This window comes from Streptomyces cucumeris (assembly GCF_024295805.1).
GTDB lineage: Bacteria > Actinomycetota > Actinomycetes > Streptomycetales > Streptomycetaceae > Streptomyces > Streptomyces cucumeris.
In genome coordinates this window covers 58774-172802 of sequence record NZ_JANCLX010000009.1, presented here as the reverse complement: position 1 = coordinate 172802, position 114029 = coordinate 58774, and the positions used below count along the sequence as shown (strand labels likewise).

At 71.7% G+C, this 114029-nt stretch carries 100 protein-coding genes, 2 tRNA genes and 4 pseudogenes (1 of these 106 running past the window's edge); 55 read left to right on the top strand and 51 right to left on the bottom strand.

Annotation, left to right across the window (positions count from 1 at the left end; translation table 11 throughout):
• Positions 1–758 carry the 5' portion of an ATP-binding protein gene (locus NMK44_RS16400; protein ID WP_302888283.1) on the bottom strand. The gene continues 1864 nt to the left of window position 1, outside the view, so only the first 758 of its 2622 coding nucleotides appear in the window; its start codon is at positions 756–758; its stop codon lies beyond the left edge, outside the window.
• 83 nt (positions 759–841) lie between these two features.
• Here NMK44_RS16400 and NMK44_RS16395 point away from each other — a divergent pair, with 83 nt between their 5' ends.
• The 5 genes from NMK44_RS16395 (at position 842) to NMK44_RS16375 (ending at position 7245) form a co-directional block, all read left to right on the top strand.
• Positions 842–2068, top strand: coding sequence for an amidohydrolase family protein (locus NMK44_RS16395; protein ID WP_254743671.1), 1227 nt, complete (start codon positions 842–844; stop codon positions 2066–2068).
• A gap of 178 nt (positions 2069–2246) precedes the next feature.
• A complete protein-coding gene (locus NMK44_RS16390) occupies positions 2247–3209 on the top strand; it encodes a TIGR03619 family F420-dependent LLM class oxidoreductase (protein WP_254743669.1) in 963 nt (320 codons plus the stop codon).
• A gap of 13 nt (positions 3210–3222) precedes the next feature.
• Positions 3223–4008, top strand: a complete 786-nt coding sequence (locus NMK44_RS16385) for an SDR family NAD(P)-dependent oxidoreductase (protein WP_254743667.1) — start codon at positions 3223–3225, stop codon at positions 4006–4008.
• 330 nt (positions 4009–4338) lie between these two features.
• The gene (locus tag NMK44_RS16380) at positions 4339–5466 is read left to right on the top strand and encodes an LLM class flavin-dependent oxidoreductase (protein ID WP_254743665.1); all 1128 of its coding nucleotides are present in this window, start codon (positions 4339–4341) and stop codon (positions 5464–5466) included.
• A gap of 36 nt (positions 5467–5502) precedes the next feature.
• A complete protein-coding gene (locus NMK44_RS16375; RefSeq protein ID WP_254743663.1) occupies positions 5503–7245 on the top strand; it encodes an N-acyl-D-amino-acid deacylase family protein in 1743 nt (580 codons plus the stop codon).
• A 52-nt stretch (positions 7246–7297) separates the two neighbouring features.
• Here the strand turns inward: NMK44_RS16375 and NMK44_RS16370 are convergent, their stop codons facing one another.
• Entirely contained in the window at positions 7298–8830 is a 1533-nt protein-coding gene (locus NMK44_RS16370) for a CehA/McbA family metallohydrolase (protein WP_254743661.1), read from the bottom strand.
• A 206-nt stretch (positions 8831–9036) separates the two neighbouring features.
• Here NMK44_RS16370 and NMK44_RS16365 point away from each other — a divergent pair, with 206 nt between their 5' ends.
• Together NMK44_RS16365 and NMK44_RS16360 are read left to right on the top strand one after the other, a co-directional pair.
• Complete coding sequence (locus tag NMK44_RS16365) at positions 9037–9912, top strand: TIGR03619 family F420-dependent LLM class oxidoreductase (RefSeq protein WP_254743659.1); 876 nt, start codon at positions 9037–9039, stop codon at positions 9910–9912.
• Positions 9913–10031: 119 nt separating this feature from the next.
• Positions 10032–12635 (top strand): bifunctional FO biosynthesis protein CofGH, encoded by a 2604-nt coding sequence (locus NMK44_RS16360; RefSeq protein WP_254743657.1) that lies wholly within the window; start codon positions 10032–10034, stop codon positions 12633–12635.
• 60 nt (positions 12636–12695) lie between these two features.
• Here the strand turns inward: NMK44_RS16360 and NMK44_RS16355 are convergent, their stop codons facing one another.
• Positions 12696–12953, bottom strand: a complete 258-nt coding sequence (locus NMK44_RS16355; RefSeq protein ID WP_254743655.1) for a hypothetical protein — start codon at positions 12951–12953, stop codon at positions 12696–12698.
• Between the two features lie 270 nt (positions 12954–13223).
• On the opposite strand from NMK44_RS16355, the gene NMK44_RS16350 reads away from it, so the two are divergent.
• Positions 13224–14366, top strand: a complete 1143-nt coding sequence (locus tag NMK44_RS16350; RefSeq protein WP_254743653.1) for an ADP-ribosylglycohydrolase family protein — start codon at positions 13224–13226, stop codon at positions 14364–14366.
• Here the strand turns inward: NMK44_RS16350 and NMK44_RS16345 are convergent.
• Positions 14344–15714, bottom strand: coding sequence for a glycosyltransferase 87 family protein (locus tag NMK44_RS16345; RefSeq protein WP_254743651.1), 1371 nt, complete (start codon positions 15712–15714; stop codon positions 14344–14346). The two genes, NMK44_RS16350 and NMK44_RS16345, sit on opposite strands and share 23 nt — an antisense overlap.
• A 224-nt stretch (positions 15715–15938) precedes the next feature.
• On the opposite strand from NMK44_RS16345, the gene NMK44_RS16340 reads away from it, so the two are divergent.
• Positions 15939–16499, top strand: a complete 561-nt coding sequence (locus NMK44_RS16340; protein WP_254743649.1) for a GNAT family N-acetyltransferase — start codon at positions 15939–15941, stop codon at positions 16497–16499.
• On the opposite strand, the gene NMK44_RS16335 is transcribed toward NMK44_RS16340, so the two are convergent.
• Positions 16500–18155: an amidohydrolase gene (locus NMK44_RS16335; protein WP_254743647.1), complete on the bottom strand. Its 1656-nt coding sequence runs from the start codon at positions 18153–18155 to the stop codon at positions 16500–16502.
• A gap of 79 nt (positions 18156–18234) precedes the next feature.
• A complete protein-coding gene (locus NMK44_RS16330) occupies positions 18235–19728 on the bottom strand; it encodes an APC family permease (protein WP_254743645.1) in 1494 nt (497 codons plus the stop codon).
• Positions 19729–19901: 173 nt separating this feature from the next.
• Here NMK44_RS16330 and NMK44_RS16325 point away from each other — a divergent pair, with 173 nt between their 5' ends.
• Complete coding sequence (locus NMK44_RS16325) at positions 19902–20642, top strand: TetR/AcrR family transcriptional regulator (protein WP_254743643.1); 741 nt, start codon at positions 19902–19904, stop codon at positions 20640–20642.
• A 29-nt stretch (positions 20643–20671) separates the two neighbouring features.
• Here the strand turns inward: NMK44_RS16325 and NMK44_RS16320 are convergent, their stop codons facing one another.
• Entirely contained in the window at positions 20672–21454 is a 783-nt protein-coding gene (locus NMK44_RS16320; protein WP_254743641.1) for an SDR family oxidoreductase, read from the bottom strand.
• 100 nt (positions 21455–21554) lie between these two features.
• A complete protein-coding gene (locus tag NMK44_RS16315; RefSeq protein ID WP_254743639.1) occupies positions 21555–22736 on the bottom strand; it encodes an aminotransferase-like domain-containing protein in 1182 nt (393 codons plus the stop codon).
• Between the two features lie 133 nt (positions 22737–22869).
• Between NMK44_RS16315 and NMK44_RS16310 the strand changes: the two genes are divergently transcribed.
• Positions 22870–23742 (top strand): hypothetical protein, encoded by an 873-nt coding sequence (locus NMK44_RS16310; protein ID WP_254743638.1) that lies wholly within the window; start codon positions 22870–22872, stop codon positions 23740–23742.
• Positions 23743–23904: 162 nt separating this feature from the next.
• Here NMK44_RS16310 and NMK44_RS16305 read toward each other — a convergent pair whose 3' ends face one another.
• From NMK44_RS16305 to NMK44_RS16295, 3 genes are all read right to left on the bottom strand, one after another.
• Complete coding sequence (locus tag NMK44_RS16305) at positions 23905–24114, bottom strand: DUF397 domain-containing protein (protein ID WP_254743637.1); 210 nt, start codon at positions 24112–24114, stop codon at positions 23905–23907.
• Positions 24115–24299: 185 nt separating this feature from the next.
• Positions 24300–25172, bottom strand: a complete 873-nt coding sequence (locus NMK44_RS16300; protein ID WP_254743636.1) for a helix-turn-helix domain-containing protein — start codon at positions 25170–25172, stop codon at positions 24300–24302.
• A gap of 353 nt (positions 25173–25525) precedes the next feature.
• The gene (locus tag NMK44_RS16295; protein WP_254743635.1) at positions 25526–26275 is read right to left on the bottom strand and encodes a GOLPH3/VPS74 family protein; all 750 of its coding nucleotides are present in this window, start codon (positions 26273–26275) and stop codon (positions 25526–25528) included.
• A 254-nt stretch (positions 26276–26529) separates the two neighbouring features.
• Between NMK44_RS16295 and NMK44_RS16290 the strand changes: the two genes are divergently transcribed.
• From NMK44_RS16290 to NMK44_RS16270, 5 genes are all read left to right on the top strand, one after another.
• Complete coding sequence (locus tag NMK44_RS16290; RefSeq protein ID WP_254743634.1) at positions 26530–29208, top strand: D-alanyl-D-alanine carboxypeptidase; 2679 nt, start codon at positions 26530–26532, stop codon at positions 29206–29208.
• 199 nt (positions 29209–29407) lie between these two features.
• Entirely contained in the window at positions 29408–31306 is a 1899-nt protein-coding gene (locus NMK44_RS16285) for a DUF8823 domain-containing protein (RefSeq protein WP_254743633.1), read from the top strand.
• A 113-nt stretch (positions 31307–31419) separates the two neighbouring features.
• Entirely contained in the window at positions 31420–33261 is a 1842-nt protein-coding gene (locus tag NMK44_RS16280; RefSeq protein WP_254743599.1) for an alkaline phosphatase family protein, read from the top strand.
• 322 nt (positions 33262–33583) lie between these two features.
• Positions 33584–34336 carry an IPT/TIG domain-containing protein gene (locus tag NMK44_RS16275; RefSeq protein ID WP_254743597.1) on the top strand — a complete coding sequence of 251 codons (753 nt, stop codon included), beginning with the start codon at positions 33584–33586 and terminating at the stop codon, positions 34334–34336.
• Positions 34337–34377: 41 nt separating this feature from the next.
• Entirely contained in the window at positions 34378–37647 is a 3270-nt protein-coding gene (locus NMK44_RS16270) for a beta strand repeat-containing protein (RefSeq protein ID WP_254743595.1), read from the top strand.
• Here NMK44_RS16270 and otr(A) read toward each other — a convergent pair.
• Together otr(A) and NMK44_RS16260 are read right to left on the bottom strand one after the other, a co-directional pair.
• Entirely contained in the window at positions 37644–39611 is a 1968-nt protein-coding gene (gene otr(A) / locus NMK44_RS16265) for a tetracycline resistance ribosomal protection protein Otr(A) (RefSeq protein ID WP_254743593.1), read from the bottom strand. The genes NMK44_RS16270 and otr(A) overlap by 4 nt on opposite strands.
• A gap of 150 nt (positions 39612–39761) precedes the next feature.
• On the bottom strand, positions 39762–40643 hold the full coding sequence (locus tag NMK44_RS16260; RefSeq protein WP_254743591.1) for a LysR family transcriptional regulator: 882 nt from the start codon (positions 40641–40643) through the stop codon (positions 39762–39764).
• Between the two features lie 120 nt (positions 40644–40763).
• Between NMK44_RS16260 and NMK44_RS16255 the strand changes: the two genes are divergently transcribed.
• A complete protein-coding gene (locus NMK44_RS16255) occupies positions 40764–41255 on the top strand; it encodes a DUF2871 domain-containing protein (protein ID WP_254743589.1) in 492 nt (163 codons plus the stop codon).
• Positions 41256–41263: 8 nt separating this feature from the next.
• Here NMK44_RS16255 and NMK44_RS16250 read toward each other — a convergent pair whose 3' ends face one another.
• Positions 41264–41935 (bottom strand): TetR/AcrR family transcriptional regulator, encoded by a 672-nt coding sequence (locus tag NMK44_RS16250; protein WP_254743587.1) that lies wholly within the window; start codon positions 41933–41935, stop codon positions 41264–41266.
• A 165-nt stretch (positions 41936–42100) separates the two neighbouring features.
• Between NMK44_RS16250 and NMK44_RS16245 the strand changes: the two genes are divergently transcribed.
• Entirely contained in the window at positions 42101–42919 is an 819-nt protein-coding gene (locus tag NMK44_RS16245) for an NAD(P)H-binding protein (RefSeq protein WP_254743585.1), read from the top strand.
• A 39-nt stretch (positions 42920–42958) separates the two neighbouring features.
• On the opposite strand, the gene ku is transcribed toward NMK44_RS16245, so the two are convergent.
• Entirely contained in the window at positions 42959–44077 is a 1119-nt protein-coding gene (gene ku / locus NMK44_RS16240) for a non-homologous end joining protein Ku (protein ID WP_254743583.1), read from the bottom strand.
• 30 nt (positions 44078–44107) lie between these two features.
• On the opposite strand from ku, the gene ligD reads away from it, so the two are divergent.
• Complete coding sequence (gene ligD, locus NMK44_RS16235; protein WP_254743581.1) at positions 44108–45058, top strand: non-homologous end-joining DNA ligase; 951 nt, start codon at positions 44108–44110, stop codon at positions 45056–45058.
• Positions 45055–45996, top strand: coding sequence for an ATP-dependent DNA ligase (locus tag NMK44_RS16230; RefSeq protein ID WP_254743579.1), 942 nt, complete (start codon positions 45055–45057; stop codon positions 45994–45996). The genes ligD and NMK44_RS16230 overlap by 4 nt, the downstream gene beginning before the upstream one ends.
• Before the next feature lie 84 nt (positions 45997–46080).
• On the opposite strand, the gene NMK44_RS16225 is transcribed toward NMK44_RS16230, so the two are convergent.
• Positions 46081–46998, bottom strand: a complete 918-nt coding sequence (locus tag NMK44_RS16225) for a 1-aminocyclopropane-1-carboxylate deaminase/D-cysteine desulfhydrase (RefSeq protein WP_254743866.1) — start codon at positions 46996–46998, stop codon at positions 46081–46083.
• Between the two features lie 174 nt (positions 46999–47172).
• Here NMK44_RS16225 and NMK44_RS16220 point away from each other — a divergent pair, with 174 nt between their 5' ends.
• The gene (locus NMK44_RS16220) at positions 47173–47571 is read left to right on the top strand and encodes a VOC family protein (RefSeq protein ID WP_254743577.1); all 399 of its coding nucleotides are present in this window, start codon (positions 47173–47175) and stop codon (positions 47569–47571) included.
• A 104-nt stretch (positions 47572–47675) separates the two neighbouring features.
• On the opposite strand, the gene NMK44_RS16215 is transcribed toward NMK44_RS16220, so the two are convergent.
• From NMK44_RS16215 to NMK44_RS16190, 6 genes and pseudogenes are all read right to left on the bottom strand, one after another.
• Positions 47676–48149 carry a thioesterase family protein gene (locus NMK44_RS16215; RefSeq protein WP_254743575.1) on the bottom strand — a complete coding sequence of 158 codons (474 nt, stop codon included), beginning with the start codon at positions 48147–48149 and terminating at the stop codon, positions 47676–47678.
• A gap of 110 nt (positions 48150–48259) precedes the next feature.
• Positions 48260–49219: pseudogene (locus NMK44_RS16210) on the bottom strand (3-hydroxyacyl-CoA dehydrogenase NAD-binding domain-containing protein); the annotation flags it as partial.
• Positions 49220–49277: 58 nt separating this feature from the next.
• Positions 49278–50165 carry a beta-keto acid cleavage family enzyme gene (locus NMK44_RS16205; RefSeq protein ID WP_254743573.1) on the bottom strand — a complete coding sequence of 296 codons (888 nt, stop codon included), beginning with the start codon at positions 50163–50165 and terminating at the stop codon, positions 49278–49280.
• Positions 50166–50397: 232 nt separating this feature from the next.
• Positions 50398–51288 (bottom strand): annotated as a pseudogene (locus NMK44_RS16200) (TetR/AcrR family transcriptional regulator); the annotation flags it as partial.
• Positions 51289–51432: 144 nt separating this feature from the next.
• The gene (locus NMK44_RS16195; protein ID WP_254743571.1) at positions 51433–51822 is read right to left on the bottom strand and encodes a deoxyxylulose-5-phosphate synthase; all 390 of its coding nucleotides are present in this window, start codon (positions 51820–51822) and stop codon (positions 51433–51435) included.
• A 79-nt stretch (positions 51823–51901) separates the two neighbouring features.
• Positions 51902–52366 carry a MarR family winged helix-turn-helix transcriptional regulator gene (locus NMK44_RS16190; protein WP_254743569.1) on the bottom strand — a complete coding sequence of 155 codons (465 nt, stop codon included), beginning with the start codon at positions 52364–52366 and terminating at the stop codon, positions 51902–51904.
• Positions 52367–52467: 101 nt separating this feature from the next.
• Between NMK44_RS16190 and NMK44_RS16185 the strand changes: the two genes are divergently transcribed.
• The 5 genes from NMK44_RS16185 (at position 52468) to NMK44_RS16165 (ending at position 59735) form a co-directional block, all read left to right on the top strand.
• Complete coding sequence (locus NMK44_RS16185; protein WP_254743567.1) at positions 52468–53346, top strand: SDR family NAD(P)-dependent oxidoreductase; 879 nt, start codon at positions 52468–52470, stop codon at positions 53344–53346.
• A gap of 140 nt (positions 53347–53486) precedes the next feature.
• Complete coding sequence (locus NMK44_RS16180; RefSeq protein WP_254743565.1) at positions 53487–55400, top strand: P-loop ATPase, Sll1717 family; 1914 nt, start codon at positions 53487–53489, stop codon at positions 55398–55400.
• 88 nt (positions 55401–55488) lie between these two features.
• Positions 55489–57231, top strand: coding sequence for a serine/threonine-protein kinase (locus NMK44_RS16175; RefSeq protein WP_254743563.1), 1743 nt, complete (start codon positions 55489–55491; stop codon positions 57229–57231).
• A gap of 504 nt (positions 57232–57735) precedes the next feature.
• Complete coding sequence (locus NMK44_RS16170; RefSeq protein WP_095578638.1) at positions 57736–57939, top strand: cold-shock protein; 204 nt, start codon at positions 57736–57738, stop codon at positions 57937–57939.
• A gap of 281 nt (positions 57940–58220) precedes the next feature.
• The gene (locus NMK44_RS16165) at positions 58221–59735 is read left to right on the top strand and encodes a DEAD/DEAH box helicase (protein WP_254743561.1); all 1515 of its coding nucleotides are present in this window, start codon (positions 58221–58223) and stop codon (positions 59733–59735) included.
• A 15-nt stretch (positions 59736–59750) separates the two neighbouring features.
• Here the strand turns inward: NMK44_RS16165 and NMK44_RS16160 are convergent.
• Positions 59751–60098, bottom strand: a pseudogene (locus tag NMK44_RS16160) (transposase); the annotation flags it as partial.
• Here NMK44_RS16160 and NMK44_RS16155 point away from each other — a divergent pair.
• The gene (locus NMK44_RS16155) at positions 60086–60256 is read left to right on the top strand and encodes a hypothetical protein (RefSeq protein WP_254743559.1); all 171 of its coding nucleotides are present in this window, start codon (positions 60086–60088) and stop codon (positions 60254–60256) included. The pseudogene NMK44_RS16160 and the gene NMK44_RS16155 overlap by 13 nt on opposite strands.
• On the opposite strand, the gene NMK44_RS16150 is transcribed toward NMK44_RS16155, so the two are convergent.
• From NMK44_RS16150 to NMK44_RS16135, 4 genes are all read right to left on the bottom strand, one after another.
• Entirely contained in the window at positions 60233–60730 is a 498-nt protein-coding gene (locus tag NMK44_RS16150; RefSeq protein ID WP_254743557.1) for a hypothetical protein, read from the bottom strand. The two genes, NMK44_RS16155 and NMK44_RS16150, sit on opposite strands and share 24 nt — an antisense overlap.
• A gap of 83 nt (positions 60731–60813) precedes the next feature.
• Entirely contained in the window at positions 60814–61086 is a 273-nt protein-coding gene (locus tag NMK44_RS16145) for a hypothetical protein (protein WP_254743555.1), read from the bottom strand.
• Between the two features lie 85 nt (positions 61087–61171).
• Positions 61172–61247, bottom strand: a tRNA-Arg gene (locus tag NMK44_RS16140).
• Positions 61248–61344: 97 nt separating this feature from the next.
• Positions 61345–62496 carry a serine hydrolase domain-containing protein gene (locus NMK44_RS16135; protein WP_254743553.1) on the bottom strand — a complete coding sequence of 384 codons (1152 nt, stop codon included), beginning with the start codon at positions 62494–62496 and terminating at the stop codon, positions 61345–61347.
• A 106-nt stretch (positions 62497–62602) separates the two neighbouring features.
• Here NMK44_RS16135 and NMK44_RS16130 point away from each other — a divergent pair, with 106 nt between their 5' ends.
• From NMK44_RS16130 to NMK44_RS16120, 3 genes are all read left to right on the top strand, one after another.
• Positions 62603–63265 carry an SMI1/KNR4 family protein gene (locus NMK44_RS16130; RefSeq protein ID WP_254743551.1) on the top strand — a complete coding sequence of 221 codons (663 nt, stop codon included), beginning with the start codon at positions 62603–62605 and terminating at the stop codon, positions 63263–63265.
• Between the two features lie 158 nt (positions 63266–63423).
• Positions 63424–63939: a SigE family RNA polymerase sigma factor gene (locus tag NMK44_RS16125; protein ID WP_254743550.1), complete on the top strand. Its 516-nt coding sequence runs from the start codon at positions 63424–63426 to the stop codon at positions 63937–63939.
• A 5-nt stretch (positions 63940–63944) separates the two neighbouring features.
• Positions 63945–64709, top strand: a complete 765-nt coding sequence (locus tag NMK44_RS16120; RefSeq protein ID WP_254743549.1) for a hypothetical protein — start codon at positions 63945–63947, stop codon at positions 64707–64709.
• A gap of 160 nt (positions 64710–64869) precedes the next feature.
• Here NMK44_RS16120 and NMK44_RS16115 read toward each other — a convergent pair whose 3' ends face one another.
• From NMK44_RS16115 to NMK44_RS16080, 8 genes are all read right to left on the bottom strand, one after another.
• Positions 64870–66657, bottom strand: coding sequence for an IucA/IucC family protein (locus NMK44_RS16115; RefSeq protein WP_254743548.1), 1788 nt, complete (start codon positions 66655–66657; stop codon positions 64870–64872).
• Positions 66654–67271 (bottom strand): GNAT family N-acetyltransferase, encoded by a 618-nt coding sequence (locus tag NMK44_RS16110; protein ID WP_254743547.1) that lies wholly within the window; start codon positions 67269–67271, stop codon positions 66654–66656. Before NMK44_RS16110 ends, NMK44_RS16115 begins: the two co-directional genes overlap by 4 nt.
• A complete protein-coding gene (locus NMK44_RS16105; protein WP_254743546.1) occupies positions 67268–68575 on the bottom strand; it encodes a lysine N(6)-hydroxylase/L-ornithine N(5)-oxygenase family protein in 1308 nt (435 codons plus the stop codon). Before NMK44_RS16105 ends, NMK44_RS16110 begins: the two co-directional genes overlap by 4 nt.
• 34 nt (positions 68576–68609) lie before the next feature.
• Complete coding sequence (locus NMK44_RS16100) at positions 68610–70193, bottom strand: pyridoxal phosphate-dependent decarboxylase family protein (protein WP_308358467.1); 1584 nt, start codon at positions 70191–70193, stop codon at positions 68610–68612.
• Positions 70194–70402: 209 nt separating this feature from the next.
• Positions 70403–71284, bottom strand: coding sequence for a siderophore-interacting protein (locus NMK44_RS16095; protein WP_254743545.1), 882 nt, complete (start codon positions 71282–71284; stop codon positions 70403–70405).
• Positions 71285–71329: 45 nt separating this feature from the next.
• Entirely contained in the window at positions 71330–72358 is a 1029-nt protein-coding gene (locus NMK44_RS16090) for an ABC transporter substrate-binding protein (protein ID WP_254743544.1), read from the bottom strand.
• Between the two features lie 366 nt (positions 72359–72724).
• Complete coding sequence (locus NMK44_RS16085) at positions 72725–73003, bottom strand: DUF4190 domain-containing protein (protein ID WP_254743543.1); 279 nt, start codon at positions 73001–73003, stop codon at positions 72725–72727.
• Positions 73004–73006: 3 nt separating this feature from the next.
• A complete protein-coding gene (locus NMK44_RS16080) occupies positions 73007–73162 on the bottom strand; it encodes a hypothetical protein (protein ID WP_254743542.1) in 156 nt (51 codons plus the stop codon).
• Between the two features lie 148 nt (positions 73163–73310).
• Between NMK44_RS16080 and NMK44_RS16075 the strand changes: the two genes are divergently transcribed.
• On the top strand, positions 73311–73940 hold the full coding sequence (locus NMK44_RS16075; RefSeq protein WP_254743541.1) for a TetR family transcriptional regulator: 630 nt from the start codon (positions 73311–73313) through the stop codon (positions 73938–73940).
• On the opposite strand, the gene NMK44_RS16070 is transcribed toward NMK44_RS16075, so the two are convergent.
• Complete coding sequence (locus tag NMK44_RS16070; RefSeq protein ID WP_254743540.1) at positions 73906–75231, bottom strand: M6 family metalloprotease domain-containing protein; 1326 nt, start codon at positions 75229–75231, stop codon at positions 73906–73908. The two genes, NMK44_RS16075 and NMK44_RS16070, sit on opposite strands and share 35 nt — an antisense overlap.
• Positions 75232–75493: 262 nt before the next feature.
• Between NMK44_RS16070 and NMK44_RS16065 the strand changes: the two genes are divergently transcribed.
• Together NMK44_RS16065 and NMK44_RS16060 are read left to right on the top strand one after the other, a co-directional pair.
• Positions 75494–76180, top strand: a complete 687-nt coding sequence (locus tag NMK44_RS16065; protein WP_254743539.1) for a TetR/AcrR family transcriptional regulator — start codon at positions 75494–75496, stop codon at positions 76178–76180.
• A gap of 224 nt (positions 76181–76404) precedes the next feature.
• Entirely contained in the window at positions 76405–77919 is a 1515-nt protein-coding gene (locus NMK44_RS16060) for an MFS transporter (RefSeq protein WP_254743538.1), read from the top strand.
• A gap of 113 nt (positions 77920–78032) precedes the next feature.
• Here NMK44_RS16060 and NMK44_RS16055 read toward each other — a convergent pair whose 3' ends face one another.
• Positions 78033–78533: a MarR family winged helix-turn-helix transcriptional regulator gene (locus NMK44_RS16055; protein WP_254743862.1), complete on the bottom strand. Its 501-nt coding sequence runs from the start codon at positions 78531–78533 to the stop codon at positions 78033–78035.
• Between the two features lie 107 nt (positions 78534–78640).
• Between NMK44_RS16055 and NMK44_RS16050 the strand changes: the two genes are divergently transcribed.
• Positions 78641–79423, top strand: coding sequence for a dioxygenase family protein (locus NMK44_RS16050; protein WP_254743537.1), 783 nt, complete (start codon positions 78641–78643; stop codon positions 79421–79423).
• A gap of 54 nt (positions 79424–79477) precedes the next feature.
• Here the strand turns inward: NMK44_RS16050 and NMK44_RS16045 are convergent, their stop codons facing one another.
• Together NMK44_RS16045 and NMK44_RS16040 are read right to left on the bottom strand one after the other, a co-directional pair.
• Positions 79478–80575 carry a questin oxidase family protein gene (locus tag NMK44_RS16045; RefSeq protein ID WP_254743536.1) on the bottom strand — a complete coding sequence of 366 codons (1098 nt, stop codon included), beginning with the start codon at positions 80573–80575 and terminating at the stop codon, positions 79478–79480.
• Positions 80576–80709: 134 nt separating this feature from the next.
• Positions 80710–81117: a hypothetical protein gene (locus NMK44_RS16040; protein WP_254743535.1), complete on the bottom strand. Its 408-nt coding sequence runs from the start codon at positions 81115–81117 to the stop codon at positions 80710–80712.
• A 430-nt stretch (positions 81118–81547) separates the two neighbouring features.
• Here NMK44_RS16040 and NMK44_RS16035 point away from each other — a divergent pair, with 430 nt between their 5' ends.
• Entirely contained in the window at positions 81548–82549 is a 1002-nt protein-coding gene (locus NMK44_RS16035; protein ID WP_254743534.1) for a sigma-70 family RNA polymerase sigma factor, read from the top strand.
• Between the two features lie 105 nt (positions 82550–82654).
• Here the strand turns inward: NMK44_RS16035 and NMK44_RS16030 are convergent.
• Positions 82655–83391, bottom strand: a pseudogene (locus NMK44_RS16030) (3-oxoacyl-ACP reductase family protein).
• A gap of 258 nt (positions 83392–83649) precedes the next feature.
• Between NMK44_RS16030 and NMK44_RS16025 the strand changes: the two are divergent.
• From NMK44_RS16025 to NMK44_RS16015, 3 genes are all read left to right on the top strand, one after another.
• Positions 83650–84411: a DeoR/GlpR family DNA-binding transcription regulator gene (locus NMK44_RS16025; protein WP_254743533.1), complete on the top strand. Its 762-nt coding sequence runs from the start codon at positions 83650–83652 to the stop codon at positions 84409–84411.
• Positions 84408–85352, top strand: coding sequence for a 1-phosphofructokinase (pfkB, locus tag NMK44_RS16020; protein ID WP_254743532.1), 945 nt, complete (start codon positions 84408–84410; stop codon positions 85350–85352). Before NMK44_RS16025 ends, pfkB begins: the two co-directional genes overlap by 4 nt.
• An 87-nt stretch (positions 85353–85439) precedes the next feature.
• Positions 85440–87467 carry a PTS fructose transporter subunit IIABC gene (locus NMK44_RS16015; protein ID WP_254743531.1) on the top strand — a complete coding sequence of 676 codons (2028 nt, stop codon included), beginning with the start codon at positions 85440–85442 and terminating at the stop codon, positions 87465–87467.
• 5 nt (positions 87468–87472) lie between these two features.
• Here the strand turns inward: NMK44_RS16015 and NMK44_RS16010 are convergent, their stop codons facing one another.
• Positions 87473–88465: an FAD-dependent oxidoreductase gene (locus tag NMK44_RS16010; RefSeq protein ID WP_254743530.1), complete on the bottom strand. Its 993-nt coding sequence runs from the start codon at positions 88463–88465 to the stop codon at positions 87473–87475.
• A 58-nt stretch (positions 88466–88523) separates the two neighbouring features.
• Complete coding sequence (locus tag NMK44_RS16005) at positions 88524–89678, bottom strand: P1 family peptidase (RefSeq protein ID WP_254743529.1); 1155 nt, start codon at positions 89676–89678, stop codon at positions 88524–88526.
• A 214-nt stretch (positions 89679–89892) separates the two neighbouring features.
• Between NMK44_RS16005 and NMK44_RS16000 the strand changes: the two genes are divergently transcribed.
• Positions 89893–90435 carry an AMP-binding protein gene (locus tag NMK44_RS16000; RefSeq protein WP_254743528.1) on the top strand — a complete coding sequence of 181 codons (543 nt, stop codon included), beginning with the start codon at positions 89893–89895 and terminating at the stop codon, positions 90433–90435.
• A gap of 3 nt (positions 90436–90438) precedes the next feature.
• The gene (locus NMK44_RS15995) at positions 90439–90627 is read left to right on the top strand and encodes a hypothetical protein (protein WP_254743527.1); all 189 of its coding nucleotides are present in this window, start codon (positions 90439–90441) and stop codon (positions 90625–90627) included.
• Between the two features lie 7 nt (positions 90628–90634).
• Here the strand turns inward: NMK44_RS15995 and mscL are convergent, their stop codons facing one another.
• From mscL to NMK44_RS15970, 5 genes are all read right to left on the bottom strand, one after another.
• Positions 90635–91096 (bottom strand): large conductance mechanosensitive channel protein MscL, encoded by a 462-nt coding sequence (gene mscL, locus NMK44_RS15990; protein ID WP_302888304.1) that lies wholly within the window; start codon positions 91094–91096, stop codon positions 90635–90637.
• Positions 91097–91231: 135 nt separating this feature from the next.
• Positions 91232–91876, bottom strand: a complete 645-nt coding sequence (locus tag NMK44_RS15985) for an RcpC/CpaB family pilus assembly protein (protein ID WP_254743525.1) — start codon at positions 91874–91876, stop codon at positions 91232–91234.
• 184 nt (positions 91877–92060) lie between these two features.
• On the bottom strand, positions 92061–92909 hold the full coding sequence (locus NMK44_RS15980; RefSeq protein ID WP_254743524.1) for an S-methyl-5'-thioadenosine phosphorylase: 849 nt from the start codon (positions 92907–92909) through the stop codon (positions 92061–92063).
• Positions 92910–93016: 107 nt separating this feature from the next.
• The gene (locus NMK44_RS15975) at positions 93017–93400 is read right to left on the bottom strand and encodes an FmdB family zinc ribbon protein (RefSeq protein WP_254743523.1); all 384 of its coding nucleotides are present in this window, start codon (positions 93398–93400) and stop codon (positions 93017–93019) included.
• Between the two features lie 213 nt (positions 93401–93613).
• Entirely contained in the window at positions 93614–95137 is a 1524-nt protein-coding gene (locus tag NMK44_RS15970; protein WP_254743860.1) for a potassium/proton antiporter, read from the bottom strand.
• Between the two features lie 219 nt (positions 95138–95356).
• On the opposite strand from NMK44_RS15970, the gene NMK44_RS15965 reads away from it, so the two are divergent.
• A complete protein-coding gene (locus NMK44_RS15965) occupies positions 95357–98122 on the top strand; it encodes a penicillin acylase family protein (protein WP_254743522.1) in 2766 nt (921 codons plus the stop codon).
• Between the two features lie 98 nt (positions 98123–98220).
• Here NMK44_RS15965 and NMK44_RS15960 read toward each other — a convergent pair whose 3' ends face one another.
• On the bottom strand, positions 98221–98832 hold the full coding sequence (locus tag NMK44_RS15960; protein WP_254743520.1) for a 5-formyltetrahydrofolate cyclo-ligase: 612 nt from the start codon (positions 98830–98832) through the stop codon (positions 98221–98223).
• Between the two features lie 73 nt (positions 98833–98905).
• Here NMK44_RS15960 and galU point away from each other — a divergent pair, with 73 nt between their 5' ends.
• From galU to NMK44_RS15920, 8 genes are all read left to right on the top strand, one after another.
• Entirely contained in the window at positions 98906–99808 is a 903-nt protein-coding gene (gene galU, locus NMK44_RS15955) for a UTP--glucose-1-phosphate uridylyltransferase GalU (protein ID WP_254743518.1), read from the top strand.
• A 4-nt stretch (positions 99809–99812) separates the two neighbouring features.
• Complete coding sequence (gene glp / locus NMK44_RS15950) at positions 99813–101132, top strand: molybdotransferase-like divisome protein Glp (protein WP_254743516.1); 1320 nt, start codon at positions 99813–99815, stop codon at positions 101130–101132.
• A 63-nt stretch (positions 101133–101195) separates the two neighbouring features.
• Entirely contained in the window at positions 101196–101678 is a 483-nt protein-coding gene (gene moaC / locus NMK44_RS15945; protein WP_254743514.1) for a cyclic pyranopterin monophosphate synthase MoaC, read from the top strand.
• Positions 101675–102253 carry a MogA/MoaB family molybdenum cofactor biosynthesis protein gene (locus NMK44_RS15940; RefSeq protein WP_254743512.1) on the top strand — a complete coding sequence of 193 codons (579 nt, stop codon included), beginning with the start codon at positions 101675–101677 and terminating at the stop codon, positions 102251–102253. Before moaC ends, NMK44_RS15940 begins: the two co-directional genes overlap by 4 nt.
• On the top strand, positions 102250–102873 hold the full coding sequence (locus tag NMK44_RS15935; protein WP_254743858.1) for a GNAT family N-acetyltransferase: 624 nt from the start codon (positions 102250–102252) through the stop codon (positions 102871–102873). The genes NMK44_RS15940 and NMK44_RS15935 overlap by 4 nt, the downstream gene beginning before the upstream one ends.
• A gap of 142 nt (positions 102874–103015) precedes the next feature.
• Positions 103016–104173 (top strand): divisome protein SepX/GlpR, encoded by a 1158-nt coding sequence (gene sepX, locus NMK44_RS15930; RefSeq protein WP_254743510.1) that lies wholly within the window; start codon positions 103016–103018, stop codon positions 104171–104173.
• Between the two features lie 75 nt (positions 104174–104248).
• Positions 104249–104322 (top strand) — tRNA-Ala (locus tag NMK44_RS15925).
• A gap of 404 nt (positions 104323–104726) precedes the next feature.
• Positions 104727–105227 (top strand): hypothetical protein, encoded by a 501-nt coding sequence (locus tag NMK44_RS15920; protein ID WP_254743508.1) that lies wholly within the window; start codon positions 104727–104729, stop codon positions 105225–105227.
• 9 nt (positions 105228–105236) lie between these two features.
• Here the strand turns inward: NMK44_RS15920 and NMK44_RS15915 are convergent, their stop codons facing one another.
• On the bottom strand, positions 105237–106124 hold the full coding sequence (locus NMK44_RS15915) for a S1 family peptidase (RefSeq protein WP_254743506.1): 888 nt from the start codon (positions 106122–106124) through the stop codon (positions 105237–105239).
• Between the two features lie 335 nt (positions 106125–106459).
• Here NMK44_RS15915 and NMK44_RS15910 point away from each other — a divergent pair, with 335 nt between their 5' ends.
• Positions 106460–107626, top strand: coding sequence for a trypsin-like serine peptidase (locus tag NMK44_RS15910; RefSeq protein ID WP_254743504.1), 1167 nt, complete (start codon positions 106460–106462; stop codon positions 107624–107626).
• Between the two features lie 92 nt (positions 107627–107718).
• Here NMK44_RS15910 and NMK44_RS15905 read toward each other — a convergent pair whose 3' ends face one another.
• Positions 107719–108270 carry a GNAT family N-acetyltransferase gene (locus NMK44_RS15905; RefSeq protein WP_254743502.1) on the bottom strand — a complete coding sequence of 184 codons (552 nt, stop codon included), beginning with the start codon at positions 108268–108270 and terminating at the stop codon, positions 107719–107721.
• Positions 108271–108334: 64 nt separating this feature from the next.
• On the opposite strand from NMK44_RS15905, the gene NMK44_RS15900 reads away from it, so the two are divergent.
• Positions 108335–109138: an exodeoxyribonuclease III gene (locus NMK44_RS15900; RefSeq protein ID WP_254743500.1), complete on the top strand. Its 804-nt coding sequence runs from the start codon at positions 108335–108337 to the stop codon at positions 109136–109138.
• Here NMK44_RS15900 and NMK44_RS15895 read toward each other — a convergent pair.
• Entirely contained in the window at positions 109120–109902 is a 783-nt protein-coding gene (locus NMK44_RS15895; RefSeq protein WP_254743856.1) for a MerR family transcriptional regulator, read from the bottom strand. The two genes, NMK44_RS15900 and NMK44_RS15895, sit on opposite strands and share 19 nt — an antisense overlap.
• A 185-nt stretch (positions 109903–110087) precedes the next feature.
• Between NMK44_RS15895 and NMK44_RS15890 the strand changes: the two genes are divergently transcribed.
• The 4 genes from NMK44_RS15890 (at position 110088) to NMK44_RS15875 (ending at position 113941) form a co-directional block, all read left to right on the top strand.
• Complete coding sequence (locus NMK44_RS15890; RefSeq protein WP_254743498.1) at positions 110088–111617, top strand: flavin-containing monooxygenase; 1530 nt, start codon at positions 110088–110090, stop codon at positions 111615–111617.
• Positions 111614–112573, top strand: a complete 960-nt coding sequence (locus tag NMK44_RS15885) for an alpha/beta fold hydrolase (RefSeq protein ID WP_254743496.1) — start codon at positions 111614–111616, stop codon at positions 112571–112573. Before NMK44_RS15890 ends, NMK44_RS15885 begins: the two co-directional genes overlap by 4 nt.
• Positions 112570–113475, top strand: a complete 906-nt coding sequence (locus NMK44_RS15880) for an SDR family oxidoreductase (RefSeq protein ID WP_254743494.1) — start codon at positions 112570–112572, stop codon at positions 113473–113475. Before NMK44_RS15885 ends, NMK44_RS15880 begins: the two co-directional genes overlap by 4 nt.
• Positions 113476–113596: 121 nt before the next feature.
• Complete coding sequence (locus NMK44_RS15875; protein WP_254743492.1) at positions 113597–113941, top strand: hypothetical protein; 345 nt, start codon at positions 113597–113599, stop codon at positions 113939–113941.
• The last annotated feature ends 88 nt before the right edge of the window (positions 113942–114029 follow it).

Sequence of the window (114029 nt, the reverse complement as noted above, 5' to 3'; positions counted from 1 at the left end):
GCCCGCTCCTCGGGGCCGTCGGGTACGGCCGAGTCGGGCGTCCCCAGGGCACGCAGGAAACCACCCAGCACACCTTCCGGCTCCGCGGGGTTCGGGCCGGACCCGCGCAGGTCGGCGTAGAGCTGGCCGTCGGGGAAGTGGTGCCGGGTGGTGTGGGCGACGTGCACGGCCAGTGCCGTCTTGCCGATGCCGCCGGTGCCGGTGATGGTCAGCACGGTGCCGGCCGGCTCCCCGGTGGCGACGCGTTCGCCGAGCTCGGCCAGGAAGTCCGAGCGTCCGGTGAAGTCCGCGACGGTGGCGGGCAGCTGGGCGGGACGCGTCGATGTCGGCCCGGGCGCGGCGAAGGTCCGGGTGAGGCCGGGGTCGGACCGCTCCATGCGCCGCCGGAGCCCGGTGAGGGTGCCTCCCGGCTCCACCCCCAGCTCCTGTGCGAGCCTTCGCCGGAGATCGTCGTACACCGCCAGCGCCTCGGAGTGCCGTCCGTCGCGGTACAGCGCCAGCATCAGCAGCCCGCACAGTCTTTCGCGCAGCGGATGGGCCGTGGTCAGGCTGGTGAGCTCGGGAAGGACGGCGCTATGGCGACCGCGCTCCAACTCCAGTTCGATACGTCCTTCATCGAGGGCCAGGCCCAATTCCCGGCCCCGCCAGTCCCGTTCCGGACCGGACGTGGCCGAGGTTCCCCGCCCCTCCGGCCGATTGCCGCCGACCATGGTGCCCCCCGCGCGTGCCTTCTCGCTGTACGGCCAGTCTGCCGCCATCGCGGCCGTACGTCAGCACGAAGCGCGGGCTCGGCGGATTCACCTAGCTGACGATCCGTCAGATCGGCGCTACCGTGACATCCATGGAGAGCTTCCCCAAGATCATTTCGGTGGACGACCACACGGTCGAACCCCCTCACGTCTGGCGGGACCGCCTCCCGTCGAAGTACCGCGACACCGCCCCGCGCATCGTCCGCGCGCCGCTGAAGGAAATGACCTTCATCGGGGGCCGGTTCGCGCCGAAGATGGGCGCGCCCGGGGACGACGGACCGCTCGCGGACTGGTGGGTGTACGAGGAGCTGCGGCGGCCGCTGACGCGGCTGGACACGGCGGTCGGCTATGACCGCGACGAGGTCCGGCTGGAGGCCATCACCTATGAACAGATGCGGCCGGGCTCCTACTCGGTGCCCGACCGGCTGGCGGACATGGACGTCAACCATGTGCAGTCCGCGCTCTGCTTCCCCACCTTCCCCCGGTTCTGCGGGCAGACCTTCACCGAGGCCCAGGACCGCGAACTGGGGCTGCTGGGGGTGCGGGCGTACAACGACTGGATGGTGGAGGAGTGGTGCGGCCCCGAGGCGCGGGGGCGGCTGATCCCGCTCACCATCATCCCGCTGTGGGACGCGGAACTGGCCGCCGCCGAGGTGCGGCGGAACGCGGCGCGCGGGGTGCGGGCCGTGTGCTTCTCTGAGATACCCCCGAACCTGGGGCTGCCCTCCGTCCACACCGACGACTGGGATCCGTTCCTCGCCGCGTGCGACGAGACCGGCACGGTCATCGCCATGCACATCGGCTCGTCCTCGCGGATGCCCTCGACCTCGGCGGACGCGCCCCCGGCGGTCGGGTCCACCATCACCTTCGCCAACTGCTGCTTCTCGATGGTGGACTGGCTGATGAGCGGGAAGTTTGAGCGCTTCCCCAACCTCCGGATCATGTACGCCGAAGGCCAGATCGGCTGGATCCCGTACATCCTGGAGCGCGCCGACGTGGTCTGGGAGGAGAACCGCGGCTGGGGCGGGGTGGCGGACAAGGTGCTGCGGCCGCCGTCGGAGCTGTTCGCGGAGCATGTGTACGGATGCTTCTTCGACGACGCCTTCGGGCTGCGGAACCTCGACGCGATCGGGGTGGGCAACGTCCTGTACGAGACGGACTACCCGCACTCCGACTCCACCTGGCCCAAGTCCCGCGAGGTCGGCGAGGCGCAGATGGGCCATCTGGCGCCGGATGTGGTCGAGCGGATCGTCCGCGGCAACGCCATCGAACTGCTGGGGCTGACGGACGAGGGGCTGTGGGCGGGGCCGGGTTCCTGAGCCGGTGAGTCGATGAGCCCGATCCGGGGCGCGGTCGGGCGCGGCCGGTTGCGGCCGGTGGTGTGCCGGCCACGACGCCGGCGGCACCGCCCCCGCCCGCCGTTCCGGTGCGGGCGGGGGCCTTGTCTGATGGGCCGTCAGATACGACGATGGCGGTCCACCGACAAGGAGGCACGCCATGCGCGTCCTGCCCTCGGGGCGGCTCAGTTACGGAATGCAGCTTCCGGTCCAGTCGCAGAGCACTCTCTACGCCGAGTCCTGGGAGGCGGCGGCGGGCCCGGCCGATCTGCTCGCGCTCGCCCGCGCCGCCGACCGGCTCGGCTTCGCCTATCTCGCCGTCTGCGACCACGTCGCGATCCCGCGCCGGCTGGCCGGGGCGATGGGCACCGTCTGGTACGACCCGGTGGCCACCCTCGGCGCGCTCGCCGCGGCCACCGAGCGGATCCGGCTGCTCAGCCATGTCGCGGTGGCCGCGCTGCGCCATCCGCTGCTCAACGCCAAGCAGTACGCCACGCTCGACCACCTCTCCGGCGGACGGCTGATCCTCGGGGTCGGCGCCGGACACGTACGGGAGGAGTTCGACGCGCTCGGCGTGGACTTCGCCGCGCGCGGACCGCTGCTGGACGAGTCGATCGACGCCCTCAAGGCGCTGCTGGGGCCGGAGGAGTTCCCCGACTTCCGCGGTGAATGGTTCACCTTCAGCGGGCTCGCGGTGGCGCCGCGCCCGGTGCAGAGCCCGCGTCCGCCGATCTGGGTGGGCGGCTCCTCGCCCGCCGCGGTGCGCCGGGCGGCGGTCCGCGGTGACGGCTGGCTGCCGCAGGGCGATCCCCGGGAACTGCTGCCGGGCCAGATCGCCCGGTTGTGCGCGCTGCGCGAGAAGGCGGCCGAGGAGGACCCCGCATGCGCGGAGCCGCTGGAGATCGGGGCCATCACCGAACCGCTGTACGTGGGCGCGCCCGGCTGGGAGGTGGGGCGGCGGACGCTGAGCGGCGTCCCGGACCGGCTGGCCGAGTCGCTGCGCGGGTACGCGGCCATGGGGGTCGACCAGATCCAGGTGCGGTTCCGCAGCCGGGGCCGGGCCGAACTCCTCGACCAGATGGCGGCGTTCGCCGCCGATGTCGCTCCGCACCTCAACGACTGACCGGGAGGCAGAAGTGGGCAAGCTGGACGGGCGGGTCGTCCTCATCACCGGTGCGGCGCGCGGCCAGGGCGAGCAGGAGGCACGGCTGTTCGCCGCGGAGGGCGCGCGGGTGGTGCTCGGCGATGTACTGGACGAGCAGGGTGAGGCGCTCGCGAAGGAACTGGGTGAGGAACGGGCCCGCTACGTCCGGCTGGACGTAGGCCGCGAGGAGGACTGGGCGGCCGCCGTGGCCGCCGCCAAGGACGCCTTCGGCGCGGTGGACGGCCTGGTCAACAACGCCGGGATCCTCCGCTTCAAGGAGCTGACCGGCACCCCGCTGGAGGAATACCTGACCGTGGTGCGGGTGAACCAGGTCGGGGCGTTCCTCGGGATGCGGGCGGTCGCCCCGGAGCTGGCGGCCGCGGGCGGCGGCACGATCGTGAACACCGCCTCGTACGTCGCGCTGACCGGAATGGCCTTCCTCACCTCGTACGCCGCCACCAAGGCGGCCATCGTGGGGATGACCCGGGTGGCGGCGATGGAGCTGGCGGACCGGGGGATCCGGGTCAACGCGATGTGTCCGGGGGCGATCGACACCCCGATGACCAACCCCGCCCAGCTCGACCCCGACGCGGATCCCGCGGAGGCGTCGGCGGCGGTGGACGAGCTGTACCGGAAGCTGGTGCCGATGGGGCGGATCGGGCGCCCGGAGGAGGTGGCGCGGCTGGCGCTGTTCCTCTCCTCGGACGACTCCTCGTACATCACCGGCCAGCCGTTCGTGGTGGACGGCGGCTGGCTGTCCGGGGTGTCGGTGTTCTAGGGCGTGTCCGCGACGTCGCGCCGGACCGGCCCGCGGCGTCAAGGGGCGCCTCCCGGCGGTGGTCGCATCGCTGAGGGGTGTCCTCGCGGGGGTACCCCCGGACGGGGTCCGGGGGAGGTCCTACGCGGACGATCCCGGCAACGCGGCGGGCGTGCGTGCCAGGCGTCGCGGGCCGGCGGGGCTGTGCGGACACCTCCTGGCCACCGCGTTCCAGGCACCGCCCTTGGGGCTCCACCCTTGACGCTCCACCTCCGCGGTGTCAGAGTCAGTCAAAATCTGACGGTCCGTCAGATAGTCGCATGCGGGCGATGCCAGAGGCGGTGAACCTCCATGGAATTCGGACTGTTCGTGCAGGGGTACGTACCGGAGCGACGGCGCCGGGCCGACCCCGAGGCCGAGCACCACGCGCTGATCGAGGAGACCGAGTACGTCATCCAGGCCGACCGGTCGGGCTTCAAGTACGCCTGGGCCTCGGAACACCACTTCCTGGAGGAGTACTCCCACCTCTCCGCCAACGACGTCTTCCTCGGCTACCTCGCCCACGCCACCGAACGCATCCACCTCGGCTCCGGGATCTTCAACCCGCTGCCCCAGGTCAACCATCCGGTGAAGGTCGCCGAGAAGGTCGCGATGCTCGACCACCTCTCCGGCGGGCGGTTCGAGTTCGGGTCCGGACGCGGCGCGGGCAGCCACGAGATCCTCGGATTCATCCCGGGTGTGACGGACATGAACCACACCAAGGAGATCTGGGAGGAGACCATCGGCGAGTTCGCCAAGATGTGGCTCCAGGACGAGTACCCGGGCTTCGAGGGCAGGCACTGGTCACTGCCGCCGCGCAAGGTGCTGCCCAAACCGTACGGGGCCGGGCACCCGGCCATGTGGTACGCGGCGGGTTCACCCTCCTCGTACGCGATGGCCGGTGCGAAGGGGCTCGGGGTCCTCGGCTTCTCCATCCAGAAGGTCTCCGACATGGAGTGGGTGCTCGACTCCTACAAGACCGCCGTCGAACGGGCGGAGCCCGTCGGCGGGTTCGTCAACGACAACGTGATGGTGACCTCGACCGCCATCTGCGCGGAGACCCACGCCAAGGCGGTCGAGATCGCGGTCGGCGGCGGGCTCAACCACCTCCAGTCGCTGCTCTTCCGCTACCACGACACCTTCCCCCGGCCCGAGGGCATCCCGGAGTGGCCGGAACTGCTGCCGGACTACACCGAGGAGATCATCGAACTCCTCATCGCCGAGGAGCTGATGATCTGCGGCGATCCGGACGAGGTGTTCCGGCAGTGCAAGCGGTGGGAGCAGGCCGGCGCCGACCAGCTCTCGTTCGGGCTGCCGATCGGCATCGGCTACGAGGACACCATGAACACGATCAAGCTCATCGGTGAGCAGGTGATCCCGAAGATCGACACCGATCCCGTGCACCGCACCACACGCTTCCGGCAGGCCGGGCGGAACTGACCGACGCACACCGCACCCACCAGAAGGGACGCACCCGTGCTCGACCACCTGATCAAGGGCGCCACCGTGGCGGACGGCACGGGCGCGCCGTCCCGTACCGCCGATGTCGGTCTCCGCGACGGGCGGATCGTCGCCGTCGCGGAGCCGGGGACGGTCACTGAGCCCGCCCGGTCCACCGAGGACGCCACCGGGCTGGTGCTCGCCCCCGGGTTCGTCGATCCGCACACCCACTACGACGCCCAGCTCTTCTGGGACCCCTACGCCACTCCGTCCATGAACCACGGCGTGACCACCGTGGTCGGCGGCAACTGCGGTTTCACCCTGGCGCCGCTCAACCCCGAGCGCCCCGGTGACGCCGACTACACCCGGCGGATGATGAGCCGGGTCGAGGGGATGTCACTGGTCGCGCTGGAACAAGGCGCCCCCTGGAACTGGCACGGCTTCGGCGAGTACCTCGACGCGCTGGAGGGCCGGATCGCGGTCAACGCGGGCTTCATGGTGGGCCACTGCGCCCTGCGCCGCCATGTGATGGGCCCCGACGCGATCGGCGGCCGGCCCACCGGGGCCCAGCTTGAGGCGATGCTGCGGCTGTTCCACGAGGCGATGGACGCGGGGGCGTGGGGTCTGTCCACCACCCAGTCCTCGACCCACGCCGACGGTGACGGTGAGCCGGTCGCCTCCCGGCACGCCCGGCCCGAGGAGCTGATCGCGCTGTCCCGGGCGGTCGCCGACCACGAGGGGACACAGCTCGAGGCGATCGTCGCGGGCTGTCTGGACCGGTTCGCGGACGAGGAGATCGACCTGCTGGTGGAGATGAGCGCCGCCGCCGGACGGCCGCTCAACTGGAATGTGCTGACCGTCGACGCGGCGGTGCCGGAGCGGGTGCCGCGCCAGCTCCAGGCCAGTGAACGCGCCCGCAAGGCGGGCGGCCGGATCGTCGCGCTCACCATGCCGATCCTCACCCCCATGAACATGTCGCTGGGCACCTTCTGCGCGCTCAACCTCATCCCCGGCTGGGGCGATGTCCTCCGGCTGCCGGTCCCCGAGCGGATCGCCAGGCTCCGAGACGCCGCCGTACGGGAGGAGATGCTGCGCCGCGCGAACAGTCCCGAGGCCGGGGTCTTCCGGCGGCTCGCCCACTTCGAGCGGTACGTCATCGGCGACACCTACAGCGAGGCCAACGCCGGACTGACCGGCCGGGTCGTCCGTGACATCGCCGCCGAGCGCGGACAGGACGCCTTCCACGCCCTGGTGGAGATCTGCGCCGCCGACGCATTGCGCACCGTGCTGTGGCCGATGCCCACCGACAACGACCCGGCAAGCTGGGAGCTGCGGCGGCAGACCTGGGAGCACGAGGACGTCCTGCTCGGCGGTTCGGACGCCGGGGCCCATCTGGACCGGATGTGCGGTGCGCCGTACACCACGCGCTTCCTCGGCGACTGTCTGCGGGGGCGCAAGCTGGTCGGTCTGGAGCGGGCGGTGCGGATGCTGACCGACGATCCGGCCCGGCTGTTCGGACTGCGCGGCCGCGGCCGGATCGCCGAGGGCTACCACGCCGACCTGGTGCTGTTCGACCCCGAGCGGATCGACGCGGGCCAGGCCACGCTCGTCCACGACCTGCCCGGGGACAGTCCGCGGCTGGACTCGCGGGCGGTGGGCGTGGTGAGCGTCCGGGTGGGCGGGGTGGAGACCCTCCGGGACGACACGGTCACCGGCGCGGTCCCCGGCACGGTGCTCCGCTCCGGCCGCGACACCCGCACCGTCAGTACCAGGACCTGACCGTCCCCGGCCCGGTCCCCGGGCCCTCCCCGGGGCCCGGGCCGCGGCGTCGTCAGGGTCTGCCGAGCCAGATGGGGTTGGTCATGGCCGCCATGCGCCCGGGAAGGCCGGACGCCCCGCCGTCGGCCGGGGCGTGGCGCACCTCGGCGCGTACGTAGGCGGCGTACGAGGGCGTGGTGCGCCACTCCGCGGTGCCGGACCCGGAACCCGGCAGCGCCGTCGCGTACAACTGGCCCTGGTCGGTGATGAACCGCACCGAGCAGTCCGGTCCCGCGCCCGAGACCTTCAGCCGGACCGTGACCTCCTCGTCGCGGTCCACCGCCAGCCGCCCGCCGATGCCCGCGTGCCGGCCCCGGCCGCCGACCGCCTCGAAGGCCAGCTCGATCGCGGAGGACTCGGCGATCCAGCTCCGGCCCGTGCGGATGCCCTCCTGGATCGCGGTGCGGGACAGCTCGTCGGCGAGCACGACCGTCTGCGGCAGTCCGACGGTCTGCCCCTCGCGGTGGGCGTCACTGTTGCCCATGGCCGGGAGCCAGCGGCCGTCGCCCCGGGCGGCGGCCACCAGCGTGTTGTCCCATCCGGCGACGCTGGCCTCGTCGTCCGGGGTGAAGTCCGCGTTCCACACCTCGACCGCGTCCGCCTCGTTGAAGCCGAACTTCCAGTTGCAGCCGACACAGGTGCCGTGCGGATGGGCGGGGACCACCAGACCGCCCGCCTGCCGGATCTTGCGGGCATAGCGTCCGAAGGCGTTGTCCCGGGCGCGGTAGCGCCAGTCGATGAACACACCGGGGTCGATGCCGAGGGCCACCACGTGGCCATTGCGGGTGGTGACCTCCTCACCGGTGAGGATCAGCAGGTCATCGCCCCACAGTCCGTCCCATGCACCGTGTCCCGAGGTGGTGTTGTGCTCGGTGGTGGTGATGAAGTCGAGCCCGGCCGCGCGGGCCGCGGCGGCGATCTCGGCGGGGGTGCGCTTGCCGTCGGAGTGCACCGAGTGCAGATGGCAGTCGCCGCGGTACCAGGCCCGGCCGCGCCCCTTCGCCCGCTGCGGCGGATAGACCGGTTTGGGTGTCTCACCCGGCTCGCCGAACCGCAGGGTGACGGTGACCTCGTAGTCCATCCCCTGCGGAGCCACCGTGTACGGTCCGAGCACCACATGCCAGGTGCCCGCCCGCACCGGCCCCGCCAGATACGCCGGGGTCGCCTTCTCGGCGCTGATGGCGAACTCCGTACGCGCCCCGCCCGACCAGCCGCGGAAGCCGCGCCCGCCCAGATCGGTGCCGCGCTCGTCGAAGATGCCGATGTCACAGGCGTTGCCCTGGGTCCCGGCCGGGACCGACGGCTTGTCGTAGCTGTAGGACACGGCGATCTCGCGGACCCTGCCGGGCACCTCGACCGGCAGATAGACGAAGTCCGGTGCCCCGGTGGGCAGATGGCCGGAGACGGTCCGCGTCTTCTCGCCGTCACCGCCACCACCACTGCCGTCGTCCCGCTCATCGGCCTGTGCGAACGTCACGGGATCGAGCGTAAGCATCCCCGCAGCGCCCGCAAGCGCGGAGATCCTGAGTACGTCGCGTCGCTGCATACGTGCCCCCACCGTCATCGCCCCCACCGTCGGAACGTGCCCGCCATCGAACGTGCCGTGCCGTGCTGTGTCACGCGGGTGCGGTCCGACACCCGTGTGACACCGTTGTACGCGTGGGTGACTCCCACGGAAAGCCCTGTGGATAACCTCGTGGCGACGGGGGAACATACGCGCAGCCCCACCGGCCGACGCGGAGGTGCAGCCCCATGCGCATCGCGACCACCGTCTTCCTCACCGACGAATCCATCCGTCCCGCCCGGCTCGCCCGGGAGCTGGAACAGCGCGGGTTCGCCGGGCTCTATCTGCCCGAGCACACCCACATCCCGGTCAGCCGTGACACCCCCGCCCCGATGGGCGAGCCGCTGCCGCGTCAATACGGCCGTACGCTCGACCCGTTCGTGGCGCTCGGCCAGGCGGCCGCGGTCACCGAACAGCTCGGCGTCGGCACGGGTGTCACCCTCGTCGCCCAGCACGACCCGGTCAGCCTCGCCAAACGGGTCGCCACCCTCGACCATCTGTCCGACGGCCGGTTCACCTTCGGCATCGGCTACGGCTGGAACGTCGAGGAGGCGGCCGACCACAATGTCTCCTGGTCCGACCGCCGCGATCTCGTCCAGGACCGGATGGCGCTGATGCGCGCCCTGTGGACCCCCGAGCCCACCGCCTACCAGGGCCGGTTCGGATCGGTGCGGGCCAGCCTCGCGCACCCCAAACCGGTGCGGCGGCGCTCCGCGGCCGATCCGCTCACCGGCCCGCGCACCCTGGTCGGCGGGGCCGCCGGGCCCAAGCTGTTCGCCCATGTCGCCGCGTACGGCGACGGCTGGATGCCCACCGGGGGACGCGGACTGACGGAGGCGATCCCTGCCCTGCGCCGGGTGTGGGAGGAGGCGGGCCGGGACCCGGCGGCGCTGGAGGTGGTGCCGTACGCGGTGCTGCCCTCGCCCGGCAAGCTGGCCCACTACGCCGAGCTCGGCATCGAGGAGGTCGTCGTCCAGCTCCCGGCGCCCGAGCCGGGGACCGCGGGTGCGGCGGACGGCGCCGAGATCCTGCGCACCCTCGACGACTACGCCCAGTACCTGTGAGCGCCCCCGCCGCGCCGCCCCGTATTCCCGCCCGCCGTTCGGCACCTCCGTGATCAGACCCACAAAACCGCAGGCCCGGGCGGTCTGGCGGTGTTCCGCACCGCTCGTATCCTCGGAGGATGACCACCAGCGCGCAGGGAACCCCATCGCCCGCCCCGAACGGCCCCACTGCCAACGCGATGCGCCGCGCGCTCAAACGGGCCCGTGACGGCGTGGCGCTGGACGCGGCCGAGGCGGCGGTGCTGCTCCAGGCGCGCGGTGACGACCTGAAGGACCTCACCGCCTCCGCCGCCCGGGTCCGTGACGCCGGGCTGGAGGCCGCGGGCCGCCCCGGGATCATCACCTACTCGCGCAGCGTCTTCATCCCGCTCACCCGGCTGTGCCGGGACAAGTGCCACTACTGCACCTTCGCCACCGTCCCCGGCAAGCTGCGCCGCGCGGGGCACGGGATGTTCATGTCCCCCGACGAGGTGCTCGCCATCGCCCGCCGCGGCGCCGAACTCGGCTGCAAGGAAGCGCTGATCACCCTCGGCGACCGCCCCGAGGACCGCTGGCCGGAGGCGCGCGAGTGGCTGGAGGCCGAGGGCTACGACGACACCGTCGCGTATGTGCGGGCCATGGCCATCCGCATCCTGGAGGAGACCGGGCTGCTGCCCCACCTCAACCCCGGCGCCATGACCTGGACCGACTTCCAGCGGCTCAAGCCGGTCGCGCCCTCCATGGGCATGATGCTGGAGACCACCGCCGAGCGGCTGTGGAGCGAGCCCGGCGGTCCGCACTACGGTTCGCCCGACAAGGAGCCCGCCGTGCGGCTGCGGGTCCTGGAGGACGCCGGACGCAGCTCCGTCCCGTTCACCAGCGGACTGCTGATCGGGATCGGCGAGACCCATGAGGAGCGCGCGGAGTCGCTGTTCGCGCTGCGCCGGGTCTCCCGCGCCTACCACGGCATCCAGGAAGTCATCATCCAGAACTTCCGCGCCAAGCCGGACACCGCGATGCGCGGGATGCCCGACGCCGAACTGGCCGATCTGGTGGCCACGGTCGCGGTCGCCCGCCACATCCTGGGCCCCTCCGCCTGCATCCAGGCCCCGCCCAACCTGGTCGACGCGGAGTACGAGCAGCTCATCGGCGCCGGGATCGACGACTGGGGCGGGGTCTCCCCGCTCACCCCGGACCACGTCAACCCCGAGCGCCCCTGGCCCCAGCTCGACGAGCTGGCCGAGCGCTCGGCCGCTGCGGGCTTCGCCCTCCGTGAGCGGCTGTGCGTCTACCCCGAGTACCTCCAGCGCGGGGAACCCTGGCTGGATCCGCGGCTGCTGCCCCACGTCCGGGCGCTGGCCGACCCGGACACCGGACTGGCCCGCGAGGAAGCCCTTCCGGCCGGGCTGCCCTGGCAGGAGCCGGAGGAGGCGTTCACCTCCTCCGGCCGCACCGATCTGCACCACACCATCGACACCGAGGGCCGCACCGGCGACCGCCGCGAGGACTTCGACGAGGTGTACGGCGACTGGGAGGCGCTGCGCGAGGCGGCGGCCCCCGGTATGGCCCCCTCCCGGATCGACGCCGATGTGAAGTCCGCGCTCGCCACGGCCGCCGATGACCCGACCCGGCTGACCGACCCCGAGGCGCTGGCCCTGCTGCACGCCGACGGACCGGCGCTGGACGCGCTGTGCCGGATCGCGGACGATCTGCGCCGGGCGGCCGTCGGTGACGATGTCACCTACATCGTCACCCGCAACATCAACTTCACCAATGTCTGTTACACCGGCTGCCGCTTCTGCGCCTTCGCCCAGCGCCGCACCGACGCCGACGCCTACACCCTCTCGCTGGACCAGGTCGCCGACCGCGCCCAGCAGGCGTGGGACGTGGGCGCGGTGGAGGTGTGCATGCAGGGCGGTATCCATCCGGACCTGCCCGGCACGGCCTACTTCGACATCGCCCGGGCGGTGAAGGAGCGCGTGCCCGGGATGCATGTGCACGCCTTCTCCCCGATGGAGGTCGTCAACGGGGCGACCCGCACCGGGCTGTCCATCCGCGAGTGGCTGACCGCCGCGAAGGAGGCCGGGCTCGACTCCGTTCCGGGGACGGCCGCCGAGATCCTGGACGACGAGGTGCGCTGGGTCCTCACCAAGGGCAAGCTGCCGACCGCCACCTGGGTCGAGGTCATCAGGACCGCCCACGAACTGGGCATCCGCTCGTCCTCCACGATGATGTACGGGCATGTGGACCAGCCGCGCCACTGGCTGGGCCATCTGCGGCTGCTGGCCTCCATCCAGCAGGAGACGGGCGGTTTCACCGAGTTCGTCACCCTGCCGTTCATCCACACCAACGCCCCGGTCTACCTCGCGGGCATCGCCCGCCCCGGACCCACCACCCGGGACAACCGCGCGGTCACGGCCATGGCACGGATCCTGTTGCACCCCCATATCCCCAATATCCAGACGAGCTGGGTCAAACTCGGCGCCGAGGGTGCCGCGGAGATGCTCCGCTCCGGCGCCAACGATCTGGGCGGCACCCTCATGGAGGAGACCATCTCCCGGATGGCGGGCTCCTCCTACGGCTCCTACCGCTCCATCCAGGACCTGGTCGCCATCGCCGACCTGGCCGGCCGCCCGGCCCGCCCGCGCACCACGACCTACGGCCCGGTCTCCGAGGAACGCCGCACCGCGGCGCTCGCCTCGGACGGCCATCTGCCGGAGCTGCTGCCGGTGCTGGGGGACTGACCCCGGTGGTCTGAGCCCGCGGGCGCCCGGGCCCGCGGGCACTGTCCGGCCGCCGTGCCGTCAGAGGGCGTCGTGGCCCGCCGGATCGTCATCGGCCAGAGCCCGGCGCTCCTCCTCGCCCAGGAACGGGATCACCGCACCGCAGTCACGGCAGGCGCGCGCGTACTCGGCGTGGAAGGTCGGTCGGGGGCGCAGCGCGCCGCGGCGGCCGAAGCGCAGCCGGAGTCTGTCGTGCCAGCCGTCGTTGGACCTGAGCTCGGCGACCGGGGTCAACCGGCCGGATCCGCACACTCCGCATCGCAGTACCCCGTCAGCCATGGCGGGGACGATACCGCCCGCCGCCGCGCTATTCGCACACATGCCGTACCGCATTCCGAACACTCCGGCCCCGGGATGGCCAACGGTGAGGAAATCGCGCGGATATGGCGGAGGAAATAGCGGTGCCGGGCAGGGTGCGGAATGGGCAGGTCCGCCGGTTTCCGCGTGCTGACGCCTTCACATTCGGTTTCACCTCGGACGCGGGCAAGAGGCGATCATTCCGTGTCCATTACAGTGCGGTGCAGTCCGGGGCCGTACCCACCACACGGAATGCAAAGGGGAAAGGTCGTGACCGCAGCCGCCAGCGCAGCGACCGGCGTATGGGGCCGCGCCGAGCAACAGGATTTCCGCAGCCGGGTCCGCGGCTGTCTGCTCGGGGGCGCCATCGGGGACGCGCTGGGGGCGGCCGTCGAGTTCTCCTCCCTGGAGGACATACGGGCGGAGCACGGCACCGACGGCGTCACCGATTTCCTGCCCGCCTACGGGCGGCGCGGCCGGGTCACCGACGACACCCAGATGACGCTGTTCACCGTGGACGGGCTGATACGCGCCCAGGTGCGCCGGGACACCGGCGCCTGGCATCCACCCACCGACATCCACGCCGCCCACCGCCGCTGGTACGCCACCCAGCGCGACTGGGGCCCGGACGAGCGCCGCGAGGACGCGGGCTGGCTGGCGCGCGAGGAGTGGCTGTACGCGCAGCGCGCCCCCGGCCGGGCCTGTCTGAACGGGCTGGCCGACGAGGCGATGGGCACCCTCGACGCCCCCAGGAACCCCGACTCCAAGGGCTGCGGCGCGGTGATGCGCTCCGCGCCCTTCGGACTGCTCGTCGGCTGGGAGCCCCAGCTCGTCTTCCAGCTCGCCATCGAATGTGCCGCCCAGACCCACGGCCACCCCACCGGCTATCTCGCGGCCGGGGCGTTCGCGCTGATCGTGCATGGTCTGGCCCGCGGTGAGGGGCTGGACGGCGCGGTCCAGCGGGCGCTGGCCCAACTGGCCACCCGGCCCGGCCACGAGGAGACCACCCAGGCGCTCCGGCAGGCGCTCGGCGCCGTGCGCCAAGGGCTGCCGACCGCCGACCGCGTCGCCTCCCTGGGCGAGGGCTGGACCGCCGACGAGGCCCTGGCGATGGGCCTGTACTGCGCGCTGGTCGCCGAGGACGTACGGCACGGGCTGCTGCTGGCGGTCAACCACGGCGGGGACAGCGACTCCACCGGCTCCGTCTGCGGCAACCTCCTGGGCGTCCTGCACGGTGAGACGGCGCTGCCGCCCGCCTGGCTGGCCGAGGTCGAGGGGCGCGGCACCATCCTGGAGCTGGCCGACGACTTCGCCATGGAGATGACGCAGGGCCCCGCCCTGCACGGCCCCGGCGGTTCCTCCGCGGCCTGGCTCACCCGCTACCCGCGCGCGTAGCGCGCAGCGCGCCGGGCACCGGCCGGACGGGATGGTCAGGTGCGATGGCGGGGGTGCGGGCGGCGCGCAGGGCCAGCCGGGCCGCGACGGCCAGGAAGACCACGCCGATCAGCGGATAGACCGCGCTCAGCAGCATCTGGGCCGGGTTCTGGTGCAGTTCGACCCGGGTCGGCAGGGCGTGCGGCACGTACCAGATCATGAAGGAGCAGAAGAGCAGCCAGGTCACCACCGCCCCGGCGATCCACACCCCGGTGCGCCGCCGCGCCGCCTCCAGGGCGAGCAGCAGCGCCATCGGCACCGCCCAGACCCAGTGGTGCGACCAGGAGACCGGGCTGATCAGGAGGGCGGTGACCGCGCAGGCCAGGGCCGCCCAGGCGCGGGCGTGCGGCAGCCGCCGGTCGTCCATGAGCTGGGCCAGGACCGCCGCGGTCATCCCCGCACAGCCGATCAGCGCCGCGGCGAGGACCCACCACGGCCCCGGGTCGGTGGTGTGCAGCAGCCGGGCGAGGACCCCGCGGAGGTTCTGGTTCCCCGCGCCCTCGACCGCCCCGGGGCGGTCGGTCGCGAACAGCACCTCGGTCCAGAACCGCCGCGAGTCACGCGGCAGCGCCAGCGCCGAGAATCCGACCGTGGCCGCGAAGACGGCGGTGGCCACGGCCGCGCGGCGCAGATGGTCGTTGCGGAACGCGGTCAGCGGCCCCACGGACATCCGCAGCCGCCGCACCCCGGCCACCAGCCCGGCCAGCGCCAGGAAGACCACGAAGAGCCCGGGGGTCAGCTTGATGCCGGCCGCCATCCCGGTCCCGAGGCCGGCCCCGCGGTGGCCCGCCCGGCGGGTCAGATCCCACAGCACCGCCACCGTGACCAGCAGGTTGATCTGTCCGTAGCGCAGTGTCGTCCACACCGGTTCGCACCAGACCGCCACCGCCGCCAGGGCCAGTACCGCCGCGGGGCGCGGCAGGGTGCGCGGTAGTCCGGTCAGCCGCAGCGAGAGGTGGGCGAGGGCGACCATCAGGCCGAGGTTCACGGCGGTGCCGAAGGTCCGCAGGGTGCCCGTCCCCATCAGGGTCAGCGGGGTGAACAGCAGTGAGGCGAACGGCGGGTAGGTGTTGGGCAGTCCGTGGACCGTGGCCCGCATGTCGTACAGGTCGGCGGCGTTGCGCACCGTCCAGCCCTCGGCCTGGTAGACCAGCAGATCGACCATCGACACCTGGGCCGCCCGCTGGGCGATCCAGAACCCCGTGAAGGACAGCAGACACAGCACCGCCGCGCACAGCGTCGGACGGCGCAGGACGAAGGCGCGGGCCGGATGGACACCGGCGGGAGGGCGCGTCTGTGTCGAGGTCACGGGGGGAGGCTCCAGAGGCGGCCGTGGGGACGGTCGGGACGGCGGTCGCAGGACCGGCGGATCGGCGGCGGTCGGCACGGAGGGCCGACCCTAATACCTTCTGGAGGACGACTTGACCAGAGGAGAGGTTGCTCACCAACGAGGAATGAGTTGATCTTGGCCCGGCCGGAGAACGCGCGGAGCGGGCCCGGCGGGACGTTGCGGACACGCTCTAGGGTGACCGCATGAGCGCACCCGCCGCGGAGATACGTGATGCCACCCCCGACGACCTCGGCGCCGTGGCGGCCATCTACGCCCACTACGTCACCGAGACCGTCGCCACATTCGACGAGGTGCCGCCCGGCGTGGCCGACTGGGAGCGGCGGCTGGCCGAACTGACCGGGCGCGGACTGCCGTTCCTCGTCGCGGACACCGGGAGCGGCGCGGGCGGCGGAATCGCGGGCTACGCGTACGCCGCGCCCTACCGGCCGAAGCCCGCCTACCGCCACACCGTCGAGGACACCATCTACCTCGCGCCCGGCCGCACCGGCGCCGGTCTGGGCCGCGCCCTGCTCGAGCCGCTGCTCACCCGCTGCGCGCGGGCGGGGGCGCGCCAGGTCGTCGCGGTCATCGCCGACGGCGGTGACACGTCCTCGGCCGCGCTGCACCGGCGCTTCGGCTTCACCCCGGCGGGCCGGCTGGCCGCCGTCGGCCACAAGCACGGCCGCTGGATCGACACCGTGCTGATGCAGCGCGACCTGACGGCGGCCGGGCCCGGTACGGCGGCCGGGGACCCCACCGGCTGATCAGGCGTCAGCCGCCGCGTACACCCGCTCACCGCCCACGAAGGTCTGGAGCACCCGCCGTTCGGCGATGGCCTCCGGCGGACCGTCGAAGACGTCGCCGTCCAGCACGACCAGATCGGCGAGCTGCCCCGGGGCGACGGTCCCGGTGTCATCGGCGTGGTTCACATACGCACTGCCCGAGGTGTACGCGGCGACCGCCGCCGCCAGACCGATGCGCTGCTCCGGCAGGAACGCCGGGGTCCCGGCCGCCGCGTCGGGCAGCCGCCGGTTGACCGCGACATGGATGCCCGCCAGCGGATCGGGGCTGCTCACCGGCCAGTCGCTGCCCGCGGCGAGGGTGGCACCGGCCCGCAGCAGCGCACCGAAGGGGTACTGCCGCGCACCGCGTTCGGCGGTGAGGAACGGCAGCGTCAGCTCGTCCATCTGCGGCTCGTGGGCGGCCCACAGCGGCTGGATGTTGGCGGTGGCGCCCAGGGTGCGGAACCGCGGGATGTCGGTCGGGTCCACCACCTGGAGATGGGCGAGGTGGTGCCGGGTGTCGCGGTGACCGTTCGCGGTCCGCGCCGCCTCGACCGCGTCCAGCGCCTCCCGTACCGCGCGGTCGCCGAGCGCGTGGAAGTGGACCTGGAAGCCGTGCGCGTCCAGCTCGGTGACGTATGCCGGCAGTTCGTGCGGATCGACGAAGCTGATCCCGGAGTTGTCGGAGGCGCAGCCGCAGCCGGTGAGGTAGGGGCCGAGCATCGCCGCGGTGTGGTTCTCGGCGATCCCGTCCTGCATGATCTTCACCGTCGAGGCGCGCAGCGCCCGGCCGCGTCCGGTGGCCTCCCGGCGGGCGATCAGTTCCGGTATCTGCTCCGCGCCGCGCGCCCGGTCCCACCACAGCGCGCCGACCACCCGGGCGGTCAGCAGCCCGCCGTCGATGGCCGCGTGGTACGCGGGGGTCGGATCGGTCAGATTGGCGTAGCCGCCGACGATGGCGTCCTGCCAGGCCGTGATGCCCAGCGAATGCAGGAGGGACTGGGCGCGCAGCAGGGCGGCGAGCTGTTCGTCGTGGGTGGCCTCCGGCAGCAGTGAGCCGACGAGGTCGGCGGCGCCCTCCTGGAGCATGCCGGTGGGGTTGCCGTGCTCGTCCCGTTCGATCCGGCCGTCGACCGGGTCCGGGGTGCGGGCGTCGATGCCCGCGAGCTGGAGGGCGCGGGTGTTGGCCCAGGCGCCGTGGTGGTCCCGGTTGGGCAGGTAGACCGGCCGGTCCGGGACGATGGCGTCGAGCATCGCGGCGGTCGGGGTGCCACCGGGGAACGCCTCCATGGACCAACCGCCACCGGTGATCCAGGCGGCGTCGGGGTGGGCGTCGGCGTAGGCCGCGATCGTGGACAGATAGCCGTGGGCGTCGGTGGAGTCGCCGAGGTGGCACTGCGCCAGTTCCAGCCCGGCGCCCAGCGGATGGACGTGGGCGTCCTGGAAGCCGGGCAGCAGCAGCCGCCCGGCCAGGTCCACCACCTCGGTCCGCGGCCCGGTCAGCTCGTCCACCGCGTCCTGGCCGACGGCGACGACACGGCCGTCGCGCACGGCGACGCCGGTGACCCGGCCGAGTGCCGGATCGCCGGTGTGCACCGGGCCACCGGTGAAGACGAGGTCGGCGGTGGGGTCGGACATCAGAAGCGCTCCAGGGGGGTTGGTCGAACGTTCGGGGGAGGTCACTGCGTGTTCTGGGACCCAGGGGGTCGTGGGTTTCTCAGGGCGCGGATCCGGCCGGGCGGTCCACCGGCAGCCGCAGCCGGTCCCCGTCCGTACCGCGTCCGGTGACGAAGTACGGCGAGCGCCGCCGGTACTTCGCCCACGCGGCCATGACCAGTCCGCTGGCCACGATCGCGCAGGGCAGGGAGAACATGAACCAGCCGTTGTCCGGGCTGAGTTCGAAGTGGTCGGCCCCGGTCAGATACGAGTAGCCGAGGTAGCCGCCGATCGCGAGCAGGGCCACCCCCGACGCCCCCGGCACCCCGACCGCGAGCACCGCCTCGCGCGGTCCCTGGCGGAGGGCGGAGCGGAAGCGCACGGCACAGGCGATCGCCGTCAGACCGTAGTAGAGGGCGACGACCAGGCCGATGGAGTTCACCGCGGCCAGGATCATGTCGTTGAGCTTGGGGATGGCCAGGGCGAGCAGGGCGACGCCGGTGGCGATGGCCATCACCAGCACGGTGCCGGCGGCGGGGGTGCCGTAGCGCGGGTGGATCCGCGTCCACACCTGGCCCATGGTCCGGTCCCGGCCCATGGCCAGCATCCCGCGGGCGGTCGGGATGACCGAGGACTGGACGGAGGCCACCGCCGAGAACATCAGGGCGAGCAGCGGCAGACTCGCCCAGGGCTCGTCCGCCAGCTTGGCGCCGAGGTAGGTGAAGCCCTGCGGGCCCTGCTCGATCAGCTCGGGCAGGCTCATCTCCCGCTGGAAGGCGACCGAGGCGAAGATGAAGAGCCCCAGCATGGCGAAGAGCGCGATGAAACCGCCGCGCGCCGAGTCGCCGACCTCCTGGGTCTCCTCGGTGACGCTGAACGACGCGTCCCAGCCCCAGAAGAAGAACACCGCCAGCACCAGCCCCTGGGCGAACGCCGTACCGCTCTCGATCGCGAACGGGTTGAACCAGGAAAGGGACACCGAGTGTTCACCGGTGATCAGCGCCCAGCCGCAGAAGACCAGCAGCACCGCGTATTCGAAGACCAGCAGCCACGCCTGGAGACGGGTCGCGCTGCGCACCCCGGTGACCGCCATGACGGTGACCCCGGTGAGCACCACCAGTCCCACGACGGTGGTCACGGCGGTGGACTCGGGGTCCAGGGTGATCCCCGCGACGCTGGTGAGATGGGCCTTGTTGGCGAACTGGAGGATCACCGAACCGGTCACCGCGCTGGTGTAGGCGAGAAAGATGATCACGCCGACCACGTTGACCCACCCCACGAGGAACCCCGGCCAGGGCCCCAGCGAGGTGCCCACCCACACATAGCCGCTGCCGCAGTTGGGCTCGGACCGGTTCAGCCGGGCGTAGGCGCAGGCGATGCCGAGGACGGGGAGGAAGGCGAGCAGCAGCAGGACGGGCGCCTGGAGCCCGACGGTGGCGGCGAGCGTTCCCATGCCGATGGCGATGCTGGTGGTGGCAGCCGTGCTGGACGCGGCGATGGCCACACCGTCGATGACACCGAGCGAGCGGCGCAGCTCGGCGGGGGGATGGGACATGGCGGGCTCCTCACGGAGGACAGGAGGACGGGGAAGAGCCGTACGGGTGCCACGCATCGAACAACGGCCTCCGAAGTTGCGTCAATGGTGTTGACATAAGACGTGGCGCGGCCTTCACTGCCCAGGACGAGAGCGGGACGAGATTGGGCGGCGGCCGTGGAAAGGGGCTCACCATGACCGGTACGGCGGGCGAACGCGTCCCCCATGAGCGCAGACGCCGTCGGCCCACCCGCTCGGGCACCCTGCTGTCCGCCGGGCTGATCGTGGACTGCGCCCTGCGGCTGATCGGGGAGCACGGCCCCGAGGCGCTGAGCGTGCGCCGTCTCGGCTCGGCCCTGGGCTGTGATCCGAGCGCGGTCTACCGCTACTTCCGCAACACCGACGATCTGCTGCTGGCCGTCGCGGACCGGATCATCGGCGATTCGATGGAGGGCTTCGTCCCGGGGCCGGACTGGGTGGCCTCGCTGCGCGAGATGGCCCACCGGGTGCGGAACGGCTATCTCGCCCACCCCCGGGCCGCCGCCCTGGCCTCGTACCGGGTGACGCGGCGGGAGAACGAGTTCCATGCGGTCGAGACCGGGGTGGGCATCCTGCTGCGGGCGGGTTTCGAACCCGCCCGCGCGCTGCGGCTCTACCTGGCCTTCGTCGACACCGTGCTCGGCCACGCCGCCCTGGACGCGGCGACCCTGGCGCTGCCCGCCGCCCAGCGGGAGGCCGACGGGCGGGCGTCCACCCTGGCCTACCGGTCGGTCGACGCCACCGCGTACCCGATCCTGGCGACGGTCCGCGCTGAACTGGACGTCCTGGCCGAGAGCTCCTTCGAGGACGCCCTCGACCTCGTACTGTCCGCGCTGGTGGCGCAGGCCCCGGGCGGTCCGCCGGGGCGGGACCGGGCGTCCGGCGCCCACCGCTGAGCGGCCTCGCCGCATTCCCCGCGGAGCGCTCAGCGCATCAGCTCACCGGCGTTGACCAGCAACGACTGCCCGGTGATCGCCCGTGCCCGGTCGGAGGCCAGGAACACCGCGGCCTCCGCCACCTCCCCGTCCGTCGCGAGCTCCGGCAGTGCCATCCGGCGGGCGAGCCGGTCCCGCACCACCTCCTCGGACACGCCTTCGGAGCGCGCCGCGAAGGAGACGTACCCCTGGACCGGTGGCCCCCACATCCAGCCCGGCTGCACGGTGTTGACCCTGATCCGGTGCGGGCCCAGCTCCCTGGCCAGCCCGTACATCGCCGAGACCAGCGCGCCCTTGGAGGCGGCGTACGCGGTCTGCCGTACCTCGCTGGGGGCGGCGACCGACGACTGGGTGCCGATCAGGACGACCGCCCCGCCCCGTTCCTTGAGCGCGGGCAGACAGGCGCGGGTCATCCGCAGGGTGCCGAGCAGATTGATGTCCACCACCTGGGTCCAGGCCGCGAAGTCGGCGTCCTCCAGACCACCGAAGTGGCCGTCCAGCGCGGCCACGTGGACCACGGCGTCGATACCGCCGAACCGTTCGACGGCCAGGGCCGCCAGCGCGTCGCACTGGCCCTCGTCCGCGATGTCGGTGGCCCGCCAGGCGGTGCGTCCGCCGTCCGGGTCCAGTCCCGTGGCAGCCCTGGCCAGCCGATCGGCGGTCCGGGCGCCGAGCACCGCGTTGGCCCCGTCGCGGAGGGCCGCGGCGGCCACCTGGTGCCCGAGGCCGGGACCGACTCCGGAGACGATCACGGTCTTGCCGCGCAGCAGCATGGCGAACCTCCCCGGGGCGACAGCACTCTGACGGTGCGTCAGGTTAGAGGTGTCGCCCGGAGAAGGCCAGGGTCCGGCCGCGATGGCCGCCGCCGCGGTGTCAGCGCAGCGCCGTGCCCAGACGGCGCAGCCCCTCGGCGATCTCGTCCGGGGTGTGGGTCACGAAGGACAGCCGCATCGCCGCCGGATCCGGATCGGCCGCGAAGAACGGCGCCCCGGGGACGAACGCCACATCGTGCCCGACCGCCATCCGCAGCCGCTCGGTCGCGTCGTACCCCTTGGGCAGCGACGCCCAGACGAACATCCCGCCCTCCGGCCGGTTCCAGCGGGACCCCTCGGGCAGCGCCTCGGCCAGTCCGCCGAGCAGCGCGTCCCGGCGGTCCCGGTAGGCCAGACGCACCCGGGACAGATGGGCGTCCAGATCCGCGTCGGCCAGATAGCGCGCCGCCGCGAGCTGGTTGACCGTCGGACTGTGCAGATCCGCGGCCTGCTTGGCGATCACACAGGCGCGGCGCAGGGCGGCCGGGGCGCGCAGCCAGCCCAGTCGCAGCCCCGGCGCCATGATCTTGGAGTAGCTGCCGAGCAGTACGGTGCGGTCGGCGGCGGCCGCACCGGCCGCGATCCACGGCACCGGCTCACCGGCGAACCGCAGCTCCCCGTAGGGGTCGTCCTCCACGATCCACAGACCGTGGCGCTCGGCCACCGCGGCCACCGCCTCCCGGCGGACGGCGGGCAGGGTGCGTCCGGTGGGGTTCTGGAAGGTGGGGATGGTGTAGAGCAGCTTCGGCCGCTCACGCCGGACGAGCTCGGCGAGCGCGTCCGGGTCCAGCCCGTCGTCGTCGCCGGGCACCGGCACCACCCGCGCCCCGGCGAACGCGAAGCACTGGAGGGCCGCGAGGTAGGTGGGGCTCTCCACCAGCACCGTGTCGCCCGGCTCCAGCAGCGCGGTGGCCAGCAGGGTCAGAGCCTGCTGTGAACCGCTGGTGACCAGCAGGTCGTCCGCCCCGGTGGACAGTCCGCGCGCGGTCAGCCGGGCGGCGGTCGCGCCGCGCAGCCCGGGGTCGCCCTCGGTGGTGGAGTACTGGAGTGCGGTGTGCGGCTCCTCGGCCAGCACCCGCCCGAAGGCGGCGGCGACACCCTCGGTGTCGAAGAGATCCGCCGCGGGCAGTCCGCCCGCGAAGGAGATCACCTCGGGGCGTGCGGTGAGCGCGAGGATGTCGCGTACCGGCGACCCGGCCACGGAGGCGGCGCGGGCGGCAAAGGCGGGAACATCGGCGCGCATGGGACTCTCCGGACTCCTCGGCTCGGGAAGGTCCGCGCAGCCTACGGCGGACCGGCCGCGCGCGGCCGAACCGTCCGCGATCCGGTCGCGCACCCCCTCCACAACTGACGCATCGTCAGCTAAACCTGGGGGAATGAGAAGCGATTCCAGTGACTCCCGGGAGGCCGCCGGAGGGGAAGCGCACCCCGACCGGTACGCGGAACTGGCCGCCACCGGCCCGTACGGGACACGTCCCGGGCATGCCCTGATCACCATGGTCGAACCGCATCCGGGCCATGAGTACGCCTACAACCGCTGGTACGAGGACGACCACTACATCGCGGGCGCGATGGCCATGCCGTGGATCTTCGCCGGGCGCCGCTGGGTGGCCACCCGCGATCTCCAGTTGCTGCGCTATCCGGAGCCCTCGGCGGTCGCCCGGCCCGTCACCGCGGGCTGCTACCTCAGCGTCTACTGGATCACCGAGGGGCGCTACGCGGAGCACATGCGGTGGACCGTGGCGATCAACAAGCGGCTGAACCGCGACGGGCGGGTGCACCGTGAGCGCACCCATGTGTTCACCGCGTTCCAGGACCACGCGCTCACCGTCTACCGCGACGGCGCGGCCGGTCCGCGCGATCACCACGCCCTGGACCACCCCTACGCCGGACTGGTCCTGGAGGTCATCGACACCGAGGACCCCGGGCGGCGCGCGGAGCTGCTCGACTGGCTCGGCTCACGCCATCTGCCGCGGCGGCTGACGGGCTCACCCGCCGCGATGGTCACCGTCTTCCGCCCCACCCCGCTGCCGGGGGACCGGATGACCTACGTCCGGCAGGTCGAGGGCGTCGACACCCGGCTGACCCTGCTCTGGTTCCTGGAGCGTGATCCACGCGAATGCTGGGAGAGTTGTCTGACCGGACTCGACACCGAGGTGGCGGAGTCCGGGCTCGGCCGTGTGGAATTCGTGGCACCCTTCATTCCCACGATTCCCGGTACGGACCAATTCGTCGACCGGCTCCGCTGACCCCGGAGTGGAACCGGAGGGAAACCGGAGCGGAAACCCGGAACGGAAACCGGAAATGCCGCGAGCCCTCTCGGCAGGGACGGCGGCCGGTCGAGAGGGCTCGGAGGCAATACACTGGATCCGCACCGCCGACCGCTCTGTCACGGCCGTGCGCGGCGGAGATCAGTCGAGGTCGAAGGCGCCCCGACGGACGTCGGACACGAACGACGACCACGACGCGGGAGCGAAGCCGAGCGTCGGTCCCTGCGGGACCTTGGAGTCGCGCACCGCGATCTCGCCCATGACCGGGGAGGAGATTTCCACGCACGCGCCGTTTCCTGCGGAGTACGAGGATTTCACCCACATACTCGTCTTTCCCTGCTGAATGGACACAATTGCTCCGATGCGATGTGTTGAGGAAGTGCACCTCGAGTTCCGAGGCGAGAACGACGTTACTCGGCAACATCGTCCGCCCACGGGGCCGTTCACTCGACCGGATGGCATATTCCCCTGGCCCCTTCCTCGGGGCGGTGTGGAGGTGTAACCTCCGCTCGCTTCAACCGCCGGGAGCCGCGTCGTCAGCCCTCCCCGTGCCGACGCGCGTGGTCCTGGGCCACCTCGCTGATGAACTGACGGCTCTGGTCCACATTGAGCGCCTGTGCGCGCAGATGCTCGTACATCATGCTGTAGCTCTGCACATCGCTGAGTTTCTCCAGATAGAGGTCGCTGGTCACCCCCTCCAGATAGACCACGCTGGTGTCCGACTCGTCGGAGAACTCGAGAATGGTGAACTGCCCGCTCATCCCCGGATGCGAGCCCATGCCGAACGGCAGCGCCTGCACCGTCACATGCGGTTCGTGGCTCATCCGCACCAGATAGTCGAGCTGGTCGCTCATGACCTTCGGACTTCCGACCACCCGCCGCATCGCGGCCTCGTCCACCACGGCCCACAGCCGCAGCGGCGCCAGCGGATCGGTGATGCGCTCCTGCCGCCGCAGCCGCACCTGCACGCGCTGGGCGATCTGGTCCGGCGGCGCCTCCGGCAGCGCGCCGCTGATGACCGCCTCCGCGTAGTCCGGCGTCTGCAACAGGCCGGGCAGCACCTGCGGTTCATAGACCCGCAGCGATGCCGCGTCGGTCTCGAATCCGATGTAGACGCTGTACGGAACGTCACCGAAGGCGTTCCACCAGCCCTGCTGGCGCGACTCCTTGGCCATTTGCATCAGGGAATCGACCAGGGCCTTGTCCTCGACCTTGTAGGTCCGGCAGAGGTCGCGCACATCGCGCTGGCTGATGCTGCGCCGTCCGTTCTCCAGTCTGCTGATCTTCGACTGGGAGACCATCAGCTCCTCCGCCACCTCCTCCGCCGTCATGCCCTTCTCCTGGCGGAGTCTGCGCAGTTCCTGCCCCAACCGGCGTCGCCTGACAGTGGGCCCGACGTTCGATGTCACGGGACGTGCACCTCCGGCTTCATAGCGCTGATATCTGCTGTTCAGCCTGCCACTACCGGCCGGTGCCGCGCTGGGAAATGGCTCCACAGGGGCGGGCGAACGCACGCGCGGGGCGGTGGGGCGGCCGTCGTCCGGGTCGGCCGTCCCACCACCCCGCGCGCTTCAGCGGCTCCCGAACCGGTCGGTGGGGACTGCGGTGCGGTCGGTGGAGCGGATGTGGTGCACGGTGGTGCTCGTTGTGGTGCGGTTGTCACTCGACTCCCCGGCGCTGCCGGGAAACGCCCCGGTGGTGCCGGAGACGGCGCCCGCCGCCCTGTTGGCGGGTCCGCGGCGTCGCGGTGCCCCGAGGGGCGTCAGCGCGCTCCGACGCGGGCCATGCCCGCGCGACGGGACGGCTGGGCCGGAACGCCGGCCGCGGGCTCCGCCGCGGACCGTGCCCCGGGCTGTCGGCCTCCGGCCGGTGCGCGCCGTGGCTGCGCCGCGACACCGTTCTGCACGTCCATCACGGCGTGCGCCACGAGACCGCCCATCGGGTCGTGCCGGATCAGATCCCGGAGCCGGGAGCGCGAGGAGCGCCCCTCGTTCCCGGGATACAGGTGCTTGCCCAGCCCGACCGCATGGGCCAGGGCGGCAAGCGCGGCGGTCCGCGGGTCCGGCGGTACGCCGGTGCGGATCGCGTTGTCCAGCCGGTTCCTGATCTCCCGGCTGATCGCCGTGTCCGTCGCCTGGTAGCGAGTGGTCGGCAGCACCCCGCACATCTGGCCCGCCACGGCATGCACCATGCCGCAACGCTCCAGGTGCGTGAGGTACGTCTGGCGCAGCCCCAGCCGGGGCCCGCCGATCCAGTGGACAGCCCGGACCGGGCTGCCGCGTCGGCGCAACAGCTCCAGTGCGGAGTCCAGAGTCGGATCTCCGGTCGGCCGTGGCAGCACCACGGCGATACGATCCCCGTCAGGGGCTATCCGTCCGGCCAGAGCCAGCTCTACTAGCTGTGCTCCGGCAAGACCGAGGTCGAGCGACTGCGGCTGCGCCGTGGTACCCGTGGTCGGGTCCAAAGCGAGCAGCAGAAGCTCCTCCGGAATTGTTCTGCGGCTCCTGCCCATCCATGCCTCCCCGCGTGGATGAATGACAGGGTGACCCCTCTCACATTGGTCTGTCGAGAGTGCCTGGTGGATTTAGGTGGGAACCAGTAGGTATGTCGTTCTCGTCTAGCAGGTGGGCGGGCCCCTGAAGGCGCTCTCCGACGGTGACGCTGCGCGGCTGCGTGCCGGACACACAGGACACTGGTAGAGGTTGGGCTGCGGGACGCGGGGCCAGGAGGCGCTGTACGTCCCGCGAGACGTACGAGGAGGCATCGGTGGCGGGCGAGTCCCCCGGCAAGTCGGAGCAGCAGAAGTCGTCGGGGGAGACGGCTCGGGGAGAGCGTGATCCACGGCTCGCGGTCTTCCAGGAAGGGGAGGCGGCCGGGGGCGCGTCGGCGGTCGCCGTCGCGTCCGACAACCCGGAGGCCGAGCCCGAGTCGGCTCCCGAGGAAGCCGGTTCGCCACAGGCGGACCGGGCGACGGCGGTCTTCCGCACCACGCGGGACGCGGACGACGCGGAGGGTGCCGAGGGCTCCTCGGACGCCGAAGCGGAACCTGAAGCGGAATCCAAGCGACCGGATGCCGGGGCGGACGGCGCGACGGCCGATGACGCCTCCGGTGCCGGTGCCGGTGCCGGTGACGGCGAGGCGTCCGACGTTCGCGATGGCGAATCCGGCGAAGGTGACGACGCTGCGGATGAGGAGCGGGCGGAGCCCGGGCCGGAGGCCGAACCGGAAGCCGGGGCCACGGCTTCGGGGCTGCCCACCCGCCCCAAGGCCGGGGCGGCCGGGCAGGAGAGCGCAACGCCGGACAGCGAATCCGGCAAATCGGATGAATCCGGCAAGGCGGCTGCCGCTGACGCCGCGCCCGGGGAGCGTGACGCCCGGCTGCGCCAGGCGGTGGCGGCCTGGGTCGCCAGCTCCGATACGGACGACGATGCGGACGCCGCCACGGACGCCGAGGACACCGCCGCGGACAGCGGGTCCGAGGACAAGGCCGACGACGCCGATGCCAAGGACGCCAAGGACGCCAAGGACGCCAAGGACAACGACGCGGACGCCGGTGACGACGCCGACACATCCGGCGACAAGCCGTCCGCTCCGTCGATCGATCAGCGGACCGCGGTGTTCCGCACGCTGAAGTCCACCTCCGCCGCCAAGGACGAGGCCAAGGACAAGGCCGAGGAAGACGCCGAGGACGAGGCCGGGGACGACGAGGACAAGCCCGTCGACCGCGCCACGGCCGCCTTCGGCGTGCTGCCGGACAAGCGCACCCCCAAGGACGGCAAGGACGGCAAGGACGGCAAGGACGGCGCGAGCCCCGTCGACCGGCCGACCACGACCTTCAAGGCGCTCGACCGCGACAAGGAGGACGCCGAGAAGCCGGACGCCGGGAAGTCCGACACTGGCAAGCCCGGTGCAGACAAGTCCGGCACCAAGAAGCCCGCCGAGTCCGAGAACGAGCGGACCAGCAAGTTCGTACCGCTTCGCTCGGCCGACACACCGCGCGCCAAGTCCACGAAGTCCACCGAGCCCGCCGAGCCCGCGAGCGCGTCCGCCGAAGCGCCGTCCGCGCCCGCCGCCGACGGCTCCGCCCCGCCCCCCGCGCTCACGGAGGCCGAGCGGACCAAGCAGCAGCCGCTGCCGCCGGTGACGGCCGACGGCAAGCAGCCCGCGCCGCTCGATCTGCTGGCCCAGCTCACCAATACGCCGCCCAAGCCCGAGACCCCGATGCGCACGGCCGTGCGCCGGGTCAAGATCTGGACGCCGCTGCTCCTGCTGCTCGTGGTCGTCCTGGGTGTCGCCCAGGCCGTGCGGCCGCTGCCGGAGCCGGCGCTGGAGCTCACCGCCGACGCCACGTACTCCTTCAAGGGCGGCAAGCTCTCGATGCCCTGGCCCGGCCAGGGCCAGTCCGCCGTCGAGGTCGCGGGCGTGGGCAGCCTGGGCACCTCCGGTGCCCAGAAGCCGGTGCCGATCGCGAGCGTCACCAAGGTGATGACCGCCTATGTGGTGCTCAGGGACCGCCCGCTGAAGGCCGACGCCGAGGGCCCGCGCATCAAGATCGACAAGACGGCGGCCGATGAGTCCGGTTCCGCCGACGAGTCGCGCGCCTCGGTCAAGGAGGGGCAGACCTTCACCCAGCACCAGCTCCTCCAGCTCCTGCTGATCAACTCCAGCAACAACATCGCCCGGCTGCTGGCCCGCTGGGACGCGGGGTCGCTGGAGAAGTTCGTCGCGAAGATGAACGACGCGGCCAAGGACCTGGGCATGAAGAACACCACCTACACCGACCCCAGCGGTCTGAAGGAGACCACCAAGAGCACGGCCGAGGACCAGCTCAAGCTGGCGAAGGCGGCCATGCAGTTCGACATGTTCCGTTCCGTGGTGGCCACCCCCAACACCGAGATCCCCGGTCTCGACGACCGGATCTACAACAACAACAACCTGCTGGTGAAGCCGGGTGTGATCGGGATCAAGACCGGTTCCAGCACCCCGGCGGGCGGTGCGCTGATGTGGGGCGCCGAGAAGACCGTCGCGGGCAAGAAGCAGCGGATCCTCGGTGTGGTGCTGGAGCAGCGCAGCGGCGGCACCCTGGACGAGAGCCTCCAGCTCGTGCAGACCAACAGCTACAAGCTCATCACCGCATTGCAGAACGGGCTGACCTCGGCCACGGTGGTGAAGAAGGGCGATGTCGTCGGTCATGTGGACGACGGCCTCGGCGGTACGACCCCGGTCGTCGCCACCAAGGACCTCACGGCGGTCGGCTGGTCCGGACTGACCGTGGACCTGAAGCTGACCGACGGCGGGAAGACCGTTCCGCACTCGGCCAAGGCGGGCACGGTCGTCGGTGAAGTCACCGTCGGCACCGGTCCGGGGCAGCTGAAGGCGCCGGTGGCGCTGCAGGACGATCTCTCCGAGCCGTCGTTCGGGTCGAAGCTGACCCGTATCGGCTGACCGGGCGGGGCCGGTCCGGAGGCAGCGGAGTGGCCCCGGCGCGGAAAGCGCGCCGGGGCCCGAGACGGTTCGCCGCGCGCCACGCGTGCTAGCGTCGCTCCGTCCCCGGCCTGTACCCGCCCGTGGCGAACCCGGGGATGCCGGTACAGGGTTGAAAGACGATGGGGGCAGACTTCGGGGGAAGACGGGGAGAGCCACAGTGACCACCGTGGATCCGACACGGGCCGACAAAGGCGGGAGCTCGGAGGAGAGCACCGCCTCGCGAATACGCGTACCCGCACAGCGCTGGCCGGCCGAGCCGGACGGCCCGGCGGGGGGCGCAGACGGAAGCCGGGGCCCCGACGGGAGAGGACCGTTCGGGCGCGCCTGGCGGGCGCTGCGCCATCCGGTGCCCGCGGCCCTGGCCGTCGCGGCGCTGCTGCACCTGATGTGGGTGGCGCTGCTCGCGAACAGCGGCGGTGACCTCGCCGCGCAGGACGCGTGGGCGGAGTTCGCGCTCCAGCATCCCGACTCGGCGTACAACCTGGCCTGGTACGGCGGGATGCACCCGGTGTCGTACAGCGTCATCTCTCCGTATCTGATGGCGGTCTTCGGCGTCCGCTCGACGATGATGATCGCCGGGACGCTGTCGGCGGGGCTGCTGGCCCTGCTGCTGGTGCGCAGCCGTGTCGTGCGGCGGCCGATGTGGCCGACCCTGTACGGAGCGTTCGCGCTCACCTGCAACGCCATCTCGGGCCGTGTGACCTTCGGCCTCGGCGCCATGTTCGGACTCGCGGCGGTGGCCGTGATCTTCGCCTGGCCCGCGCGGTGGCGCTCCCGCCGCTGGCACCACCGGACCGGACGGTTCCTGCTGGCCGCGGTGCTGGCCGCGCTGTCGACCATGTCCAGCCCGGTGGCCGGGCTGTTCGTGGGGGTCGTGGCCGCCGCGCTGTGGCTGACCAAGCGGCGTCCCGCGGCGTACGCGCTCGGGATCACCCCGGTCATCGTGGTGGGCCTGTCCGCCTGGCTGTTCCCGTTCTCCGGCGAGCAGCCGATGGGTATCGGCTCGGTGATACTGCCCTTCATCACGGGCGCCACGGCCTGTCTGTGCGCGCCCAAGACCTGGACGACGGTCCGGGTCGGTGCCGGGCTCTACTCCCTGGGCGTGGTGCTCACCTGGCTGATCCCCTCGCAGATCGGCACCAACATCTCCCGGCTCGGCATGATCTTCGGCGGTGTGGTGCTGATCGCGATGCTGCCGTCGCTGAGCAGGCCGCCCCGGGCCGAGCTGCGCTCCACCGCCTCCGGGCGCCGGTGGACTTGCCTGGTGCTCGCCCTGACCACGGTCACCGTGTGGCAGGGGGTCAAGACCGCCGACGACATCATCCACACCACCCCCTCCGCGTCCTGGGCCCGTGAGCTGGCGCCGCTGGTCGACGCGCTGAAGCGGGAGAAGGCCGACCGGGGCCGGGTCGAGGTGGTCCCGGTGCGCAGCCACCGCGAGTCCTCCGCGCTCGCCCCGTACGTCAACCTGGCCCGCGGCTGGAACCGTCAGCGGGACCTGGACCGCAACCCGCTCTTCTACGACGACACCCTGAACGCGGCCAGCTACCACGGGTGGCTCAAGCGCTGGGCCGTGCACTACGTGGTGCTGCCCGCCGACGACCCGGACACCGCCGCCGAGGAGGAGGCCGAGCTCCTCGCCACCGACCTGCCCTATCTGCGGAAGGTCTGGTCCGACGACAACTGGAAGCTGTACGAGGTCAAGGACCCCACCCCGATCGCCGAGCCCCCGGCCACCGTGGAGCACGCGGGTGCCGAACAGCTCGTGCTCAAGGTGCGCGCCCGGGGCCCGGTGCTGATCCGCGTGCCGTACTCGCCGTGGCTCGGCCTGGTGGACAAGGACGGGAAGAGCGTCCACGCCCCGAAGGCGGAGAGCGACGACAGGCTCCCGGTGAACCGCCAGGGCTGTCTGACCAAGGAGGTCCAGCACGTGGAGGAGGGGCAGCCGGAGGACGAGTGGACCGTGCTGCACGCCCCGCGCGCCGGTACGTACCGGATAGCGGGCAAGTACCAGTTCCCGCGTGGCACGCCTTGTCCGGACGAGATGGTTCCGTAACGCCGGGGGATTGAACGCGGACCGCCGCCGGGCCGTAACGGATGATGGCGGTCCGACCTCCCGTGCCTGGTCCGCCGTGCCACCACCGGGCTCCGCACGGAAGGACCTTCGGCATGCTGCCGCTCTTCTCGCGCTCTCGTCAGCGGCCCACGCCCGACGAGACGACCTCCGCCGGCCAGGACGGCGCCGCGGCGGACACCGTCGGTGTCCGGCTGCGGCGGACGGGGCCCGGCGGCTGGCGGCAGCGGTACCCGGCCGCAGCGAAGGCCGTGGCCTGGACGGTCACCGGTCTCTCGGCCGCTCTGGTGTTCCTTGCCCTGCTGATGCCCACCACGCTGTCCGCGCTCACCGTCGAGACCTTCCTGCGGATACCCGTGGAGGCGATCTTCGGCGCGGCGCTGCTGCTGCTCCTGCCGCCGCTGCCCCGGCGGGTGGTGGCGGCGCTGGGCGGCGCGGTCCTCGGAGCGCTGACCATCCTGAACGCCCTGGACATCGGCTTCAACGAGTTCCTCGGCCGCGGCTTCAACGTGGTGCTGGACTGGATCCTCCTGGACGACGCCCAGTCGTACATGAAGGACTCGCTCGGTCCGACGACCGCCACCGCCGTCTCGATCGGCGCGGTGGTGCTCGCCGCGCTGGTGGTCGTCCTGATGGCGCTGGCGGTCGTCCGGCTCAGCAACGTCATGGCCCGCAACAGCGCCGTGGCGACCCGGGGCACCCTGGTGCTCGGCACCGTGTGGGTGGTCTGCGCGGCGTTCGGGGTGCAGTCCGCGGGGGGCCAGGCGTTCGCGTCCCGCACCACGGTCGCGCGCGTCCAGGACCGCGCGGAGCGGGTGAACAAGACCCTGGAGGACGAGCGGAAGTTCGCCAAGGAGGCCAAGGTCGACGCCTACGGCAGTACCCCGGGTGACCAGCTGCTGACCGGGCTGCGCGGCAAGGACGTCATCTTCACCTTCATCGAGAGCTACGGCCGCGCCGCCATCGAGGACCCGCTGATCGCCCCCGGCGTGGGCAAGGTGCTCGACCGGCAGACCGAGCGGCTGCGCAAGGCGGGCTTCGCGTCCAAGAGCGGCTGGCTCACCTCCGCGACCTACGGCGGCAGCAGCTGGCTCGGCCACTCCACCTTCCTCTCCGGTCTGTGGATCGACAACCAGAGCCGCTACCGCACCGTCACCGCGGGCGACCACCTCAGCCTGACCCGCGCCTTCAAGCGCACCGGCGCCTGGCGGACCGTCGGCATCATGCCGGGGGTCACCAAGGGCTGGCCGGAGGCCCGGTTCTACGGCCTCGACCACGTCTACGACTCGCGCGAGATGGGCTACCAGGGGCCCAAGTTCAGCTGGTCCACCATGCCCGACCAGTACGCGCTGAGCGCCTTCGAGCGGCTGGAGCACGGCAGGAAGCACGACAAGCCGCTGATGTCGGAGATCATCCTGACCTCCAGCCACCAGCCCTGGGCACCCATCCCCAGGACCGTGCCCTGGAGCGAGGTCGGCGACGGCTCGGTCTACGACTCCATCGAGAAGACGGGCAAGGACCCCGCAGACGTGTTCACCGACTCCACCGAGGTGCGCACGGAGTACGGGCGTTCGGTGCAGTACTCGGTCAACAGCCTCATCGACTACGTGCTGAAGTACGGCAGCAAGAACACCGTGCTGGTTTTCCTCGGCGACCACCAGCCGCTCGCCCGGGTGAGCGGGGAGAACGCCAGCCGGGACGTACCGGTGGCGATCGTCGCCCACGACAAGAAGGTGCTGGACCGGATCTCCGACTGGCACTGGGATGACGGTCTGAAGCCCGGTGCGAAGGCTCCGGTGTGGAAGATGAGCTCCTTCCGCGACCGCTTCCTGCGCGCCTACGGACCGGACGGCGCCGCCAAGCCGTCCGCCAAGCCGTCCGCCAACCCGTCCGGGAAGGCGACCGGGAAGCCGTCGGAGAAGCCCTCGAAGAAGTGACCCCGGTGGGGTGTTCTCCGCGGGGTAGGGCGCGACGGCGGTGACCAGGGGCGGTGCGACGGACCCGGCGCACCCGGCGCGACGGGCTCCGCACGTCGCGCGCCCGGCCATTCGGGTGACGTACCGTCACCCTTCTTGTCGCGGACTACGTCAGATGGATTACTGAATGTGCGCGGCAGGTCCCCGCCGGTGATGTCGGCGAGGGGACGGCCGCCGCATCCCTCGTCGGTCCCGGGCGCCAGGTGCACGACGAGCGGGCAGTCAGTCACCCATCCCCTTCGGCACCGCGTCCCCCGGACGCCGTCTTCGAGGAGACACCGTCATGCCCATCTCACCGAACCAGGGATCCACCGGTGGCGGTACCACGGTCACCATCACCGGGACCAATCTCGCCGGAGCCACCGCCGTGCGCTTCGGCAGCAAGCTGGCCACCATCACCGCCAACACCCCCACCTCGGTCACCGTGACCTCACCGTCCGGCACCGGTGTGGTCGACGTGACCGTGACCACCCCGGGCGGCACCAGCAACCCGCTCCAGTTCTTCTACGTGGGCGCCCCCTTCAAGGCGTCCCTCAGCGCCAGTTCCGGCCCGCTGGTCGGTACCAACACCATCACCATCAGCGGCACCGGGCTGTCCACCGCGACCAACGTGTCCTTCGGCGCCAACAACGCCACGCCCACCGTGGTGTCCGACAGCACCCTCACGGTCGTGGTCCCCGCGGGCGCCGCGGCCGGTTCGGTTCCGGTGACCGTGACCACCGCGGGCGGCAGCAACAACGGTCTGACGTACACCTACGTGGACGTGCCGACCGTCACCGGTTTCGCCCCGACCTCGGGGCCGGCCAGCGGTGGCACCGCGGTGACCATCACCGGCACCAACCTCGGCACCACCCAGTCGGTCACCTTCGGCGGGATCGCCGCGCCCTTCACCGTCGTCAACTCCACCACCGTGTCCGCGGTGACGCCGCCCACGGCGGACGGGCAGCCCGGTCCGGCCAACGTCACCGTCACCAACGCGGCGGGCAGTGCCACCGCCGCGACCCAGTTCAGCTACCTCGCCGGTCCCGGCATCTGATCACGAGTGGGACGACCCGCCGAAGGAGAAGCACGTTGAGCATGTCCTTTGCAGGTGCGGACACCGGCCCCACGGCGGCCCTGGCGTCCCCTCCCGTGATCAGCTCCGTGAGCCCCGCCGCCGGTGCGCCCGGCGGCGGGACCCTCGTCACACTGACCGGGACCAACTTCCAGCAGGCGACCGCGGTACGGTTCGGCGCCACGATCGCCACCTCGTTCACGGTCAACTCGGCCAACCAGATCACGGCCGTCTCCCCGCCGGGGACCGGTTCGGTCCAGATCACCGTCACCACGCCGAACGGCACCAGCAATGGTGTGCCGTTCAGCTTCGTGGGGTCCCCGGCGCCGGTGCTGACGTCCCTGACGCCGACCCAGGGCCCCGCCGCCGGCGGGACCGCGGTCACGATCACGGGGACGTCCCTGTCCGGGGCCACGGCGGTGCGTTTCGGCGCCACCAACGCCGCCTCGTTCCTGGTCGTCTCGGCGACCCAGATCGTGGCCGTCGCCCCCGCGGGCAGTGGCACGGTGCAGGTCACGGTGACGACCCCGGGCGGGACCAGCAACGGTCTGCCCTTCGCCTTCGTCCCCGCCCCGACGGTTTCCTCGGTGTCGCCGAACCAGGGCCCGGGCGCGGGCGGGAACACGGTGACCATCACCGGTTCCGGGTTCTCGGGCGCCACGGCCGTGCGGTTCGGTTCGACGAACGCCGCGTCGTACACCGTGGTCTCGCCGACCCAGATCACCGCCGTCGCGCCACCGGGCAGCGGTACCGTCCAGGTCACCGTGGTCACAGCGGGCGGTACCAGCAACGGGGTGTCCTACACCTACGTCGCGGTGCCGTCACTGACCTCGGCGGTGCCCAACCAGGGCCCGGCGAGCGGCGGGAACAACGTCACGCTGACCGGTTCCGGGCTGTCCGGTGCCACGTCGGTGATGTTCGGGTCCACCCCGGCCACGTCGTTCATCGTGGTGTCCTCGACCCAGGTCGTGGCCATCGCGCCCCCCGGCACCGGCACGGTGCAGATCACGGTGGTCACTCCGGGTGGCACGAGTAACGGGGTGTCGTACAGCTATGTGGTGGCGCCGTCGTTGACGTCGGTGTCGCCGACGCAGGGTCCGGCTGCCGGTGGTAACACCGTGACGATTTCGGGTTCCGGGCTGTCGGGTGCGACGTCGGTGTTGTTCGGTTCGACGCCTGCGACGTCGTTCACGGTGGTGTCGTCGACGCAGATCACGGCGGTGGCTCCGGCGGGTACCGGCACGGTGCAGGTCACGGTGGTGACGCCGGGCGGCACCAGTAACGGGGTGCCGTACAGCTATGTGGTGGCGCCGGTGTTGTCGTCGGTGTCGCCGACGCAGGGTCCGGCCGCCGGTGGGAACACGGTGATCCTGACCGGTTCCGGGTTCACGGGTGCGACGTCGGTGTTGTTCGGTTCCACGCCCGCCACGTCGTTCACGGTCAACTCGGCGAGCCAGATCACGGCGGTGGCTCCGCCGGGGAGTGGGAACGTCCAGGTCACGGTGGTCACTCCGGGTGGGACGAGCAACGGCGTGTCCTACAGCTATGTGGTGGCACCGTCATTGACGTCGGTGTCGCCGACGCAGGGTCCGGCTGCCGGTGGTAACACCGTGACGATTTCGGGTTCCGGGCTGTCCGGTGCCACGGCCGTGTTGTTCGGTTCCACGCCCGCCACGTCGTTCACGGTGGTGTCCTCGACCCAGATCACGGCGGTCGCCCCGCCGGGGAGCGGGAACGTTCAGATCACGGTGGTGACGCCGGGTGGCACGAGCAACGGGGTGGCGTACTCGTACACCTCCGCTCCGGTGTTGTCCTCGGTGTCGCCGACGCAGGGCCCGCCTGCCGGCGGTAACACGGTGACCCTGACCGGGTCCGGGTTCACCGGTGCGACATCGGTGTCGTTCGGTTCGACGCCCGCGACGTCGTTCACGGTGGTGTCCTCGACGCAGATCACGGCCACCGCTCCGCCCGGCACCGGCACCGTGCAGATCACGGTGGTGACGCCGGGTGGCACGAGCAACGGGGTCGGGTACACCTACACCTCCGCGCCCGTGCTGATCTCGGCGGTGCCCAGCCAGGGCCCCACGGGCGGCGGGAACAACGTCACGCTGACCGGTTCCGGGCTGTCCGGTGCCACGTCGGTGATGTTCGGGTCCACCCCGGCCACGTCGTTCATCGTGGTGTCCTCGACCCAGGTCGTGGCCATCGCGCCCCCGGGCACCGGCACGGTGCAGATCACGGTGACCACGCCGGGTGGGACGAGCAACGGGGTGGGGTACACCTACACCTCCGCTCCGGTGCTGTCCTCCGTGTCGCCGACGCAGGGTCCGGCCACCGGCGGGAACACGGTGACCCTGACCGGATCCGGGTTCACCGGGGCCACGGCGGTGCTGTTCGGTTCGACCGCCGCCAATTCCTTCACGGTGGTGTCCCCGACGCAGATCACGGTCACCGCGCCACCCGGGAGCGGCACGGTCCAGGTCACGGTGGTGACGCCGGGTGGCACGAGCAACGGGGTGAGCTACACCTACACCTCCGCGCCCGTGCTGACCTCGATCTCGCCCAGCCAGGGTTCGGTCAACGGCAGCAACACGGTGACGCTGACGGGTTCCGGGTTCACCGGGGCCACCGCGGTGACGTTCGGCTTCCAGCCGGCCGTCTCGTTCACCGTGGTCTCGTCCACCCAGATCACCGCCGTCGTCCCGCCCGGCAGCGCCGGGGCGGTACCGGTGACGGTGACCACCCCGGGCGGCACCAGCAACAGCGTCACCTACATCTATCTGGCCATCCCCGCGCTCACCAGCGTCGTCCCCAACCAGGGGTCGACCACGGGCGGCACGATGGTCACCCTCACCGGCAGCGGGTTCCTCGGCGCCACGGCGGTGTTGTTCGGTTCGACACCCGCCACGTCGTTCACGGTGGTGTCCGCGACCCAGATCGGCGCGGTCGCGCCGCCGGGGACCGGCACCGTCCAGATCACCGTGGTGACACCGGGCGGGACGAGCAACGGAGTGCCGTACACCTATGTGCCGGTACCGGTGCTGACGGCCGTGATCCCCGTCCAGGGGCCGACCACCCCAGGGGCGACGGTCACGCTGCTCGGCACCGGTCTGGCGGCGACGAACGGGGTGCTCTTCGGCTCCACGCTCGTCGCCTTCACGGTGGTGTCCGACGGTCTGGTCACCGCGACGGACCCCGGCGGGTCCGCCGGGCCGGTCTCCCTCACGGTGACCTCACCCGGCGGAACCAGTAATGCCGTCACCTACACCAGGGTCTCCGGGCCCGGTATCTAGGGCCGCGGCGGCCGCCCCTGGTGCGCGGCGGACAGCGGACGGTCGGCGCACGGCCGGGACCACCACACTCCCGTGCCGTGCGTCAGACCGGGCAGTGCCCGCTCGACGCCGTGCACCCGGCGGGCCGGGAGCTCACCCCGGACCAGCCACCCCGTGTCACCGTCCGCGCTCTCCGTGATGTCCGCCCCGGCGGCGGAGAGGTGGGCGGTGACCGCTGCGAGCGCGTCCGCCGGAACCTCCGACTCGAAGGCGTGGTACGGCTCGTAGACCCGCCACCCGGCCCGGTCCAGGGCCTCGCGGAGCACCCCGGGGGTGACACCGCGGAAGTCGGCGGCGGTGCTCATCGGGCCGATGAATCCGGAACGGACCAGCACCACCCGGCAGTCGGTCACCGTACGGCCGCGGAAGCCGTGGAGCAGTGTGGTGTGCACCGTCTCCTCGATCGCGTGGTGGAACGCCCGGGGCAGCGCGCCGAGTTCGGTCTCGTAGGCGAAGACGGCGCCGGTGGCCGCGGGGGCCGGTTCCACCCGCAGCCCGACCGTGGCCCACAGCCCGTCGTGGTCGAACCGGGCGATCTCGTGGCACGCCTCGCCGACCCCCGTGGGCCGCTCGACCAGCACCGGGCGGCTGGGCTCGAAGTCGGCCTCCACACCGTAGTCCTGGGCCAGCGTGGCCGCGATGATCTCCTTCTGGATCTCGCCGTAGAGCAGTACCGAGGTGTCGCCGCCGGGCAGCGCCCGGGTGTGGATCAGCGGGTCCTGGTCGGCGAGATCGAGCAGTGCGCCGTACAGCCGGGCCGCCGCCGCGGCGCCCTCCTCGCGGGCGCGGACGACGGTCTGGAGGCTGGGTGCGGCGAAGTGCGGCCGGTCGTGGTCACCGGTGTCCTCCGGGTTCCCGAGCGGGCCCAGCCGGTCGCCGACGCGGACGCCGGAGAGCCCGCGGACCTTGGCGATGTTCCCGGCGGTGAGCGGGCCGGGTGTCTCCCCGGCCCGTCCGACGACCTCCAGCGAGGTGATCTGCCCGGTGAGCTCGCGGACCGGGCCGCCACCCGTCCCGCGCCGGTACAGGGTCACCCGCCGGCGCGCGGTCACCTCACCGGAGAACAGCCGCAGATAGGCCGTCCTGGGGCCGCCGCCCGTGCCACCCCTTTCGCGTTCGACGGCGAAGACCGTCCCGCGCGGTTCCTCGCCGCCGGGCGCGGCCGGTACGAGCCGGGCGATCCCCTCGACCAGGGCCCCGACCCCCTCACCGCTCAGCGCGGAGCCGAAGAACACCGGATGGACGGTGCCCGCCGCGGTGGCGGCGGCGAGCGCCGTCCACACCTCGCCGGGGGAGGGGAGCGGTCCGTCGACGACCCGGGCGAGCATCGTGTCGTCGGTCTCCGCCAGCACCTCCGCGGCCTCGGTGCGTACCGCGGTGTCGTCGAGGGAGCGGGGGAGGACCCGCGCGTCCCGGGTGCCCGGCCGCCGGACCGCCGTCAGGGGGACCAGCAGCGGGGCGAGGCTCCGCCGGACGTCCGCGAGCAGCGCGGTGTCCCGGGCGCCCGCACGGTCGATCTTGTTGATGAAGACCAGCACCGGCAGCCGCAGCCGCCGCAGCGTCTTCATCAGCACCCGCGTCTGGGCCTGGACGCCCTCGACGGCGGACAGCACCAGGACGGCAGCGTCCAGCACTCCGAGCGCCCGCTCGACCTCGGCGATGAAGTCGGAGTGTCCGGGGGTGTCGATGAGGTTGATCTGGGTGGTGCCGGTGGTGAAGGAGGCGACGGCGGTGCGCACGGTGATCCCGCGCTGCCGCTCGATGGCACCGGTGTCGGTCTGGGTGTCGCCGGTGTCGACGCTGCCGAGCCGGTCGATCACCCCGGCGTCGTAGAGCAGTCGCTCGGTGAGGCTGGTCTTACCGGCGTCGACGTGCGCGAGCACGCCGATGTTCAGGGTCCGCGAGACCCGGGGAGAGCTGGGCATGGATGCTGATGTCCTCGGAGACGGTCGTCCGGTGGGGGCGCTGGTTCGTTCCGAGGGATCGGCGCATCGCATGCTCCTGTCGGGTGACGGATGGGGGACCGCTGCCGGTCGCGGACATCCTGGGCGCGGCGGTGCGGCGGCGCAACCGAATTAGCGGCTGCCGCCGGCCGTTCTGGCGAGAGCGCGGATCAGGGGATTGCGGTTCTCGGTCAGCCAGGCGAACGCCCAGCGGACGGGCGCCGCGTCGCGCACGGGCACATAGACCAGGTCGGGCCATGCGTAGAAGCGGGCGGCCTCCGCCGCGGCGGCGGAGACGGACTGCCCGACGCCGGCCGCCTTGAGCTGGTCATCCCAGTTGGCGATCTCGGGGCCCCGGGCCACGGGGCGTCCCGAGGGGGTGCGGAAGGGCTGGAAGACCTCTTCCATGGAGGCCGGGATCGGCGAGCGGTGGGATACGAAGGTCAGATCGCCGTAGTCCTCAAGACATACCGAGTCGCGGTCGGCGTAGGGGTGGTCGGCGGACATCATCAGCACGATCGGCGAGGTGTGGGTGACCGGGCCGGTGGCGATGTCGGGTTCGTGGACCGGCAGCCACACATGTGCCATGTCGATATCGCCCGCTCGCAGCGGCGTGAGCGGATCGACGGCGCTCAGTTCACGGTGGACCAGCCGCACGGTCGGGTGGTGGGCCTGGAAGCGGCGGACGAGGTCGCGGATCATCCAGCTCTGCGGGCCCATGATGCCGAGGGTGAGGGTGCCGCCGGTGTCGGCCGCGGCCGCCTTCACCGCGTCGATGCCCTCGACGATCTGCTGGTAGGCCGGGTGAATGGCCCGGTAGAGCTGCTGGCCGAGTGGGGTGAGGCGGATCCGGCGGCGGTTGGAGCGGTCGAACAGCCGCCCGCCGAGGCGGCGTTCCTGCTGGCCGATCGCCTGGCTGACCCGGGCCTGGGAGATGTGCAGACGGTCGGCCGTCCGCCCGAAGTGCAGCTCCTCGGCCAGGGTCAGGAATATCTCGATGTCCCGCAGCTCCATCGGTGCTCCCCCCTGCGGTGATAACGCGTGTGTTATCGATGGGAGTTCGCATCCTACGTTGATCCGGATCCGGCCCGGGGTGAGAGTTGGTGCCGGTCACACAGGGTGGAGGTACCGAAGATGAGTGCTCGGCGGGTCACGGTGCGGGCGTCGTACTACGCAGCGCATACGTACATGATCACGGGAGTGGTCTCCGGGCTCTTCTACCGTGAGTTCACCAAGCTCAATGACTTCACCGGTGAGACCCAACTGGCCGTCATCCACACCCATCTGCTGGCGCTGGGCATGCTGGGCTTCCTGATCGTGCTGGCGCTCGACAAGCAGTTCCGGCTGTCGGGGACACGGCTGTTCACGAACTTCTTCTGGTTCTACAACGCGGGTATCGCGGTGACCGTCGGCATGATGGGCGTGCACGGCTGTCTCACCGTGCTCGATGACGATGTGCCGGTGGTCGTGCCCGCGGTGGCCGGAGCCGGCCACATCCTGCTCACGGTCGGGCTCATCCTGCTCTTCGTCCTCCTCGGCAAGCGGCTGAAGGAGCCGGCCGGAGAGCGGCCGGTGGCCGAGGAGCCGTCGCCCGGAGAGCCGGAGCGCGCCACGACTCCGGCCTGAACCGGGCCCTACCGCGCGGCCTCGTCCTCATCGGCGCGCTCATCCGGCTCCGATGAGCGACCGGGCGTGCCGTGGTCCGCCAGACGGCGCACCACCCGCCGCAGTTGCTCGGCATAGTGCTCGCGGAACTCCGGCGACCCGGGGTCGGCGTCGAAGAACTGGCGCACGGCATGCGGCATGGTGTGCGGCGCGGAGACCAGGCAGATGCACATCAGCATCACCATGGCCGGGTCGATGTCCTCGCCGATCTCGCCGTTCGCCTGGCGCCGCCGCAGGTCGGAGAGATCTTCGGGCTCATCCTCGGGCGTGGCTCCGGTCAGTCCGGACCAGGCGTTGAGGCGGTTGCCCCGGGGGTCGGCGAACCCTTCCCGGAGATAGCGGACGATGAGTTCGTCGAAGGGGAGGCCGGGGTCGTTGAAGTCCGCCTCGCGCCGCAGCCATGCGCGGCCGATCTCCTTGTAGAGCCCCTCCTTGCCGCCGAAGTGGTAGTTGATCAGCTGCTTGTTGACGCCCGCGCGGTCCGCGATGTCCTGGACGCGAGCGCCCGCGTACCCCTTCTCGGCGAACTCGTCCATGGCCGCCTCCAGCAGCAGCCGCCGGGAGCGCTCCGGGTCCAGCTTGCGCTCCTCGGGCGCGGGGGCGCGACGGGGCTTCTTCGGCGTCCCCTGCATCTCGTTCATCTCCTCTGCTCGGCCGGACGGGTCGGCTGACCGGCCGCACCAGGCTAAACGGTGGTGGTCACACCATCATCCATCTATATGTTTGACAAGTTCATCCGGCTGGTTGAATCTAGCGATGCGGCGTCATCGCCATCCCAACGGAGCACCCGAGCAAGGAGATTCGTCATGATCGTGGTCACCGGAGCCACCGGGAACGTCGGCCGGTACGTGGTGAAGGAGCTGGCCGAGGCGGGTGCGGAGGTCCGCGCGCTGACCCGCGACCCGGAGAACGCCCGGCTGCCCTCGGGTGTCACCGCGGCCCGTACCGAGGACCTGCCCTTCGACGGCGCCGACGCGCTCTTCCTCAACCCCGCCGTGGTGTGGGGCGGCGCGGACGCGCTGCTCCGGCGCGCCGCGGAGCAGGGGGTGCGGCGGATCGTGCTGCTGTCCTCGTCCGCCGCCCTCGATCCCGGTCCGGGCAACCCCATCGGCACCCACCACCGCGATCTGGAGCTCGCGATCGAGGCCCTGGACGTGGAGTGGACCTTCATCCGGCCAGGTGCCTTCGCGGTGAACTCGCTCCAGTGGGCGGAGGAGATCAAGTCCGGCGATGTCGTCCACGGCCCCTACGCGAACTGCCGGACCGCGCCGGTCCACGAGGCCGACATGGGCGAGGTCGCCGCCCGTGCGCTGCTCGGGGACGACCTCGTCGGCCGGGCTCCGGTGCTGACCGGCCCCGAGTCGCTGAGCTTCGCCGAACAGGCACGGATCGTGGGCGAGGCCATCGGCCGTCCGCTGCGCTACGAGGAGCTGCCGCGCGAGGTGGTGCGCGAGGGGATGCTCCGGGGCTTCGCCACCCCGGAGATCGCGGACTCGCTGCTGGACATGTTCGAGGCGGGGGTCGGGGTTCCGGCCGAGATCTCGCCGGAGACCGAGCGGATCACCGGTCACCCGGGGCGTACGTTCGCCCAGTGGGCGGCGGACCACAAGGCCGACTTCAGCTGACGGGCGCGGTGGACGGCGGCGGGGCCGGGGCGGGGGTGTTCAGGACGCGGCCCGGGGGCCCTGCTTGGCCCCGGTCTTCTTCGCGGCGGTCTTGGCGGCGGACTTCGTGGCCGTCTTGGCAGTCGTCTTCTTCGCCGACTTCCCGGCCGGTGCCTTCGCCGCCGTTCTGGCCGTGGTCGTCCTGGCCGCGGCCTTCTTCGAACCCGTCTTCTTCTCCGCCTTCTTCTGTGTCGTCCCCGTGGCCGTCTTCTTCGCCGTCGCCGTCCTGCCGCTCGCCGAGGAGGCGCCCCGCTTGGCCGTAGGGGCCTTCTTCGCCGCCGCCTTCTTGCGTCCGCGCAGCTCGGTGACGGTCGCCTGCTCCTCACCTCCGGCCGCCTCGCCCCGCGCCTGCCGGGCGCTGCGGACGCTGTCCTGCAGAGCCGCCATCAGATCGACGACCTGCGCGCCCCCGGGCTCCTCGCCGGGCCCGGCGACGGGCGCGGTCCCGGAGACCTTCGCCGCCACCAGGGCTTCCAGCGCCTCGTGGTACTCGTCGTGCAGTTCGCTCAGGTCCACCTCGCCGAGCGTCGCCATCAGGGTGTCGGCCAGGTCCAGTTCGGCGGGCCTGACCTTCACCTTCTCCTTCGGCGCCACCCCTGTGGCGTCCCGCACCTCGTCCGGCCACAGCAGCCGGTGCATCGCGAGGGCGTCACCCACCACCCGCAGCATCCCCAGCCGCTCCCGCCCGCGGTGCACGTACTTGGCGATGGCCACCTTCTCGCTGCGCCTGAGCGCCTCCCGCAGCAGTGCGTACGGCTTGGCCGCGGCCGTGCCGTTGACCCCCAGGTAGTAGGCGTCACCCATTTGCAGCGGATCGATCTCCGCGGCGGAGACGAACGCCTCGATCTCCAGCGAGCGGGTGGTGGGCAGCGGAAGGGCCGCCAGATCCTCGTCGGTGATCGGGATCAGCGCACCGTCGGCGTCCTCGTACGCCCGTCCGATCTCGCCCGTCTCGACCTGCTTCTCCTCCAGCTCACAGATCTTGCGGTACCGGATGCGGCCGCCGTCGGCGGTGTGGATCTGCCGGAACGAGACGGAGTGGTCCTCGGTCGCCGGGTACATCTTGATCGGGATGCTCACCAGACCGAAGGAAATGTTCCCATTCCAGATAGATCGCATGCTTGATCCCTTTCGTGAGATTCTTATCCTATGTCCCCGATCACGGAGGTGGAGGGGCGGCGGATCGCGCTCAAGAACCTCGACAAGGTCATCCATCCGGCCACCGGCACCACCAAGGGCGAGCTGCTGCACTACCTGGCCTCGGTGGCCGACGCGCTCCTCGGTCACCTCCACGGGCGGCCGCTGGCGTTCCTGCGCTACCCGGACGGCCCCGACGGCCAGATGTTCTTCACCAAGAACCCGCCACCCGGTACCCCGCCCTGGGTGACGACGGCCGAAGTCACCCGCCACGAGGGCGAGACCGCCCGCCAGGTGCTCGTCCAGGACCTGCCCTCGCTGATGTGGGCGGCCAACCTGGTCGTCGAGTTCCACGCCCCCATGTGGCGGATCGACCCGGGCGAGGGCATCGCCGACCGGCTCGTGTTCGACCTCGACCCCGGACCGCCCGCGACCATCGTCGACTGCTGCGCCGTCGCCCTGTGGCTGCGGGAGCGGCTGAGCGCCGACGGGCTCACCGCCTACGCCAAGACCAGCGGCTCCAAGGGGCTGCATCTGCTGGTCCCGCTGGAGCCGACCCCCTCCCGGCAGGCCACCGCGTACGCCCGGCAGCTCGCCGCCGAGGCCGCCACGGCCCTGCCCCGCCTGGTCATCCGCAAGATGACCCGCTCGCTGCGGACCGGGAAGGTGTACGTCGACTTCAGCCAGAACGCGGCCGCCAAGACCACCGCCGCCCCCTATACGGCCCGTGCCCGCCCCGAACCCACCGTCTCCACCCCCGTCACCTGGGACGAGATCGACCGGACGGCGGAGGCCGGACCGGCGGCGGAGGGCGCGGCGGGCGCGGACGGCACCGGCGCGGCCGGTCCGCTGGTCTTCCGGATCGGTGACATCCCCGCCCGCCTCGACCGCCACGGCGATCTGCTCGCCCCGCTCCTCGACCCCGGCGAGGCCCGTCCACTGCCCGCGGGTGACGACCGATGACCTCCCCCGCGCCGCCGCTGCTGCCGCCGGTGGAGGTGGCGCTCGCCCGGCCCGTCCCCTCCCTGCCCCTCCCCGAGGAGGGGCGGCGGCTGGCGTATGAACCGAAGTTCGACGGCCACCGCCTGGTGATCTTCCGGCTGGAGGACACCGTGCGGATGCAGTCCCGCTCCGGCCGTATCGTCACCCGCGCCTTCCCCGACCTGGAGGCCGCCGCGCGGCCGCTGCCGCCCGGCACCGTCCTGGACGGTGAGGTGGTGGTGTGGGCGGGCGGCCGCACCGACTTCGCCTCCGTCCAGAAGCGCGCCTTCGCCGCCACCGACTCCCGGGCCGCCCGGCTCGCCCGTGAACTCCCCGCCTCCTACGCGGCGTTCGACCTGCTGGCCCTGGCCGGTACGGACCTGCGGCCGCTGCCCTACGAACAGCGCCGCGCCCGGCTGATGGCCCTCCTGGAGCCGCTCGGCCCACCGCTCCAGGCCGTCCCCATGACCACCGACCCCGAACTCGCCGCCACCTGGTACGAGTCGCTCACGGCCATCGGGGTCGAGGGGCTGGTCGTCAAGAGCCTCGACGAGCCCTACCGCGTGGGCCGCCACTGGCGGAAGGTGCGGCACGCGGAGACCCGGGACGCGGTGGTCGTGGGCGTCGTCGGGCCCCGGCTGCGTCCGCGCTCGCTGGCGCTGGTGCTGCCGGGGGACGACGCCCCGCTGGTCTCCAGCCCGCTGTCCCCGGCGGTCCGCGCCCAGCTCGCCGTCGCCCTGCGCGACCTGCCGGAACCCGGCCCCCCGCCCCCGGCGGACGACTTCCCCACCGCCCTCGACACGGTCGGCACCCGTATCGCCTACCGCCCCATCGCCCCGGAACTCACGGTCGAGGTCCGCCAGGAGAGCCGGACGCGGCACGCGGCGACCACGGTGATCCGTCTGCGCGGCGGCGAATGACCCCACCGGGCGCCGCCACCGCCGCCCGGCGGCGGCGCATCGGCTGAGCCCGGGGGCCGGGCGTCACCGTCCCCGGGGGGCGGGCTACCCGTCCGACGGGACCGGGTCCGGGGGGCCGGTGATGACGGCGGTGACGCGGGTGCCGGGCGGGAGTGCCCGGCGCTCCGCCGCGTCGTACACGCACCACAGCATCTTGGCCACGTACCGCCGCTCCACCGCGATCCCGTGCCGCTCCTCGAACCCCGCCGCGAAGGCTTCCAGCCCGGCGGGGACCCGGCCGTAACCGCCTCCGTGGTGATCGTGGTCGATACGCCAGTTGGCGAACGTCCGGCCCCAGCCCTCCCTGTGCAGCCGTGTCACCTCGTCGTCCAGGTACCGGGCGCCCCGGACCACCGCGACCCCCAGCGCCCGCGCGCCGTCGGGGAGCCCGGCGGCGATCCCGGCGAGCGTGCCGCCGGTGCCCACCGCGCAGCACAGGAGGTCGCGGTCGCCCAGGTCCGGCAGTTCGGCGGGCAGTTCCGCGGCGCCCCGCGCGGCCAGGACGTTCGTACCGCCCTCCGGCAGCACCCAGCAGCGCCCCCACCGCTCCTCCAGCGCGGCCCGGGTGGCCGGGTCGTCGAGGGTGCGCAGGGTCTCGCGGTAGCCGCTGCGGTCCAGGAACGCCAGCTCCATGCCCTGCGCCTCGGCCCGCGCCAGCGACCAGTTGCGCGGCGCGCCGGCCAGTTCGTCGCCCCGGACCAGCCCCACGGTGGAGAGCCCGTACGCGGCACCGGCCGCGGCCACCGCGCGGAGGTGGTTGGAGTACGCACCGCCGAAGGTGAGCAACCGGGTGTGGCCGTGCTCGACGGCCGCCCGCAGATTGGGCGTGAGCTTGCGCCACTTGTTGCCCGGTACCAGCGGATGGATGAGATCGTCCCGCTTCAGCCTCAGCTCCACACCGGCGCGCGCCATGACGGGGTCGTCGAGGGGCGTCAGGGGGGAGGGGAGGACGGGGGTCGGCATCACCGGGGAAGTGTACGGACCGGTTGTCCACAGGGCGTTGTCCACAGCGGTTGCGTGCCCGATCAGGTGTTCGATTGAATGCGTGGCGTGAGGTCGGACTTTCCGGCGGGGCGCTGCGTCGAGCGGCCGGGAAGGATGGCCGGGGTGCGCCCTACTCGACTGGGAGGTCCTGATATGGCCAGCAAGTTCACCGAGCTCGCGATCGACTGTGCCGATCCCCAGGGCCTCGCCCGGTTCTGGTGCGCGGTCCTCGGCTACGAGGTGCAGGACGAGGACGAGGACGAGGACGACGGCGTCGTCACCATCGGCTCCCCTCTGGTGCCCGAGGGCAAGGACCGCGGTGGTCCGGTGCCACCGGCGCTGACCTTCGCGCGGGTGCCCGAGGGCAAGACCGTCAAGAACAGGCTCCACATCGACGTCAATCCCACCGACAGGGAGCAGGACGAAGAGGTCCGCCGCTTGCTCGACCTCGGCGCCCGGTACGCCGACGTCGGCCAGGGAGAGGCGAGCTGGATCGTGCTGACCGACCCCGAGGGGAACGAGTTCTGTGTCCTGGCCAGCCGCTGCCCCTGACTTCCGGAGGCCGTGGCGCCCGGAGCGCCGGACGCCCCGGCCCGGCGGGGTGCCGGTTCCGGGGCGTACGGGCGGGCCGGTCGGGGCCGGCCGGGGTCAGCGGGTCACTCCGCCTCGCGCGGGACGGGGCCGATGGCCCGTCCGGCCCACTCCGGTGCCTTCTCGACCAGGGCCGTGAGCCGCTCCCGGACATCGTCCGGGAAGGGGGTCGCGCGCCCCTCCTTCTGGTCGGTGTGCACGGCGAGCAGCTCGGTCGTGGCGACCGGCGCCCCGTCCGGCTCGCCCACGTGCATCTCGTGCGAGAACCGCACCTTCTTCTCGTCCACGCCCAGCACCCGTGTGCGGATGGTGAGCTCGGCGCCCTCGGCGACCTCCCGCACATACCGAATATGCGACTCCACGGTGTAGAGCGAGCAGCCGGTCTTGGCGCGGTAGCTGGAGTCGAGCCCGGTCTCGACCATCATCTCGTCGGTGCTGTGGCCGAAGACGAGGACGTAGAACGCCTCGCTCATATGGCCGTTGTAGTCGATCCACTCGGGCCGGACCGTCTGCTGGTAGTCGGGGAGCGGGGTGCTCATGAGTCGCCTCCCTGGGGCGTGTGGATGGTGCTCTGCCGCGGAAGCGGGCTGCTGGGGTCGGTGGTGCTGGACATGCCGGTGGTGCTGGAAGTGGTGGCGGTGCTGCCGTCGCCGCGCTGCCCCGGAAGGCGCCCGGTGGCCCGCAGTACGTTGATGACTCCCTGGTCGCGTTCGGCCACGAGCTGGGCGATGTCGCGGCCGTCGGCCGCCGCGTCACAGCCCTCGACCATCGCCGTGCGCAGCGCCTCGTCCAGCTCCGGCGCTTCCAGCCGGGTCCAGGGCGACTTCAGCGACGGCCCGAAATGGTCGAGCATATGGGCCATCCCGCCCTCGCCGCCCGCGAGGGCGAAGGTCAGACAGGGGCCCATGAAGGCCCACCGCAGCCCCGGCCCCTCGGTGATCGAGTCGTCGATCTCCCGCACCGTCGCCTCGCCGTTGGCCACCATGTGCAGGGCCTCCCGCCACAGCGCCTCCTGGAGCCGGTTGGCGATGAAGCCGGGCAGTTCGCGCTCCATGGTGATCACGGACTTCCCGGCCACCGCGTAGAAGCGCGAGGCCCAGTCGACGGCCGCGGCGTCCGTCCGTTCCCCGCCCACGACCTCCACGAGGGGGATCAGATAGGGCGGGTTGAAGGGGTGGCCGACGAGGAGACGGCCGGGGTCGGTGGCCTCCGTCTGCATATCGGTCATCGGATAGCCGGAGGTGGACGACGCGATGATCACCCCCGCGGGCGTCGCGGCGTCGAGCTCGGCCAGCAGCCGCCGCTTCAGCTCCAGCTTCTCGGGAGCGCTCTCCTGGACGAACTGCGCGTCGGCCACGGCCGCGTCGAGCGTCGGGGCGAAGGTCAGCCGGTCGGCCGAGGCGCCCTCGGCGAGACCGAGCTGTTCCAGCGCGGGCCAGGCGGCCGTCACCAGTCGGCGCAGCCGGTCCTCGGCGTCGGGGGCCGGATCCCAGGCGGTGACGTCATAGCCGCGCGCCAGGAAGTGGGCGACCCAGCCGCCGCCGATGACTCCGGCGCCGATACAGGCGACCCGCCGGACGCCCTCGGGCGGGCAGGGGGGAGGGGGCATGGGGCGAGGTTCCTCACGGTGGGGGGGACGGGGGTGGGGGGAGCGGCGCGGCGATGGCTCAGCCGCGGGGTTTGAGCCCCAGCCGCTGCCGCGCCTCATCGGGCGTGGCGACGCGGGCGCCGAGCAGCTCGGTGATCTGGACGGCGCGTTCCACGAGCCGGCCGTTGGTGGCCTTCACCCCGCGGCTGAGGTAGAGGTTGTCCTCCAGCCCGACACGTACGTTGCCGCCGAGCAGGATCGACTGCGCCACCCAGGGCATCTGCATCCGGCCCAGCGCGAAGCTGGCCCACTGCGCGCCCTCCGGCAGCAGGTCGACCATCGCCTTGAGGACGCCGGGTTCGGCCGGGGCACCCCACGGGATGCCCATGCAGAGCTGGAAGACGGTCGGGTCGTCGAGCAGACCTTCGGCCAGTAGCTGCTTGGCGAACCAGAGCTGTCCGGTGTCGAAGATCTCCAACTCGGGCCGCACACCCAGCTCCTGGATGCGTCGGGCGCCGGTGCGCAGCATGTCGGGGGTGGAGACGTAGAGGTTGCTGCCGTCGCCGAAGTTGAGCGAACCGCAGTCGAGGGTGCAGATGTCCGGCAGCAGCTCCTCGACGTGCGGCAGCCGGTCGAGCCCGCTCACCAGATCCGTACCGGGAAGCTGCCGCAGCGGCTCCTCCGGGTCGATGACCAGGTCACCGCCCATGCCCGCGGTGAGATTGATGACCACGTCGGTCCCGGTCTCCTTCACCCGCTCCACGACCTCGCGGTACAGCCGCGGATCGCGGGCGGGAGCGCCGGTCTCGGGGTCCCGTACGTGGATGTGCACCACGGCGGCCCCGGCCTCGGCGGCCTCGACGGCGGACCGGGCGATCTGGGCGGGGGTGACGGGGACATGGGGACTGCGGCCCACGGTGTCACCGGCGCCGGTGAGGGCGCAGGTGATGATGACGCTGTCGTTCATGGGCATGGCTATCACTCCGAATCTGCGGAACCGGAACCGGAACCGGAACCTAGGGCCCGTCGGCGGGGTGGTGGTGCGGCTCGGATGCCTCCGGGTCGTACGCATGCGGTGCGGACGCGGCGGCGCCGCCGGTGGCGGCACCGGGGCGGTCGGCGGCTCCGGCGCCGGTGGGAGCGTTTTCGGCGGCCGCCCCGGCACCGACCCCACGGGCTCGCCCGGCACCCGCACCGGCGGCCAACTCGGTGTCCACGTAGTCCGCGCAGGCCGTGTGCATGGCCTCGGCGGTCATCCCGGCCCCCGCCGTACCGCCCTCACCGGGCGCCGCGGCCAGCACCTGCGCGGCGAGCCCGTCCATCAGGGCGGTCAGCCGGACCGCGGCGGACTCCGGGTCCACACCGCGGAAGACGCCCTGCCCGATCCCGCGCCGGATGACCTCGGCGACGGTCTGCCGCCACTGCCGGTAGAAGTCGGCGTGCAGCCGTCCGATCGCCGTGGACCGCGCGGCCTCGGCCCACAGGTCCATCCACACCAGCCACTGTCCGCGCTGCTGCGCGGTGTACGGCACCTGGAGCGCGATGAGCTGCCGCAGCTCCTCGTACGCGTCGTCGGCGTCCGCGATCCGGGCGGAGCGGCGCGCGGTGTCCTCGTCCATGCACCAGCGCACCGCGGCCTCCAGCAGCTCGGCGCGGCCGGGGAAGTGGTAGTGGATGGCGGCGGTGCTGGTGTCGCAGGCGGCGGCGATGTCCGCGACGCGTACGGCGTGGAACCCGTGCTCGGCGATGAGCCGCACCGTCTCCCGCACGATCTGCAACGGCCGTCCGCCCTCGGGCGCGACGGCGGACCGCCGTGCGGTGGAGGCGGTCGCGGCGGGCGGGGCCGTCTCCGCGGGGCCGGTGGACCCGACGGCCGTGGTGGTACCCAGCAGCCACCCCGCGTCCACGTTCCCGGTGTCGGCGATCCGGGCCAGTTCGGCGACGGTGAACCGGCGGCTGCCACCGAGCGAGCGCGACAGCTTGGACGGGTCCATCACGACCCGTCGCGCGAACTCCCGCTGGCTGCAACCGACTTCGTCGATCACCCGGCGGACGCGTGCGGCCACCTCGGCGCCGGACTGCTCCTGCATGGCCGTCACCGTACGGACGCGTTGAGATAAGCGCAATGGACGAGTGTCGCGTATGTGTGCCGGGAAGAAGAATGCCAGCTAATTGACGTCGGTGGCCGTTCGTACCCCGACTGACTCAATGATCAGTTCCATCGGGTCCGCCCCTCACCGTCCCCGCTTCCGGCGTCGCCGTCCGGGCCCCGGAGTGCCGCTCGGCGCGGGCCACGGCACCTCGGCGCGCAGCAGCGCGACGGCGGGCGGCTCACCGCTGTACCGCGCGTACGCCATACGTTCCCGCACCTCGGCCGTGGTGCGCGGCCGGTAGCCGGGTCCGCAACTGCAGCCCATGGGGAAGCGGATGCCCTCCCGGAGCAGCAGCGCGAGTGTGCGCCACCCCTCGGTGTCCCGGCGCGGGGGCGGCGCGAACGCGGCCCCGACGTGGATCAGCGGCTCCGCACAGCGCGGACAGCGCCGTTCCGGATGACGGGAGTCCCCTGGCTGCTTGTAGGAGGCCCGGCAGGGGAGGCAGACCCACGAGGATTTCGCCGGCGGCATGGGGTCGAGCGTAGGTCCGCCGCAGGCCGTCCTCCAGGCGTTTTCCCCGCGGCCGCGCGGTACGGCGTGGCCGGTCCGCTCAGACCTCGCCCTTCTTCTCCTTGAGCTTGCGCCACACCCGGCTGAGCGCCGTGAGGTCGTCCTCGTCGAGGAGGTCGGTGAAGACCGGGGCGAGGCAGGCACGGCGGGTGGCGTCGGCCTCCTCGAAGAGCGTACGGCCCTCGGGGGTGAGGCTGATCTCCACGGAGCGGGCGTCGTGCGCGGCGGGCGTGCGCGTGACCAGCCCGCGGTTCCGCAGGGCGTCGATCACCCGGGAAACCTGGCTGCGGCTGAGCATCGTGCTGTTGCCGAGCACGGAGGCGGGAACCGGATCGGGGCTGGAGGCGAGCCAGAGCATCACCTCGAACCAGGAGACCGGCAGATCGTGTGCCTTGATCAGGGCGCGGTCCACACGGTCGGTGAGCACGGTCCCGGCCCAGACCAGACCGTAGAAGGCGTGGTCCGCGACGGGCATCTCCGCCTGGGTGAGCTTGCGCTGTGCCATGGCCCGAGCATACCCGGGTTGCGTGTGCACGCACACAATGTTTAAAGTGTGTGTGCACGCACATAAACGGTCGCATCAGCGCCCCCAAGGAAAGGCCCCCCATGTCCTCCTCCGCCCCCTCCCTCGGCTCCCAGGACACCAACGACTCCAAGGTCGTCGTGATCACCGGCACCTCCTCCGGTATCGGCCTGGCCGCCGCCGTGGCCGCGGCCCAGGCCGGCTGGACGACCGTGGCCACCCTCCGTGACCCGGCCCGCGCCGTGGCCCTGCGCGAGGCGGCCTCGGCCGCGGGCGTCGACCTGGACATCCGCCGTCTCGACGTCACCGACGAGACCGCCGCCACCGCACTCGTCGACGCCGTGATCGCCGAATACGGCCGTCTGGACGCCGTGGTCAACAACGCGGGCGCCGGTCACCTGGGCACCCTGGAGAACGAGACCGTCGCCGATGTCCGCGAGGTCATGGAGGTCAACTTCTTCGGCGTCCTCCACCTCTCCAAGGCCGCCCTCCCGCACCTGCGCGCCACCGGCGGCCGCCTGATCACCGTGACCAGCGTCGGTGGGGTCATCGGCCAGCCCTTCAACGAGGCGTACTGCGCCGCCAAGTTCGCGGTCGAGGGCTACATGGAGAGCCTGGCCCCGGTCGCGCGGGCCCTCGGCGTCGCGGTCTCGGTCGTCGAACCCGGCGCGGTGGCCACCGAGTTCGTCAACAACATCAGCCTCGACCTGGAGGCGGAGGTCGCCGCCGCGGGTGCGTACGCCCCCACCCTGCGCGCCTACCTGGAGCGCACCACCGCCCAGTTCCTCAACGGCGCCCAGACCCCGGCCGAAGCGGCCGACACCGTCCTGGAGGCCCTCACCGCCGACGCCCCCGCCTTCCGCCTCCAGACCTCCGACTGGGCCCGCGCCTTCACCGCAACGAAGCTGGCGGACGTCGACGGCTCGGCGGTGCAGGGACTGACCGGCACCTGGATCGCCTGACGGCTCCCCGCCACCGTGACCCCGCCCCCCCCGGACGCCCGTGTCCCCGGCGTTCGTGACCCTGATGTGTGTCCGTACGGATACCGTGGGTCATGCAGGCCCGTGCTCATCGACGGGCTGACACCAGGGGGTTGGTAGGGATGGCTGACGGACCGCTCCTCGCGGACCTGCACTTCGGGCGCGAGGACGCCGAACGGGACGTGACCGAAGGACTGCTGTTACGCGGGGCCTTCCTGCCCACCGCCGCCTACCGCGGGGCGGTGACCGGCCGGAAGATGCTGATCATCGGGCGGAAGGGATCCGGTAAGAGCGCCATCTGCATGCAGCTCATGGCGGACGGAGCCCACACCGACGGCAAGGTCCTCGTCACCCCTGATGAAACCGCGGGGGAGGAGATCCGCCGGTTCGAGCTCCAGGGACTCCCCGCCGATTCCGCCAAGGCCCTGATCTGGCGGTACGTCTTCGCCGTGCACGCGGCCCGCCACCTGGTCGCGCACGCCAAGGGGACGCACGCCGACAAGCCCCGCTCGGTCAAGGCGCTGGCCCGCTTCCTGAAGCAGAACGGCGAACTCGACAGCGGACGGCTGGACGACCGGCTGGCGCGGGGAGTGCGGGGTCTCCAGACCTCCCTCTCCCTGGAGGCGTTCGGCATCAGGGCCGCTGCCGATCTGGCGTCCTCCCCCTCGGAAGGCGCCCGCGCCGCCCGGCAGTTGGAGATCGTGGAGCAGGGCGTGACCAGGGTGCTGGCCGACCTGGGCTGCGACGGCGCCCACGGACCCCTGCTGCTCATGGTCGACCAGCTCGAGCAGGTGTGGTCCGCGGAGTCCGACAGCAACTCGATGGTCATCGGCCTGCTGCTGGCGGCCAAGTACGCGGCCGGGCTCTACGGGCGCGCCATCCGGTTCCTGCTGTTCCTGCGCTCGGACATCTATGACTCACTCTCCTTCGGGGAGGGCGACAAGTTCCACGGCGACGAACTGCGGATCGCCTGGACCGAACAGGCCCTGCGTGACCTCGCCCTGGCGCGCGCACGCGCCTCCGCCGGAGCCGGGCTGACCGCCGAGCGGCTGTGGCGGGAGCTCTTCCCGGAGACGGTGGGCGGTGAGGAGACCGCGGCCTACCTCTTCCGCCGCTGTCTGCCCCGTCCCCGGGACGCCATCCAGTTCCTCAACCTCTGCCAGGAGACGGCCTGGCTGATGAACGGCCGCGACCGGATCACGGAGGACGACGTCCGCCAGGCGACCCGCCAGTTCTCGGCGTGGAAGCTCAATGACCTCTCCCTTGAGTACCTCGTCGCCCACCCCTTCCTCAAGCGCCTCTTCCCGCTCTTCCAGAACACCGGCTATGTGGTCACCCGGGCCGCCCTCGACGCCCGTTTCGGGACGGCGGCCGAGACGCTCCACGAGCTGTTCCCGGCGTACGCGCACGCGCTGACCCCCTCCGGCGTCATCGACGTCCTGTACGGGGTGGGCTTCCTCGGGGTGCGGCGCGGGAACGACGTGGTGTTCGCGGGCGGGGACGACCTGCCGGCGCAGCCGCACGAGACCGAGCTCCACGTCCATCCGTGCTTCCGCGCCGCGCTCGGCGCGACCAGCGCGATCGACCTCCGCCGCTATGAACCGTCCTCGGCGCGCAGCCGCATCGCCACGGGGTACATCAGCCCCGCGGCCCTGGGGACCACCATGGTCACCCGCGAGGTCCGGCTGCTGGGGGAGCTCATCCGCGCCTGCCATTCGACCCTCGGCCAGACCGGCCGTGCGGTGGGGATGGCGGATGACGTCAGGGACGAGATCGTCCAGCAGATCCAGCACGTACTGGACGACGCCAACGCCACGTTGGTGTCCGCCGGACGGGGCGGATCCGTCGACGCGGACGACCATCTCCTCACCGCGGCCCACTACCTCACCGGTCTCGCCGCACAACTGCTGGACAGCGGGCTGGAGGGCGCGGCGGGCTCCGGCGGTGTCGCGCACCGCCTCACCGAGGAATCCCGTCGGCTGCGACGGCTCGCGGGAGGCTCATACGGAAGCTCGGGCGACTCGGGGGGAACCTGAACCGCCCGGGGGAGCTGATATCTGAGGCACGACCCGAATCGGCCGCCGCCGTCCGTCGGCGTGGGGTCCGGGCGAGGGAGGGAACGGGGTGCAGGGCGTACTTCTCGCTGATCGGTTCCGCATCGGCGAACGACTCGGCGTCGGCGGCATGGGCGAGGTCTGGTCCGCCCAGGACGAACGGATGCGGCGCGAGGTGGCGGTCAAACTCGTCCACTCGCTGCCCCTGGGGGAGGAGGGCGAGACACAGGCCAGGTTCCAGCGCGAGGTGCGGCTGGCCGGACGGCTGTCCCATCCGAACATCGTCACCGTCCACGACTGGGGCGAAGAGCCCATCAGCGGACGCCGGACCCTCTACTTCGTGATGGAGCTCGTCCGTGGCGTCTCCCTCCGCCAGCGGCTCAAGGAGTCCACGCCCCCGTGGCCGGTCGCCGTCGGATGGGCCCGGCAGATCGCCCAGGCCCTGCACGCCGCGCACAGCCGGGACGTGATCCACCGGGACATCAAGCCCGCCAATGTCCTGCTCACCCCCGAAGGCGCGGTCAAGGTGCTCGACTTCGGTGTCGCCAAGTTCCTGGGCGACACCATGAGCATCCACGAACTCACCGTCACCGGCGCCCTGGTCGGCTCCCCTCCCTATATGTCCCCCGAACAGGCCGAAGGTCTCCGCGAGATCGACCACCGCAGTGACCTGTACTCCCTGGGCTGCCTCCTCTACCACGTTCTCACCGGCCGCCCGCCCTTCACCGGCACCAGCCCGCTGGCGGTCCTGCGGATGCAGGCGGAGGCCGAACCGGTGCCACCGGCCGATCTCGTCGAGGGTCTCCCGCGATCCCTCGACGAACTCACCCTCAGCCTGCTGGCCAAACGCCCCGAGGACCGCCCCGAGGACGCCGCGGCCGTCCACGCCGCACTGAGCACCCTGCTCGTCGACCACGTCGTCACCCTGCCCGAACAGAACCCCCTCGACATCGTCCAGCTCGGCTACACCGACACCCTCTCCGCCCGCCTCCTGGAACGGGCCTGGCAGATCTGGCGCTCGACCGAGACCTACAGCGCCACCCTCCGGGCCGAGGCCGACCACGAGACGGAACGGGCCGGAGCACAGAGCGAAGAGCTGCTGGCCTCGGCACGCGGCCGCGTGGTGGAGGCGGAGACCGAGGCGCTGCGCCTGCTCGACGAGGCGAAGCGGCGCGCCGACGAGATCGTCGGGACGGCCGAGCGGGAGTCCCGGCAGCTCCGTGAGGCGGCGGAAGCGAGCCAGAAGCAGAATGGGGAGGCATGGCAGGAGGCGGTCCAGCGGATCGAAGAGGCGGCCAAGTCCTCCGCGAAACCGGCCCAGGCGACGGCGGACACGAACACGGCCCGCCTCCGCACCCAGGCCGAGATCGATGAACTGCGCGAACTGGCCGCGAAGGAGATCGCCAAGTCCCTGAGATCGGCCGGTGACCGCACCGACGCCCTCGTCCGTGCCGCCGAGGAAGAGCTCGCCGAGGCGCAGGCGAAGGCCAAGATGGTCGTCCGAGCGGCCGAGACCGAGGCCGCCTCGGTGCGCATCAAGGCCGTGCGGAAGGCCGAGACCCTGCTCAAGGAAGCCGAGGACAAGCGATCCGCGGCCCTCCGCGAGGCCGCCGAACTCCGGATCGCAGCACAGCGCGAGGCCGAGCTCACGATCGACGAGGGCCGCCGGGAGCTCCAGCTCGTGCTGCGCCGCCGCGAGGACATCAACGCCGAGATCTCCCGGGTCCAGGACGTCCTGGAAGCCCTGGAGTCCTTCGAGCCCCCGGGCTCCCCGCGCCGCCGGGACGTCCGCCGGGACGAGGGCGGGGTGTGAAGCGGGGCAGGTGCCCCCGCAGGATCGGGCTCGGCTATGGTCCGAGCGCCGCGTGCCGTCTCGCTGCCCGCTCGTGTTGCCCTCGACCGCGCAGCCGCGGCGTCTCCAGTACCCGTCCCTCCGGGACGCGGTGGTTGCCTGCCCCGTGCATGCCCGGGCCTGCGGGGCCAGGGCGGGAGCCGAGGAGTTCGACGGATATTTCGGTCGAATGCGGGCGGGCATCCGCTCCGAATATCTCATGCCGCAACCACAGAAATGGCTACTGGCGCGGCAAGGGTTTCTTGCGCTCTCGAAAGCCTCGGGATCAAGTGCCACGCATGGCCGTCGGCGCCGTGCTACCGTCGATCCAGTTGCAGTTGTGGTTCCCAAGACTTTGTGTGTGCTCGCCGTCACATACGACGGCTGAGCGCTTCAGGATTTCCGGTGTTCCGGACGGGCAATCAACGCAGCGACACGGAGCTCGCACGGTGTGGGCTCCGGGCACTGCCCCGAAGGAGACAAGACATGGCTACTGGCACCGTGAAGTGGTTCAACGCGGAAAAGGGCTTCGGCTTCATCGAGCAGGATGGCGGCGGCCCCGACGTCTTCGCCCACTACTCGAACATCGCCACCCAGGGCTTCCGTGAGCTCCAGGAGGGCCAGAAGGTGACGTTCGACGTCACGCAGGGCCAGAAGGGCCCGCAGGCCGAGAACATCGTTCCCGCCTGACGCTCACGCGTAACACCGTAGCTGGGGCCCGCACCGTGGGTGCGGGCCCCAGCTCGTTGCTTTTCGGTGTTCCCGCGTGCCCCACAACAGCCGCACACGCGGCGTGCGGGCGGCCAGTCGCTCTGCTTTGCGGCATTGCCGGTTCCGCTTCGGCGCGCAGGGTCGACATATTCCCGACCCGCTTCGTTCCCTCTCATTTCATCGGTTCGTTCTTGCGATTCTCTGTGCGCGGCCCATTGCCGCCGGGAATTCCTCGACGTACCGCATCGAGGAAGGTTTCCATGAATCGCACAGCCCGCACGAATGACCGCTACTCCCGCTCCGCCGGTTCGTCCGGCTCGGGCCGTGGCGGCCACCGCTCAGGTAGGCCGAACCGCTCCGGCACGGGTCGTTCCGGGGGCCCCGGAGGGCGTCCCGCGGCACGGCAGGGAGAGTTCGCCCTGCCTGTCACCCACACTCCCGCGCTGCCCCCGGCCGAGACCTTCGCCGCGTTGGACATGCCGTCGGAGCTCCTGGCGGCCCTCACCGCGGAAGGCGTGTCCACCCCGTTCCCCATCCAGGCCGCCACGCTGCCGAATTCGCTGGCCGGACGTGATGTTCTCGGCCGCGGTCGTACCGGGTCGGGCAAGACGCTGGCCTTCGGCCTGGCCCTGCTGGCCCGTACCGCCGGGCAGCGCGCCGAGCCCCGCCAGCCGCTGGCACTGGTCCTGGTCCCCACCCGGGAACTGGCCCAGCAGGTCACCGACGCCCTCACCCCCTACGCCCGGCCGCTCAAGCTGCGCGTGGCCACCGTCGTCGGCGGACTGTCGATCGGACGTCAGTCCAGCGCACTGCGCGGCGGGGTCGAGGTGGTCGTCGCCACGCCGGGACGGCTCAAGGACCTCATCGAGCGCGGTGACTGCCGGCTCAACCAGGTCGGCATCACCGTCCTGGACGAGGCCGACCAGATGGCCGACATGGGCTTCATGCCCCAGGTCACCGCGCTGCTCGACCAGGTGCGGCCCGAGGGGCAGCGAATGCTCTTCTCGGCCACCCTGGACCGCAACGTCGACCTCCTGGTCCGGCGTCATCTGACGGACCCGGTGGTCCATTCCGTCGATCCCTCGGCGGGCGCGGTCACGACGATGGAGCACCACATACTGCACGTCCACAGCGCCGACAAGCACGCCACCACCACCGAGATCGCCGCCCGCGAAGGCCGGTCGATCATGTTCTTGGACACCAAGCACGCGGTGGACCACCTCACCAAGCATCTGCTGAAGAGCGGTGTCCGCGCCGCGGCCCTTCACGGCGGCAAGTCCCAGTCCCAGCGCACCCGCACCCTGGCCCAGTTCAAGGCCGGCGATGTCACCGTCCTGGTGGCCACCAACGTCGCCGCCCGCGGCATCCACGTCGACAACCTCGACCTCGTCGTCAACGTCGACCCGCCGAGCGACCACAAGGACTATCTGCACCGCGGTGGCCGCACCGCGCGCGCAGGCGAGTCCGGCAGCGTCGTCACCCTCGTCCTGCCCAACCAGCGCCGCACCATGGACCGCCTGATGGCGGACGCGGGCATCGTCCCGCAGACCACCAAGGTCCGCTCCGGCGAAGCCGAACTGAGCCGTATCACCGGCGCCCAGGCACCCTCCGGTGTCCCGGTCACCATCGCCGCACCGGTCGTCGAACGTGCCAAGCGCAGCGGCTCCTCCACGCGCGGCCGCCGCAGCCGCACGGCCCAGGCCCGCCGTGCCGCGGGATCGACCCGAACCACGAAGCCGACTGGGCGGCGGAACTCCTCGGCCCCGACCGCCTAGGACTTGTCCGGGCGATCATGTTCGGAGCCAGATGGCCAGGGCGGCTGTGGTGGCGGTGCCGAGGAAGATGTAGTCGCGTTTGTCGTAGCGAGTGGCCACGGCTCGGGACTGCTTCAACCGGTTGATCGTCCGCTCGACCGTGTTGCGTTTCTTGTATCGCTCCACGTCGAAGCCGGGTGGCCGTCCGCCGCGTGAGCCTTTGCGTAGGCGGGCGGCCTGGCTGTCGACCTTCTCCGGGATGGTGTGCCGAATGCCCCGTCTTCGCAGGTAGTCGCAGCAGGGCCCGTTGCTGTAAGCCTTGTCGGCGGCAAGGCTGTCGGGCGTCGTGCGTGGTCTGCCCGGTCCGGTCCGTGGAACACGGATCTAAGGGCGTCATCCCGTCCCAGGGGGTGTCCTTCACCTTCGTCATCGACTCCCGGCACAAGATCGCCGCCTCGTCGTCGGGGGCGATCAACCGCAAGATGCTGGAGGAGATGACCTCCTGGGCGGTGAAACCGTCAAAGAAGACTGCCGACCGGTGACGAGGCCGGACTCTGCTCGCCGCGGGGCGCGGCGGGGTCGAGGTGGCCGGTGGCCCAGGCGATCAGAGCCCAGGCGGCGGGGAGCTGGAGCGTGAACAGGGACAGGAGCGCGACGAAGAAAGCCCCGCCGAAGGCGGTGCCGACGCCCTCGCCGTCCACCAGGGAGCCGGTGCCATAGCAGATCAGGAGCGTCAGCAGGTAGAGGGAGCTGTCGACGAGGATGGCCTTCCAGCGCGGCGCCGGGGGCAGAATGAGGCGGGCCACCGTCAGCACGAGGAGGCAGGCGGCGGGGAAAAGCAGATCGCTGCTCTCGCCGTAGAGCAGCGGGTCCCAGGGGCCGTCTGCGAAGGAGGCCCATGCCCGGTCGACGACCAGGCCGATCAGCGATGAGCTGACGGTGACGTTCACGGCGTAGAAGAGGGCACTTCCCAAAGTGGCTTTGCTGGACTGGGCGTTGCCGAAGGTGACTTTCATGATCTTCCCTCCAGGGCGGTCTCCCGCTGCGGGAAGCCGCCCCTGGATCATCCCACCGCCCCTACCGGCGGGCATGGGCGGGGTCAGCCCTCGGCGGCGATGTTCTGGAGCTGGCAGGCCGGCTGCGAAATGCAGCGCAGGTCGAGCATCTTGTCCCGCAGGATCGTCTTTGTCTTGTACTTCTTGCCCGCGTGGTTGTACATGTACAGCTCGTGGTCGGGGGCCTGGCGGTGCTTGCCCGTCACGTGGAAACTGCCGCCCCGCGTCAGCTGGACGGTGGCGGACGCCCCGACCCCGGCCCGCTTGACACCGGACTTGGGGCAGAACGGGTCGGTGGCGTCGACGATGATGCGCACGCCGCAAACGGCCCCGGACGAAGCGTCCGAGGCCGGAGAAGGCGCCGCCCCCCTGGGGGGAACCCCAGGGCAGAGCGGAAACGCGTGGTGCCCCCGGCAGGATTCGAACCTGCGACACCCGCTTTAGGAGAGCGGTGCTCTATCCCCTGAGCTACGGAGGCCCGACGGTCTGGCGGCAGGGTGGCCGGTGAGGGCCGTGCCGCCGCCAGACAGTGTAGCGGGTGGTGATCCGGAGGCCGCCGGGGTTTCCGGGTCGGGTCAGACGGTGGCGGCGTGGTGCCAGAAGGCGCGGGTCAGTGGGGGTGGGGTGGGGCCGGTCATCTGGAGCTGGGTGAGGAGGATCGTGACCGCCCCGGTGGCGGGGATGAGGTGGCCCGCCGTGCCGGTGCCGCCGACCCAGCCGTAGCGGCCCGGGACGTTCCAGGGGTCGGTGGGGGTGATGTCGACCGAGCCGCCGTAGCCCCAGCCCTGGCCCTCCAGGAAGAGGGCGCCCGCCTCGCGCTGGGCCGGGGTGAGGTGGTCGGTGGTCATCCGGGCGACCGAGGCGGGGGTGAGGACGCGGCGGCCGTCGGGGGCCGTGCCGTCGGCGAGGAGCATACGGGCGAAGGCGAGCCAGTCGTCGGCGGTGGAGACCAGGCCCCCGGCGCCGGAGGGGAAGGCCGGAGGGGTGCTCCACTGGCCGTCGGGGGCGTCGAGGAGCTGGGGGGCGCCGGACTCGTCGGCGCCGTAGTAGGCGGTGAAGCGGTCCAGCGCGTGGGGCGGGACCGCGAAGGCGGTGTCGGTCATGGCGAGGGGCTCGAAGAGCCGTTCCGCCAGGTACTCGGGGAGGGGCCGGTCCGTGACGCGGGCGATCAGGACGCCCTGGAGGTCGGAGGAGAGGTTGTAGAGCCAGGCGTCGCCGGGCTGGTGCAGCAGGGGGATACGGGAGAGAGCGGCCATCCAGGCGTCCGGGGGCGCGACGTGCTGGGGCTGGGGCGGGCCCTGCTTCAGTTCGCTGAAGAGCGGGGCGAGGGCGGGGAGGGAGAAGTCCGCGGGGAAGCCGTGGCCCGTACGTGAGGTGAGCAGATCGGTCACGGTGATCGGCCGGGCGGCCGGGACCACGTCGTCGACCGGGCCGGCGGGCGTACGGACGACGGACGGGGACGACAGCTCCGGGAGCCAGCGCGCGAGCGGGTCGTCCAGCGCGATCCGGCCCTCGTCCACCAGCGTCATCACCGCCGCGGCCGTGATCGGCTTGGTCATCGAGGCGATCCGGAAGATCGTGTCGTGGGCCATCGGTGTGCCGCCCCCGAGGTCCGTGGTGCCGACGGCCGCCACCTCCACCTCGTCGCCGCGGGCCACCAGGGCCACCGCTCCCGGCAGCGGTCCTTTGTCGACATGGGACTGGAGGAGATCGCGCAGGGTGGACATCGGGGCTCCTTCGGGTGCGAGCGGGTGCGGGCCGGTGAAGGGTGGACCCCTGGTGTGGAGGAAATTCATCGGACCCGCTCCGAGCTGCGGCGATACCGTCGCATCCATGAGCGGAACATGGACGGGGGTGCGCGAGCGCGTGCTCGCGCTGCGGGAGGCGCCGGGGGCGTCGAAGGTCTTCGGGGCGTCGTGGGGGACGTCAGGGCACGGCTTCGAGCTGCGGCCGCCCCTGACCGAGGCCGAGCTGCTCGCCGCCGAGGAGGTGTGGGGGGTCACGCTCCCCGAGGAGTACCGCGGCTTCCTGCTGGAGGTCGGAGCGGGTGGGGCCGGGCCCGACTACGGGCTGTTCCCCCTGCGGACGCCCGATACGGAGAATGTCGCCGCCGCGTCCGGATATCTGCGGCGGACCTTCCGGCCCGCCGCGGTGATGGAACTCCTCGACGCCCATGAGGAGGCCGAGCCGCGGCGCGACGCCCACCCGGACGACGAGACGTTCCGGGCGGCCCATCACGCCTGGGACCGGCGGGACGACGAGCTGCGCGACCAACTCACCGAGGGCGCCCTGTACATCAGCTCCCAGGGCTGTGCCTACTACACGGTCCTCGCCGTCACCGGCCCCGAGCGCGGCACCGTCTGGGACGACGTCCAGGCCGTCGGCGAGGGGGTGCAGCCCATCCGGCGTGCGGGCAAGGAACGGCTGACCTTCGCCGAGTGGTACCTCGGCTGGCTCGCGGCGGCCGAACGCCGGGCGTGGGCGGAGGACGACTGACGCCCGACCGCCGCGCCGGGTGTTCTTGACCGCCGGTCGGGGGACACCCGGCCCCGGGCCGCCCCGATTCGCGCCCCGCGCCGTCCACCATGTGGATAAGCGTGGATAAGCGTGGAGAAGTGACGGTGCGGACACGGGCACGAGGCGAGGAGACCGCGGTGAGCGCTGCGACACCGGGCTTCGAGGAGTTCGTGGCCGCGCGCGGACCGCGGCTGCTGCGCGTCGCGTGGCTGCTGACCGGGGACGCCCATCTGGCCGAGGACCTGCTCCAGACCGTACTGGCGAAGGTCTGGCCGAAGTGGCGGCGGATCGCGGCCGACAACCCGGAGGCGTACGTCCGCAGGGCCCTGGTCAATACGCACGCCTCCTGGTGGCGGCGGCGCTGGCGCGGCGAGGTCCCGCATGACGAGCTGCCGGACGTGACCGCCGCACCGGACCCCTTCGAGAGCGTGGACCTGGAGCAGTCGCTGGCCGCCGCGGTACGGCGGCTGCCGGGGCGGCAGCGGGCGGTGGTGGTGCTGCGGTACTTCGAGGACCTGAGCGTCGAGGACACCGCCGAGGTGCTGGGGTGCACCGCGGGCACCGTCAAGAGCCAGGCGTCGAAAGCGTTGCGCACCTTGCAGTCGCTGGTGCCGCGGACCGAATCGGTGGAAGGCGGAGGGCGAGGGTGGTGACGGGCGTGGGTGGTGAGCGACCGGCGCGGGACGAGCCGACGCGACACGGGACGACACATGACGAGCGGGAGCTGAGAGCGCTGCTCGAACGGGCCGTTCCGCGGCCCGGCGCGCCCGCCGACCGCATGCTGCGGGTACGGGAACGGGTGCTGCGGCGCCGACGCCGGCAGGCCGCCGGGCTGGCCGGGGGAGCGGTCGCCGCCCTGACGGTCATCAATGTGGTGGCCCCGGTCCGGGGCGGGGACGAGGCCGTCTACCGCCCGAATGCCGCTCCGCGCGCGGCGGCCACCGCCGGTACGTTCCGCTTCGCCGCGCTGGCGGGGATGACGGTCCGGCTGCCGGACGGCTGGAGCGGACGGGCGCTGCCGGTGCGGCCGGGGCGTGATCCGGTCGGGCTGGCCGGTACGCGGCCAACAGCCGTGTCGGTGTCGTCCGCGTCCTCCAGGGCCGCCCCGTGCCCCGATGTCCAGCGGTACTGCGTGCGCCGGTCGGCGCTGCGGCCCGGAGAGGGCCTGATCGTCTTCCGGTTGCAGCGCGGCCATATGGGGGAGGGCGGTGCGCGGGCGGAGCTCATGGCCACCGGTCCGGGCCGGTCCTGCCGGGCGGCGGGCGGTACACGGGAGTTGACCGGCTGGCGTCCGGTGGAGGAGGGCGCGGGGCGCGCGGGCGACGAACTGGTGCTCGCCTCCGCCTGTCTCCACCGCCCGTCCGCCGTCACGCTCGCCCAGGCGCGGTCCGTCCTGCGGACGGCGGTCTTCCCGGAACCGTGAGGCCCCTGAGAGCTGAGCCGGGGCCCCCCCCCCCCGGACCCCTGCGGGGGGGGGGGCCCCCCCCCGCCCGCCCCCCCCCCCCCCCGTGAGGGCCCCGCGGGGCCCCCCCCCCCCCCCCCGGGGGGGGGGGGGGCCCCCCGACCCGTCCGTCCGCCCCGGCTCAGTCCGCCGGGCGGAAGCGCGCGATCGGGTTGCGCAGGGTGCCGATGAGCTGGAGGGCTCCGGCCGGGTCCTGGAGGTCCACCATCTCCTTGTTGTTGCGGAGCTGGAGGCGGTTGAGGCAGGACAGCGCGAAGTCCTCGGCGAACAGGTCGTACTGGGCGAACTTGTCCGCGAGCTGCGGGGCGGACTCCTGGTACGCGGTGACGCAGTCGGCCACCGTGCGCCAGAAGGCGTCCTCCGTCAGCACACCGTCGTCGACCAGGATCCCGTTGAGGAAGCGCAGGAAGCAGTCGAAGACATCGGTGAAGACCGACAGCAGCTTCATGTCCTCGGGCACGTCCGCGCGGATGCGCTCGACGGCCGGGGGCAGCACCGCGGACGGGTCCATGACCGCGATCTCCTCGGCGATGTCCTTGAAGATCACGCGTCCCACCGCGCCGTCCTCGATGACGAGGATGGCGTTCTCGCCGTGCGGCATGAAGACGAGGTCGTACGCGTAGAAGCTGTGCAGCACCGGGGTGAGGTACGCGTCCAGGTAGCCGCGCAGCCACTCGGCCGGGGTGCGGCCGGACTCCTCGATCAGGGCGCTGACGAAGGAGTTGCCGTCGGTGTCGGTGTGCAGCAGCGAGGCCATGGTGGCCAGCCGCTGGCCCGGCTCCAGCGTGGGGACGGGGCTCTCCCGCCACAGCGCGGCGAGCATCTTGCGGTAGGGGGAGTAGCGGTTGGTGGCGGCCTCGTACTGCCGGTGGTGGTAGCCGATGGCCGCCCGCTCACGGATGATCGAGAAGCGCGCCGCGCGGAAGGTGTCGTCGGCCTCGATGACGCCCGCCAGCCAGTCGTTGATGGCCGGGGTGGCCTCCATGTAGGCGGCGGACAGGCCCCGCATGAAGCCCATGTTGAGGACCGACAGCGCGGTCTTCACATAGTGCTTGGACGGGTCGCTGGTGTTGAAGAAGGTACGGATCGACTGCTGGGCGAAGTAGTCGTCCTCGCCCGGGCCGAGGCAGACCAGGTGCTGCCGGGCGACCTCGGCGGCGAAGGAGACCGACAGCTTGTTCCACCACTGCCAGGGGTGCACCGGCAGCAGGTGGTAATCGGCCAGGTCCAGGCCCAGGCCGGTCATGGTGTCCGCGAAGCGGGCGAGGGACTCCTCGCCCAGTTCGGAGCGGACCAGCGTGTCGTAGTCGAGGTCGGCGCAGGAGGTGAAGGTGGAGCGGTCGCGGCGGGCGGCGAGCCAGATGAGCTGGACCGGGCTCGCGGTCTCGGGGGCGTAGGAGAGGTATTCATGGACGCCGAAGCCGAGACGGCCGTTGTTGGCGACGAAGCAGGGGTGACCCTCGGTCATCCCCGTCTCGATCTCCTGGAAGCCGGATTTGGCGAGCTGCGCGGCGCCCACCGGTTCGGCGGCCAGTTTGTAGGCGCTGCCGGACAGCGTGGAGCTGATCTCCTCCAGGTAGACCGGCAGGATCTCCTCGCTCAGCCCCAGCGTGGAGCGCATCTCGATGAAGAAGTCGAGTGAGTCGAGGGGGAGTTCGGCGCCGTCGCGGCCGTGGCGGGTGATGCTGTCGGCGTCCACCAGCCAGTGGTCCAGCGTCAGCACACGGGCGGCGAAACGATACGTCGAGGCGCCGTTGTCGCTCGGTACGGCGTAGCGGCCGTCGTCCTCGAGGACGGGCGTCAGCAGCCGCTCATGGCTGAACTCGGCGAGCGCCTTGCGGATGAGCAGGCGGCCCGCCCGCTCCCACAGGCCGGGTGTGAGGTGGGAGACGGCGTCGCGGGGGCTCATCGGGTCACTCCATGGGGGTTACGGGGACGGGTTCCGGCGGCGGAGCCGTCGGAGGCACCGGCGGCACGCACGGCCTCGAACCGCTCACGCGTGCACACGCTCAGATAGGCGTCCTTCTCCGGTTTGGCGATCTTCTCGACGACCTCGAACCCGACGGCCGCGTTGAGCGCGTGCACCGCCGCGTTGCGGACGTCCGGCTCGACCACGACGCGCCGGACGTCCGGGTCGGAGAAGCAGAACTCCATCACGGTGGTGATGACGGCGAGGGTGAAGCCGTGCAGCGGGGTCTCGGTCGGCGCGCACAGGAAGTGCATGCCGAGGTCGCCCTCCTGGGGCTCGTAGAGCCCCACCAGGTCCACATGGGCCGGGTCGTAGCGTTCGGCGAGGAAGGCGGGACGGCCCTCGTGCAGCCCGATGAACGCCTCGTGGTGCGGGTGTTCGTGGATCCGCCGGTACTCCTGCTCGACCGCCGCGAGGTCGGCGTCCTGCATCATCCAGAAGGACGCCTTGGGGTGGGTGACCCAGCCGTGCAGCAGCGCCGCGTCGGCCGCGGGGTCCAGCGGCCGCAGCGCGAAGCCGCCCAACCGGTCGTCGTCGCGGGTGAAGAGGGTCATGACACGGCTCCTTCCGGGGCGCCGAACTCCTGGAAGGCGATGGCCTTCTCGATCGGGTAGTGCTCGCGGCCCAGCAGCTCGCGGATGATCCACGAGTTGCGGTAGGGGCCCATGCCCAGGTCGGGCGAGGTGAGGCTGTGGGCGTGGGTGGCGGCGTTCTGGAGGAAGATGCCGCGCCCGGTGGTGTCGATGCTGTAGTTGCGGGCGACGTCGAAGCGGCCGTGGCCGTCCCAGCGGATGCGGTCGCGCACCGGCTCCAGGAAGGCGGGCACCTGGTAGCGGTAGCCGGTGGCGAGGACCAGCCCCTGGGTGGTGAGGGAGAAGTCCCGGCCCTGCTCGGTGTGGTGCAGCCCGAGGGTGTACGTCCCGCTCGTCTCGTCGTACGAGGCTTCGGTGAGCGCGGTGTTGGTCAGCAGCCGGGTGGGCACCGGACCGCTCACGCTCTTCTGGTACAGCAGGTCGTAGATGCCGTTGATGAGGTCCGCGTCGATGCCCTTGAACAGGCCCTTCTGCTCGGACTCCAGCCGGTAGCGGGTGTCCTCGGGCAGTGCGTGGAAGTAGTCCACGTACTCCGGCGAGGTCATCTCCAGCGTGATCTTGGTGTACTCCAGCGGGAAGAATCGCGGGGAGCGGGTGATCCAGTTGAGCCGGTAGCCGTGGCTGTCGATATCGGCCAGCAGATCCTGGTAGATCTCGGCCGCGCTCTGGCCGCTGCCGACGACGGTGATGGACTCCTTGGCCTGGAGGGCTTCCTTGTGCTCCAGGTACTGCGCGTTGTGCAGCAGATCGCCGCCCAGGCCCTGGCAGGGCTCGGGGATGTACGGCGGGGTGCCGGTGCCCAGGACGAGGTGGCGGGCGCGGTAGGTGGCGGTCTCACCGGAGGCGGTGCGGACCGCGTGCACCGTGTAGACGCCGTCGGCCTCGTCGTACTCGACCCGGGTCACCTCGTGGCCGAAGCGGACGCTGCGCAGCTTGTCGGCGGCCCAGCGGCAGTAGGCGACGTACTCGGCGCGCAGCGGGTAGAAGATCTCGCGGATGTAGAAGGAGTACATCCGCCCCGACTCCTTCAGGTAGTTCAGGAAGGAGTACGGCGAGGTGGGGTCGGCCAGGGTGACCAGGTCGGCCATGAACGGGGTCTGGAGGGTGACACCGTCCAGCAGCATGCCCGGGTGCCAGTCGAAGTCGGACTTGCTCTCCAGGAACAGGCCGTCGAGTTCGTCGATCGGCTCGGTGAGGCAGGCCAGGCCCAGGTTGTAGGGGCCCAGTCCGACCGCGATGAAGTCGAGGGTGTGCGGGGTGGACACGGGGGGTCTCCGAGTGGGGTCGGCGGTCAGCGGCTCAGCTGGCGCGGGAGTGGCTGAGTTCGGGCTCGATGTGCAGGGCCAGGTACTGACCGGCGTGCTCGGCGAGGAGGTCGAGGACGAACGCGATGTCGCCCAGTGAGGTCTCCGGGTTGAGCAGCGTGAACTTCAGGTAGTGGCGGCCGTCGACGACGGTGCCCGCCACCACGGCCTCGCCGGAGGCGGCCAGCGCCTCCCGGGCGTGCAGATTGGCCCGGTCGACGAGGGCCGGGTCGCAACCCTCCCCGGCGGGCGGGACATAGCGGAACACCAGCGTGGAGAGCTGGGGCCGGGTGACGACCTCGTAGCGCGGGTCGGTGTCCAGCAGGCTCCAGCCCTCGGCGGCGCGGTCCACGACCTCGTCGAAGAGTCCGCCGATGGCGTCCGCGCCCATGATGCGCAGGGTCAGCCACAGCTTGAGCGCGTCGAAGCGGCGGGTGGTCTGGATGGACTTGTCGACCTGGTTGGGGATCAGGTTCTTGGCGCTGCGCTCGGGGTTGAGGTAGTCCGCGTGATACGTGGCGTGGCTGAGCGTGCTGCGGTCACGGACCAGCACCGCGCTGGAACTCACCGGCTGGAAGAAGGACTTGTGGTAGTCCACGGTGACCGAGTCGGCGCGCTCGATGCCGTTCAGCAGGTGGCGGCGGGTGGGGGAGGCCAGCAGTCCGCAGCCGTAGGCGGCGTCCACGTGCAGCCAGGTGCCGTAGCGGGAGCAGAGTCCGGCGATCTCGGGCAGCGGGTCGATGGAGCCGAAGTCGGTGGTCCCGGCGGTGGCGACGACGGCCATGACCACCTGGTTCTCCCGGCGGCAGCGGTCGAGTTCCCGGGCCAGGGCGACGGTGCGCATCCGCCGGTCCTGGTCGCAGGGGACCGGGATGACGGCCTCGTAGCCGAGCCCGAGGATGGCGGCGGCCTTCTGGATGGAGAAGTGGCTGGCCTCGGAGGTGAGGATGCGCAGCCGCGGCAGGATGGCGGACTTGGGCGGGATCTCACCGGTTCCGGTGGCCGCCGCCTCCTTCTCCACCAGCTTGCACGCCTCGTCACGGGCGAGCAGCATCGCCTGGAGGTTGGACTGGGTGCCACCGCTGGTGAAGATGCCGTCCGCGGCGTCACCGAGGCCGATGCGCTCGGTGGTCCAGTCGATCAGCCGGCGTTCGATCAGGGTGCCGCCCGCGCTCTGGTCCCAGGTGTCCAGCGAGGAGTTGACGGCGGACAGGACCGCCTCGCCGAGCAGGGCCGGGATCACCACCGGGCAGTTCAGATGGGCCAGGTAGCGGGGGTGGTGGAAGTAGACGGCGTCCTTGAGGTAGACGCTTTTCAGTTCCTCGAGCGCGGCGTCCGCGTCGCCCAGCGGCCGCGCCAGGTCGATACCGGAGATCTCCGGGGCCAGTTCGGCGGGGGTGACGCCGGTGAACGGGCGGTCGGTGCGGGCGACGGTGGAGGCCACCAGATCGACGCCGTCGGTCACGGAGCGGCGGTAGCGCTCGGCCGTACGGTCGTTGAAGAGGTGGGCTCTGCCATCCGCCGCCACAGGTATCGAATCCGACGAGGGGTCCTCAGCGGTCTGCGCGAGGAAACTCACGGTCTGTCCCTTCTGGAAGCGGGCATGCGGGGGGAGTGCCTCCGCGGGCGGGTGGGCGTGCGGGTGCCCCGGGCGGCGGGGCCGCGCGCGCCGGGGCGCACCGGCGGCCAGTGGTCCGTCGGCCGGTGGGGAGCGGTGTGGGGGATGGGCTCGGGTGCGGGGATACGAGGGGGATACGAGAAGGAGGGGAAGCGGGGGAACGGGAGGGGTCAGTCGTCTTCCGCGGGGGCGGTGCCCGACACGGCTTCCTCGACGAGCTGTTCCTCACAGGCGCCCAGGCGCCAGTAGCCGGTGAAGGTCACGGCTCTGCGGTCGAAGCCGCGTTCGCGGACCAGGTGCCGGCGCACCTCGCGCACCGTCCCGGCCTCACCGGCGATCCAGGCGTACGGAGTGCCCTCGGGCAGTTCCGCGGCGCGCAGGGCGTCCAGCAGCAGGGCGTGGCGCGGGGTGCCGGGCCGGGCGCCGTCGCGGACCAGCCAGGTGATCTCGGCATCGGCGACGGTGGGCAGTTCCTGGATGTCCTCGGCGTGCTGGACCTCGATCCACACCTTGGCCGGGGTGCCCGGGGGGAGCCACTGGAGGCTGCCGGCGACGGCGGGCAGCGCCGTCTCGTCGGCGGTCAGCAGGATCCAGTCGGTGCCGGGCGGCGGGCGGAAGTCCACGCCCGCGTTGTCGGCCTCGGTGGGGCCGAGCAGGGTGACGCGGTCGCCCGCCTCGGCACGGGCGGCCCAGCGCGCGGCCGGACCCCCGTCCTCGTGGAGGGCGAAGTCCACGTCGACCTCGTCCGGTTCATGGCGCTGGTCGCGCACGGTGTAGGAGCGCATGACCCCGCGGACGGCCGGGTCCATGGCCCGCCAGGCGGCGAACCAGCCCTCGCCGTGCTCGGTGGGCACGACGGGGGCGGGCTGCCCCGGATGCGGCAGGAACAGTTTGAAGCGCTGGTCCCGGCCTCCGGTGGCGAAGTCCTTGAGACACGCGCCGCCGAAGGTGATCCGGGCCATGGACGGTCCGAGGACACGGGTGCGCACCACCCGCGCGTCGAAGAAGCGGAACGGGACGGCGGTGGGGGTGGTGGTGGCTGCGGTGGTCATGGGAGGGGACTTCCCTTCGCTTGCCGTGGGGGCCGGGGCGGCGGGTCAGCTGACCTTCTTCGCGTCCTGGATCGCCCTGGTGAGGGACTCGATGAGCGGGGCGGCGCCCGCGTAGGAGAACCGCGGCTCGCTGCTCCAGGGGGCGATCTGGTCGGCCTTGACGGCGGGCAGCTTGGACCAGGTGGGCTTGCCGGTCAGGGCGTCGGGCTGGAGGGTGGCCGTGCGGTTGTCGAGGAACAGCACATCGGCGTCGTACTTGTCGGCGTTCTCCCAGCTCAGGCTCTCGAAGTAGCCGCCCTTGTCGGTCTTGCGGGGCTGGACGAAGTCGACACCGAGCTCGCTGAAATAGATCAGGTCGGCGTTGACCTTGGGGTTGGAGACATAGAAGAGGCCGGCGCTGGCGGAGCAGGCCATGACCTTGATCCGGTGCGACTTGGCCGTCTTGCGCAGCTCTTCGGCGGCCTTCTCGAAGCGCTTCTTCGCGTCGGTGACCCTCTTGGCATTGAGGTCCGCGCCGAGCGCCTCGGCCAGTTCGGCGTAGCGCTTGATGGGCTCCAGCATGGAGACGCGGCCGGTGGTGATGGCGGCGCTCGGGGCCAGCTCCAGGATCTTCTTCTTGCTGTCGTCCGGGATGTAGAAGAGCGCGCCCGGGTCGAACATGTTGGTGATCAGCAGATCCGGGGTGAGCGTGGCGTACTTCTCGACGTTGAACTGCCCCCAGGCGTTGCCCAGGGACTGCGCGTGGTCCACGGGGAAGTCCCCCGCCTGGACGTCCGGCTTGCCGTTCTTGAGCTTGCTGGGACCGAAGATGCCGGTGATCTGCTTGTCGATACCGAAGTCGTAGAGCGCGGCCGCGGCACCGATGTACGCCACGATGTGCTCGGGGCGTCCCTTGAGGCTGATCTTCTTCTTGCGGTCATCGGTGAACGACCAGGAGCCGCCGCCCTTGGCGTCCTTGCCGGAACCCGAACCGTCCTCGCTGCCGCAGGCGGTGACCAGGGCGCCGAGGCCGACGGCGCCGCCCGCGGCGAGGAGGCCGCGGCGGGAGAGGGGGAGTGCTCTGGCGTGGCGCATGGAGACGGGCCTTCTCTCGAATTGCAAGGTGCACAGGGGACGTGGCCACGGGACGGCCGCCCGAGGACGTAGTTAGGTTAGCCTAACCAACTAGATTGTCCAGTGGGCGGGGTCCCTCATCACCCGGTGATCGAGAGGTGCCGAGGGGCATTCAGGGCTGATTCGCAGGCCAAACAGGGCAGTTGGCCGATAAATCAGGGCATGGCGGGACGCGAGGTCTCCTGCGCACGGTGCCCATGCCGCGATGGCGCGAAACCGCCCCGTCCGTTTCCGCCGCCGGAGCGCGACGGACATCACATGCACAACACCCCGCGACGGGCATATATGGTGTGCCGTTCACGGGGTGTTGGGCGGATTTGCCGCGGATCAGCCGCCGAACTGCCAGAAGACGGACTGGTCCAGGGTCACCAGGACGACGAGCAGGATCACGTCCACGACGCCGAGCGCGATGCCGAGCAGTGCCCGGCCCCGGCGGCCGGTCTCCCGGGCGAGTGCGAGCGTCCCGAGGACGATGGCGCACGGCCCGAAGACGGCGTTGAAGAGCAGGGTGCCGATGAGTCCCAGGACGAAGGAGGCGACGGCCATGCCGTCGGCGTCCCTGCGGGCCCGGGCCGGCGAGGTGCGGGTGGGTGCGGTCAGTGCCATGGGTCAGCTCCCCTTGTGCCCGGTGCGTTCGCGGATGAAGAAGGCCATCAGCCAGACGCCGATGGCCGCGGATGCGGCGAGGAACAGCGGGAGCGGGGTGTGTGCCGCCGCGCCCAGCAGGATCCCCATCAGGGCGAGAGCCGCGACGATGAAGAGCATATGAGCCTCTCTCGAAGGGGTGGATCCGGATGCGGATGGCGTGCGGGTGGTCGTTCGGTGAACAATTGGATTCACACTTGTTCACTGACTTCCAGAGTACCCCCCGAACCCCTGGCCAAAGTCAGCAAACAGATGTTTACTGAATGATATGAGTCACACGTCCGGGGTTCGGCAGGCCCAGAAGGAGAAGACGCGGCGCGCGCTGCTGGACGCGGGGCTGCGGCTGCTGGAGGACCAGAGCCTGAGCAGTCTGGGGCTGCGGGAGGTGACCCGGGTGGTGGGGGTCGCGCCCGCCGCCTTCTACCGCCACTTCCGGGATCTGAGCGACCTCGGCGTCGCCCTGGTCGAGGAGTCGCTGGGCAGTCTCCATGCCCTGATCCGGGCGATACTCGCCGACCAGATCGGGGACCAGGAGCGGATCGAGGCCACCGTGGAGGCGGTCGCCGAGCAGGTGCGCCGCTATCCCGCCCACATCCGCTTCATCGCGCGTGAGCGGCATGGCGGGGTCCGTCCGGTACGGGAGGCGATCGCCGCCGAACTGGACCGGTTCGCCGACGAGGTGGCGGATTCCTTCGCGCCGCAGCTCACGCCGGAGGGCTGGTCAGCCGAGGACATCCGGATCCTCGCCCAGATGTACGTCGACCACATGGTGATGACCGCGACCGCGTTCCTGGAGGTCCCGCCGGACTGTCCGGAGGAGGAGCACCGGGTGGCCGACACCGCCCGCAAGCAGCTTCTGCTGATCAGCCTCGGGCGCCGGCACTGGCGCGACGGGTGACCTCCACGCCGTAGGTGCCGTCGGCGTCCTGGCCGGTGACCCGGACCGTGACCCGGGTGCCGCCCGCGCTCCCGGTGAAGGTCTGCCCGGGGCCGAAGGCCGCGTCGCTGAGCTCGGGGTGGACATTGCGCTCCCGGGTGCAGCCGCGGCCGTCGGGCGTGCTGTCCATGACGGTGACCGGACCGCCGCCGGAGTCCACCCGGGTGTCCACCCGGGAGATGAGCACCCCCGGTTTGCAGACCGCCTCGTCGTTGCCGCCGCTGGTCCGCACCTCGACGGCGTAGCCGGTGGACGCCGAGACGGGCACGAAGACCATCTTGGTGCCGTCCGCCCGGTGCAGCGGGGTCAGGGTGTGGGCCGAGACACCGGACCGGGAGGCGCAGGCCACCTGGCCGGGACCGAACCAGCCCAGCTTCCACTTGTGCCAGGCGAGCAGATCGTTCCCGGCGCCCCAGTCCTCGGACATCACGTCCCAGTGGCCCACCTTGTCCCCGCCGCCGCGGGTGTAGAGGTCCGGCAGTCCGAAGACATGGCCGTTCTCGTGCGGCAGCACCCGGTAGCCGGTGCGGTGCAGTGAACCGGAGCCGTCGTCCTGGCGGCTGTAGACGAAGGAGACGTTGGCCAGCGGCACTCCGTCGGCGATGGGGGCGCGCTGGTTGTCGGCGTAGGTCACCGAGAGCACGGCATGGGCGGCGGGCGGTCCCGCGTTCGGTGTCACCAGGACGTTGACCAGGTCGTAGCGGCTGAAGTCGATCCTGCGGTCGGCCGCCTCGGCGAGGTCGGCCACCAGCTTGCGGTAACCGGGCTCGAACGGGCTGCCGCGCTTTATCCCGTAGGACCTGAACGAGTGCGGCATCCGCAGCCAGCGCTTGATGGGCATCGCGGGACGGTAGTCGAGCCGTCCGTACGAACTCTGCGCGAACCAGCGCGTGGTCTGCGGGAAGAACTCCTCGAAGCGCTCCCGAGCGGTGCCCTTGCCGTGGACGTCGGGGAAATCGATCATGAGGTTGAGCGCGTGGACCGTCCCGGTGCTGCGGCTGTAGCCGCGATGGGTCGGGATGCCCTCGGACATCTGGAGGCCGTGGCCCGGGGCCAGGGTGCACGGCTCCAGTGAGCCGGTGGCCGGACGGGCGGACAGGGCGGGCGCCCGCTCGGGGGAGGCGGGCGCCGAGGGATGAGGGGTCGCCGCCGGGGCCACCACCGCCGCCGTGAGCACGGCTGCGGCGGCGAACGCACTGCCCCGGCGGGGCCTGCGTATTCGCGGGTGAGAGGTCTCACGGCTCTTGCTCATCGCCGACCACGGTGTGTCGGCGGGCGGCGCGCCGCCCGCCGACGCGGCCGGGCGGGGGAAAACGCTGGTCCGTCCGGGGGACTCGGACCGCCGGTCGAGTGTGAGGCAGCTCACCCACGGACTGTGAAATTCCGGGGAGGGATTCCCCGTTTAACCCAGTGATCGCACAAACGGGGACTGACTCCCCGGAAAAGTTGAACGTCGAAACGTCGGATCCGAACCTTCCGGAAGCCGGACGTGGTACGCGGAAAGGAGTGCTGCCATGGCCCCCACGGCCACCTCGAAGACAGCCAAGGCCACCTCCCGGTCGGCGAAGTCGGCCCGGTCCGGGCAGCACCGGCTGCGTGCGGACGCCCTGCGCAACCGGGAGCGGATCATCGCCACGGCCCGGGAGGCGCTCGTCGAGTACGGGGCCGAGATCCCGCTCGATGAAATCGCTCGACGGGCCGGTGTCGGCAATGCCACCATCTATCGGCACTTCGCGGACCGCCGCGAGCTGATCCACCACGTGACCCTCTCGGTGATGTCCCGTATCGCCGACCAGGCCGAATCGGCCCTGGCCGAGGAGCCGGACGCGTTCCTCGCGCTGCGGCGCTTCGTGCACGCGGCGGCGGACGAGCGGATCGGCGCCCTGTGCCCCCTGCTCTCCGACACCATCGAAAAGGACCACCCTGATCTCACCGCCGCCCGCGACCGTCTGGCCGCCGGTATCGACGCCCTGATGGGGGCGGCGCGAGCCTCCGGCCTGCTGCGCACCGACATCGGCGTCGGTGATCTGATGGTCGCCCTCACCCAGCTCACCCGCCCGCTGCCCGGCAGCGGCTGTGTGGACTTCGACACCTTCGTGCACCGGCATCTCCAGCTGTTCCTGGACGGTCTGGCGACCCCGGCGCGCTCCGAACTACCCGGCTCCGCAGCCACCTTGGAGGATCTGCAACACCGGCAGTGATCTGAATCTCACTCGGCCGACCACCGAGCACCGCTTATTTTCCGCCCGTCCACCGGTCTTCCCTGTGGACGTGCCGGGCTCCCGGCACTCCGGTGCCCATGCCGCCCATGCCTCCCGCTGTCCTGCTCTGACGCCTGACGCCTGACCCAACGACTTCACACCGGTGCACCACCGGTTCCTTCCGTCCCGTTTTTCACTCTCCGCACCGCTAGGTAGGCCCACTCATGCCTGAAACGGCACCATTCGTCGATCCCCGGCGCTGGAAAGCGCTGATATTCATCGCCATCGCCCAGCTGATGGTCGTCCTCGACGCGACCATCGTGAACATCGCGCTGCCCTCCGCCCAGGCCGATCTGAACATCTCGGACGGCAACCGGCAGTGGGTCATCACCGCGTACGCCCTCGCCTTCGGCGGACTGCTGCTGTTCGGCGGCCGGATCGCCGACCTGTGGGGTCGTAAGCAGACCTTCATCGTCGGCCTGCTGGGCTTCGCGGCCGCCTCGGCGGTCGGTGGCGCCGCGGTCAACAGCGCGATGCTGCTGGGCGCCCGCGCGCTCCAGGGCGTGTTCGGCGCGCTGCTCGCGCCCGCCGCGCTCTCGCTGCTCGCGGTGATGTTCACCGATGCCAAGGAGCGCGCCAAGGCGTTCGGCATCTTCGGCGCCATCGCCGGTGGTGGCGGTGCCGTGGGTCTGATCCTCGGCGGTGTCCTCACCGAGTACATGGACTGGCGCTGGACGTTCTTCGTGAACATCCCGTTCGCGGCCGTGGCCGCGGCCGGTGCGGTCGCGGTCGTCCGTGAGCCGGTGGAGAGCCGCAACACGTCCCGGCTGGACATTCCCGGCGTCATCCTGGCCACCACCGGTCTGGTCGCGCTGGTCTACGGCTTCACCCGCGCCGAGTCCGACGGCTGGACCGCGGGCTGGACCATCGGGCTGTTCATCGCCTCGGCCGTGCTGCTGACCGCGTTCGTGGTCGTCGAGTCCCAGGTGAAGGCCCCGCTGCTGCCGCTGCGGGTGGTCACCGACCGGAACCGGGGCGGTGTCTACATCTCGCTGGGCCTCGCCATCATCGGCATGTTCGGTCTGTTCCTCTTCCTCACCTACTACATGCAGATCGTGAAGGGCTACAGCCCGGTCAAGACCGGTTTCGCCTTCCTGCCGATGGTCATCGGCATGATCGTCGGCTCCACCCAGATCGGTACCCGTCTGATGACCCGGGTTCCGGCCCGGCTGCTGATGGGCCCCGGTTTCGTGGTCGCCGCGCTCGGCATGCTGATCCTGACCCAGATCGACCTGGACACCTCGTACACCTGGCAGATCCTGCCCGGGTTCATCCTGCTCGGCCTCGGCATGGGCACGGCGTTCATGCCCGCGATGAGCCTGTCGACGCACGGTGTCCAGCCGAGTGACGCGGGTGTCGCCTCGGCGATGGTCAACACCTCCCAGCAGGTCGGCGGCGCCATCGGTACCGCGCTGCTGAACACCATCGCGGCCAGCGCCACCACCGACTACGCCAAGTCCCACCTGCTCAGCGCCCCCTCGCGCAAGGCGCTCGAGCTGGAGGCCATGGTGCACGGCTACACCACCGCCATCTGGTGGGCGGTCGGCATCCTGACGGTCGCGGCGCTGATCGCCATCACCTTCGTCAACGCGGGTCGGCAGGACGGCGGGGGTCCGGTCGCGAGCTCCGCCGACGGTGAGGGCGCGGTCGAGGATGTCGTGCCGGTGATGGTGCACTGACCGGTGATGGTGCACTGATGGGATGACCTCGGTACGGCACCGCCCGAACGGGGTGGCGTACTGCGGCGAAGGCCCCGCTCCACGAGGGAGCGGGGCCTTCGCGCGTGGTCCGGTCAGCGCAGCCAGGGCAGATCGGCGCCCTCCGGCTGGAGCCCCTCGCGGATGATCCCGCAGATGACCCCGAACTGCTCGACCTGTTCCGGGGTGAGCCGGTCGAAGATCGCGCTCCGCACGGCGGCGACATGGCCGGGCGCGGTCTGCTTCAGCACCTCGAACCCCTTGTCGGTGAGGACCGCGTTCTGGCCGCGCTTGTCGGAGGCGCAGTCCTCGCGGCGCACCCAGCCGTCCTTCTCCATCCGGGCGATGGCGTGCGACAGCCGGGAGCGGGTGATCTTGGCGGCCTCGGCGAGCTCGGTCATCCGCATTCTGTGGCGCGGTGCCCAGGAGAGCTTCACCAGCAAGGCGTAGTAGACATGTGGCATTCCCGCGTCCCGCTGCAACTGGCGGTCGAGATGGTCCTCCAGGAGCATGCTCGCCTGGATGTACGCCAGCCAGGTGTGCTGTTCGTCGTCGGTCAGCCAGCGGGTCGCTTCACCGTCTGCGGGGGTCTTCATGGCGTCCACGCGTTCATTGTACGGAGAATTCCTTGAACTTTAAACAACAGAGTGCTAGGGTCGGACGTATTACTTGAGACTTCAAGAGTCTGGATCGAGGAGTCAGTATGTCCGCGTTCGACGGGCGTATGCCCGCCCTCTATCTGAGTCATGGTGCGCCGCCCCTCGCCGACGATCCGGTCTGGCCGGGACAGCTTGCCGCCTGGTCGGCGGAGCTGCCCCGGCCCCGGGCCATTCTGATGATCTCCGCCCACTGGGAGGAAGCGCCGCTGGCCATCGGGGCCACCCAACGGGTCCCGCTGGTCTATGACTTCTGGGGCTTCCCGGACCACTACTACCGGGTGCGGTACGACGCCCCCGGCGCCCCCGAGCTGGCCGAACGCATCCGTGGCACGCTGCGCACGGCGGGCACCCCGGTGCAGGACATCCCCGACCGCGGGCTCGACCACGGTGCGTACGTCCCGCTGGTGGAGATGTATCCGGAGGCTGATATCCCGGTCCTCCAGGTGTCGATGCCGACGCTCGACCCGCGGAAGCTGATGGAGATCGGGCGGAAACTGGCACCGCTGCGGGACGAGGGCGTGCTGATCGTCGGCAGCGGCTTCTTCACCCACAACCTGGCCGCGCTGCGGGAGACCGGTTCGCGGCCGCCCAGTTGGTCGGCCGAGTTCGACGACTGGGGGCAGCGCGCCCTGGAGGCGCAGGACATCGACGCGCTGCTGGACTTCGAGCACACCTCCCCGGCGGGGCAGCTCGCCCACCCGCGTACCGAGCACTTCGCGCCGCTGTTCGTCACCCTGGGGGCCGCCGAGTCCGAACTGGGCAGTCAGCGCAGTGTGATCGACGGCTTCTGGATGGGACTGGCCAAACGGTCGGTGCAGTTCGGCTGAGGCCGGGGCCCGGGGCCCGGGGCCCGGGGTGGGGACTGGGGGCCCGCCGCCGGGCTACGGGGTCGTCGACGGTGCGTCGATGAGCGCGCAGGAGCGCAGGGCGGCGGCGAGGGCGGGTCCGGGGTCCTGACCGGTGGCGGCGGCCTGCCGGGCGACGTCGAGCGCGGTGTCCGACAGCTTGATGGCGTGCTCGTCGCCGTGCGCCGCGGCCCGCGTGAAGACCTCCTCGGGGGATGCCGCGGCGGCTTCCGGAGCGGGGTGGGGGCGGGGACCCGGGTCCGAGGGTCCGTACACCGCCGTGACGGCGGCGCTCGCCGCCCACGCGGCGTCCAGGCTCGGTGCCCAGAGCTCACGGGGGAGCGCGGGCAGGGTCCGCAGAACGGCGTTGGGCGCGGTCGCGGCGTGGACCAGCATCACGGGTTCGCCGTGCCCATGGGTGAGATAGCGGAGGGTCGCGGCCCGGACGAGCTCCGTCAGCCGGTCCCGTGCGGCGTCGGCGTCGAGGGCGGCGTCGGCGTAGAGGGTGGTCCGCGCCGGCCAGGTGGGGAACGCGGTGAGCCTTGGCAGCCGCTCCCGTATGCCGCCGCTCTGGTCCGCGATGAGGGGTACGCCCGCGAGCGCGTCGGCCGCCGATCCGGACGGTGGCCCCGGCAGCCGGCCGAGCGACGGGAGCGGTGCGTGGCGGGCCGCCCAGTAGCCGAGAGCGTGGGCGAGCTCGGCGGTCCGGGGCGCGGTCGCGGCGCCGGGCTCGTCGAGCAGGGCGCGTACGGCGTGACCGACGCGGATCACCGGATGGGTGGCGCCTCCGGCGATCCCGGGCAGCAGCCGTGGCCACCACTGCGCGAGGACGTCCCGCCACGGGCGCTCGGCCAGCTCATGACCGAAGTAGGCGGTCCAGTCGGCGATATGACGGGGTTCGCCGAGCGCCTCCCGCCAGTTCCGCTCGGTGATCGGGGTGTGCCCGTCCGGCATGTCCTCGAGCTTGGCGCGGTAGTAGTCGAGCCAGCGGTGGACGGAGCGGGCCTGGCCGTGGCGGACCAGGGCCTCGACCGCCATCGGCCCGTGGTTGCTGAGCCAGCCGTGCCGCTCGGGGCCCGCGGTGTGCAGCCGCTCCAGGGCCTCGTCGAGCGTTCCAGAGGTGTCATCGGTCATGGGACCACGCTAGGAACGCGGGCGCGGTCGCCGGAACGGGCCGGGGGCGTACGGCGCGGGGACCCTTGGACCTACGCCGCGGAGCCCGCGCCGGGCGGGTGCCCGCCTTCGTGCCGCCGGGCCGCGGGCGGCGCTCAGTCGTCGTGGGCGTGGAAGACGTAGAAGGCCGCGACCGCCATGGCCAGCCCCACGCCGAGCCCCAGCCCCGAGGACCGGTAGTTCGACGCGCCGCTGATGTTGTAGAGGAAGCCGATCGCGCAGCCGAAGACCCCGCCGTAGAGCGCCGCCCGGAGCTCGGGCAGCAGTTTCGACTGGATCGTGCCGATGCCGTAGCAGACGGCCCCGAAGACGATCGCCGCCACGATGCCGAGGATGAAGGCCGCGGGGATGGAGGAGCCCTGGTTGTGGTCGATGAAGATCGCCCAGCCGCCGATCAGGATCCCCAGGACGACCGGGACCATCCAGGAGGCGGAGGGGTGCAGGGGCGGGTGCAGCCGGTGGTGGCGCTGCTCGCGCGAGGTGATGGCGGCAGGGGCGTTCATGGCAGGACCTCCTCGTCGCCCGCCGGACCGGTCCCTTCCAGCGCACACCCGTGGTCCGGCACCGGCAACTCGGGCCCTGGCACGGCGCTCCCGTGGCCTCGGCACCCCTCGCGTACGGGCGTCCCATCGGGGCCGGACGTCGCCTGGTGGCCGGGTGTCCCCTCGGGCAACCGTGGACCCGTGGAATTCGTCCTGATGGGTGGGAGGGAAGCCACGGACGGCGTTGTTCGAGGCTCTGACCTGCGCTTCCCAGTGTTCCGACGCCGCGCTGAGGCCCCTGCGGCGGGACAGGGTACTGCATGATCGTAAAAAGGTAGACGCGGGTTGGGAATTCTGTCCGGATTCCAGTCGTTGTTTCCATCGGACGGGGCACCCGGCAGGGGCAGGTCCGTCCGTAGTCCGCGCCCGATCCATCTGTAAGGGAGCACGCATGGCAACCCGTGCCGTCGCCCGTCATCAGTCCGCCAGTGGTGGCGCTGATGGGGCCAACAGTGTTCGCGCCTCAGGCGGGGAAATCGCCGATCGCGACCTGGTCGGCATGTATCTCGACGAGATCGCTCGCACGCCTCTGCTGGACGCGGCGAAGGAGGTCGAGCTGTCCCAGTCCATCGAGGCGGGCGTCTATGCCCAGCAGATTCTGGACGGGGAGGTGGAGGACGCCGAAGCCGCCGGTGCGAGCCGTGAGGAACTGGAGGCGATAGCCGACGAGGGTGCGCGCGCCAAGGATGTCTTCATCCGTTCCAACCTGCGCCTGGTCGTGGCCGTGGCGCGCCGCTATCCGCGCAGTGGTCTGCCCCTCCTCGATCTGATCCAGGAGGGAAACGCGGGCCTGGTGCGCGCGGTGGAGAAGTTCGACTACACCAAGGGCTTCAAATTCTCGACCTACGCCACCTGGTGGATCCGTCAGGCCATCACCCGCTCGATCGCCGATCAGTCCCGTACGATCCGGCTGCCCGTCCATCTGGTCGAGGAACTCGGCCGGATCCGCAGGGTGCAGCGGGAGTTCAACCGTGAGCACGGCCGTGAGCCGGAGCACGCGGAGATCGCCAAGGAGCTCGGTTCCACGATGGAGCGCGTCTCGGACGTGCTCGACTGGGCCCGCGACCCCGTCAGTCTGAACATGTCGGTGGACGACGAGGGCGAGACCCAGTTCGGCGATCTGCTGGAGGACACCTCGGCGGTCTCGCCCGAGCAGTCGGTGATGACGCTGCTGCGGAGCGAGGAGCTGGAGGACCTCATCGGCCGCCTCGACGACCGCACCGCCTCGATCATCAAGGCGCGTTACGGCATCGACGACGGCCGGGAGCGCACGCTCACGGAGGTCGGCAAGCAGCACGGGCTGACGCGTGAGCGGATCCGCCAGATCGAGAAGCACGCGCTGCTGGAGCTGAAGAAGATGGCCCGCCAGACCGGTTTCGACGCCGCGGCGTGATCCGCCGCTCGATTCCGTCACCCCCGAAGACCGAGCCCCGGCGCCCTTCCCCCCCGGCGCCGGGGCTCACTCTGTCGTGGTGCGTGGTGCGCGGCCCGGTGGTGATCAGGCGGCGAAGCCGCCGTCCACGGAGATCGACGCCCCGGTGATGTACCGGCCGTCGCCGCCCGCGAGATGGGCCACGGTCGCGGCTTCTCCGACGGCTGCCCGTAGCGGCCCAGGGCCGTCAGACCGCTCTGCAGGGCGGCGCTCTCGCCGTCGGCCGGGTTCATATCGGTGTCGATCGGGCCGGGGTGCACCAGGTTGACCGTGATGCCACGGGCGCCGAGCTCACGGGCCAGCGCCTTGGTGAGGCCGGTCAGCGCGGTCTTGCTGGTGGCGTAGAGGCTGCCGCCGGGGAAGGCCGAGCGCTCGGCCATGCAACTGCCGATGTTGATGATCCGTCCGCCGTCGGACAGCCGCTCCAGCGCGGCCTGCGCCATGAGGAACGGCGCCCGGACATTGACGGCGAGTACGCGGTCGACATCCTCCAGGGAGAGCTCGCCGACCGGCCCGAGGGCTCCGGCACCCGCGTTGTTGACCAGGATGTCCAGGCGGCCGAACGTGTCGGCGGCCCCGTTCACGGCGTCGCGCACCGCCTGGGCGTCGGCGCTGTCGGCCCGTACGGCCCAGGCCCGGCGGCCCAGCGCCTTGATCTGGTCGACGACATCCGCCGCGCGGGCTTCCTGCGAGTGATAGGTCAGCGCGACATCGGCGCCGTCCTGGGCGAGCCGGAGCGCCACGGCCCTGCCGATACCGCGGCTGCCGCCGGTGACCAGGGCCGCCTTGCCGTCGAGTGTCATATCAGCTCCATGAATGATCTGTCAGGGATTGTGGTGGGATCCCCGGTCTGAGGTGATCCCGGGGGACATGGCTCGATCCTGGCCGTGCCCGCCGGGGAAGTCCGGCGGCATTCGGACACGGTGCTGAGGTGTGAGACGGCTGGCCCGATTGTGTCCGGGCGAGTCTGTTTCATGCCCGACTCTGTTTACTTTCAGCAAGTGCCACCGTAATCTGGCCGCGAAATCACAGGTTCGGGCATCGAAGGGGCGCAAACCCACATGTACGCACCGGAGCGGCAGCAGGAGATCCTCCGGCTCGCCCGCGAGAGCGGGCGGGTGGACGTCCTGTCCCTCGCCGAGGAGTTCCAGGTCACCGCCGAGACCGTACGGCGTGATCTGCGGTCGCTGGACCGGGCCGGACTCGTCCGCCGGGTGCACGGGGGTGCCATCCCCGCCGGACGCCTCGACTTCGAACCCGATCTCGCCGAACGCGAGGGCACCGCCGCCGACGAGAAGGACCGCATCGCGCGGGCCGCCCTCGCCGAACTGCCCTCCGACGGCAGCGTGATCATCGACGCGGGCTCGACGGCGGCCCGGTTCGCCGCCGCCTTTCCGCTGGAGGCCGGGCTCACCGTGGTCACCCACGCCCTGCCGATCGCGGCACGCCTCGCCGACCACCCCGGAATCGCCCTGCACCTCGTCGGCGGACGGGTCCGGCACCGCACCCGCGCCGCCGTAGACGCCTGGGCGCTGCGCGGCTACGGCGAGATCAAGGCCGATGTGCTCTTCCTGGCCACGAACGGCTTCTCCCTCGACGGGGGGCTGACGACCCCCGATCTTGCCGAGGCCGCCGTCAAGCGCGCCATGATCGCCGCCGCCCGGCGGGTCGTCCTGCTCGCGGACTCCGCCAAGTCCGGCCAGGAACACTTCGCCCGCTTCGGCGACCTCGGCCATGTCGACCTGTTGATCACGGACACCGGGCTGAGCCCGCAGGACGCCCTCGCCATCGAGCGCCAGGGCACGGAAGTGGCACGCGCATGATCCTCACCGTCACCCCCAACCCCAGCCTGGACCGCACCTATGAGGTCCCGGCGCTGGAGCGCGGCGCGGTGCTGCGCGCCGGCACCGACCGGGTGGACCCCGGCGGCAAGGGCGTCAACGTCTCACGCGCAGTGGCCGCCGCCGGGCGGCGCACGGTCGCCGTGCTGCCGCTGGGCGGACCGGAGGGCGCGCTGCTGGCGCGGCTGCTCGGAGAGCTGGGCATCGAGGCGGCGGGGGTCCCCGTGGCGGGCTCGACCCGGGTCAACGTCGCCGTCGCGGAACCGGACGGCACCCTCACCAAGGTCAACGCGGGCGGTCCCGAACTGAGCGGCGCCGAGGCGGAGGCGGTGCTGGAGGCCGTGCGGAGGAAGAGCGCCGACGCCGACTGGATCGCCTGCTGCGGCAGCCTGCCGCGCGGGATCGCCCCCGAGTGGTACGCCGAACTCGTCGCCCGCGCCCACCGGGCCGGTGCCCGGATCGCCCTGGACACCTCCGGCCCCGCGCTGACCGCGGCGCTGCGTGAACGCCCGGACGTGGTGAAGCCCAACGCGGAGGAGCTGGCCCGGGCCGTGGGCCGCCCGCTGGGCACCGTCGGCGAGGCGGTCAAGGCGGCCGAGGAACTCCGCGGCCTGGGCGCCCGTGCCGTCCTGGCCAGCCTCGGCGCCGACGGGCAGCTGCTTGTCGACGAGACCGGCACCTGCTTCGGCACGGCCCGGGCCGCGACCGTCCGCAGCAACGTCGGCGCGGGGGACGCCTCGCTGGCCGGATTCCTCGCGGCGGGCGGCGCCGGGCCCGCCGCGCTCGCCGCGGCCGTGGCCCACGGTGCGGCCGCCGTACAGCTTCCGGGCAGTGCCATGCCGACCCCGGCCGACCTCGATCCGTCCTCCGTGCTGATCACCGAGGACGTCCCGCTGGACCGCGTGCTCACGGAGCCCGTGTGACCGGCCCGCCCCACTCCCACCCCCCGTCCCCATCCCGTTCCGCCCCTCCCCGACACCGGGCGGAACCGCACCCGAGGGAGCCGCGAGATGAGTGAGCTGATCACCGCGGATCTGGTCGACCTCGACCTGTCCGCCGACACCAAGGAAGCCGCCGCCCGGTCGCTCGCCGAACGGATGGCCGCGGCCGGCCGGGTCACCGACCTCGACGGCTTTCTCGCCGATGTGGCGGCCCGCGAGGAGCAGATGCCGACCGGACTGGACGGCGGCATCGGGATACCCCACTGCCGCAGCGCCCATGTCACCGAGCCGACGCTCGCCTTCGGGCGCAGTGCCGCCCGGATCGACTTCGGCGCGGCGGACGGACCGGCCGACCTGATCTTCCTGATCGCGGCGCCCGCCGGGGCGGACAGCGACCATCTGACCATCCTGTCCGGCCTCGCCCGCTCGCTGATGGACCCCGCTTTCACCGATGCGCTGCGCTCGGCGGACGAACCGGAGCGGGTGGCCGCCCTGGTCCGGGGCGACGAGGAAGCGGTGGCTGACGGAGCGAAGGCGGCTGACGGGGCCACGGGGGCGGCTGACGGGGCGGCGGGTCCCTTCCGGATCGTCGCCGTGACCTCGTGCCCCACCGGAATCGCCCACACCTACATGGCCGCCGAGTCGTTGGAGAGGGCCGCCGCCGAGGCGGGCGTCGAGCTGGTGGTCGAGACCCAGGGCTCCGCCGGGTTCGACAAGCTGTCTGCCACCACCATCGCCGCCGCCGACGCGGTGATCTTCGCGCATGACGTGGAGGTGCGGGAGAAGGGCCGGTTCGCTGGAAAGCCCACGGTGGACGTCGGGGTGAAGGCGGGCATCAACCGCCCGGCGGAACTGGTAGCCGAGGCGCGCGAGAAGGCCGCGCGCGGTGAGGCGGGCGCACCGGCCGACGGCTCGGAGGAGGGCTCGGCCCCGATGGACGCGGGCGCCGCCGCGGGTGATGGTTTCGGCACCCGGCTGCGCAAGTGGCTGATGACGGGCGTGAGTTACATGGTCCCCTTCGTCGCCGCGGGAGGTCTGCTGATCGCCCTCGCCTTCGCGATCGGCGGCTACGAGATCACCGACGCCACATCGGTGGCCGACCACTTCGTCTGGACCGAGTCCGCCAGTTGGGCGGCGCTGCTCTTCCAGACCGGCGGCGCCGCGTTCACCTTCCTGGTGCCGGTCCTGGCGGGCTACATCGCCTACGGCATGGCCGACCGGCCCGGTCTGGTCCCCGGCTTCGTCGGCGGTTTCATCGCCACCACGATCAAGGCGGGATTCCTCGGCGGCCTCGTCGCCGGACTGATCGCGGGTGCCGTGGTGATGGGCATCCAGCGGTTCTCGGTGCCCAGCGCACTGCGCGGCATCATGCCCGTGGTCGTGATCCCGCTGATCTCGTCGGCGGTCGTCGGATTCCTGATGTTCGTGGTGATCGGCAAGCCCATCGCCTCGGCGCAGAAGTCCATGACCGACTGGCTGAACGGTCTTTCCGGCGCCAACGCGGTCATCCTCGGTGTGGTCCTGGGCCTGATGATGTGCTTCGACCTGGGCGGCCCGGTCAACAAGGTCGCCTACGCCTTCGCCACCGGTGGTATCGCGGCCTCCGATCCCTCCACCGGCAGCCTCAAGATCATGGCCGCGGTGATGGCGGCCGGAATGGTTCCGCCGCTGGCGATGGCACTGGCCACCACCGTGCGCGGGCGGCTGTTCACCAAGGCGGAGCGGGAGAACGGCAAGGCAGCCTGGGTGCTGGGCGCCTCGTTCATCAGCGAGGGGGCGATCCCGTTCGCCGCGGCGGACCCGCTGCGCGTCATCCCCTCGGCCATGGCGGGCGGTGCGGTCACCGGTGCGCTGTCGATGGCCTTCGACTGCACCCTGCGCGCCCCGCACGGCGGCATCTTCGTGGTCCCGCTGATCGGCCAGCCGTTCCTGTACCTGCTGGCCATCGTGGCCGGTACGGCTGTCTCGACCGGGCTGGTGGTCTTCCTCAAGGGGCTGCGGAAGACCACGCGGCCGGAGGCGGACACCGACCCGTCCGCCGACCCGGCCGCGACGGGTGCCACCGGGGACGAGCCGAAGGTGGCGGTCGCGGTCTGACCGCATCAGCCGCCCCCTGACCGGTCCGGCGCCACCCCGCCGGGATCCGTCGGCAGGCCGCGCGAGGCGTAGTAGGCGCCGAGCGCGGCCTCGCCGCCCGATCCCATGGCGGTGGCGATCCGCTGGAAGCGGGCCGACCTCAGATCACCGGCGGTGAACACCCGGGGATGCTGCCGCGCGGGCGGACAGTACCCGGTTCCGTCGCGGACAACGTCTCCTTCCGGAACGGCCGGTGCGCTGCCCAGGTTGAGATATCCGCGGTCTGCCCCGAGGACGCGCCGTTCGCCCGCCACGGTGTGGGCTTCGGCGGTGAGCGGCCCGCTGCCCGACCCCAGTTCCAGCCTCCGCACCGGCACCAGCTCCACCCGCGGGTCCTGCCCCATCTCCTCGGTCTTGTACATGTCCTCGGGCGGGTGGGCGACCAGGAAGCGCACGTCGAGCTCCGGATGGGCCCGTGCGAAGGTGCCCAGCGGCCGGTCCGCGCCCAGCACCAGCACGGTGCGCCCGGCCAGGTCCGCCGGATCCGCCTCCCACAGCGGGGGGAGGCCGTGGCCGGCGGCACCGCTCAGCCAGTCGGCGTCCGAGGGCCCCATGGGGCCGACGCCCGTGGCCACGACCGCGTACGGCGCCGTCAACCGGGTCGTGCCCGCACGGGACTTCGCGGGCGCCGGAACAGACGCCGACGCGGACGCCACCGCCCCGGCCGTCGGCCCGAGCGTGATCCCGACATGGTCGTCGACGACTTCGACCTGTGTGACACGCCGTCCGAGCTCGACCCGGCACGGCTCACAGCGCGCCACATCGGCCTCGATCGCCGCCGCGAGCCCCGGGCCGGTGGTGAAGCCGAGGACATTGCGCACCACGGGAACGCGCCGCAGCCCACCGCACAGGGCCTCACCGGACTCCACCACCACCGAGCGCATCCCCACGCTCGCCGCCATCACCGCCGCCGCGCAGCCCGCCGGACCGCCACCGACGATCAGCAGATCGGTATCCATGCCCGTCGCCTTCCCCTCATGCCCTCATGCTCCGGTCACCCGTGCCGTCATCGCCCGCTCATCCCTCGGCTCCGTCCGCTCCGTACAGCTCCCGGTACGCGGGGAAGACCCCACCCGGTCCGTCCACCCCCTCCGCGGCCAGCACCGCCTTGACCACCGCCCGTGTCAGGACGTCCGCCCCGGCCGCCAGGACCTCGTTCAGCGCGCCGCTCTCCCGGTGCACCCCGAACGCCGGATCCGCCCCCTCCTCGCTGCCCTCCGGCAGCAGCGGCCGGTCACCGGTGGCCAGGGCGAACACGGTGTCGCCGTCGGACAGCAGATGCACCGGCCGGACGGCCCGCGCCAGACCGTCGTGCGCGGTGCCCGCGAGCTTCTGCGCCTGGGCACGGGTGAGCACGGCGTCGGTGGCGACCACGGCCAGTGTGGTGTTCAACGGAGGCCGGGCCGAGGCCGCTTGACGCCGCTCCGACTCCGTCCGCGCCGCCTCCAGCCTGCGCAGCGCCTCGCTGTGCCGGGCCTCGTCCGGCCGCTGGTGCCCGCCCTCACCCGCCGGCTCGTGGATCGCCCCGTACAGCACGCCCGTGCGCGGATCGACCACCGAGCCCACCGCGTTGACCGCCGCCAGCGCGGCCACCGTGGCCCCGGACGGCAACACCGTGGAAGCCGAGCCGATACCGCCTTTGAAGCCACCGGCCACCGCGCCCGTCCCGGCCCCGACGCAGCCCTGCACGACCGGCGCCCCCGGCTCCGAACCGGCCGCTGCCTCGGCAGCCTCCCGGCCCAGCGCCGCTCCCGGCCGGGCCTTCCAGTCCCCGCCCCGGCCGAGGTCGAAGAGGGCGGCGGCCGGAACCACCGGAACGACCTGTGACGGATCGGGGCCCACCCGGAAACCGCGGCCCTGCTCCTCCAGCCACGCGGCCACTCCCGAGGCACTGTCCAGACCGAAGGCACTGCCACCGGTCAACACCACCGCGTCGATGCGCTGGACGAGGTTGCGCGGGTCCAGGGCGTCGGTCTCCCGGGTGCCGGGGCCGCCGCCGCGCACATCGACCGCGGCGACCGCACCCCCCTCCGGCGCCAGCACCACCGTGGTGCCGGTCAGCCAGCCGCCGCCGGTGCGCTGGGCGTGGCCGACCCGCAGCCCGTGGACGTCCGTCAGCGCGTCGGCCGGGCCGGTACGCGGGGATCCGGGGATTGTCCCGTCGGTATTCATGGAAGGTATGCGTAGCACGGGACACCACGGCATGGTCCGTGGCAGGCTCGGGGAGCGAGGCGCACGGTCGGCCGCGAGGGCTGTGCCCGGGGGCGGCGCCGCGGGGCGGCACGGGGGTCTACGCCCCGTCATATACAGGACGTTCATCAGACGTTGATGACTCGCCAGCAGTCTGAGCGTTATCCCGTCCGTAACCGCTCGAAAGAAGACCGACGTGCCTCTTACCTCTCGGACGGAGGTGCTCCCCACACCGGCTGCCGACCCCCGGCAGGCCGCCCGGGTGGCCCTCCGCTGGATCAGTGAGCCCGACTGCACCGAGGAGCTCACCCACGCGGATCTGCTCGACCAGGCGGCCCGTGCCGCGGCCGCCCTCACCCGGCTCGGGGTCCGCGCCGGTGACCGGGTGGCGGTCCATCTGCCGCTGGTGCCCGAGTCGGTGATCGCCACGCTCGCCTGCGGCCGCCTCGATGTGGTCCGGGTCAGCCTCCCCGTGGGACTGCGCCCGCACGAACTGCGCGACCGGATCAGGGAGGTGGGCGCTCGGGTCGTCATCACCGCGGACGGTGAGCAGCGCTGTGGCGAGCCCAAGCCGCTCAAGCAGATCGTCGACCGCGCGCTGACCGGCTGCCCGGAGGTGCGCTCGGTGCTGGTGGTGCACCGGCTGTCCCGCCCGGTGTCCTGGAAGGTCGGCCGGGACCGGTGGTGGCACGAGGAGCTGGGCCGGTACACCGAACCGCTGCCCCGGCCGTACTCTTGAACCATGAGCACCGCCCCTGCCTCCGGACCGCGCGATCCGGCCGCCGCGCTGATCTTCGGTGATCCGCTGGCGCAGCCGTCGCCGGACGACACGGACCGCGGGTGGGGTGAGCGGACTCCTGGCGGCGACGGCGCCGACAGCGCCGCGGATCTGGCGCGGTTCCTCGACGAGAAACCGCCCCACCACCTGTGATACGCAGCTAGGCCCTGTCCTGGGCGCTGGAGCCGCTGCCGCCGCGCTGTGCCACCAGCTCGTCGCGGATCTCGCGGAGCAAGGTGATCTCGGCGGCCTCCACTGCGGCCTGCGCCTCCTGGGCCTGCGCCTCCCGGGCCGCCTTCCGCGCCAGGTAGCGCGACATCGGCAGCACCATCAGGAAGTACACCACCGCCGCGGTGATCAGGAAGGTGAGCACGGAGGAGAGCACGGTGCCCCACATGATGGGGATGCCGTGGACGACCTCGCCCGCCGCGTTCGTCTCGCAGGGCGCCTTCAGACACGAGCGGTACTTCTCGAGATCCTTCGTGCCGAAGGCCCCGACTATGGGATTGATCAAGCCCTTCACGATCGAGTTCACCACGGCGGTGAAGGCGGCTCCGATCACGACCGCGACAGCCAGGTCGATCACGTTGCCCCGCATCAGGAAGGCTTTGAAGCCGTCCATGACGCTCTGCTTCTTCTCCTCGGGGACCTTCTCCTCGCTCAAGCCACAGCCTCTCTTTCGCCGCATCGGTGCTGGAGCGGACGGTTCCGCAACCTACACCCGTACGGACCAGGGACGAGAGTCCAGGCGCGATCATCAGGAGGGGCACAGGGCCACCGCCAGCCGTGAGGTGGCCGCCGCGCCGGCCAGCGCCACGGCGGTCGCGCGCGGCACGGTGAGCACCACCAGGGCCCCGTCCTCGCCGCCGGGTGCCGGTGCTCCGGCGTCGTAGAGCCCGCCCTCGCGCTCGTCCTCGTCCGTCGGCTCACCGTCGCGCGCCCGGTCCTCGGCGGCTCCGGGCACCCGGGCGACCCGGACCCCCGGCGCCACCACCCGTGCCGCGGCGCCGCGCCCCCGCCCTGCCGAAGCGGCGGCGGGCAGCGGCATGGCCAGCACATCCACCCGGTCCCCCGGGTGCAGCAGTTCCACCGCCGCGGCGTCGGCGATCCGGACCGGGGCCGCCACCATGGCGGGCCGTGGGCCACCGCGCCGCCCGCCCTCTTCCGAGGCGGGCACCGGCGCGGGCGCCCCGCCCCCATGTCCCTGGCCGGGCGGTGCCGCCGCCGCGAGCGCCGCGGCGGTCAGTGCCAGACCGGCCGCCATCGGGCGTCTGCGCCGCCGCACCGCCCGCCGCAGCCGATGGCCGCCGTCCCGCCCGATCCGGACCGGAGCGAAGCGGGGAACGGCGCTCAGCGGGGGAGCGGAGCGGGGTAACGCGAGTGCGGGGGACGGATGGGACATGGCACAGCACCGCCTGTCGTGACGTACATGAAGGCCCGGAGCGTCCGGTCCCCTCACGATGCCCGTCGCCGCCCGGATCCGCCGGGGCCTGTGGACGGGCCGGCGGGCTGTGCACAACCCGGTCACCCGTGCGAGCGACGGCCGGTCCCCACCGCCCGTCCGCCCCGCCCTGCGGCAGCCCCCGCTACGGCAGCTCGAACCCCAGGTCCCAGCCGTCATGGGCGTGGGTGCACAGACAGTCCCGCCCGGAGCTCTCCGGCAGCCTTCCCACCGCCTCGAAAAGCACCTCGCGCAGCCGTCCGACGTTCTCGCCGAACACCTTCATCACTTCGGTGTGGGTGACCCCGTCGCCCGTCTCCACACCCGCGTCCAAGTCGGTCACCAGTGACAACGACGTGTAGCAGAGCCCCAGTTCACGGGCGAGCACGGCTTCCGGATGGCCGGTCATCCCCACCACCGACCAGCCCATCGCCGCATGCCAGCGCGATTCCGCCCGGGTGGAGAAGCGCGGCCCCTCGACCACGCACATCGTCCCGCCGTCCACCGGCTCCCACGCGCGGGCGCGCGCCGCCTCGACGGCCGCCTTCCGCCCCACCGGGCAGTACGGGTCCGCGAAGGTCGTGTGCACCACGTTCGGGATGCGGCCGTCCGGCAGCGGTACCCCGTCGAAGTAGGTCTGCACCCGCCCCTTGGTGCGGTCCACGAGCTGGTCCGGCACCAGCAGCGTCCCCGGTCCGTACTCCGGCCGCAGCCCGCCCACCGCGCACGGCCCGAAGACCTGCCGTACGCCGAGGGAGCGCAGGGCCCAGAGGTTGGCGCGGTAGTTGATCCGGTGCGGCGGCAGATGGTGCTTGCGGCCGTGGCGGGGGAGGAAGGCGACCTGCCGTCCCGCCACGTCGCCGATGAAGAGCGCGTCGCTCGGCACCCCATAGGGGGTCTCGACAGTGATCTCGGTCACGTCGTCCAGGAACGAGTAGAACCCGGATCCCCCGATGACCCCTATGTCCGCTTGCCTGTTGCTGGTCTCGACCATGCGATCACCCTAGCCAGCGCCGTCGGCCGGTACGACACCCCCAGGTCCCCGGGAAGACGCGCGACACCCCGCCGTCCCCATGGGATGGCGGGGTGTCGCGAGGAAGATCAGGCGGCCGAGCTGGCGCTGCTCGACGAGGAGCTCGAAGAACCGGACGACGACGTGGAGGACGCCGACGAGGTCGAGGAGCCCGACCCGGAGCCGCCGGACGACGAAGACGAGGAGTCCGAGGACGAGGACGACGTGGAGGACGAGCTTCCGCTGTCGCTCTTCGCCGCGGCCTTCGAGGAGCCGCTGCTCGAACTGCTGGAGGAGGAGCGGCTGTCGTTCCGGTAGAAGCCGGAGCCCTTGAAGACGATGCCGACCGCGGAGAACACCTTCTTCAGGCGTCCCTGGCAGCTGGGGCACTCGGTGAGCGCGTCGTCGGTGAACTTCTGCACCGCCTCGAGGCCCTCGCCGCACGCGGTGCACTGGTACTGATAGGTCGGCACGTACTTCCTCCTGGCACTCTCACTCGGTGAGTGCTAACGACGTTCCATAGTGCAGTATTCCGGCGCGTCAGTCCACTGGATCGGGCCATACGGTGATCGATCCCACGTGCCGCCGCATCCCCCGTCACGTGCCGCCGCATCCCCCGGTACGCGCCGCCGCACCGCCCGTCACGCGCCGCCGCCGGGCCCGCCGCGCGCCGAGGGACCCCGCGCTCAGCCGCCCCCCGTGCCCAGCCAGCCCGCCAGCTTGCCACCGCGGCCCACCGCCCGCAGCCGCTTCTCCGCCGCGTCCCGCACCGGGTCCGTGGCCACCACCAGGAGCTCGTCGCCGCGCCGCAGCACCGTCGAGGGCAGCGGAACGAAGCTGGCCTTGTCCCGGACGATCAGGGTGACCGCGGCGCCGGGCGGCAGCCGCAGCTCACCGATCTCGACCCCGTGCATCTTGGAGTCCTGGGGGATGGAGAACGACAGCAGATGGCCGCGCAGCCGCTCCAGCGGCGCCGACTCGATCCCGAGGTCCGCCGCCTCCTCCGGGCCGCCCAGCCGCAGCCGGGTGGCCAGCCAGGGCAGCGTCGGCCCCTGGATCAGGGTGTAGACGATCACCAGCACGAAGACGATGTTGAAGATCCGGCCGCTGCCGGGAACCTCGCCGACCACGGGGATGGTCGCCAGCACGATGGGCACCGCGCCCCGCAGTCCGGCCCACGAGAGCAGCGCCTTCTCCCGCCACGGCACCCGGAACGGCGCCGTGCTGACCAGGACCGAGACGGGCCGGGCGACCACCGTCAGCACCAGACCCACGACCACCGCGGGCCAGATGTCATCGGCCAGCTCGTGCGGTGTCACCAGCAGGCCGAGCAGGACGAACATGCCGATCTGAGCGAGCCAGCCCAGCCCTTCGGCGAAGCCGCGCGTCGCGGGCCAGTGCGGCAGCCGGGCGTTCCCCAGGACGAGCGAGGCGAGATAGACCGCCAGGAAGCCGGAGCCGTGGGCCAGCGCGCCGCCCGCGTAGGCGACGACCGCGATGGCGACCACCGCGATCGGGTAGAGGCCGGAAGCGGGCAGCGCCACATGCCGCAGGCCGTACGCGCCGAGCCAGCCGATGGCGAGTCCGATCACCGCGCCGATCGCGAGCTCCAGGGTGATCTCGCCCAGCATCACGTACCAGGGGTCGATGGGGCCGTGCGCGGAGAAGGCCACGACCAGGATCACCACCGGGGCGTCGTTGAAGCCGGATTCGGCCTCCAGGGCGCCCGTGAGCTTCTTGGGCAGCGGCACCTTGCGCAGCACCGAGAAGACCGCCGCCGCGTCCGTGGACGACACCACCGCGCCGATGATCAGCGCCTGCCGCCAGTCCAGACCCACCACGTAGTGCCCCGCCGCCGCGGTGACCCCCACGCTCACCGCGACACCGACGGTGGACAGGGCCGCCGCCATCGGCAGGGCGGGTTTGATCTCCTGCCACTTCGTGCCGAGACCGCCCTCGGCGAGGATCACGACCAGGGCGGCGTAGCCGAGCACCTGCGTCAGCTCGGCGTCGTCGAATTTGATCCCGATGCCGTCCTGGCCGATGGCGACGCCGATCCCGAGGTAGATCAGCAGGGTGGGCAGACCGCTGCGGGAGGAGACCCTGACGGCCGCCACCGCGATGAGCAGGACGAGCGAGCAGACCAGCAGCAGTTCATTGAGGTGGTGGACAGTCAGGGGCCGAACCTTTCTCGCGGGAGCGGCGGGGATCGTGTGAGCGACGCCCGGCCGACCGGAACTTCATTGCCTTACCTAACATTTTACGGGTTCTTGACGCGCGCCTCCGGTACGGGTGGTGGGCCGGGGCGTAGCGCCCGGTCCGATGGCCGGTGCTCGGCGTCAGTCATGACTCCGCGTAGGGGTGGAGTCAGCGCTGCGCCTATGGTTGCTCCAGCACTCCAGGACCACCCTGCCCCTCGAAGGACAGCGATGCCCGCCAACAAAACCGGCTCTTCTCCCAAAAAGAAGAAGAGCCGACGCCTCCGCCTGATCGTGATCGCAGTCGTGCTGCTGCTCGTCGGAGGCGTCGGCTACGGCACGTACTGGAGCATCAGTACCGTGCGCGCCTCCTTCCCGGAGACCACGGGATCGCTTCAGCTGAAGGGGCTCTCGGGACCCGTCGAGGTCAAACGTGACGGCTACGGGATACCCCAGATCTACGCCGGCACCCCCGAGGACCTGTTCCGCGCCCAGGGGTTCGTCCAGGCCCAGGACCGCTTCTGGGAGATGGACGTCCGTCGTCATATGACGTCCGGGCGGCTGTCGGAGATGTTCGGATCCGGCCAGGTGGAGACCGACGCGTTCCTGCGCACCCTGGGCTGGCACCGGGTGGCCAAGAAGGAGTACGAGACCAAGCTGTCGCCCGCCACCAAGAAGTACCTGCGGGCCTACTCCGACGGGGTCAACGCCTACCTCAAGGACCACTCGGGCGAGGATCTGTCCGTCGAGTACGCGGCGCTGGACTTCAAGAACGAGGGCTACAAGCCGGAGAAGTGGACCCCGGTCGACTCGGTCGCCTGGCTCAAGGCGATGGCCTGGGACCTGCGCGGCAACATGCAGGACGAGGTGGACCGCGCGCTGGCCTCCAGCAGGCTGGACCCGGATCAGATCGAGGACCTCTACCCGTCGTACCCGTACGGCCGGAACAAGCCGATCGTCCAGGGCGGCGCGCTGGACCCGGCGACCCGCCGGTTCGACCCCAAGGCGTCGAGCACGGGCGGCACCAGTGGCGCGGGCGGTACCGGTACGGCCCCCGGCGCCGGGAGCGCCGCCCGGGGCCTTCAGACCGGGCTCTCCTCGCTCTCCAAGACCCTGGACAAGATCCCCGCGCTGCTCGGCCCGAACGGCACCGGTATCGGCTCCAACTCCTGGGTCATCGACGGCAGGTACACGACCACCGGCAAACCGCTGCTGGCCAACGATCCGCACCTCGCCCCGCAGCTTCCGTCCGTCTGGTACCAGATGGGTCTGCACTGCAAGCAGCTCAGCAAGGCCTGCCCGTACGACACCGCGGGCTTCACCTTCTCCGGTATGCCGGGCGTGGTCATAGGTCACAACCGGGACATCAGCTGGGGCATGACCAATCTGGGCGCCGACGTCAGCGACCTCTACCTGGAGAAGGTCACGGCGGACAGCTACCTCTACGACGGCAAGCAGAAGCCCTTCGCCACCCGTGAGGAGACCATCAAGGTCGCGGGCGGCAAGAGCCGGACCATCACCGTCCGCACCAGCAACAACGGGCCGATCGTCTCCGACCGCGACGACGAGCTGACCGGCGTCGGCAAGAGCGCCCCGGTGGGCAGGGGCGCGGACGACGTGGCCCCCGACCGCGGCGACGGCTACGCGGTGGCCCTGAAATGGACCGCGCTGTCCCCGTCCAACAGCATGGACGCCGTCTTCGGGCTCAACACCGCCCGGAACTTCACCGAGTTCCGCACGGCCGCCCGTGACTTCGCGGTCCCCTCGCAGAACCTGATCTACGCCGACACCAAGGGCAACATCGGCTACCAGGCGCCCGGCAGGATCCCGGTGCGCGCCAAGGGCGACGGCCGCTATCCGGCGCCCGGCTGGGACTCGCGCTACAAGTGGGACAGGTACATCCCGCAGTCGGCGCTCCCCTGGGAGCTCAACCCCAAGCGCGGCTACATCGTCACCGCCAACCAGGCCGTGGTCGACAAGGAGAAGTACCCCTACCTGCTGACGGACGACTGGGGTTACGGCGCGCGCAGCCAGCGCATCACCGATCTGATCGAGTCCAAGATCAAGGACGGCGGCAAGGTCTCCACCGAGGACATGCAGTCCATGCAGATGGACGACAGCAGTGAGATCGCCAAGCTGCTGACGCCCTACCTGCTGAAGATCGACATCAAGGACGACTACGTCCGCGAGGCCCAGAAGCTGCTGGAGAGCTGGGACTACACCCAGGACTCCGATTCGGCGGCCGCCGCGTACTTCAACGCCGTCTGGCGCAACACCCTGATGCTCGCCTTCGGCAACAAGCTCCCCAAGGAGCTGCGGGTCGAGGGCCAGTGCCTGCGGGTGCGCCCGGCCGGCGACTCCGGTCCGCTGGAGGACCTGGACGGCAACACCCGGCTGGTGCGCGAGTGCGGTGAGCGCGACCCGGACATGGCTCAGCCCGACGGCGGTGACCGCTGGTACGAGGTGGTGCGCAAGATCCTCAAGGAGCCGCGCAACCACTGGTGGAAGTCGCCGGAATCCCGTCTCAACCCCGGTTCGGACACCCGCGACGAGCTGCTGAAGAACGCCATGAAGGACGCGCGCTCGGAGCTCACCGCCAAGCTGGGCAAGGACATCAACAGCTGGAGCTGGGGCAGGCTGCACCAGCTGACGCTGAAGAACCAGACGCTGGGCACCGAGGGCCCCGGCATCGTGCAGTGGATGCTCAACCGCGGCCCGTGGAACCTGGGCGGCGGCGAGGCGGCGGTCAACGCCACCGGCTGGAACGCGGCGGGCGGCTACGGCGTCACCTGGGTCCCGTCCATGCGGATGGTCGTCAACCTGGACGACCTCGACAAGTCGCGCTGGATCAACCTCACCGGTGCCTCCGGCCACGCCTATCACGCCCACTACACGGACCAGACCGACAAGTGGGCCAAGGGTGAGCTGCTGCCCTGGGCGTTCGAAAAGGACGCTGTGGACAAGCAGACCGAAGACAAGCTGGCCCTGACCCCCTGAGGCGCCCGGTGGCCGCCCCCATGGCGCCCGTGCCGTCATCGCGGCCACCGGCCCCGCAGATCCTCCCGGCCCCGCCGAGAGGCGCCCTCGGGCGTCCCTCAGCGGGGCCGCCGCGTGAAGCGGTGGACCCCCGAGGGCGTCACCGCCGCGTGCACCGGACGGTCATGGGCCTCCTCGGGGACCTCCGCCAGCAGCTCGCCGTCGTGGAGCAGCACCACCAGCGCGGGATCGGCCCCGGCCCGCGCCAGCCGCTCCAGCACCCGGTCGTACGAGCCGCCGCCGCGGCCCAGCCGCATCCCGCGCCGGTCCACCGCGAGCCCCGGCAGCAGTACGGCGTCCGCCGCGGTCACCGCATCGGGGCCGAGCCGCGGCCCGACCGGCTCCAGCAGTCCCCGCCGGGCGGGCGCGAGCCGCTCCGGCCCCTCGTCCTCGCCCCAGTCCAGGTCGTTGTCGGCCAGCAGGACCGGCAGCAGAACCCGTACGCCCCGGGCGCGCAGCGCCTCCCGCAGCGCATGGGTACCGGGTTCGCCGCCCAGGGAGACGTAGGCGGCCACCGTGCGCGCGTCCGCCAGCTCCGGAAGCTCCAGGGCACGACACGCCAGGGCGGCCGCGGCCGCTTCGATGTCATCCTCGGTCAACCTGGATCTCACCGCCAGGAGACGCTGCCGCAACACGCGTTTACTACCGTCGTTTGTGATCACGGGGTGCATAAACTCCCTGTCTCATGTCATATTCACTGAATCCTCATCATCTGCCCCAAAGGCACCAGATAGGGTTCTGTACATGACTCAATCGCGTACTCGGATCAGCAAGGCTGTCATCCCCGCCGCGGGACTGGGCACCCGCTTTCTTCCGGCCACCAAGGCCACCCCCAAGGAGATGCTGCCGGTCGTCGACAAGCCGGCGATCCAGTACGTCGTCGAGGAAGCCGTCACCGCGGGACTCTCCGACGTCCTCATGATCACCGGTCGTAACAAGCGACCGCTGGAGGACCACTTCGACCGCAATTACGAGCTCGAGGAGACCCTGACGCGCAAGGGGGACGACACTCGTCTCGCCCGCGTCCAGGAATCCAGCGATCTCGCGACCATGCACTATGTGCGCCAGGGCGACCCCCGGGGTCTTGGCCACGCGGTGCTGTGCGCCGCCCCGCACGTCGGTGACCAGCCCTTTGCCGTCCTCCTCGGCGACGACCTCATCGATGCCCGTGACCCGCTGCTGTCCCGCATGGTCGAGGTGCAGGAGCAGCACGGCGGCAGCGTGATCGCCCTGATGGAGGTCGATCCCGCCCAGATCCACCTCTATGGCTGCGCCGCCGTCAAACCGACCGAGGACGAGACGGTCGTCCAGGTCACCGGTCTGGTCGAGAAGCCGGACCACGCCGACGCCCCCAGCAACTACGCGGTGATCGGCCGCTACGTCCTGGACCCGGCCGTCTTCGACGTGCTCCGCAAGACCAAGCCGGGCCGCGGGGGCGAGATCCAGCTCACCGACGCCCTCCAGGCGCTGGCCTCCGATCCCGACCTCGGGGGCCCGGTCCATGGTGTGATCTTCAAGGGCCGTCGGTACGACACAGGAGACCGTGGCGACTATCTGCGTGCCATCGTCAGACTCGCATGCGAACGTGAAGACCTGGGCCCGGACTTCCGGGACTGGCTTCGCAGTTACGTCACCGAGGAGATGTAGCACCTTGAGCAGCACCGCAGCACGGGCCACCGACCAGGGCCCGGACCAGGACCGTGTCTGGACGGTGTCCGAGCACCTCGACGACATCCTCGGGCACATCCATCCGCTGGAGCCCATCGAGCTGCAACTGCTCGATGCCCAGGGGTGTGTCCTGGTCGAGGACATCACCGTCCCCGTCGCCCTCCCGCCCTTCGACAACAGCTCCATGGACGGCTACGCCGTACGCACCGCTGATGTCGCGGCGGCCACGAGGGACCATCCTGCGGTGCTCACCGTCATCGGCGACATCGCGGCGGGCAGCGGTGAGCTGCCCGCCGTGGGCCCCGGTGAGGCGGCGAGGATCATGACCGGCGCCCCGATGCCGCCCGGCGGACAGGCCGTGGTCCCCGTGGAGTGGACCGACGGCGGCCTGGACAACGGGCCGGTCACCACCATGCGGGCGCGCGGCGACGGCCCGGACGGCGGCAGTGGCCGGGTGCGGGTCTACCGTCCGGCCGAGGAGGGCCGGCATGTACGCGCCCGAGGCAGCGACGCGGGCGCGGGCGAGCTGGCGCTGCACGCCGGTACCGTCCTCGGGCCGCCGCAGATCGGGCTGCTGGCCGCCGTCGGCCGCGCCACCGTCAAGGTCCGGCCGCGGCCGCGGGTCGTGGTGCTGTCCACCGGCAGCGAGCTGGTCCAGCCCGGCGAGGAGGTGGGCCCCGGCCGGATCCACGACTCCAACAGCTACCAGCTCACCGCCGCGGCCCGGGATGCCGGTGCCATCGCCTACCGGGTCGGCGCGGTCGCCGATGACGCGGCCACCCTGCGCGCCGCCATCGAGGACCAGTTGGTGCGCGCCGACATCGTGGTCACCAGCGGTGGTGTCAGCGTCGGCGCATACGACGTGGTGAAGGAGGCGATGCACGAGGTCGCCTTCCGCAAGCTGGCGATGCAGCCCGGCAAGCCCCAGGGCTTCGGCCGGATCGGCCCCGACGCCACCCCGCTGCTCGCCCTCCCCGGCAATCCGGTGAGTTCGTACGTCTCCTTCGAGCTGTTCGTCCGCCCGGTCATCCGCACCATGCTGGGCGGCGGCGGGATCCACCGGACGGTCCTGCGGGCGGTGTGCCCCGAGGGCATCGCGTCCTCCCCGGAGGGCAGGCGCCAGTTCCTGCGCGGCTGGTACGAGCCGTCGGCGGGGGAGGAGCCGGGCACCGTCACTCCTGTGGGCGGTGCGTCATCCCACCTGATCAAGGCCATGGCCCAGGCCAATGCGCTGATCGTGCTCCCGGAGAAGGTCACCGCGGTGGACCCCGGCACCGAAGTGGACGTGCTCCTGCTCACGTAGGACGCCGCCACGGCGGGTACGGTGTCGTCCCACAGCAGCCGCGCGGCCCGGACCGGGAGAACGATGAGCAGCGCCCAGGACCATCTCACCCACCTCGACCAAGCGGGCGCCGCGCGCATGGTCGACGTCTCCGCCAAGGACGTCACGGCACGCACCGCCCGCGCCAGCGGCCGGGTGCTCGTGGCGCCCCGTGTGGTCGAACTGCTGCGCGGTGAGGGCGTCCCCAAGGGCGACGCCCTCGCAACCGCCCGCATCGCGGGCATCATGGGCGCCAAGCGCACCCCTGACCTCATCCCGCTGTGCCATCCGCTCGCGGTGTCGGGGGTGACGGTGGACCTCACGGTCGCCGACGACGCGGTCGAGATCATCGCCACGGTGAAGACCACCGACCGTACGGGTGTGGAGATGGAGGCCCTGACCGCCGTCTCCGTCGCCGCCCTGACGGTGGTCGACATGGTCAAGGCCGTCGACAAGGGCGCCGTGGTCACCGACATCCGGGTCGAGGAGAAGACCGGCGGCAAGTCGGGCGACTGGAGCCGCACATGACGGGCTCGCCCGCGCCGCACCGCCGCGCCCTGGTGGTCACCGCCTCCAACCGCGCGGCCGCCGGGGTCTACGCCGACAAGGGCGGTCCGCTGATCGCCGAGGGGCTGGCCGGGCTGGGGTTCGCGGTGGACGGCCCGCGGGTGGTGCCCGACGGCGAACCGGTCGAGGCGGCGCTGCGGGAGGCGGTGGCCGCCGCGTACGACGTGGTCGTCACCACCGGAGGCACCGGACTCACCCCGACCGACCGCACCCCCGAGGCCACCCGCGCCGTCCTCGACCGCGAGGTGCCGGGTATCGCGGAGGCCATCCGCGCCGAGGGGCTCGCCAAGGTGCCCACTGCGGCGCTCTCCCGGGGGCTCGCCGGGGTCGCCGGGACGACCCTGGTCGTCAATCTGCCCGGCTCCACCGGAGGGGTGCGCGACGGGCTCGCGGTTCTCGGCCGCGTCCTGGTGCACGCGGTCGACCAGATCCACGGCGGCGACCACCCCAGACCCGCCGGTCCCGCCGACTCCACCGGTCCTGACGATCCGGCCGCTCCCGCCGATCCGGCCGGTTCCGCCGGGAGGGCGCGCTGAACGCCCCCTGGCCGGTCGTGCTGGCGGACGGTGACACGGTTCTCCGTCCGATAAAGCTGCGCGACCAGCGCGCCTGGCGTGAGGTGAACCAGCGCAACCGGGAGTGGCTGCGGCCCTGGGAGGCCACCATTCCGCCGCCCCCGCCGGGCGGTCCGGTCACCCACCGGCCCACCTACCGCCAGATGGTCCGCCATCTGCGCGCCGAGGCGCACGCCGGGCGGATGCTGCCGTTCGTCATCGAGTACCGCGGGCGGCTGGCGGGGCAGTTGACGGTCGCCGGGATCACCTGGGGCTCGATGTGCTCGGGCCATGTCGGCTACTGGGTCGACGAGGCGGTGGCGGGGCGCGGGGTGATGCCGACCGCCGTGGCGCTCGCCGCCGACCACTGCTTCCGCACCATCGGACTGCACCGGATCGAGATCTGCATCCGGCCGGAGAACGTGCCCAGCCGGCGGGTCGTGGAGAAACTCGGATTCCGCGAGGAGGGGCTTCGGCCCCGCTACCTCCATATCGACGGTGCCTGGCGCGACCATCTGGTCTTCGCGCTCACCGTCGAGGAACTGTCCGAAGGGTTGCTGGCGCGCTGGCACCGGACCCGGCCCGAGGCGTCGCAGAAATAGGAAACCTGTTCGAATTAAGCCGGTACATTTCCGGTCCGGTCATCTCATCAATCACAAAAAACTTTTGAGATATCAGCCAGATCGTGCGACACACCGCGCCAATTGGCGGATGCCCTCGCGCGGACCCCTCTACCGTGTGAGCGTGAGCAGCAGTGGCCTCATCTACGCAGTCATCGTCGGGGCCTGGGCCGCCTATTTGGTGCCGATGTGGCTTCGGAGGCAGGACGAGCTGAATGAGGCCCGTCCGACGGAACGCTTCAGCACCGCCATCCGGCTGCTGTCCGGACGGGCGGGGATGGAGCGCCGTTACGCCAAGGGGCTGGAGGACGAGCGCCGGAGGGGCCCGGAGGACCCGGCGGAGCGCACCGCCGAGACCGCGGACGCCCCCGGAGCCGGGGGCGGCGCGGCCGAGCCGGAGCGCTTCACGGTCGACCCGGACGCGCTGACCGACGCGATCGACGTCCGGGCCTTCGCCGACCCCGTGACCCTGCGCGCGCCCGTCCCCACCGCCGCCGCGGCACCGTCCGCCGAGGGCGCCGCCCCGTCCGGCGCCAAGGCCGGTCGCGGCGGTTCCGCCCTGGACCGTGGACGGCGCGCGCGTGTGCTTGCACGCCGTCGTCGCACCACCGTGATCCTCTTCATCGCGTTCACCCTGGGCGCGATCGTGGCGGCGGTCGGCGGACTGGCTTTCCTCTGGGCCCCGGCCATCCCGGCCATACTGCTCAGCGCGTACATCGCCTACCTGCGCAGCCAGGAGCGGCGCCGCTTCACCTTCACCATGGACCAGCGCCGCGCCGAGCAGGCCGCGCAGCGCCTGCGCGAGCGCCGTCCGCGGCCCCACGCCCCGGACGCCGCGGCGTCCGATGCCGGTGCCCCCGCCGACACCCCCGCGCCCGCCGAGGCCGAGCCCGCCCCGGCGGTCTCCGCCCGCGCGGCGGGACGCCGGGCGCTGGTCGAGCAGACCGATCACGCCGAGTGGGTGGACCAGGAGCGCGAGCGTGAGCGCGGCCCGGCCGCCGGGGACGGCTGGGAGCCGGTTCCGGTACCGCTGCCGACCTATGTGACGGCGCCGGTCGCCCCGCGTGCCACCGGCAGGGTCGACCTCGCCGCCCCCGACGCCTGGAGCTCCGCGCGCTCCAGCACCGTCGAGCCCGCCCAGGGGCCCACCCCGGCGCCGTCCGCGGAACAGGACCCCGCCCGGCACCCGGCATCGCCCGCCCGCCGCCCCCGTGAGACCGGTCGCACACCGCTCTTCGACCAGTACGCGGACGAGGACCGGCCCCGTGCTGCCAATGAGTGACCCGCACTCCACTGACCAGCGCGGAACGGATTTCCAAGCACCCCGCGCGGGATGCTAGAGTTTCACTCGTTGCAAGGGCCTGTGGCGCAGACTGGTAGCGCACCTCGTTCGCATCGAGGGGGTCAGGGGTTCAAATCCCCTCAGGTCCACAGCAGCTCAAAGCCCCCGCCGGGGAAACCCGGCGGGGGCTTTTTGGTGCCGGAATCGCACCGTGGTGACGCACCGGTGTGATGGGTGTCATGCGGCCGGATCCGGCGCCTACGCGGGTGCTCTGTCGGCTCCCCCGCCGCCGTGGTGCCGCGCCCGGGGCGGCGATCCGATCCGCTGCTATTCGCAGCCGCGTCTCCGTGCCCCCGCGCCGATCTCTTTTCACGTCATCGCAGGTGGCGCGGCGCCAACCCGCCCTGGGCGACGGGGATATGACGTGCTCGCCGAGCCGTCCTTGTTGTAGCTTCTGGATCGACCACATCGGGTTGTCGCCGCCTCTGGCACATCCAACTTCCGGTCCTTCTGGACCTGTTCTTTTCTGTATCGCATCACGAAAGAGCTCAATATGACGCCGGACAAGTACAAGAAGGCCGCCTTCATACGCGGGGGAATCAGCGCTGTCGCGTGCCTCGCGCTGACCGTGCCCCTCGCCGGAACCGCGATAGCCGACGCGCCCGAGCGCGAAAGGCCCGCCCCGGCGGCGGCGTTCGGCAGCCCGGTCATGGATGCCATGAACTGGTTCCTCCACCGCAAGGGCGACAAGTCCTACGACGGCTACTGCGAGCTGGCGGTCGCCAAGGCGTGGAAGCGCTCCAAGGTTCACAACACGGCCAAGACGCACTGGACCTCCTCGGACGGTGCCAAGCACACCACCGGTACGCCCCCCAAGGGCTCCTTCGTCTTCTGGGACAACGGGTCACTGAGCTGGCACGTGGGGCTTGCGGATGGCTCCGGTGGTGTCTGGGGTACCAATTTCGGTCCCGGGGGCGCGATCGCCTTCAAGTCGAATTACAAGAGGATTCCCGGGTTCAAGTATGTGGGCTGGAAGGCCGGTAACCCCGGCTGACGAGCGCCTTTAGCGATTCCGGGGAACAGCCACCCGCGCAGTGAGCCATGGGCGGACGGCGGCCACGTCGGTGAAGAAGTTCGGGCCCGGCGAACCGCATGGTTCGCCGGCCGTCTCCATGCCGAAGCTGAAGACGCCCACGACCTCACGCCTGCCGTGCCGCCAGGTCACCAGTGGGCTGCCGCTGTCCCCGGTGCAGGCCACGGCGTGTCCGCGGGCGCAGAGGACTGAGGCGCCGTCCACCGGGGCCGGGGTGGCGGCGGCGCAGCGGGCGTCCGGCCGGACGCGGTAGGTGCCGCGGCGCAGGACGTCGCCCCGGGTGGAGGGGCTGGTCAGACCGTGGCCGTAGAGGGTCGCGGTGGCCCCGGACGGCGGTGCCGTCCGGGTCAGGGGGAGTGCGGGGACGCCGCGTACCGGGCGGTCGAGGGTGACCACCGCGATGTCGTACGCCGCACTGGAGGCCGCGGGATTGCCGGGGTCCTGCGGGGAGGGCAGCAGCCGGTAGCGGGGGTGGACGGCGACCCCTTCGATCCCCGCCACCCGGCCCGGATCGCCGGAGAGCACCCGCGCGCCGATGTGGTACTCGCCGCGCTTCGGCAGATCGCCGACGGTGACGCAGTGCGCGGCCGTGAGCACCTTGGTGGGGGCGATCAACGCGGCGCCGCACGAGGCGCGTTGCGGCAGGGGAGCGTCGCCCTTGACCGCGAGGGTGGCCATCCAGGGTGCCTCACGGTCGTCGCGGACTTCTTCTCCGCCCGCGACGGCCTGTGCGCCGCCGGCGGGGATGAGGGCGGTGGCCGCCGCGGTGAGCAGGGTACCCAGCACGGCGGCCGTCCGCCGGAGGCGGTGGTGGGCCCGTCCGCGCGCGGGGTCGGTGTCGTTCTCGTGGTTCGGCATCCGTCCACGGTCGCGGTCCCGGCGGCGCCGCGCCTCAGGGGCGGACCCTGAACCGGCCCTGGAACGACCCCGAGTTCTGCCCCGGCTCTCCGGCCGCCCCCGGTAGGGGACAGGACCCGGGCCGTACCGTTCAGCCGTTCGATGTCATGAAACCGTGCGGAGGGCGTTCGTGTTGTGTGCGGGCCATGACACAGGTGAGGGCCCCCGGCGGAGGGCCAGGCATAGTAGGTGCCTGTTCCCGTCAGTGGACCGTGCCGCGAAACCGCCGCACCACCAGCACGGGACCGCATCACCAGCACAGCACCACACAGCACGACACAGGGGGAAAGGGCTTCATGCCACTCATACGACGCTCGGCCGTGGCGGCCGCCGCCGTGACCGCGTTGCTCGCGGTCTCCGCCTCGGCCTGTGGACCGGGTGACGACACGGCCGGTGCCGAGACCAGCGCCCCGGAATCCAGCGGTGAGCAGGAGGGCAAGGACGGGATCAAGCTGCCCGAGGGCGTCCCGACCAGCCTGGAGGACCTGAAGCAGTGGAAGGAGGGCGGCTGGAAGGACTGGGACAACTGGGCGCGCAAGGCATCCGAATTCGCCAATCCCGTCATCAAGAACTTCTGGCAGCCGTCCCGGATGGCGAAGGCCGATGACGCGCCGCACACCGCTGCCGCGCAGGCCACCGGTCAGAACGAGGCGGCCACCGACCCCGAGCCGCCGGCCGTCCCGGCCAAGGAGGTCTCGCGGCCGTACCACCAGAACATGGCGCCCGTCGGGAAGGTGTACTTCGACAGTCCCAAGGGGCCGATGGTGTGCTCCGGCACGGTCGTCCGGGATCCGGCCCATCCGGGCAAGTCCAACATGGTGTGGACCGCGGGCCACTGTGTGCACGCCGGCAAGAAGGGCGGCTGGATGCGCAACATCGTGTTCGTGCCGTCCTACAACGACAAGGGGCTCAGCGCGCGCCGGGCGCAGACCGCCGCGCAGCGGGACGTCAGCCCGTACGGGGTGTGGTGGGCGGACTGGTCGCAGACCTCGTCGCAGTGGATCGACACCGGCGGTGAGACCGGCGGGGTCTCCTCCTCCTACGACTTCGCGGTGCTGCATGTGAAGCCCGAGAACGGTGGCGGCAAGTCGCTCGAGGAGACGGTCGGGGCCGCGGTGCCGGTGTGGTTCGGGGCGCCCTCGGCGAAGGGTGTCAGCTCGATCGGGGCGTACGGCTACCCGGCGGCGCCGCCGTACGACGGGGCGAAGATGTTCAACTGCACCAGCCGTCCGGGCCGGTTGTCGTTCTCGTCCAGCGCGCCGACGATGTACCGGATCGGCTGCTCGATGACCGGCGGCACCTCCGGCGGCGGCTGGTTCGTGAACCGCAAGGGCAAGACGGTGCTGGTGTCCAACAGTTCCATCAGCTCCTACGGGCACACCTGGCTCGCGGGTCCGCATCTGGGCGCCGAGGCGAAGGGCGTGTTCAAGGCCATCAGCGACAAGTACGCCGGGAAGCGCTAGCCCGCGGCGCGCCGCACGGCTGCCGCGCGGCCCTCGCACGGCCGTCGCATGGATCAGGACCCGCTCGGGAAGCCCCGGGCGGGTCCTGTCCGTCAGGGGGCGCCGACGGCGCGCGTCCGGCCGGGGTCACGGTCCGCGCCGCGGCCGTCGCCGGTGTCCCCGCCGTCTCCGGACAGCGCCTTGCCGAAGCAGCGGCTGCCCTCGTCGAAGCGGTAGACCCCGAACTTCGGGACCGGTGTGTACCCCGATGAGGTGTACAGCCCGATGGCCTCCGGCTGCCGGGTGCCAGTCTCCATGATCATTCGCCGTCGGCCCGCCGCGCGGGCGCTGTCCTCCAGGGCGGCCAGCACCAGCCGGGCCAGTCCGCGCCCGCGCGCCGCCCGGACCACGAACATCCGCTTGACCTCTGCGTCGCCGTCCGCGTAGCCCTCCTCGCCGCTGTCCCGGCCGCGCCAGCCGCCGCTGGCCAGCGGGGTGCCGTCCGGGTCGTAGACGATCAGGTAGATCCCGTGCGGCGGGTCGAACTGGGCCGCGTCCACCGGGGTCGTGTCCCCCTCGCCGTAGCGCTCCACGTACTCGGCCTGCACCTCGCGGTCGAGCGCGACGGCGTCGGGGTGGCCGTACCCCACGGTCCGGATATGCATGCGGAGGATCGTACGTCTATGCGGCCATGACGGCCATGGGTTTCATCTGTCGTATCGTGCCGTGGTGCTCACCGTGACGACCGTGAATGTGAACGGGCTGCGCGCCGCGGCCAAGAAGGGCTTCGTGCCCTGGCTCGACGGCACCGCGGCCGATGTGGTCTGCCTCCAGGAGGTCCGCGCCGAACCCCATGAGCTGCCCGAATCCGTACGGGAGCCCGACGGCTGGTATGTGGTGCACGCCCCGGCGGCGGCCAAGGGCCGGGCGGGGGTCTCGGTGTACACGCGGCGCGAGCCGGAGGCGGTGCGTATCGGGTTCGGGTCCGCCGAGTTCGACGGCAGCGGCCGCTATGTCGAGGTCGATCTGCCGGGTGTCACGGTCGGCAGCCTCTATCTGCCCTCGGGCGAGGTCGGCACCGAGCGGCAGGACGAGAAGACGCGCTTCATGGCCGAGTTCCTGCCGTATCTGCAGGAGCTGCGGGGGCGGGCGGCGGCCGGTGGCCGGGAGGCGCTGGTGTGCGGCGACTGGAACATCGCCCACCAGGAGGCCGACCTGAAGAACTGGAAGGCCAACCGGAAGAAGTCGGGCTTCCTGCCCGAGGAGCGCGCCTGGCTGTCCCGGGTGCTGGACGAGGCGGAGTACGCCGATGTGGTGCGCGCGCTGCACCCGGAGGTCGCGGGTCCGTACTCCTGGTGGTCCTACCGGGGCCGGGCGTTCGACAACGACGCCGGCTGGCGGATCGACTACCAGCTCGCGACGGCCGGGCTGGCCGGGCGTGCGCTGAAGGCCGTCGTGGAGCGCGCCGCCGCGTACGACCAGCGGTGGAGCGACCATGCGCCGGTGACCGTGACCTACGGCTCCGCCCACTGACCGGCGGTTCCGGCCCCGCCCCCGGCGTCGTCACCGGCGCGTTCGCGCAGCCACGCCTCGACCCCCTCCCGTATCCGGCGGTCCATGGCCATCGACAGCTCCGCGTCCACCACGGCCTTGGTCAGCGGCCGCAGCCGCTCCACCGTTTCGCTGATCCGGGCGGTGTGTTCCGCGGTGTGCTCCGCATCCGGCCCCGGGCAGTCCGCAGCCTCGGCCATGACGTCGGCCAGGATGTGGGTGCGCAGCAGTTCGGTGAAGGTCTCGGCGATCGCGTCCACGTGGAAGCGCAGTTCGCGTCCGGCGGCGAGTACGGCGGCCAGCGGTACGCCGCGTTCGACGAGGGTGTGCGAGGCGTCCAGCAGCCGTCTGCTGACGTGCACGATCTCATCGCCGTCGACCCGGAGGTAGCCGATGTCGAGTGAGGTGCTCAGATTCTCCGGGGTGACCTCGCCCTCGAAGTAGTCGGCGAGAGCCTCGGGGGTGAGCCGGACCGGGGTCTCCTCGGACCACGACGGCATGCCGTCCAGCCCGAGCAGTTCGCCCACGTCCCGGCGGCCGCTCTCGAAGGCGGCTATCAACTCCGCGATCCCGCCCAGGGTGTGACCGCGCTCCAGCAGGGCCCCGATCGTCCGCAGCCGGGCCAGGTGGTGCTCGCCGTACCAGGCGATACGGCCTTCCCGGCGGGGTGGCGGAATGAGTTTGCGCTCCCGGTAGAAGCGCAGGGTGCGCACGGTGATACCGGCCTTGTCGGCCAGCTCGCCCATCCGGTACTCGGCCACCTCGTCCGCTCCGCTCGTCGCCACAGGGGCAGCCTATGCGGCCGCCGTTGAAATGCGACCGTGGGTAACTTCGTTGTCCACAGCCCCTACCGCTCGATATCTCCCTGCCTTACGCTCCCATCGTGCCAGTGATTGCTGGCGCGGTTTCGAGCGTTGCGGGAGGCGGCGGCATGGCTGGGCTGACGCGTGAGCACGTACGGGTGGCGGTGATCGGATCCGGGTTCGGCGGGCTGGGGGCGGCCGTCCGGCTGCGCCGCGCGGGCATCACCGACTTCGTGATCCTGGAGCGGGCGGACGCCGTCGGCGGGACCTGGCGCGACAACAGCTATCCGGGCTGTGCCTGTGACGTCCCGTCCCATCTGTACTCCTTCTCCTTCGCGCCCAACCCGGACTGGCCGCGCAACTTCTCCGGGCAGCCGCATATCCGCGCCTATCTGGAGCGCGTCACCGACACCTTCGGACTGCGCCCGCATCTGCGCTTCGGCGCCGAGGTGCGGTCCCTGCGCTGGGACACCGCCGCGCTGCACTGGGAGGTCGAGACCGTCCGCGGCACCCTGACCGCCGATGTGGTGGTCAGCGCCACCGGACCGCTGTCCGATCCCCAGATCCCGGACATCCCCGGCCTCGACGGCTTCCCCGGCAAGGTCTTCCACTCCGCCCGCTGGGACCACGGCTTCTCGCTGCGCGGCAAGCGGGTCGCGATGATCGGCACCGGTGCCTCGGCCATCCAGATCGTCCCCGCCATCCAGGAGGAGGTGGGCAGGCTCACCCTCTTCCAGCGCACCCCGCCCTGGGTGCTGCCCCGGATGGACCGCCGGATCAGCGGAGTCGAGCGCTGGCTGCACGGCAGGGTCCCGGCCACCCGGGCACTGCGCCGCGGAGTGCTGTGGGGGCTGCGTGAGCTCCAGGTCGGCGCGTTCACCAAGCGGCCGAACGAGCTCGGGCTGATCGAGCGGATGGCCGGCGCGCATATGAGGCGCGCGGTCAAGGACCCGCGGCTGCGGACCGTGCTGACCCCCGACTACCGCATCGGCTGCAAGCGCATCCTGCTCTCCAACGAGTACTACCCGGCGCTGACCCGGCCGCATGTGGATGTGGTCGCCTCCGGGCTGAGGGAGGTGCGCGGCTCCACCCTGGTGGCCGCCGACGGCACCGAGACCGAGGCCGACGCGATCATCTTCGGCACCGGCTTCCACGTCACCGACGTGCCCATCGCCCAGCGGGTGACCGGAGCGGGCGGCACCACGCTCGCGGAGGAGTGGAAGGGCGGGATGGAGGCGCTGCGCGGCAGCACCTCCGCCGGGTTCCCCAACTTCCTGACCATCATCGGGCCCAACACCGGGCTCGGGAACAGCTCGATGATCCTGATGATCGAGGCCCAGCTGAACTACATGGCCGACTTCATAAGGCAATTGGACGTCCTGGGCGGGAAGGTCGCGCTGGACGCCAAGCCGGCCGCGGTGCGTGCCTACAACGACATGGTCCAGCGGCGGATGGAGCGCACCGTCTGGAACTCCGGCGGCTGTGACAGCTGGTATCTGGACAATGGGCGCAACACCACCCTGTGGCCCGGCACCACCAGCGAGTTCAAGAAGGTCACCCGCCGGGTGGACCTCTCCGAGTACACGGTGGTGCGGCCGCCCGCCGTGCCCGCCAAGGCCACCGTCTCCACCGCCGACGCGGGGCGGGGAGCGCGGTGAGGCGGTCCGCGGCCCTCGTCACGGGCCCGTACGCCCCGCCCGTCCCCGCCCGTGAGCTGACCGTGGTCTCGGCGGACGGCAGCCGTCTCCACGCCGAGGTGCACGGTCCACAGGACGCCCCAGCCGTGGTCCTCGCCCATGGCTGGACCTGCTCCACCGCCTTCTGGGCGCCGGTGCTGCACCAACTCACCGCCGACCACCGGGTGATCGTGTACGACCAGCGCGGCCACGGCCGCAGCCCCGCCCCGGGCCCCGGCGGCTACAGCCACCGTGCGCTCGCCGACGACCTGGTGGCCGTGCTCGACCAGGCGCTGCCGCCGGGCCGCCGTGCCGTGGTGGTGGGGCATTCGCTGGGCGGGATGACGCTGATGGCCGCCGCCGGACGTCCTCAACTGCACGAGCGCGCCGCCGCGCTGCTGCTGTGCAGCACCGGGGCCGCGCGGCTGGTGGAGCGGGCGCGGGTGGTGCCGCTGCGCGCCGGGCGGCTGCGCACCCGGGTGCAGCGTGCGGTGCTGGGCTCGCGTGCCCCGCTCGGCCCGGTCACCCCGCTCGGCAAGCGGGTGCTGCGGTACGTGACCATGGGGCGCGGCGCGGAGCCCGCGATGGTGGAGGCGTGCGCCCGGATCGTGCACGCCTGTCCCCGCACTGTGCGCGCCGAATGGGCCCATGTGCTCGCCGAGCTGGACCTCGACGCGCGGATCGCCGGGCTCACCATGCCCACGGCCGTGATCGTCGGCACCGCCGACCGGCTCACCCCGCCCGAGCACGCCCATGCGCTGGTCGCCGGGCTGCCGCGGTGCGTGGGCCTCACCGAGCTGCCGGGGCTCGGCCATATGACCCCGGTCGAGGACCCGGCGGCGGTCAGCGGTGTGATCCGCGGCCTTGTGGCCGCCCATGGACAGCCGGTTGAACCGGCTGCGGAAGCAGTCACCGACGCGGAGGAGCAGACGACATGAGTGCGCGCAGGAGCCTGGACGGCAAGGTCGCGGTGGTGACGGGTGCGGCGCGGGGCGTCGGTGAACTGCTCGCCCGCAAGCTGTCCGCACGCGGTGCCCGGGTGGCGCTGGTGGGGCTGGAGCCGGATGAGCTGAAGGCGGTGTCGGAGCGGCTGATGACCGAGTCCGAGCACTGGTGCGCCGATGTCACCGACGCGGAGGCGATGGCACAGGTCGCGCGGGAGGTCGTGGAACGCTTCGGCTCCGTGGACATCGTGTGCGCCAATGCCGGGGTGGCGCAGGGCGGTCCGTTCCTGGACACGGACGAGGCGTCCTGGCGGCGGGTGGTCGAGGTCAATCTGCTGGGCAGCGCCACCACCGCGCGCGCCTTCCTGCCCGCCCTGATCGCCAGCCGTGGCTATCTGCTCCAGATCGCCTCGCTCGCCGCGATCACCCCGGCGCCGATGATGACGGCGTACTGCGCGTCCAAGTCGGGCGTCGAGGCGTTCGCCCACTGTCTGCGGGCCGAGGTCGCCCACCACGGAGTGCGGGTCGGCGTCGGCTATCTCAGCTGGACCGACACCGATATGGTGCGCGGCGCCGACCAGGACGAGGTGATGCGGGAGCTGCGGCAGCGGCTGCCCTGGCCCGCGAACCGCACCTATCCGCTGGGCCCGGCCGTGGACCGGCTGGTGGCCGGGATCGAGCGCCGCTCGGCGCATGTGTACGCGCAGTGGTGGCTGCGCGGGACGCAGTCGGTGCGCGGCTATCTGCCCGCGATCATCGGGATGGTGGGCGCACGCGAGATGCGCCGGGCCGCACCGCGGCTCGCGGCCACCCGGGCGGAGCGCGGCGGTCTGGTGGGGCAGGGCGGCGCGGCCGATGAACAGGCCCGTACGGCAGCCACTCAGAGTCACCAGTAACGCTCTGTGCTCGCGCTGACCTGGGCTTTCCCGGTGAACTAGGGACCGAAATGCGGAGTGTGTCGCTGCGTGTAACTCTTGTCGGGCCCGACCCCCTTTCACCCGATGAGGAGTGACACTCATGGGCACGATGGACGAGTTCAACGAGAAGGCTCAGCAGGGCAAGCGCCAGGCGCAGGGCGAGCGCGGCCGCCAGCAGCAGCGCGGCCAGAAGGCCGATGAGCGCATGGAGTCCGGTGAGCGCATGGAAGAACGTGCCCGTAAGGACATGGGTGCCACCCCGCAGGACCGGCCGCGCAGCCGGCCCCAGGACCGTGAGCGGCCCCAGGATCGCGAGCGGCCGCAGGACCGTGAGCGGCCGCAGGACCGTGAACGGGCCCAGCGCACCGGCCAGGAGCAGCGCCGTCAGCAGGGCGAGGGCCGGGGCAAGGAGACGCGCGAGCAGGAGCCCTTCGAGGAGATGTGATCTCCCGCGGCTGACGCCGGGTGCCGCCCGGCGTCAGCCGCGGGGGGTCCGGGGACGGGGGCGGGGCCCACCGGGGGGGCCCCCGGGC

Coding starts and splice junctions, on each gene's coding strand:
- NMK44_RS16395 (WP_254743671.1), top strand. CDS start 842: ATGGAGAGCTTCCCCAAGATCATTTCGGTGGACGACCACACGGTCGAA.
- NMK44_RS16390 (WP_254743669.1), top strand. CDS start 2,247: ATGCGCGTCCTGCCCTCGGGGCGGCTCAGTTACGGAATGCAGCTTCCG.
- NMK44_RS16380 (WP_254743665.1), top strand. CDS start 4,339: ATGGAATTCGGACTGTTCGTGCAGGGGTACGTACCGGAGCGACGGCGC.
- NMK44_RS16370 (WP_254743661.1), bottom strand. CDS start 8,830: ATGCAGCGACGCGACGTACTCAGGATCTCCGCGCTTGCGGGCGCTGCG.
- NMK44_RS16365 (WP_254743659.1), top strand. CDS start 9,037: ATGCGCATCGCGACCACCGTCTTCCTCACCGACGAATCCATCCGTCCC.
- NMK44_RS16360 (WP_254743657.1), top strand. CDS start 10,032: ATGACCACCAGCGCGCAGGGAACCCCATCGCCCGCCCCGAACGGCCCC.
- NMK44_RS16355 (WP_254743655.1), bottom strand. CDS start 12,953: ATGGCTGACGGGGTACTGCGATGCGGAGTGTGCGGATCCGGCCGGTTG.
- NMK44_RS16350 (WP_254743653.1), top strand. CDS start 13,224: ATGCAAAGGGGAAAGGTCGTGACCGCAGCCGCCAGCGCAGCGACCGGC.
- NMK44_RS16340 (WP_254743649.1), top strand. CDS start 15,939: ATGAGCGCACCCGCCGCGGAGATACGTGATGCCACCCCCGACGACCTC.
- NMK44_RS16335 (WP_254743647.1), bottom strand. CDS start 18,155: ATGTCCGACCCCACCGCCGACCTCGTCTTCACCGGTGGCCCGGTGCAC.
- NMK44_RS16330 (WP_254743645.1), bottom strand. CDS start 19,728: ATGTCCCATCCCCCCGCCGAGCTGCGCCGCTCGCTCGGTGTCATCGAC.
- NMK44_RS16325 (WP_254743643.1), top strand. CDS start 19,902: ATGACCGGTACGGCGGGCGAACGCGTCCCCCATGAGCGCAGACGCCGT.
- NMK44_RS16320 (WP_254743641.1), bottom strand. CDS start 21,454: ATGCTGCTGCGCGGCAAGACCGTGATCGTCTCCGGAGTCGGTCCCGGC.
- NMK44_RS16315 (WP_254743639.1), bottom strand. CDS start 22,736: ATGCGCGCCGATGTTCCCGCCTTTGCCGCCCGCGCCGCCTCCGTGGCC.
- NMK44_RS16310 (WP_254743638.1), top strand. CDS start 22,870: ATGAGAAGCGATTCCAGTGACTCCCGGGAGGCCGCCGGAGGGGAAGCG.
- NMK44_RS16295 (WP_254743635.1), bottom strand. CDS start 26,275: ATGGGCAGGAGCCGCAGAACAATTCCGGAGGAGCTTCTGCTGCTCGCT.
- NMK44_RS16280 (WP_254743599.1), top strand. CDS start 31,420: ATGCTGCCGCTCTTCTCGCGCTCTCGTCAGCGGCCCACGCCCGACGAG.
- NMK44_RS16275 (WP_254743597.1), top strand. CDS start 33,584: ATGCCCATCTCACCGAACCAGGGATCCACCGGTGGCGGTACCACGGTC.
- NMK44_RS16270 (WP_254743595.1), top strand. CDS start 34,378: ATGTCCTTTGCAGGTGCGGACACCGGCCCCACGGCGGCCCTGGCGTCC.
- NMK44_RS16260 (WP_254743591.1), bottom strand. CDS start 40,643: ATGGAGCTGCGGGACATCGAGATATTCCTGACCCTGGCCGAGGAGCTG.
- NMK44_RS16255 (WP_254743589.1), top strand. CDS start 40,764: ATGAGTGCTCGGCGGGTCACGGTGCGGGCGTCGTACTACGCAGCGCAT.
- NMK44_RS16250 (WP_254743587.1), bottom strand. CDS start 41,935: ATGAACGAGATGCAGGGGACGCCGAAGAAGCCCCGTCGCGCCCCCGCG.
- NMK44_RS16245 (WP_254743585.1), top strand. CDS start 42,101: ATGATCGTGGTCACCGGAGCCACCGGGAACGTCGGCCGGTACGTGGTG.
- ku (WP_254743583.1), bottom strand. CDS start 44,077: ATGCGATCTATCTGGAATGGGAACATTTCCTTCGGTCTGGTGAGCATC.
- ligD (WP_254743581.1), top strand. CDS start 44,108: ATGTCCCCGATCACGGAGGTGGAGGGGCGGCGGATCGCGCTCAAGAAC.
- NMK44_RS16230 (WP_254743579.1), top strand. CDS start 45,055: ATGACCTCCCCCGCGCCGCCGCTGCTGCCGCCGGTGGAGGTGGCGCTC.
- NMK44_RS16225 (WP_254743866.1), bottom strand. CDS start 46,998: ATGCCGACCCCCGTCCTCCCCTCCCCCCTGACGCCCCTCGACGACCCC.
- NMK44_RS16220 (WP_254743577.1), top strand. CDS start 47,173: ATGGCCAGCAAGTTCACCGAGCTCGCGATCGACTGTGCCGATCCCCAG.
- NMK44_RS16215 (WP_254743575.1), bottom strand. CDS start 48,149: ATGAGCACCCCGCTCCCCGACTACCAGCAGACGGTCCGGCCCGAGTGG.
- NMK44_RS16205 (WP_254743573.1), bottom strand. CDS start 50,165: ATGAACGACAGCGTCATCATCACCTGCGCCCTCACCGGCGCCGGTGAC.
- NMK44_RS16195 (WP_254743571.1), bottom strand. CDS start 51,822: ATGCCGCCGGCGAAATCCTCGTGGGTCTGCCTCCCCTGCCGGGCCTCC.
- NMK44_RS16190 (WP_254743569.1), bottom strand. CDS start 52,366: ATGGCACAGCGCAAGCTCACCCAGGCGGAGATGCCCGTCGCGGACCAC.
- NMK44_RS16185 (WP_254743567.1), top strand. CDS start 52,468: ATGTCCTCCTCCGCCCCCTCCCTCGGCTCCCAGGACACCAACGACTCC.
- NMK44_RS16180 (WP_254743565.1), top strand. CDS start 53,487: ATGGCTGACGGACCGCTCCTCGCGGACCTGCACTTCGGGCGCGAGGAC.
- NMK44_RS16170 (WP_095578638.1), top strand. CDS start 57,736: ATGGCTACTGGCACCGTGAAGTGGTTCAACGCGGAAAAGGGCTTCGGC.
- NMK44_RS16165 (WP_254743561.1), top strand. CDS start 58,221: ATGAATCGCACAGCCCGCACGAATGACCGCTACTCCCGCTCCGCCGGT.
- NMK44_RS16150 (WP_254743557.1), bottom strand. CDS start 60,730: ATGAAAGTCACCTTCGGCAACGCCCAGTCCAGCAAAGCCACTTTGGGA.
- NMK44_RS16135 (WP_254743553.1), bottom strand. CDS start 62,496: ATGTCCACCCTGCGCGATCTCCTCCAGTCCCATGTCGACAAAGGACCG.
- NMK44_RS16130 (WP_254743551.1), top strand. CDS start 62,603: ATGAGCGGAACATGGACGGGGGTGCGCGAGCGCGTGCTCGCGCTGCGG.
- NMK44_RS16115 (WP_254743548.1), bottom strand. CDS start 66,657: ATGAGCCCCCGCGACGCCGTCTCCCACCTCACACCCGGCCTGTGGGAG.
- NMK44_RS16110 (WP_254743547.1), bottom strand. CDS start 67,271: ATGACCCTCTTCACCCGCGACGACGACCGGTTGGGCGGCTTCGCGCTG.
- NMK44_RS16095 (WP_254743545.1), bottom strand. CDS start 71,284: ATGACCACCGCAGCCACCACCACCCCCACCGCCGTCCCGTTCCGCTTC.
- NMK44_RS16090 (WP_254743544.1), bottom strand. CDS start 72,358: ATGCGCCACGCCAGAGCACTCCCCCTCTCCCGCCGCGGCCTCCTCGCC.
- NMK44_RS16085 (WP_254743543.1), bottom strand. CDS start 73,003: ATGGCACTGACCGCACCCACCCGCACCTCGCCGGCCCGGGCCCGCAGG.
- NMK44_RS16080 (WP_254743542.1), bottom strand. CDS start 73,162: ATGCTCTTCATCGTCGCGGCTCTCGCCCTGATGGGGATCCTGCTGGGC.
- NMK44_RS16075 (WP_254743541.1), top strand. CDS start 73,311: ATGAGTCACACGTCCGGGGTTCGGCAGGCCCAGAAGGAGAAGACGCGG.
- NMK44_RS16070 (WP_254743540.1), bottom strand. CDS start 75,231: ATGAGCAAGAGCCGTGAGACCTCTCACCCGCGAATACGCAGGCCCCGC.
- NMK44_RS16065 (WP_254743539.1), top strand. CDS start 75,494: ATGGCCCCCACGGCCACCTCGAAGACAGCCAAGGCCACCTCCCGGTCG.
- NMK44_RS16060 (WP_254743538.1), top strand. CDS start 76,405: ATGCCTGAAACGGCACCATTCGTCGATCCCCGGCGCTGGAAAGCGCTG.
- NMK44_RS16055 (WP_254743862.1), bottom strand. CDS start 78,533: ATGAAGACCCCCGCAGACGGTGAAGCGACCCGCTGGCTGACCGACGAC.
- NMK44_RS16050 (WP_254743537.1), top strand. CDS start 78,641: ATGTCCGCGTTCGACGGGCGTATGCCCGCCCTCTATCTGAGTCATGGT.
- NMK44_RS16045 (WP_254743536.1), bottom strand. CDS start 80,575: ATGACCGATGACACCTCTGGAACGCTCGACGAGGCCCTGGAGCGGCTG.
- NMK44_RS16040 (WP_254743535.1), bottom strand. CDS start 81,117: ATGAACGCCCCTGCCGCCATCACCTCGCGCGAGCAGCGCCACCACCGG.
- NMK44_RS16035 (WP_254743534.1), top strand. CDS start 81,548: ATGGCAACCCGTGCCGTCGCCCGTCATCAGTCCGCCAGTGGTGGCGCT.
- NMK44_RS16025 (WP_254743533.1), top strand. CDS start 83,650: ATGTACGCACCGGAGCGGCAGCAGGAGATCCTCCGGCTCGCCCGCGAG.
- pfkB (WP_254743532.1), top strand. CDS start 84,408: ATGATCCTCACCGTCACCCCCAACCCCAGCCTGGACCGCACCTATGAG.
- NMK44_RS16015 (WP_254743531.1), top strand. CDS start 85,440: ATGAGTGAGCTGATCACCGCGGATCTGGTCGACCTCGACCTGTCCGCC.
- NMK44_RS16010 (WP_254743530.1), bottom strand. CDS start 88,465: ATGGATACCGATCTGCTGATCGTCGGTGGCGGTCCGGCGGGCTGCGCG.
- NMK44_RS16005 (WP_254743529.1), bottom strand. CDS start 89,678: ATGAATACCGACGGGACAATCCCCGGATCCCCGCGTACCGGCCCGGCC.
- NMK44_RS15995 (WP_254743527.1), top strand. CDS start 90,439: ATGAGCACCGCCCCTGCCTCCGGACCGCGCGATCCGGCCGCCGCGCTG.
- mscL (WP_302888304.1), bottom strand. CDS start 91,096: ATGGACGGCTTCAAAGCCTTCCTGATGCGGGGCAACGTGATCGACCTG.
- NMK44_RS15985 (WP_254743525.1), bottom strand. CDS start 91,876: ATGTCCCATCCGTCCCCCGCACTCGCGTTACCCCGCTCCGCTCCCCCG.
- NMK44_RS15980 (WP_254743524.1), bottom strand. CDS start 92,909: ATGGTCGAGACCAGCAACAGGCAAGCGGACATAGGGGTCATCGGGGGA.
- NMK44_RS15965 (WP_254743522.1), top strand. CDS start 95,357: ATGCCCGCCAACAAAACCGGCTCTTCTCCCAAAAAGAAGAAGAGCCGA.
- NMK44_RS15960 (WP_254743520.1), bottom strand. CDS start 98,832: ATGCACCCCGTGATCACAAACGACGGTAGTAAACGCGTGTTGCGGCAG.
- galU (WP_254743518.1), top strand. CDS start 98,906: ATGACTCAATCGCGTACTCGGATCAGCAAGGCTGTCATCCCCGCCGCG.
- moaC (WP_254743514.1), top strand. CDS start 101,196: ATGAGCAGCGCCCAGGACCATCTCACCCACCTCGACCAAGCGGGCGCC.
- NMK44_RS15940 (WP_254743512.1), top strand. CDS start 101,675: ATGACGGGCTCGCCCGCGCCGCACCGCCGCGCCCTGGTGGTCACCGCC.
- NMK44_RS15920 (WP_254743508.1), top strand. CDS start 104,727: ATGACGCCGGACAAGTACAAGAAGGCCGCCTTCATACGCGGGGGAATC.
- NMK44_RS15915 (WP_254743506.1), bottom strand. CDS start 106,124: ATGCCGAACCACGAGAACGACACCGACCCCGCGCGCGGACGGGCCCAC.
- NMK44_RS15910 (WP_254743504.1), top strand. CDS start 106,460: ATGCCACTCATACGACGCTCGGCCGTGGCGGCCGCCGCCGTGACCGCG.
- NMK44_RS15905 (WP_254743502.1), bottom strand. CDS start 108,270: ATGCATATCCGGACCGTGGGGTACGGCCACCCCGACGCCGTCGCGCTC.
- NMK44_RS15895 (WP_254743856.1), bottom strand. CDS start 109,902: ATGGGCGAGCTGGCCGACAAGGCCGGTATCACCGTGCGCACCCTGCGC.
- NMK44_RS15890 (WP_254743498.1), top strand. CDS start 110,088: ATGGCTGGGCTGACGCGTGAGCACGTACGGGTGGCGGTGATCGGATCC.
- NMK44_RS15880 (WP_254743494.1), top strand. CDS start 112,570: ATGAGTGCGCGCAGGAGCCTGGACGGCAAGGTCGCGGTGGTGACGGGT.
- NMK44_RS15875 (WP_254743492.1), top strand. CDS start 113,597: ATGGGCACGATGGACGAGTTCAACGAGAAGGCTCAGCAGGGCAAGCGC.